The organism is Nocardia speluncae NBRC 108251, from assembly GCF_001613245.1.
Taxonomy (GTDB): domain Bacteria; phylum Actinomycetota; class Actinomycetes; order Mycobacteriales; family Mycobacteriaceae; genus Nocardia; species Nocardia speluncae.
In genome coordinates this window covers 1-106,021 of record NZ_BDBZ01000041.1, presented here as the reverse complement: position 1 = coordinate 106,021, position 106,021 = coordinate 1, and the positions used below count along the sequence as shown (strand labels likewise).

The following is a 106,021-nucleotide window of genomic DNA, read 5'->3' as shown; positions in this document are numbered from 1 at the left end:
GGGGTTCGACGAGCAGCAACCACCCGAGAACAGTGCCGACCGCGAGTAGCGGCGCCCGCGCCAGCAACCCGATCCCGGTGCCGATCAACGCCCAGCAGACGGCGGCGATCAGGCCGCCGCCGAGAACCGCGAACAGCGAACCGGTGAACTCGAATTTGTCCCGCCCGAACAACAGCAGGCAGAGCACGGCCACGATCTCGACTGCCAGTGCGGCGGCACATGCCGCGAGACCGGTGACCAGGAATTTCGCGCCGGCCAGCTTATCGCGATCCACGGTGAACAGGGCAGTGATCATGAGGGTGTCGTGCTGATGTTCCCCGGCCGCACCCGCGGCGCCGAACGCCGCGGACACCAGCACGACGGTGAACAGCGCCAGATAGAGCCCGATGGTCGCGGTACCCGTCACCGGTTCGCCCTTCGGGTCCTGTGGACCGGCCAGGATGGCGCTCATGGCCGGTGCCGCGATGGCGACCGCCACGGCCAGTCCGGCGAGGACGCGGGTGTAGCGCAGCGTGACGGCCTTGCGGTATTCGGAGAGCACAGGCGGAATCAGTTCCGCGGGTACGACGTCGATCATCGGGACACCCCGTACGGCAGAGCGGTGGATGGCGGCATACCCGGACCGGCCGGCCGGGATGCGGCGGCATGGGTCAGCGACGCCAGAACGCGGTCGGGGTGGATCCGGTCGGCCACGATCGCGGCCAGCCGGACCTCCGCGGCCCGGGCGGCCTCGACGATATCGCCCTCGGTCGCGCCGGCCACGGCGAGTTGATCGTCCGGCCGGATCACGGCGTCGGTGAAGCCGCGGGCGGCCAGTGCCGTGGCGATCGCGATCGACGACGAGGACGCGACCACCAGCCGGTCGGGATTGCGCCGCCGCAACCGTGCCGGGCTGCCCTGGTAGGCGACTGTTGCGGTGGCACCGAGCACCACCAGGTGGTCGGCGACCGGCAACGCTGTGACCAGGCTCTGCGTGGTGAACAACACGGTCCCGCCGCGGCGGGTGTGCCGCCGCAGGAAACCCTGCAGCCACGAGATCTCGGTGAGCTGCATACCGGCGGTGGGGTCGTCGAGGATCAGCAGTGGAGGATCACCGAGCAGCGCGGTCGCCAGGGCCGCACGGGCCTCTTCTCCGGGCGTCAGCTCGTCGGGGACGATGCCGGCGCGCTCGGTGAGACCGGTGATATCCAGAACGGCCGCCACCCGGCGATCGGGATGCCCGCCGGCGGCGGCGTACACCCGCAGGTGGTCACGAACGGTGCGGCGGGGATGCAGTCCGCGGGGCGCGAGGACGGCGCCCACCGCGGAACTACCGCGCCCACCGCTCAGCGTCACCGACCCCGTGGTGAGTGGGAGCAGGCCCAGCAGGGCCGCGACGATCGTCGATTTCCCGGAGCCCGGGGGGCCGACCAGCGCGGCGCAGGTACCCGGCGCGATATCGAAGGACACGTCCTGTGCGCCGATCGTGAAGTCCGGGAAGCGTTTGGTCAGGCCCCGGACTGTGATCGCGGGCCTCATCGGGGGCCGGCCGGCGGTTGCCGGGGATCGGCCGGCAGCGATGCCGGTGCTCCCTGCGGCGGCTGCCGCTGCGCATCTTCCGGCGGGGCGAGAGGAGTGTTCGTCGCCGGGGGTAACTGTGAATCCTGCTGTACCGCAGCCTTTTCCGGCTGCTCGGTGGTAGACGTGAGTTCGGCGTCGAGCACCATCTCGTCGGCGAAATAGTGCGGTGCCGGTCCGAATGCCTTGCGGGCGTTGTTGATCGTGGCCTTGCCGAGCGCCCGGTTACCGAAACCGCCGATCACGGCGCCGATACCGGCGGGCACCACCTTGCCGGCCATCAGCGCGGCGCGTTTGGTGAGGAACCGCACGATGAACCGTTTGATCAGCGAATCGTTCATACCGGACAGGCCCGGAATCTTGTCGGCGAAAACGGTGCCCCAATTCTTGGCCGAGGTCCCGACGCTTTTCTGCACGATCTCCATACCGCTGTCACCCAGGACCACGGCCAGCACCATGGCGCGGCGCTGCGGGGTGTCCTCGGGCCGGACTCCGTGTACGGCGGCCACTGCGAGCGTGAACAGCGCCGAGGCCTCCATGAAGAAGGTGGTCTCGGCGCTCACCGCGGCGAGCGCGGCGATCGTGCCGACACCCGGGACCGCGGCCGAGGCACCGACCGCACTACCGCTGCCCGTGACCGCCAGCAGATACTGGCGTTCCAGGCGTTCGACGATCTGGGCGGGCGATTCGTCCGGATGTGCCCGCCGCAGTCGCGCAACGTATTTGGCGACGGCGGGTGCTTGTAGCCGGGAACCGTGGTCGAGCGCCTCGATCACGGCTTTTTCCACTGCCCCGTTACGCACGTCGTCATCCTCCTTTGCGAGCCCTATGCACTGTATGGCACCGGGCCGACCTTCGTTCGTTCCGACAACGGATTACCCGACTTCCGGGTTCCGATGCGCACCGGTACCGGTGCGTTCGATCCACTCCGGAACAAGCGGGTGGTCTACCGGGCGCCGTGTCCTGCGGGGACCTCCTCGCCGGGGACGGGCGGCCCGGGTGGGGTGCCGTCGCCGAAGGGGCGTCCGCCCAGTGTCTCGCGGTGGTGCGGGGACAGCCAGTTGGACAGTTCCGGTCCCTTGGGCACGATCTGCGTCGGGTTGATATCCGTATGGACCTGGTAGTAGTGGTCCTTGATCTGCGTGAAGTCGATCGTGTCACCGAATCCGGGGGTCTGGAACAGGTCCCGCGCGTAGGCCCACAGGACCGGCATCTCGGTGAGTTTGCTCCGGTTGCATTTGAAGTGGCCGTGGTACACGGGGTCGAACCGGACCAGGGTGGTGAACAGTCGTACATCGGCTTCGGTGATCGTGTCACCCACCAGGTAGCGCTGTCCGGACAGCCGGTCGCTCAGCCAGTCCAGCGCGGTGAACAGGCGGTCGTAGGCGGCGTCGTAGGCGTCCTGGGCGCCGGCGAACCCGCAGCGGTACACCCCGTTGTTCACTTCGCGGAAGACCCGGGCGTCGACTTCGTCGATCTCGGAACGCAACGGTTCGGGGTAGAGCTCTGGTGCCCCGGCGCGCTGGTAGGCGGTCCATTCGAGCGAGAAATCGAGGGTGATCTGCGCGTAATCGTTGGTGACGACCTGCCCGGTGAGTACGTCCACGACCGCGGGCACGGTGATCCCACGCGGGTAGCCGGGGAATCGGGCCAGGTAGGCGTCGCGCAGCCGGTGGATCCGCAGGACCGGGTCGATGCCGCCGGGGTCCAGGTCGAAGGTCCAGCTCAGCTTGTCGTGAGTGGGCCCGCACAGGCCCAATGAGATGGCCGATTCCAGGCCGAGCAGGCGGCGCACGATCAGGGTCCGGTTCGCCCATGGGCAGGCCCGGGCGGCGACGAGCCGATAGCGGCCCGGCTCCGCCGGGTAGCCGTCGCGGCCGTCGGCAGTGATCCTGGTGGTGATGTAGTTGGTATCGCGCTTGAATTCACCCGGTTCGACGTAGCTGCCCTGTTCCGTTTCGGTCATGTTCCCAGTCTGGCAGGGCCGTGCCATGAGCTGACGGAATGAGCGAGTCGGGCGCGGAAAGGGTAGCGGAGCGTAACCACGGAGGTCCTCGCTCATACCTGATAATCACAGCATGAGCGCTACCAAACCCACTCGTCTGCAACGTTCGGTCACCACGGGCGGCGCCGAGGTCGCGACGCTGACATTGGCGGCACCGCCGCTCAACCTGTTCGACAGAGCCATGTTCGACGCGCTGGCCGCCGACATGGCCGAACTCACCGCGCGGCCGCCGCGGGCCCTGCTGATCCGGGCCGACGGGAAGGTGGTCTCCGGCGGTGTCGATGTGCACAGTTTCGACGGGCTGACCGCCGAACAGGGCACGCAACTGTGGCAGGACCTGTTCGACCGGATCGGCCATCCGATCGAGGCCCTGCCCTGCCCGGTGGTGTTCGCGGCGCATGCGCTCACGCTCACCGCCGCGTTCGAGATCGCGCTGGCGTGTGACCTGATCCTGGCCGCGCCGAAGGCGAAGTTCGGCCTGGTGGAGATCGTGGTCGGGCTGACCCCCTCGATGGGAGGTCCGCAGCGGCTGGCCGAACGGGCCGGATCGGGAAGGGCGCGGGAGCTGGTGATGACCGGCGATCTGTACACCGCGGCCACCATGCGGGAATGGGGCGTGGTCAACCAGATCCACGACGATGTGGAGACCGCCGCGGTGGCGCTCACCCATCGGCTGGCCGACGGACCGACGCGTGCGCACGCGGCCACCAAGCGGATCGTGGAGGCGTGGCGTTCGGGTGGGGTCGGGCACGCGGATTCGGTGACACCCGCGGTCTCCGGCGAGTTGTTCGATACAGAGGATCTACCGCGCGCGGTACGCAGCTTTCTCGAGGTCGGCCCGGGTAAGGCCGCCTACAGCGGCTGCTGAGTCGCGGGGGAACTGCCGGAACACGACTTCCGCATCTCGATCCGGTCGGATTCGCCGACTCCGCACCCATTTTTGTGATCTGGGTCATATAGTCACAGGTGCCTGACTGTTCAACTGTGCGGAGGTTCGATGCAAGCCGGTACCACCACGACCATCGGGCCTGCCGCCGGTCCACTACGCCGCACGACCACCGGGCAATCGGCCGAGCCCGGCGACCGGGCGGCGGTATCGCCACCCCGGGATTTCGAAGGCCCGCGCCGCCGGGCCGATCCTCCCGCGATCCCGCTGGTGGAGTTTCCGCTCGCCGATACCGCTTCGGCGGCGCCGCTCTCCCGCGGGGCAGACGGCATCCTGCGGTACGGCAATCTGAGTCCGGCCCTGACCGAACTGCTCGATCTGCAGGTCCACGCCTTCGCCAATCGGGAGGCCGTGGTGGAGGTCGGTGGTGGCCGGCTCACCTACCGGGAACTCTGGCATTCGGCCTCACGGGTGGCCGGCGGTTTGCAGGAGCACGGGATCGGCTACGGCGACAGGGTCGCGGTGCATATGCCGCCGGGTGTGCGCTGGGTGCAGGCGTTCCTGGGCGCGCTGCTCAGCGGCGCGGTGCCGGTACTGGTGCATCACGGCCTGCCGGACGGGGCGGTCGAACAGGTCATCGCCGGCAGCGATGCCGATTTCGTCCTGGGTTCGGCGCAGCGCGGCTGTGGTGCCACCCGCGGCGACGGACCGTGGTCCCCCGATCTGCCGGACGGTGCGGCGTTCATCGACGACGGGGCGGCCCTCAACGATCTGGCGCTGCTCTGCTACACCGGCGGGGCCGGCGCGAACGAGCTGCCTACCGGCGTCGAACTGACCAACGAGAATCTGCTCTCGGCGATCAGGTCGATGGTGGCGGCGCTCGACCTGCCCACCGACGGTATGCGCAATCTGGTACTCCAGCCGCTGGCCCACGCCGGTGGCTGTGTGGATCAGCTGCTGCCGACCTTCGCGGTCGGTGGCACGGTGGTGCTGGCGCAGGGCGGTGCGGGGGTCGCCCGGGCCATCGCCGGCGAAGGCGTCGATACGGTGGCCGCGAATACCCGTATCCTCGCCGGGCTGCTCCCCGAACTCGCGGTGGGCCGGGCCGGTGGGCTGCCGACCGAGCGGGTGGTCCGGATCAGCAGGTCGGATCAGCGCATCTCCGCTGTCGGTCGCGAGGCCGCCGACGGTGAGGGGCCGGACTTCCTGGTGGAGCTGTGCCAGGTCTTCCCGTCCGCCCGGCAGTGGTCGGTATGGGGCGCCACCGAGACCAGCGGTATCGGTCTCGCGCTCGGTCCCACCGCCGGTCCCGTCGGGAGTGTGGACGGCACGGTACTGGGCTTTCCGTTCGGTGGCACCGAGCTGGCGCTGTGCGGGCCGCGGGCGCAGTCCGGCCATGGCGAGCTGCTGTGCCGCGGGCCGAATGTGTCCCGGCGGTATTGGAAGGATCCGCAACGCACTGCCGACCGGTTCACCGGTACCTGGTTCCACACGGGTGATCAGGTGAGCATCGGCCGTGACGGGCTGGTTCGGCGCAGTGCCTGAGCCGGGGCTCGGCCTCAGGCGACCAGCCGGTCGCGCAACCGGTCGCGCAGATCCGCCGTGAACCCGACCGCCCGCAGGTAGGAGTCGAAATCCCCGTGCAGCTCCGTGCCGGCTTCCAGGCCGGCGCGCAGGTATTCCTCGCGTACCTCGAGTACCGCCTGCGGCAGGTCGGCCCCGAATTCGTCCTTCAGCGCGGAGCGCAGTTCGGCGACGGCGTGGTTGCTCAGCAGGTAATCGGTGAGGATCTCGCTCTCCGGAACGCCCACCGCCCGCAAGAGGGTGGCCACGGACCATCCGGTGCGATCTTTACCCGCCGCGCAGTGCACCAGAACGGCGCCACGATCGGCAACGATCGCCTCGGCGAGGGCCATGAGGGCGGCATTGGCCTCGGGACTGGCCGGAAAACCCCGGTACACGTCCATCATGTAGGCCAGTGCGGCGCCGGGCGCGTCCTCTCGGCCGGCCGCTGCCTCGTGCGGTGGGGCGGTGGCGGTTTCACCGTGGAACGGGGTGATCCGGAGCTGGATCTCCGGCGGGAGGTGATCGGCGCCGGCGCGCTCGATCTCCCGGTACCCGCGCAGATCGTGGACCGCGCCGACGCCCAGTTCGCGCAGGGTCGTATGGCCGGGGTCGCCGAGGCGGCTGAGCTGGGCAGACCGGAGTAGGACCCCGGGCCGGATGGTTCCGCCGCCGTGGACGGGCAGGCCGCCGAGGTCTCGGAAATTGAAGGTGCCGCTGATCCGTAGATGGTCGGCGAGGGGAGAGCTGGTCACCGATTCAGGCTAACCGGCCGGACAGAAATGGGAGCAGTGTGTGATGAGGCACAGTAGTCGGGCCACGCCGCGGTGTCGTCGTAGACTGGCCGATGGTCTCTGCCCGGAGGGCAGCAGGCCGGTGCCGGTACCGAGAGCCCCAGGGGCCGGTTGTGAAAAGCCGCGGTTGCGGAGGGGTCACAAAACAGGCTTCGAGTACGGGTTTTCCCGCAGTAGCTGTTCTCAAACCCCGAAAACGTTTCTAATATTGAGTTGACGGATTGGTTGGGCGGTAACTTCCCGACCTTGCGCCTGCCGATCCGACCGGCCACTTCGGCGCCGGTTCTCGGTGCCGAAGTGTGCGATGTGTTTTGTGAGGGAGCTTGCGTTGGGCGTACGTGGAGAAATAGCGGAGGGTCGCATGCGATCGGCCGTGCGTGAAGCGGTCGAAAACGCCGACGCGGTGCTGGATATCACCGGGTTGCGGGCGTTGCGAGTGTTACTGCATGCGGGTTTCAGTGCCTATTGGCCGCTGGTGAAGGCCCGGCCGGTCCAGCAGATCCACGCCTACGAGAAGACTGTGCAGACGTTGTGCCGGCATTGGGATTCGCGTGCGGACTACGTCCCCGACCCGGTGGTATCGGAGCGGCAGCGTACGCAGCAGCAGCACGTTGTGGAATGGCTCGAACTGTGCGCGCGGCGCTCCGGCACCCGCTGGATCGAGCCGGTCGATTCGGTGGCCGGGTATGTGATCACCCTGGTTCAGGGGTCGGTGCTGCGCTGGCTGGCCGATTGCGACGACGAGGCAATTCTGGTGGCCTTCGACGATCTGGTGTCGAATCTGCTCACCCGCGCTGTCGACGCTTGATCCCGAAAAGCTGGACGTATGACCAGTCCGGTGGTTGAGTGGTCGGGGTGAGCACGACCTCGCCGATCGCCCACCTGCACGCGGCCACCGCCGACCTCGATCCGCCGCTGGCCGTGGTGGACCTCACCGTGTTGCGCGCGAACGCCGCCGACCTGGTCCGCCGTGCCGGCGGCAGGCCGCTGCGCGTGGCCAGCAAATCTGTTCGCTGCCGGGCCGTACTCGCGGAGGTCCTGGGGCCGGAGCTGACGGCCGCCGGCGGGTTCGCCGGGATCATGTCGTACTCGCTTGCCGAGGCACTGTGGCTGGTCCGCTGCGGTGCCCGCGACGTTCTGCTCGGCTATCCCACCGCCGATCGTGCGGCGCTCGCCGAGCTCGCCGGCGACCGGGCCGCGCTCGAAGCGATCACCCTGATGGTCGACGACACCGCCCAGCTCGACCTGATCCGCACCGCGATGGGCAACAACCGCGCCGAACCGCGCGTCTGCCTGGATATCGACGCCTCACTGCGGATCGGCCCGCTGCACCTGGGGGTTCGCCGGTCGCCGGTACGCACGCCCGAGCAGGCCGCAGCCCTCGCCGCGCGGGCCGGTGCGGCCGGGTTCCGGGTGGTCGGACTGATGACCTACGAGGCGCAGATCGCCGGGCTGCCGGATTCCTCGCTCGCCGTGCGACTGGTGAAGAAGGCCTCCGCTCGCGAGATCGAACGCCGCCGGGCCGCCGTGCTGGCGGCCGTGGTCTCGGTGACCGGCGAGTTGGAGATCGTCAACAGTGGCGGCACCGGATCCGTGGAGCTCAGTGCGCGGGCAGCGGGGGTCACCGAGATCACCGCCGGCTCGGGGCTCTACGTGCCGACGCTGTTCGACGCCTATCGTTCGTTCCGTCCGTGTCCCGCACTGTATTTCGCGCTGCCGGTACTGCGCCGGCCTGCGTCCGATATCGCTACGGTTTTCGGCGGCGGGTATATCGCCTCCGGTCCGGCCGGGGCGAGTCGAGTGCCGGAACCGGTGTGGCCCAAGGAATTGCGGTTGCTCGGCACCGAGGGCGCCGGGGAAGTGCAGACGCCGCTGTCGGGATCGGCCGTACCGGAAATCGGGGACCGGGTGTGGTTCCGCCATGCCAAGGCCGGTGAGCTGTGTGAACGGTTCGATCGGCTGTATCTGGTCGACGGTGACGGATCCCGCACCGAGGTGCCGACCTATCGCGGTGAAAGTAAATGCTTCGGGTGAGTTCTGGAGAAGTCCGGTCGACCGCGAAATATTTATGATCCATATTTCGGGCGATTTCCGAAAGGAATTCAGTGGGCCCGGCGGATTGTTTCCCGGTGTTCACAACCGGATGAAATCGGCGAGGGCCGATAATTCGCGGAGGGTTTCCGGAAGGAATTCCGTCAGCAATGGGGAACGGACGATGATCGCGCGGCGCCGGGCGCGGCACAGCGTATCGTGCACCACGGCGGCCGACAGCAGTGCGCCGACCGGACCGGGGGCGTCCTCTGGAGTGGAAGTCGCCGGTGACACCAGCACCACGGCGGCCTCCCGGCCGCGGAACAACTCGGGCGTCCCGACCAGTACTTCTTCGATCCGAGCCCGGGACAACAGGGTTCGGATCAGGCTCACTTGCGCTCGGTGCGGCGAGACCACGACGATATCGTGCGGCTGTAGTTGCCGGTTGCCGGCTCCGTCGTTCCAGGTCTGCCCCAGTAGATCGCGGATCTGCTGCAGGACCTCACGAGCCTCGGCATCGGACGAGGTGGTGTTGCCGTAGTGCTCCACGAACACGGTGGCGACACCGGGTTCGAGGGTCGTCTCTGGATCCGCGGGCACCGGTGCGGCACGCAGCCGGTCGTCGAAGAACTGGCGCGAGACCGGATCACTCACTCGCGGATGCATACGCCGGGTCCGGCCCAGGAAGTAGCCATGTGCCGGCGGCAGTGTTCGCCGGCTGCCGGTCAGCCAGGTGAGGGCAGGGGTGTCCACCGGCTCCGGATGCGGACCGGGGCCCGGCCGGTGGCGTTCGGTGGGGTCACCGGTGAGCAGGAGATTGCGGGCACTCACCGAAACCGCGGCGGTCGCTGCCAGGGAGAAACTGTTCGCATCGGCGATGACCAGCAGGTCCAAGGCGTCCCGCGGCACTCGGTCCGGATCGGTGAAATCGTCCGGGGCGCCACCCAGGACGCATCCGCGGATCGCATTCGACAGGAACCGGGCGTAGCGGGCGGAGTCCAGTACCAGCCATTCGGGTGCCACGGCCGCGGCATCGCTTTTCGCGACCAGCTCCGGGAGAACCCCGGCTCGCACAATGGCATCCAGCAGGTTCTCCACCGGGACGGGGGTGGGTGCGACGATTCCGATACGCCAGTTGTCCCGGGTGACCAGTGCGGCAATCGCCTCGGCCAGGACGGCGGTACGCCCCGTGCCGGTGGGGGCTTGTACAGCGAGGTATGAGTGGTCCAGCGCGCGCAGCGTTGCGGTGATCGCGGTCGCGTAATCACCGGAGGCCGCATATGGATCCGCGTACGCCGGTGCACCGGCGGCGGGTGCTTCGCCGTCGGGCCACCGACCGGATTCCGCCGCGCGGTCTGCGGGCGGGCGGGACTCGATCGGTTGCGTCGACGGTGAACGGGACCCGGTCGCGGGTGCCCCGGAGTCCGTCGCGGAGGTCGTGGGTGCTGGGCGACCAGTAGCGAGTGCTCCGGGATCGTGGGACGGACCGGTGCCGGCTGCGAAAGGCTTCCGAGAAACGACGTCGGTTGTGGGCGTGTGTGAATCGACGGCGGGCGCGGATGCTGTGGGCGCGCCGGCACCGGGTGTGTGCGCCGAGAGCGAGGTCGGCTGCATGCCGAGTGGCCCTGGGCCGGATGTACCCGTGTCGGGCCATGGGCTCGGGATCACGGCGGGCGGGCCCGGCTCGGCCACCCATCCGGTTTCGTCGTGCGGGGTGCGTAACCGGGGTGGGCGGCGAGCCAGGAGGTCGAATAGCGGGGTATCCGGTAACCCGGGAAGGGTTATGAGTAGTTGCTCGCCGAGGTCCTCGAGTGCTTCCGAATCGGCAGTGTGCGCATCGGGCAGGGCCGGTGCGAGTGCGACCGGAAGTTCATCGTGTGCCACTGCGCCGGGCGGGAGAGTTTCCTCGAGGCGAACGGTATCGGACAGATCGGATTCCATCGCAGCGCCCAGCACCGTGGCCGGACCGGCGGTGCGGATAGCTCGGGGTGCGTGCCGTTCCGGCTCGTAGACGACGTAGACGCGGGTCCCCGGCGCCGGTCCCGGGCCGGCGAGCCGTCCACGCAGTCGCAGGAAGCGGCGCACTGTATCACCCGGGCCGATATGCCATTTCGTATCCACCGCGCACGAATCGGCCACCATCACCCCGTGGTCCGGAGCCCATTCGGGCAGGGGGTGGGTGAGCCGATCGATATGGGCCCACCATGACCTCTGGTGTTCGCGGCGGTGATATCCGAGCAGGGCGGCTGTCAGCGCCGCGACCCGGTGCGGATCCGCGTCGGAGGCGCTGGGCTGCCGGTCGGCGGCGATCTCGGTGCGGTTCGCGTATTCGGCGAGCGCGGCCTCGGTCGACGACGGACATACGGCAGGGGTATCCCGCAGTAGCCGGTCCAGGGCGCCCGCGGGGTCACCGGGCGGCCGGTGTGTGGTTCCGCCCGCCTCTTTGCGTAACCGGTCGGCGAGCCACAGCACAGTACGGCCGTCGGTTTCCCCGGGATGACCGAGTGTGGCCGCGACCCGGTGCAGCGCATAGGAGCGGGTGCCGAGGACGAAGGCGCCGCGCACGATCGGGTACAGGTCCACCAGAACGCCGCTACGCAGCAGTGCGTCCACGGTTTCCTCCCCGGCGCCGAGGCGCCCGGCAGTGTGTAGCAACAGGGTCCGGGCGGCGGCTGTGTAGTGGAAGATATGCAGGCCGGGGTCGGTCGGCAGCGGTTCGGTGAGTGCGGCCAGCAGGCCGGAGAACGCGTGGCGGGCGCCGTCACGCAGAGCCGTACGGCGTTGCGGGGACAGCTCGTCCGCGGGCGGTTCGACCGGTAGTTCGCAGGAGAACCGGATGGATTCCCGGGAGCCCACCACCACCCGTAGACGGTCCGGAGCCGACAGGTGGGTGTGCAGCGTGAGATCGCCCGGTGTGGCGGGCGGAAGCATATCCAGAGCAGCCGGATCGGCCGGCAGCAGTTCACTTCGACCGGAATGTTCCTGCCGCAGCTGGACGACAGCCTGGGCGCGCAGCCGAGCGAGGGTAGGCGCGGTTACCTCTGGCGGGGTCGCGATCCGGGTGGTGAGCCGGTCGATGGTGGTGATACCGGCCGCGCGCAGCGCGGTCCGGGTGGCCGGGTCCATCCCGGCGACCAGCAGCAGATCGCGGGCCTCGGCGCGGGCGGCGGTGCAGACCGTGCAGTGGCCGCAGGCCCGGAAGCGCGGATCACCCCATTGCACCGGCAGGAGTTCGGTCGAATGTTCGTCCAGGATCCGGTGCATGCGGCGGCGGCGGGCCAGGTATACCGGATCTACATCGGCCACCTCGGCGATATGTGTTTCGCCGCCGGCGTGGATGTGCAGGCGCGGATCGACAGGTACCGACAGCGATTCCAGGAACGCCGTGGCCGCGGCGAGCCGCAGCGCGGTGGGCACCACCCGAGCTCGGGTGGTGCCGTGCAGACGCAGCCCATCCGGGGTCTGCGTAGCGACGTCCACATGGGTGAAGAAGTCCCCGTCGAAGAACACCGCACCCAGCACTGCCGGCGCACCGGAGCGGACCGCTGCGGTGGAGGCACCGTGCGCGGCGGCGAGGGCGCCCAGCGGGTCGGCCCGGTCGGTGGGCGGGGGTAGCTCGACCACGCCGGCACCGTGACGGTGTCGCACGGCAGTACGCAGCGCCGCGAATTGTGCGTACCCGGAAGCGGTTTCCGGCGGTATCCCGCACTCGTCGAAACCGCTTGCTCCGGGCGGTATTCCGCTGTCGGTTCCCCCGACCGTGCCCAGTTCGGCGTCGAGACCGCGCAGCAGCGCGAACTCACACCGCGCGCCACGCTCCAGATCCGTGGCACCGCACACCACCCGATCACCGACAACGAACACCCGAGGCCCTCCTGCGACCCAGCGGTACACCCGGCGAGCGGGTATGTGCACACCGGACGCGGCCCACTGTAATCACCGGCTCCGGCCTGGTGGGAAGGACCGTGGAATCTAGGAACGCGGTTTACGCCGTTCGTGCCGTTTGGGTCCGTCGCGTCGTGGTCCGCGGCCGATCGAGCGATGTCCGGGTGCGCCCTGGTCGAGCTGCAACTGGATCAGCACGCCGCTGATCCGGGTGCTCCGCAATGCGTCCAAAGTTTCCGGTGACAACTGGGCCGGCAGTTCCACGAGGCTGTGATCGGGGCGGATGCTGATATGCCCGAAATCGCTGCGCCGCAGACCGCCCTCGTTGGCGATCGCACCCACGATGGCACCCGGCACCACGCGGTGCCGTTTGCCGACGCTGATGCGGTAGGTGGCCAGTTCGGCACCGGTGCCGCGATGCCGGCTCGGACCGCGGCGGTCGTCGAAACCGCCGTCGTCGAAGTTGCGTGGCGCACGTTCCCGGCGCGGCCGCTCCACCGGCTCCGGTTCGGGTTCGAGGAAGAAACTCTCACCGTCCTGCGCGGCGACCGCCAGGGCCGCGGCGATATCGGCCAGCGGGGTGTTGTGCTCCTGCTCGTAATCCTCGATCAGTTTGCGGAACAGCGACAGATTGTCCGAGCTGAGGTTCTCGGTGATGGCGTCGCCGAATTTCGCGACCCGTTGCGCGTTCACATCATCGATGCTGGGCAGCTGCATCTCCGTGAGCGGATGCCGCGTCGCGCGTTCGATGGATTTCAGCAGGTGCCGTTCCCGGGGAGCGACGAACAGCAGGGCCTCGCCGCTACGGCCCGCACGTCCGGTGCGGCCGATCCGGTGCACATAGGACTCGGTGTCGTGCGGGATGTCGTAGTTCACCACATGCGAGATGCGGTCCACGTCCAGACCACGGGCCGCGACATCGGTGGCGACCAGAATATCGAGGGTGCCCGACTTCAACTGCCCGATGGTGCGTTCCCGCTGCGCCTGGGCGATATCACCGTTGATCGCCGCGGCCGAGAACCCGCGGGCGCGCAGTTTCTCGGCCAGCTCCTCGGTGGCCTGTTTGGTGCGCACGAAGATGATCATGGCCTCGAAGGCCTCGACCTCGAGGATCCGGGTGAGGGCGTCGAGTTTGCGCTGATGCGAAACCAGCACCCAGCGCTGGGTGATATTGGTGGCGGTGCTGGTCTTGGACTTGACCGTGATCTCGACCGGCTCCCGCAGATACTGCTTGGAGATCTTGCGGATAGCGGCGGGCATCGTGGCGGAGAACAGCGCCACCTGCTTCTGCGCGGGGGTGTCGGCGAGGATGCGCTCGACATCCTCCTGGAACCCCATCTTCAGCATCTCGTCGGCCTCGTCGAGTACCAGGTAACGCAGCTGGGACAGGTCCAGCGTGCCCTTCTCGAGGTGGTCGATCACCCGGCCCGGGGTACCCACCACGACCTGCGCGCCCCGGCGTAGACCGGATAACTGCACGCCGTAGCTCTGGCCGCCGTAGATCGGCAGCACATGCATATTCGGCATATGCGTGGCATAGCGGCCGAACGCCTCGGCGACCTGGATCGCGAGTTCCCGGGTCGGGGCCAGCACCAGGGCGGCCGGCTGTTTACCGGTCGGCCGGTCCTGCAGTAATCCCATCAGGATCGGGATGGCGAACGCCGCCGTCTTACCGGTGCCGGTCTGCGCGAGACCCACCACATCCGCCCCCTCGAGCAGCGGGGGGATGGTCGCGGCCTGGATAGGGGAGGGGGATTCGTAGCCGACATCGGCGATGGCCGAGAGGATTCGGTCATCGATCCCGAGATCGGCGAAAGACGGTCCGGCGGATTCGGCGTTCTCGGCTTGTACGTCGCCAGGGTCTCCGCCTAGGCTGCCGTCGCCCTGATTGGTGCTCATTGACCAGGAGTTTACTGGTACGGCCTGGTTGTCCGGGCCACCGGGCCATACGGTGTCAGCATGGATGCCGACCCCGCCGATCAGCCGCGCGTGGACGCGCAGGCTCTGGCCGTGGTGCAGTTCGCACCCCATACCGATATCGACGCCAACCTCGCGGCCCTCACCGAGCGGGTGCGCGCCGCCGCCGACCAGGGCGCACACATTGTGGTCGCCCCCGAGTACTCGATGTTCGCCCTGGGCCGGCTCGACGAACGGATACACGCTGCGGCCCAGCCGCTCGACGGCCCGTTCGTCGCCGCTCTCGCGCGCCTCGCCGCCGATACCGGAGTGCACCTCGTGGCCGGGATGGTCGAGACCACGGCGCCGGACGACAGCCGGATCCACAACACCCTGGTGGTGCTGGGGCCCGACGGCACGTTGATCACGCACTACCGCAAAGTGCACCTCTACGACGCTTTCGGCCAGCGCGAATCGGAGATCGTCCGGCCCGGCCCGCTCGCCGCGCCGCCCCTGTTCACCGCCGCGGGGCTCACTTTCGGGCTACAGACCTGTTTCGACCTCCGCTTCCCCGAGGGGTTCCGGCGCCTGGCTGCCGCCGGTGCGCATGTCCTGCTGCTACCCGCCCAGTGGATACCGGGCCCGGGAAAGGTCGACCAGTGGACCACCCTGCTACGGGCGCGGGCCATCGAGAACACCGTCTACCTGGCCGCGGCCGACCAATGCGGGCCGCGCGGTGCGGGACACTCGATGATCGTCGACCCGGCGGGACAGGTCGTGAGCGAACTGGCCGACGAACCCGGGATCGCGCTGGCACCACTGGAACCGGAGTTGCTGGACCAGGTCCGCCGGACCAACCCGAGCTTGTCGCTGCGCAGGTTCACGGTCGCGACGCCGTAGGGCGGAACGCGCCGGGCAACCACGGGACCCCCGGTCCCGGAAACGTCCACGCCGGCATCCGGACGACGAGCACACCACTGCGTCGGACGCGGTGGTGTGCGAGCCTCGGCCGGAAATGATCCACGCACGACTCTGCGCAGGACTGTTCGTGAGACAACGCGCCCGGCGAGGCCGGTGCCGAGCTCGAGTCCCGCGGTGACCGGCCGGTGGTGGGCGGGGGCCGATTCGCCACCTAGTCTGCGCAGCCTGTAGATCCGTGCATGCCCCGCTGTAGCGGGTAGCGTCGAAGATGATGCTCTACGCCGATCGGGTATCTGCCGGACGTGCGCTGGGAAACGAACTGAGCCACCTGCGTGCGCGGGATGCGCTGGCGCCGGGTCCGCTGGTCCTGGGCCTGCCGCGTGGGGGTGTACCGGTAGCAGCGGCAGTCCGTGAGGTGATCGGCGGGGACCTCGATATCCTGCTGGTCCGCAAGCTCGGTGTGCCCTGGCAGCCCGAACTGGCGGCGGGCGCGATCGGAGAGCAGAGCGTGCGGGTGGTGAACTCCGACGTCGTCCGCCAGACCGGGCTCGATGCCGGACGGCTCGATGCGATCGAAGCGGACGAACGTGCCGAACTGGCGCGGCGCAGCATGATATGGCGGGGAGACCGTCCACCGATACCGTTACGTGGCCGCACGGTGGTGATCGTCGACGACGGTATCGCTACGGGGGCGTCGGTCGTCGCGGCCTGCCGGGTGGCTCGCGCCCAAGAACCCGGCCACCTCGTGGTGGCGGTGCCGGTCGCGGCGCCGGAAGCGCTCCCGCGGATCCGCGGGGAAGCCGACGAGGTGGTGTGCCCGCATACACCGGCGGCGCTGGCCGGGGTGGGCGGTGCGTACCGCGATTTCCATCAGCTCGCCGACGCCGAGGTCACCGAGCTGCTTCGGTGAGGTCACGAAGTTACTCGCAGGGTCGGCGGGGCGGCCGGAGAAGAGGGTCGGTATCACCCGCCACAACCCTCCTGGAACACCTGCGGTGGTGACATGATCTCGGCGACCCGAGACCTGTCCGGCGGGTTCGCTCCGGTGCTGCCGGTGGGACCGGTGAGTTTCCGGGGAGCCCGTGGGGTTGTCCGGCAGGGGCGTGGAGTCGCTGACCGCTGAGGCTGCCGGGTTGTCCGGCGGAGCCGGTGAGCCGGCAGGCGGGGCCGGTGCTCCGGCCGGGAGGTACGGGGTGCTCCGGCCGGACAAACCGTCGCCGAGCGGGGCGACGAGGTCCGGCCGGAGGACAGGGTTACAGCTCCGGCTGTGCGTACTCACCGATCTGAGCGCTGAGCACCCGCAGATGTTCCAAGCCGCTGCCGAGGGTGCGCTCGATGGCGGTCAGCCGGGCCACGTAGTGGCTGACCGGGTATTCGGAGGTGACCCCGATACCGCCGTGCATCTGGATCGCCTCCTGCCCGATATGCCGCGCCGAGCGGCCGACCTGCAACCGGGCCCGGGACGCGATCACCGGGTCGGGGGAGTCGACCAGGGCCGCGGTGAGGTAGTAGCTCATGCTGCGGGCCAGCTCCAGCGAGACGTACATATTCGCGGCCCGCTGGGTGAGTGTCTGGAACTTCGACAGCGTCACCCCGAACTGTTTGCGGGTCTTCAGGTAGTCGGTGGTGAGGCGCAACGATTCCTCCATCGCCCCGATCGACTCGGCGCACAACCCTGCCTGGGCTGCGACGAGTACCGATTCCAGGGTGGCGGTGGCCTCGCCCGAACCCAGCAGTTCCGCCGGCGCGGCGGCGAATTCCACCTGCGCACCCCGCAGGCTGTCGACCGTTCTGTACGGCGTCCGGGTGACGCCCTCGGCGGCCGCAGCGACCAGGAACAGGCCGAGACCGCCGCCGGGCAGTGTCGCGCTCACCACCAGTTCGTCGGCGCAGTCGCCGTGCGGTACCGGATTCTTCAGACCGGTCAACGTGTAGGCGTCGCCGTCGGCGGTGGCGGTCGTCTCGACGGCGTGATCGGGCCAGCGGGTGCCCGGTTCACCGTGTGCGAAGGCGAGCAGTTTCGACCCGGCCGCGACCTCGGGCAGGATCCGCTGCCGCTGATCGGCGCTCCCGGCCGCACTGATCAACCCGCCCGGTACCAGTACCGCGTCCAGGAGCGGTTCCGGTGCGAGCCGGCGCCCGAACTCCTCGAATACCAGCATGGTCTCCACCGGGCCGGCGCCCATTCCGCCGTCTTTCTCGGCGAAGCTCAGTCCGAGAACACCCAGCTCGGCGAGCTGCCCCCAGACCTCGCGGCTCCAGCCGAGGCCGGTTTCGGTGACTGCCAGCCGCGATTCCGGGTTGTAATGGCGATTGAGCAGGTCACGCACGGTACCGCGGAGCATGACCTGTTCGTCGGTGAGATCGAAATCCATAACCTGACCTCACAATCCGAGGATCGAGGAGGCGATGATGGTGCGCTGCACCTCGCTGGAACCTCCGTAGATGGTTGTCTTGCGGTAGTTGAGGTAGCTGGGGCCGCTGCGCTGCGCCCATTCGGGTGAGGCGATATCCGCGGCGCCGACCGGCAGGGCGTCCGGGCCGGCGATATCGAGCAGGAGTTCGGTGGCCGCCTGCTGCAGTTCCGAACCGCGCATCTTCAGCACCGACGAAGCCGGATTCGGCTTGCCCTCGATCGAATTCGAGACCACGCGCAACTGGGTGAGTTCCAAGGCGAGCAGTTCGTTTTCCAGTTCGGCCACGCGGGCCGCGAACAGCGGATCCTCGAGCAGGGTGCCCGAACCGGATCTGGTGGCCGCGGCGTACTCCTTGGCCACCCCGATCCTCACCTTGGTGCGGCCGACGGCGGTGATACCGGTGCGTTCGTTGCCGAGCAGGAATTTGGCGTAGGTCCAGCCCATGTTCTCCTCGCCGACCAGTTGATCGGCGGGGACCCGCACGTTTTCGAAGAAGACCTCGTTCACCTCGTAGCCGCCGTCGATCAGTTTGATCGGGCGGATCGTGACGCCGGGGGTTTTCACGTCGAAGAGCAGCATGGAGATGCCGGCCTGCTTCTTCGGGGCGTTGGGGTCGGTGCGGACCAGGCAGAAGATCCAGTCGGCCCACTGGCCCAGCGTGGTCCAGATCTTCTGGCCGTTGACGATGTAGGAGTCACCGTCACGGACGGCGGTGGTGCGCAGCGAGGCCAGGTCGGAGCCGGCGTCGGGTTCGGAGAAGCCCTGACACCACCAGATGTCGAGGTTGGCGGTTGCGGGGAGGAAGCGCTTCTTCAGTTCTTCGGAGCCGAACTGGGCGATGACCGGGCCGATCATGGTGGCGTTGAAGGTCAGCGGGTCGGGCACGCTGGCCAGCTGCATCTCGTCCTGCCAGATATGGCGCTGCATGGGTGTCCAGTCTTTGCCGCCCCATTCCACCGGCCAGTTCGGTACGGCCAGGCCGTGCTCGTTGAGGATCCGGTGGGCCGTCACGACGTCCTCACGGGACAGCTCGTGACCGTATTTCACGCGTTCCCGGATCTCGGCCGGGATCGCGGTGGTGTAGATCTTCCGCAGCTCGTCACGGAAGGCGGCCTCGTCGGGAGACAGAGTTAATTTCATACACATCTCCAAGTATGTCTCGATTGTCCCGGCATAAAACTTACACCCCTCACCAATCCTGCCGTGTCGAGTGCATCACATACAGCTACCGCCTGCCCCCGATAACGCGGGCCGAGAGCCGAGTGTGACCCGGCGGTGCCCCGCCGGTACTGGTAGCTTGCAGCGGTGGGCGGGGGATTGCCGGTGCGTCCGGTCTGCCATCGCCGCGAGCGGATATAGGGAGTTCAGCAGTGCACAACAAAATCGTCGCGCGAACCGCGGCCGCAGCGGCCGCTCTCGGTATCGGTGCCGCGCTCACCTTCACCCCGGCGGCCGCCACACCCGAACCCGAACCCACGCCCGGCGAAACCGCGCTGACCGCCCTCACCGAGCAGACCGCCGCCGATCCGGCCGCCCGCCCCGGTGTGGACGCGCTGCGCAGCTACCACGACATCGTGGCCGCCGGCGATATCAGCACTATCGGCGCCTACGCCCCCTTCGTCTACGCGGCCCCGACCTTCGGCTGCGGCAGCAACGGCGTGATCACCACGACCTTCGCGGCCGCCACCGCCAACGGCCCCAGCATCAACCTGAGCGGCACCCCCGGCACCCTGACCTTCCACGCCACCCCGCGGCATTCCGGCATTCCGCAGAGCTCGGGCCTGGTGGTCGCCTGGATCAATATCAACAACGGTCGCGCCGGGCTGGACGTACTCAGCGATGTCACCGAGTTCGGCACTGCGTCCCTGTCGCGGACCGTCGACAGCGGGCCGGGGACCGTCCTCGCCTCTATGTGGGGAACGGTCGGCTACCCGGGTGCGCTCTGTGTGATGACCCCCACTGTCGGCTTGTTCTCCGTGCCGGACCAGCCGCCGGCCCCACCCGCACCTCGGACTCCGGCCCCGCAGTCGGTGCCTGCGGCTCCCGGACAGCCGGGCGCCCCGGCTCCGGCGCCCCAGCCCGCCACGGCTCCGGCGTAACCACCCCACCGGACCGCCGCCCGCCGCGGTGACGGCTCGGATATTCGAAGTCCGGGACCGGGCTTACCGGACAGATCACACAGGTGACCGGCCGTTGCCGCCGCGTTCTCGGTGCCGCGGCGGGTGCTCGATCGCCCGAATGGCCGGTCGCGGGAACACGACATCGGAGTAGTGCCGGCGGCGGTAGAACACCCGCTCAGCTGGAAATCGGCATCCCGGCCGGCACCTCCAGGTGTGCCGGCCGCGAACACCTGGGCATTCTGCACGGGGCCTTTTGTGGCCGGTCGGTGGATCGTGCCGTGATGTCGGCGGGCCTTTCGGTTCTTTGCCAGAATTCGATCATGGGGTTTTTCGAAGGCGCGCGCGGACGCCTGCACTATCGGCATCGACCGGTCGGTGGGGCTGTTGCCGCGTTGGCCCTACTGCCTGGTTCGGGGCAGCACAGCGGGCACTATCACGAGTTCGCGCGCCGGTTGAACGACGACGGGATCGAGGTGTGGACGCTGGATACCGCCGGGCAGGGGCTCAGTGAGGGGGATCCCGATCGGCCGGTCCGCTTGGCCGACCTCGTGGACGATGCGGCGCGTTTCACCGGAGTCGTCCGCGAGAGCATCCCTGATCTGCCATTGACTCTGATGGGTCATTCACTGGGGGCGATCACGGCGCTCGCCGTCCTCGGCGCAGCGCGGCCACCGGCCGACGGCCGTATGACACCGCAATCCGCCGACTACCCTCGCGAGCCGGTGTCGGATGCCCGCGACCTGGCCGGGCTGGTGCTGTGCGGCACCCCGCAGCGGGCGCTCGGCGGTACCGCCACACAGGCCGCACCGCTGCCGCGGGTCTTGGCGGTGCACGGGGTCGACGACCGCCGGGCGCCGATCGAGGCGGTGCGCGACTGGGCGCGGCGCCATGATTCGGTGGAGCTGCGCGAGTACCCGGACGCGGGACACGATCTGCTGCACGAGCGCGTGCGCGGCCGGGTCGCGGCGGATATCGTGCAATGGACGCGGGAGATCGTCGCGGGGCCGGCCCGGCGATGACGAGAGTCGGCGGAACAGGAAGGGGGTTCGGCTATGCAGCCGAATACGATTGCGGCGCTCGGCTCGGCAGTCGGCGACGGAGAGCTGTGGATCGATGAAGTTCTGGTCGCCGAGGGGGCGCCCGAGCGCTGCGCGCTGCGCTATGAGCAGCTGGCCGACCAGGTGGATGCGCAGATCGAGACTCTCGGCGGGGCTCGCTCCATGCCGGGTTTCGGAGGATTCGATTCCGGTGCGGCCCTGCGCGGTGGTTTCGAGGGCAAAGCGGGTGACGCGATAGTGGCGCTGCGTGATTACGCGAGCGCGGCGCGGCAGCTCGCACATACCTTCCGGAGCGCGGCGGCAGCCTATCAGCACACCGATTCCGAGGTCGCGGCCGCGATCGGCGCCACGCAGGCAGGGGTGCCCGGTGCGTGAGCTACCGCGGACGGGGCTTCGGAGCGCCCACAACCGAGTGGATCCCGATTACGCGCCGACGGTCGAGGTTTTCGACAACCTGACCCATGAGCAGATCCATGCCGGGGTATCGCGGCTGGATCCGTCGGCCCTGCAGACCGGTGGCCAGCTGTGGCAGGATGCGGCGAGCGGGCTGAACGATGCTGTGACACAGGCGCATACCGAGATCCGCGGCGCGATCTCCGACGGCTGGCGTGGCGCCGCGGCGGGACTCGCCGGCGCGGCTGTCCGGGATTTCGAGGCCGCCGGCCGGCAACTCGCCGATGTGCTGACCACGGTGGGGCACCGGCTGGGTCAGGCGGGGGACGCCGCGGAAACGCTGCGTACCGGTATCGGCGAACCGTCCGGGGTTCGGCCGGATCTACCGGCGGCGCTCCTGGATCCCCATGCGGCGACCGGCAATATCGCCGGCCAGCAGGCGGCCGAGAGTGAGCGTGCGGACGCGGTACGGGTGATGGAAAGCGTCTACCTCGGCGCCTTCATCCCGACCGGATCGCAGGTTCCCGCTTTTCCCGATCTGCCCGAATCAGGGCCGGCTGCACCGGATGTGCCCACCTCGGCCACCACACCCGCCGGAACCGCGAACGGCGTGAGTTCGCCGGTGGGGAAGGTTGTTTCGTACCCATCGGGGCCTGCCGCCGAGGCGCCCGGCGGACCGGCTTTCCCGGAAGCAACCGCAGACGATCCGGCCACCGCGGAGACACCTCCCCTCCCCGCAACGCCCGGCGTTGCTATGGCCGCACCAGCGCCCGCCCATGCGGATCCGCATCAGCCACAGGCCACCACCAGTGCCGGAACACAACTGCCGAATCCCGCGCCCGCGCCCGCAGCCGCAGCCGGCGGTAGTGCGCCGGTGGCACCGGCGAGCTCGCCGGGCGCACCCGTGTTCGCTGTGCCGGTCCGTCCCGCCGGGGCGGGGTCGGGATCCGACAGCGAACGTGATCGCGAGGAGCACCAGCGCAGTTCGAGTGGTGAAGCGATCACCGGGATGGGCGCCGGCGCGATCGGCGGCATGATGGGTGGCGCGATGGCGGCCGATAGCGTGCGCTCGAATTCGCCGGCGGCGCCGGTACGCACCGAGCCGTCCGCCGACGAGGACGACGACCTCCATTTCGGGGACGACGAGCTCACCTTCCTGGAAGAAGCCGAGCCCGGCGGGCAACTGATCGGAACCCTCGAACCCACCACCCCGCCGGTCCTGGGCGAGTGGACAGAAGCCGGGTGAATTGGATTCTCACCCCGGATCAGTTGGCGCTGGCCTGGGAACAGACGGTCGGCGATCGCCTCCCTTACCCGCTGGCGGTGCGGTTGTCCGCTCGGGATTCCGGCGAGCGGGCGGCCCAGCTAGCTGTGCTGCGGGACTGGTGTGACACCACTCTCGACGCAGATCTGGAAGCGGCTCTGCGAGTGCTGGCCGCTCCGGAGGTGAGTGTGTCGGTGTTCGGACAGGACGGCGCGGGGGCGCCCACCACCCGTGTACTGGGCGCGTCGGCCGGGCATATCGGCGTCGTCGCCACGCAGCGTCCGTGCGCGGAACCGGATCGAGGTGGCGATATCCGGATCGTGGCCGGGGCCGCCACATCCTTGCCCGTGCGCGTTGTCGCCGCGCTACCGGCCGCCCCGGTCGGTAGCGGGGCACGGTTGCGCGCGCCGCGGGCGGAGGTCGTACGCGACGGCCGGGACCGGGTGACAGTGCCGGTCGCCGGCCCCGCCGTGGCAACCCGGATCCGCCAACGCCTGAAACAGCCGCGCGACGGGATCGGTCAGCTCGTCGTCTCCGTGCACCGGCCGGCCAGGACCGACCCGTTCGGTGTGCTGTGCTGGATCGATATCGCCGGGGACGGCCGTTATGCGATCCATACCGGCACGATGGTCGATATCGCCGCTGTCGACGCCGAGCGATTCACGAATTCGCTGCGGCCCATGGTGGCCGGGGCCCAGCGGGCGATTTCCTACGCTGAACTCTGACGGCGCCGGATACGCGTTCCGGGAGGCCGGGACTCAGCCGCCGAAACCCGGAGGGACGGCGGGGACGATCGCGATGGTGGGGACGAGTGCACCGGATTCCGGCTCGGCGGTCTCGGACGGAAGTCCGAAGGGTGTGGATTGTCCGTACCCCGGTGCCGGTGGAGTGGCGGTCGTACGGGCCGGTTCGGTGCCCGGAATGGGTTCGCTTCCCAGGGACTCGGTAGTGGACGGAGGTTCGGGCGCGACCGGTGTGCCGGTTACTCCGGGTGTTGCCACCGTTGTAGTGGATACCGGGGCCGGCGGGGTGACCTCGGTGCCCGTGGGTGGGGGTGGCGAGATCGGTGATTCGCTGTGTGCCGGTGCGATTTCTGTGACCGTCGGCGGGCCGGCGGCCGAATCCTGCTCCGGTGTGGGCGACGGGCCCGGGGTGGCCGAAAGTGTGGCGCGGGTGCTGGTCTCGTCGCCCTCGGTTGTCTCGCCGGGGCTGGTCGATGAGGTGGCCGAGATCTGGTATTCCGGTGGCAGCGTGCGCCGCGGCGGCGGTTCGGGAGCCATCCGCCAGCTGGGGGACGGCGGAATCAGAATCTGGGCGACCGTGGTGCCGGTCGGATCCGCGTAGCGTGCCTGTTCGACAGCCTGGGGGCCCGAGTGGATCGGTGGTGGTGGCACATAGGTGTCTTCCTGGCCGACCCCGCAGGCGCCGATGAACACCAACCCGAGGGAGACCGCACCGGCGGCGGCCAGGGGCCCGGCGACCTTCGTTTTGCTGTCCATCGGTGACGCTCCTGTGATAAGTCAGTGGCCTCACCTTAATCGAGGGTGCCCGGTGGAACTACCCCCCGCCCTGCCGATTCCGCTGGTTACCGTGTGTAAGGTCCGCTCGCGGCGGGTATATCAGGTATCGAATTGATATCGGCCGCGTGTCGCATGCTTGTGTTGCGTAACAATCGTCGGGTTGTGGCCTTAGCGTGTGTTGCGGAAGTGACGCATGGGACACCGGAGTCCGCGGTGCCGACGCACCGCAGTGGTAGGCGCTGCACGATTTCCGGATCGGCGCCATCGAGGAGTAGATGATGGGAGACCAGACCACCACCGATCTGCCCGGCGCGGTAGGGGTGCCCGATACGCGGAAGGCGGATGCGGAGCCGGTGGTGACCGGCTCATCCGGCTCATCCGGTTCCGGGGTAACGGTGGCTAGAGTTCTCGGCTGGCTGGTTTTCGCCGCAGGACTGGGGGCGGCGGTCTACGGAATCGCCACGCTACATGTCGTGATCAGTGTTATCGGTCTCATCCTCGCCTGTACCGCGGGTCTGACCTTGCTCAAGTTGCGGGCGGATGGTCCTGGCCCCGAACCCGAGGTTCGAATCGCCGGCTGATCGGTCCGGGCCTGGTAGCCGGTGCCAGCGATCGTTCGCCGAATGGCCGGTGGGACCTGTATCCGTGAATCCTTCGCTCTGTCTGTGTCTACTGTGCGCACTGAGTGGGACACGTGTCCGGTCAATATTCTGAACACCTGAGGGGCGGTCTTCCGGTCGACACCCTGCTGCCCCCGGGCTGTCGAGCCGGGTAATCGGACGTTTGCCCGACTAGGCCGTCGTGGGTATTTTGGGCTCCGGTCGGGACGGATCAGGAGGAAGAAAAGAAGATGATCGAAGCCGGGTCCGCGGCCCTGAATCTGGCGAATCTCGTCACGAACATTGCCGCAAATGTGACCTATATCCTGCAGGCCTGGGGAGTTCTCTGAGAGTTTGCCGATAATGCGGCGGGGCGTCCGGCGGGCGCCCCGCCGCATTGCGTCCGGGTGCCGTCGACCTCCGGCAGGTGCCTGCCCGGATGCCCCGGACCCACGCGGCGCCACCGTGGGGCGGATAACGTATGCGGCATCGTGCATCACCGCATGACCGCCCCGAGAGGAGACACAGTGCCCCAGCAGGTTCGAGGTGTTATCGCCCGCAGTCCCGGCGCCCCGGTCGAACTCGTCCCTATTGTCCTGCCCGACCCCGGACCGCGCGATGTGGTGGTGAAAGTCCAGGCCTGCGGCGTATGCCATACCGACCTGACCTATCGCGAAGGCGGGATCAACGACGAATTCCCGTTCCTGCTCGGCCATGAGGCCGCCGGTGTGGTGGAGACCGTGGGTTCGGCGGTAACCCACGTCGAGCCGGGCGATTTCGTGATCCTGAACTGGCGTGCGGTCTGCGGACAGTGCCGGGCCTGTAAACGCGGGCGGCCCTGGTACTGCTTCGACACCTTCAACGCCAGTGTGCCGATGACGCTCGAGGACGGTACCGAACTCACTCCCGCACTCGGCATCGGTGCGTTCGCCGACAAGACGCTGGTACACGAGGGGCAGTGCACCAAGGTGGATCCGGACACCGATCCCGCGGTCGCCGGGCTGCTGGGCTGCGGTGTGATGGCCGGACTGGGCGCCGCCGTGAACACCGGCAACGTCGGCCGGGGTGATTCGGTCGCGGTGCTGGGTTGTGGCGGCGTCGGCGATGCCGCGATCGCCGGCGCCCGGCTGGCGGGCGCGAGCACCATCATCGCCGTGGACACCGACGCCCGGAAATTCGACTGGGCCCGCGAACTCGGCGCGACGCATACCGTCGACGCGTCCGCCGCGGATCCGGTCGAGGCGATCCAGGAGCTCACCGGCGGCTTCGGGGCCGATGTGGTGATCGACGCGGTCGGCCGGCCCGAAACCTGGAAGCAAGCGTTCTACGCCCGCGACCTGGCCGGCACCGTAGTGCTGGTCGGTGTCCCGACACCCGATATGAAACTCGAGATGCCGCTGATCGATTTCTTCAGCCGTGGCGGATCGCTGAAATCGTCCTGGTACGGAGACTGCCTGCCCGAACGCGATTTCCCGATGCTGATCGACCTGTATCGCCAGGGCCGGCTCCCGCTGGAGAAGTTCGTCACCGAGCGGATCGGCCTGGACGCGGTCGATCGGGCCTTCACCACCATGCACAGCGGTGCTGTGTTGCGTTCGGTGGTGGTCCTGTGACAGCGCGGGTGGAGCGGATCGTCACCGAAGGCCAGTTCTGCCTGGACGGCGGTTGCTGGGATGTGGCGAACAATATCTGGCTGGTCGGCGACGACAGCGAGGTAGTGATCATCGATGCGGCGCACGACGCCCAGCCGATCCTAGACGCGGTGGCCGGTCGCCGAGTGACCGCCGTAATCTGCACCCACGCCCACAACGATCACGTGACGGTGGCGCCCACCCTGTCGGCGGCCACTGGTGCACCGATCCATTTGCACCCCGCCGACGATGTGCTGTGGCAACAGACACATCCCGGTGTCGAATACCGCGTGCTGGCCGACGGCGAGGTCTTCGAGATCGCCGGTACGCAACTGCGAGTCCTGCACACACCGGGCCATTCCCCGGGCTCGTGCTGTCTGCACCTGGCGGACGCGGGCACGGTTTTCAGCGGAGACACGCTGTTCGAGGGCGGTCCGGGCGCGACCGGGCGCTCGTATTCGGACTACCCGACCATCCTGGCGTCTATCAACGATGTCCTGTTCGCGCTGCCGGACGAGACCGTTGTGCACACCGGCCACGGGCCGGACACCACTCTCGGCGCCGAACGCGCCAACGTGCCGGCGGCTCCGTAAGCGTGGCGTGCGAGCGGTAGGGGATGTCGGTAGGCACCCCTATCGCCTGCACATGCGGGTAGCGGCATTTCGCCGGGCTCGCCGGTGGTAGGAGCCGCAATCGTGATGGCACAGGGGCGCTCAGTCCGAATTCGGGCTTGTTCGATCCGGGTGCACGGTGCACCCGGATCGCGTGCCTGGGGCAGCCGGGCCCGGCGCAGCGTCAGGTGCGCGGTTCCAGAACGAAAATCGGGATCTTACGTTCCGTCCAGGACTGGTAGCTGGCGAAATCCGCGTACAACTCGAGCAGTTGCGGCCACAGCCGTTCGCGTTCGGTGTCCTCGGCGAGGCGGGCGCGGACCGAGGTCCGGTCCTTGCCGACCTGGATCGTGGTATCCGGCTGTGCGACCAGGTTGTAGTACCACTGCGGGTTCTTCGGTAGCCCGCCCTGGGAGGCGACGATGACGGTATTCGCGCCGTCGCGCAGGTAGAGCAGCGGGATCGTGAACTGCTTACCGGATTTGCGGCCGGTATGGTCGAGCAGCAGCGTAGGCACCGGATTGCGGAACCCCGCCCCGACGCGCCAATTCCCGCCGATGCGGCCACCGGTGCGTTTGTACGCCCAGGTGTTGACCTTGGACATGTATTTGATGATCGTGGGAACCAGGGACGAGTCGAGTTGTTTGGGCCGGTCCATCAGTTTTACCGAAGCTTTCTTCCGCTGCTCAGCGCAGGATCAACAGGGCCGATTTCTCGATGAGGTCGGCGATATCGGCGTAGGACGCGTACCCCATCCCGGCCCGTACCAGTGCGCCCGCGTAGACGAGTTCCAGGGAGACGACGATTTCCGGATCGGCGCCGGGGCCGAGGGCACGCTCTATCCGGGTGCGGATCTCCAGGCCGATCCGGGCCCGCAGATGCGCCACATCGGGGTCGCGGCCCAGCAGGGCGCTGGTGACCGCACCGGCGACTTCCTGATCGTCGGCGACCAGCAGGGCGATGGAGCGCAGTTCGGCCACCACCCGCACGGTGGGGTCGGGATCGTGGCTGACCGGGGAATCCGCCGCCACGAGCCGCCGCCAGAAGATCTCGGCGACGAGGTGCTCTTTGGACGAGAAATAGGTGTACGCGGTGGCGGTACCCACACCGGCCGCGGCGGCGACCATACGAATGGTCATCCCCGCGAAGCCTTCGCGCGTGAGCACCTCCACCGCCGCCTTCGTCAGTTTGTCGACCGTATCGGCCTGTTTCGCGGACAGGCGGCGACGGGTCGCTTCGACGACGAGAGGTTCACCTTCGGACATGTGCCTGAATGTACCGTTTCACGTTTTCGCGACCGCAATCCCGGCCCGGCGGCCGTAGAAGCTGCCGTCGCCCAGGGATGTTCCGCTGGCGTAGCCGCCCGCGCAGACGCCGGAGGTGCAGCGACCCGCGGCGAACAGGCCGGCGATCGGCCGGCCGTCGACATGCAGAACCCGCGAATCCAGGTCGGTGCGTAAACCGCCCAGGGTGAATCCCGCGGTGAAGTTGCGCATATCGAAGGCCGCGAACGGTCCCTCGAGCGGTTTGGTCCACTCCGGTTTCTTTCCGAGCAGCGGGTCCTTGCCGTTCTCGGCGTGCTTGTTGTAGAGCTCGACGGTGGTCTGCAGGGCGAGTTCGGGCAGGCCGATATCGGATTCGAGTTCGGCGACGGTTTCCGCGGCCCAGGTGGGCGGCTGCCGGAAGAACGGGGTGGAGGTCTCGGTGGTGAGCGATTCCTCGTAGGCGGCTTCACCGATGATCAGATACGCCTGATTCTCCTGATGGAACAGCGTCATCTGACCGATCCGGCCCGGATAGGTGTCCTCCGGGACGTAGCGCTGCCCGCGGGCGTTGACGAGGATGCCGCGCGCCATCATCTGCGGGTCTCCGAAGAACGCGACCTCGGTGGCGTCCATATGCGCCAGATCGGCGCCCAAAGCCTGGGCCAGCCGGATGGCAATACCGTCGTGCTCCTCGATGGCGGCACCCGGGCGGCCGATGAGCCGCGGTGCGAAACCTTCGATCATCTGGTCGTGATAGGCGAAACTGCCCGTGGCCAGCACGACCCCGTGTTCGGCGCGGATGGTCAGCTCCTTGCCGTACTGTTTGGCCACCACGCCGACAACCCGGTCGCCGTCCACGATCAACCGCTGGATCCGGGTGTCGTATTCGGCCGTCACACCGAGCTTTTCGGCGGTTTCGGCGAGCGGTTTCATCAGCATGTAGCCGCCGCCCTTGGAACCCGTCCGCTTGTTCGTCATCTGCGGAACGTGTCCGCGCGGCGCCGGGTCCGCGATGGTGTTGAACGGGGCGGCGTTCTCGCCACCGGAATACATGAGGCCCTCGTCGTGCGGCGGTTCCCAGCCGGGTTCCCCCCAGAACTCCTCCTTGAAGGGAACACCGTTGGCGACCAGCCATTCGTAGTGTTCGACGCTGCCGCGGCAGTAGTCGGCGATCTTTTCCCGGTCGGCTCCGGGCCCGAGGGCGGCGACCATGAATTTCTCCATGTTCTCCGGACTGTCCTCGAAGCCCAGTGCACGCTGCAACGGTGTTCCGCCGCCGAGGTAGATGAACCCGCCGGCCAAGGCCGCCGCCCCACCCCAGCCGCTGGTGCGTTCCAGGATCAGAACCTGCGCCCCGGCCCGCGCAGCCTCGATCGAGGCGCAGACCCCGGCGATCCCGTAGCCGGCGACGACCACGCCGGTGGTGCGGTCCCATTCGGTGACCTCGGTGGCGGACAGCGGTCGGAGGGTGGTGGCGTCGGCCATTATTCGGATTCCTTACTGTCGTCGGGCGCCGTGAGGGTGGCATCCTGCTGCCCGGCAGCGGTGCCCTCCTGCCCGGCGATGCTGCCACGGGAAGCCCCCGCAGTGCCCGACCGGTCTCGCTGAGCGGCGGGGGCGGGTTGCCATCCGGCCGAGATCTCGCCTTGCCCGACCCCGAGCCCGTCGCCGAAACGCGACAGCGCAAGGGTGGCCAGCGGGAGCTCGGTGCCTACCCGGCCGCCGAGCTCCAGCGCCAGGGACAGATCTTTTTCGCCGAGTTCGCGGACGTGCGTGAGGATCGGCAGCCAGAAGTCGCCTTCTGCGATAGGTGCGGTGGTATCGCGCAGCATGATCGAACCGGCGCCGCCGGTCACCGCGTCCGAATGGCGGACCACCTTGCCGAGCGCGGTGATATCGAGTCCGGCGGCCTCGGCCAGTCGCTGCGCCTCGGTGGCGGCGGTGAACGAGATGAAATGCAGCAGGTTGCGGGCCAGCTTCATGCGCGTACCGGCCCCGACCTCGCCCGCGTGCACGACCAGATCGGCGAAGCAGCGGAAGGGTTCCCGCGCAGTGGCCACGGCGCTTTCGCTGCCGCCGGCCATCACCGCGAGCCGTCCGCTGTTCGCGCCCGCGGCGCCGCCGCTGATCGGGGCGTCGACCAGCTCCACGCCGCGTTCGGTGCACAGCCGGGCGAATTCGACGGCCGATTCGTCGCCGATAGTGGAGTGCACGGCCACCACGGTGCCCGGCGCGGCAGTGCTCAACACGCCGTTCTCGCCGGTCAGTACGGTGCGGACCTGCTGGTCGTTCACCACTGCGATACAGATGACACCGCATTTCGCGGCGAGCTCGGCCGGGCTGCCGGCGGCCTCGGCGCCGGCCTCGGTGAAGGGCTGCACGGCCTCGGGCCGGGTATCGCAGACAGTGAGCCCGCCGGACCAGTCCAGCAGCTTCTTCGCCATCGGCGCGCCCATATCGCCCAGGCCGATGAAACCGACCCTGGTGGCGCCGCTCATCAGCGGATCACCTGACCGCCGTCGACGCAGAAAATCTGTCCGGTAACCCATTTCGCATCGTCGGAGAGCAGGTACAGCAGGGCGCCGGCCAAATCTTGCGGGGTGCCCATCCGCTTGAGCGGCAGCCGGCTGACCATGTCCTTGACGATGCTCTCGGGCGTGGTGGTCTTGGTGGCCTCGGTATCGGTGGGGCCGGGGGCGATCGCGTTGATCCGGATATTCGAGCCGCCGAGTTCGGTCGCCAGCTGCTGGGTGAGGCCGTTGATCCCGACCTTGGCCAGGCCGTAGAAACCGCTGTATACGTAGGCGGCCGTCGATGATTGGTTCACAATCGAGCCGCCCCCGTTCGCGGCCATGTTCTGCCATACCGCGCGGGTCATCACCAGCGCGCCGTCCAGGTTCACCGACATGAACTTCTGGTAGTAGTCCCACGGCACGGTGAGCAGCAGATCCAGTTTCATCCCGCCGTAGATGGCGGCGTTGTTGACCAGATGGTCGATTTTGCCGTACTTCTCGATGGTGAAATCGGCCAGTGCCCCGGCCGATTCCGGATCGGAGACGTCGACCGGATGAAACGATGCGGTGCCGCCGTCGGCCACGATCTTGTCGGCGACGGCTGTACCGCCCTCGGCGTTCAGGTCCGCGACGACGACGGATGCGCCTTCGGCAGCCAGCGCCTGCGCGTAGACCTCGCCGATACCGCGGGCGGCGCCGGTGACGATGGCGGTGCGACCGGTGAAACGAGCCATGGGATGGAGCTCCTCGCTGCTGTGGAAAGCCTGGTGGGGAAGTAGTTTCGGATTACTGCGCGGCTACTGTGCGGTCCGTGTACCACGGCTACTGTGCGGTCGCGACGAGCTTGGTCTCGAGGTACTCCTCGAAGCCGGCGGCCCCCATCTCGCGGCCGATACCGGACTGTTTGTAGCCGCCGAACGGGGCGTCGGCGCTGTACCACATACCGCCGTTCACGCCCAGGGTTCCGGTGCGCACCCCGTCGGTGATCCGCCTGATCCGCTCGGGGTCCTTGCCCCAGACCGCGCCCGACAAACCATAGGGGGAATCGTTGGCGATCCGGACCGCGTCGTCGTCGCCGTCGTAAGGCAGCACCACCAGGACCGGACCGAAGATCTCCTCCTGGGCGGCCTTCGCACTGTTGTCGAGGTCGGCGATCACGGTGGGTTCGACGAAGAAGCCGCGCTCGTGTTCGGCCGGGCGTCCGCCACCGGTGACGATGCGGCCGCCGTCGGCGCGGGCACTGTCGATATAGCCGAGCACCCGCGAGCGCTGGCGGTCGGAGATCACCGGACCACAGACCGTGCCCGGGGAGGTGGGATCGCCGGGACGGATTCCGCTCATGGTGGCCGCGACGGCCTCGACCGCTTCGTCGTACCGGCCGCGGGGCACCAGCAGCCGGGTGGTCAGGGCGCAACCCTGGCCGGCGTGGACGCACAGCGAGAAACCGGCGTAGCTCACGGCGGTGGCAAGGTCGGCGTCGTCGAGCACGATGAAGGCGGATTTGCCACCCAGCTCGAGGAAGGTCTTCTTCAGATTCGACGCGGCCGAGGACATGACGGCGCGCCCGGTACCGGTGGAGCCGGTGAAACTGATCAGATCGACGCGGGGATCGCCGGAGAGCTGGGCGCCCAGACCGTGATCGGACGAGGTGACGATATTGACCACACCGGGCGGGATATCGGTTTCCTCGGTGATGATCGAACCGAGCGCCGCCGCGCACCACGGGGTGTCGGGGGCCGGTTTCAGGACGATGGTGTTGCCCGCCGCCAGGGCCGGGCCGAGTTTCGCGAAGTTGATCTGATGCGGGAAGTTCCACGGCGTGATCGCCCCGACCACGCCGACCGCCTCGCGCCGGATCACGCGGTGGGTGCTGATCCCCATCGGGGCCGCTACGCCGAGTTCGGTTTCCCATTCATAGTCCGCGGCCAGCCGGGCGGCGAAGCTCAGATCCTCGATCGGGCCCTCCAGCTGCGGGCCGCTGGTGAACATGATCGGGGCGCCCACCTCGGCGATGGTGATCTCGCGTAGTTCTTCCGCATGCGCTTTCAGTGCCGCCTGCAGCTGTTCCAGGCAGCGCACCCGGAAGGCATGGTCGCGGGACCAGCCGGTCTCGTCGAAGGCGGTGCGGGCGGCGGCGATGGCGGCGTTCATATCGGCCGCGTCTGCGTCGGCCGCGGTGCCGATGACCTCTTCGGTCGCCGGATTCACATTGTCGAACACGCCGTTGCCGCCGGCGACGAGGCTACCGCCGATCAGAAGCCGGGAGCTGTCGCCGGGCAGAAGACTGTTCATGAAAGACCCCAATACTGTCTGGACAGGTGTACGGAATATAGTCCGGACTCTTCTGGTAGTGCAAGAACCCGTTCTATCCCAGGTGGCTCTTCGTCGATCGTGACCGATGTTGTCCGGCGCTGTGGGGTGAGGCGGAATGTGGTGTCGGCCGCCGATGACCGTCCCGTTCGACCGGTTGATTCTCGTACGATCATTGTCGCGGCGCCGCGCCGCTGGTACCGTCCAGACACATGTCCAGCTATGTGTCTCCCCCTGGCGGTTGCACCGCCCTGTCCGGCGAGAACTCGTTATCGAAACAGAGGTGGATCCGATGACGGCAGCATCGTTGGAGCCGGTGACGTTCGACCCGTACGACTACGTCTTCCATGAGGACCCGTACCCGACGTACGCCCGGCTGCGCGCGGAGGCCCCGCTCTATTACAACGCGCAACTCGATTTCTACGCGCTGTCCAGGCATACCGATGTGACAAACGGCTTCCGCCTCGCGACACAGTTGTCCAACGCCAACGGCGTCTCCCTCGACCCGGCCGCCTGGGGCCCCGACGCCCATCGCACCATGTCGTTCCTCGCCATGGACGATCCCCGGCATATGCGGATGCGGCGCCTGGTGTTCAAAGGTTTCACGCCGAAACGGGTCGCGGATATGGAAGCGCGTATCCACGAGCTCACCGTCGAATACCTGGTACCTGCCCTCGAACGCGGTGAATTCGACTGGATAGAGGAAGTCGCCGGCAAACTGCCGATGGATGTCATCTCCGAGATGATGGGCGTACCGGCCGCCGATCGCGCCGAGATCCGCCGCATGGCCGATATGGTCATGCACCGCGAGGACGGCGTCACCGACGTCCCGGATTCGGCGATCGAGGCCTCGCTGAACCTGGTCGTCTACTACGCGAACATGGTCGCCGAACGTCGCGAGCACCCCACCGACGATCTCACCTCCGCGTTGCTGGACGCCGAAATCGACGGCGATTCGCTCACCGACGACGAAATCATCGGCTTCATGTTCCTGATGGTCGTCGCCGGTAACGAGACCACCACCAAACTGCTCGGCAATGCCCTGTACTGGGCATCCCGCAACCCGGAGCAGTACACCAAGGTCGCCGACGATCCGGAACGCGTCTCGGATTGGGTCGAGGAGACCCTGCGCTACGACACGTCCAGTCAAATGGTCGCGCGGACGGCCACCGAGGACCTCGAATACCACGGCAAGGTGATTCCGGCCGGTGCCAAAGTGCTGCTGTTGATCGGCTCGGCCAACCGGGACGCGGAAGTGTTCGACGACGGCGACAGTTTCGATCTCGACCGCGTCGAAAAAGGTAACCTCGCCAGCTTCGGCGCTGGTGTGCACTTCTGCCTCGGTGCCCATCTGGCCCGGTTGGAGGCCACCGTCGCCCTGCGCGAATTCGCCTCGCGCGTCAAGTCCTACCGGGTGCGCGAGGACGGCATCGAACGCGTGCACTCGAGCAATGTGCGGGGCTTCGCCAAGCTCCCCATCACCGTGGAGGTGCGGTAATGCCCCGGTTCGAACCCCATCCCGAGAAGCGGCCCGCCATTGTTGCCGGTGCGTCGTCCGGCATCGGCGCGGCCACCGCGGTGGAACTGGCTGCACAGGGACATCCGGTGGCGCTGGGCGCGCGCCGGGTGGAAGTGCTCGAGGATCTGGCCGGCAAGATTCGCGCGGACGGCGGGACCGCGTTCGCGCACCGGCTCGACGTCACCGACCAGTCCTCCGTAGACGACTTCGTGGCCGCGGCCGAAGAGGCGATCGGGCCCACCGAGATCCTGGTTTCCGGGGCCGGCGATATCGAATTCGGCCTCATCCAGGACATGGCCCCCGCGGATTTCGCGCATCAGGTGCAGATCCATCTGATCGGCGCACACCGGATGGCGCATGCGGTCCTGTCCGGCATGACGGCACGCCGCCGCGGCGATGTGGTGCTGATCAGCTCCGACTGCGCGCCGCATCCGCGACCGTGGAACGGTGCGTACAGCGCGGCCAAAGCCGGGGTCGAGGCCATGGTGCAGCAGCTGCGGATGGAACTCGAGGGCACCGGAATCCGCGCCTCGCTGGTACGGCCGGGTCCGACGGTGACCGGTATGGGGATGAATGCCGCCCCCGAGGTCGTGGGCCCACTGCTGGAGTCCTGGCAGTCGTGGGGGCTGGCCCGGCATCCGTACATGCTGCGCGCGAGCGATCTGGCGCGCGCGGTCTCGGCGGTCGTGGGCACCCCGCGTGGCGCGCACCTGGTGCTCGTCGAGGTGCAACCGGAAGCGCCGCTGCGGTCGCTGCCGGAAGACGGAAAGGAATCCTGATGACAACCGCACTGCCCCCGGGTTTCGATTTCACCGACCCCGGCCTCTGGGAACAACGCAGCCCGGTCGAGGAATTCGCGATGCTGCGGCGAACCTCCCCGGTGTGGTGGAACGCCCAGAGCGACGAAGCCTCGGGTGGTTTCAACGACGGCGGGTACTGGGTGGTCAGCACCCTGGAAGACGTCAAGGAACTGTCGCGCAACCCGGAACTGTACTCGTCGCAGCAGAAGGGTTCCATCGTCCGGCTGCCCGGCGATATCACCCCGGATCAGATGGAACTGACCGGTGCGCTGCTGGTGAATATGGATCCGCCCAAACACTCCAAGGTGCGCCGGATCGTCTCCAAGGGTTTCACCCCGCGCGCGGTGGAAGGGTTGCGTGAAGCCCTCACCGAGCGGGCGCACAAGATCGTGTACGAGGCGAAGAAGGCCGGCGGCGGCGATTTCGTCACCCAGGTCGCCTGTGAACTGCCTCTGCAGGCGATCGCCGAACTGCTCGGGGTGCCGCAGGAAGACCGGCGCAAGGTGTTCGACTGGTCGAACCAGATGCTCAACTACGACGACCCCGAATACGGCGATCCCACCGTCGCGTCCGCGGAGATCCTGGGCTACGCCTGGAATATGGCCGAGCAGCGCCGGGGGTGCCCGGCCGACGATATCGTCACTCAGCTGGTGAACGCCGACGTCGACGGTGAGGGCCTGGCTTCCGACGAGTTCGGTTTCTTCGTCATCCTGCTCGCGGTCGCCGGCAACGAAACCACCCGTAATGCCATTACGCACGGAATGAAGGCGTTCGTGGACAATCCGGAACAGTGGCAGCTGTACCGGGAACAGCGCCCGCGCACCGCGCCGGACGAGATTGTGCGCTGGGCCACCCCGGTAACCGCGTTCCAGCGCACCGCCACCGCCGATCATGTGCTGGGTGGGCAGGAAATAAAGAAGGGGCAGCGCCTCGGATTGTTCTACAGCTCCGCCAATTTCGACGAGGCCGGCTTCGAGAAGCCGTTCTCCTTCGATATCCTGCGCGACCCCAATCCACACGTCGGATTCGGCGGGACCGGCACCCACTACTGTGTGGGCGCCAACCTCGCGCGGCTGGAAATCGACCTGATGTTCAACGCGATCGCCGATGCCATGCCCGACCTGGTATCGGTATCCCATCCGGTACGGTTGCGTTCGGGGTGGATCAACGGGATCAAGAGTTGGCAGGTGCGCTACGAATGAACGTCCGAGATATTCCGGTGAACACGCTGTCCGGTTCGGCGACCACGCTCGGTGAGCTGGTGGGTGACCGGGCGGTCCTGCTGGTCAATGTTGCGTCGAAATGTGGTCTGACCCCGCAGTACAGCGGTCTCGTCGAATTGCAGAAAACTTACGGCGACCGCGGTTTCAGCGTCGTCGGCTTCCCGTGTAACCAGTTCATGGGTCAGGAGCCGGGGAGCGCCGAGGAGATCGAGCGGTTCTGCTCGACCACCTACGGGGTCGATTTCCCGCTGCTCGAGAAGGCCGATGTGAACGGTGACGGCCGGCATCCGCTGTACCGGGAGGTCGTCGAGACCCCTGACGCGGAGGGCGCCGCCGGCGATGTGCAGTGGAACTTCGAAAAGTTCCTGATCAGCCGCGACGGGACCGTGGCGGGCCGATTCCGGCCGACCACCGCACCGGATGCGGACACGCTGGTCGCGGCGATCGAGAAAACGCTGTAACCGATGCCGTAACGGCTTATGATCGAGGCCCGTTCACCCCAGTGGTGAGCGGGCCTTTTTCACTTTCTACCTGCGAAGATGTCGTGCCGCGGCGAATTTCGGGCGTAATCGGCGAAAACCGTACCGGCCGGGTTGAATCACCCATAACATGGACAACTGTCTGGACATAATTCCGGTTCAGTTCGGCGCAACGGGGTGCCGAACAGCGCAAGGCAGGTGAGTGGTGGTACCCGTACACACCCGGTCCGATCGGCACACGACGACACGGCGCAAGATCTGGAACGCCGTGCAGTACAAGCTCGCGGCGCTGGCCATGATGCTGGTGCTGGTCCTTCTCGTGGTGGTCTCGCTGACGATGTTCCTCGGGGGCTTCACCCCGGAAAAGCACGTCGCCGTGCTGGTCCCGCGCAGCGGTCTCGTCATGGATCCCGATGCCAAGGTGAAATTCCGCGGTGCAGAAGTAGGCCGGGTGGGCACGGTCGAAAGCGAGAACGGGGAGGTCCGCCTCGAACTCGATATGAACCCCGACCTCATGGGCCTCGTCCCGGCAAACGCACTCGTGGATATCCGTTCCACCACTGTGTTCGGCGCCAAATACGTGAACTTCGTCGAACCCGCCGACCCGGCGGGCCGGCTGCGGCCCGGACAGGTACTGCGCGGTGAATCGGTGACCGTCGAATTCAACACCCTGTTCGAACGGCTCACCGAAGTGCTCGAGATGGTGGAACCGGCGAAACTCAACGCCACCCTCACCGCCCTCGGCACGGCCCTGCAAGGCCGCGGCGAGCGGCTCGGCGACCTGCTGGTGAACGCCGACCGGCTGCTACGCGAAATCAACCCGAGCATGCCCGCGCTGCGCCACGACTTCCAGGCCGGCGCCCACGTAACCAACCTCTACGCCGATACCGCCCCGGCCCTGCTCCGCACCGTCGACAACGCCACCGCCCTCAGTCACACCCTCACCGACAACGAGCAGAACTTCGACAGCCTGCTGCTGGAGACGATCGGCCTGGCCGACACCACCGGTGCGGTGCTCGCCGAGAACGAACAGAATCTCGGCACCGCACTGGACCTGCTCCGGCCCACCACCGAGCTGTTGAACACCTACCGCCCCGCACTGGACTGCACGATCCGCGGCCTGGCCACCGCGATGCCGCTGGCCGAGGACCTGGTCGGCGGCCGCGTTCCCGGCGCGTCCTTCAATGCAGGCTTCATGTACGGCGCCGAGGCCTACAAGTACCCCGAAGACCTGCCCAAGGTGAATGCCACCGGCGGACCCCGCTGCGAAGGAGTGCTCAACCGGGTACCCGGCAGCCACGCCGACTACGTGGTTACCGACACCGCCGAGGTGCATCCGTACATCCCGTCGACCCGCATCTACCAAAACCACCAGACGGTGTTTCAGGTGCTCTTCGGCGGTCTGCCGGGGATGCGATGACCGGACGGTCCGCCGACGCGGTGCAGGCGACCGTGGCGAGAATGTAACCGCAGGTCAGGGCTGCTCATCCGGTCGACCGGGACCCGGGCGGACACACATTACGCCACCACACGGCTTATCTGTGAGCGCCGCCGGGTTGGGATGTACGGTCGGCCGGCGATGCGCCGGAGCACGAAGTTCGTCGCGTGGGCGACCCCGTGGACCACGGGCGGTGCGATGCCGCCTCACCCGGCGGCTCCGGTGGTACAGGAGGAGCCGGAGCCGGCCACCGGATCGAACGGTGTCTCGACGGGCCTATCGGTCGGTGGCCGGTAATGCATAGGAAACAGTGTCGCTCATCGTGCACCCGGCAGGTACGACCGGGTTTGCCCGGAAGGACGCAGATCACGCCGCGCCGGTCCCGGCCGGCCCCTGTGGACGGCCTCGAGCACGGCGGGGAGGCCACCTCGGGAGCAGGCCGCTGAGCGCCGGGGGTGTCGTAGCGTCGATCAGTGGCGCGTACCAGCCGGCCGCCGGCACCGATCGGGCCGTCGCCCGGCGCGAAGCCGGATCCGGGTTCGACCCCGCGGGTGTGCTCCTACCCGATATGTTCGCGGAGGTAGGCGAGATCCTCGGCCATACCTTCGGCCGGGGTTTCCAGCACCACCGGTGCGTCTGCGCTGCGGCACACCTCCGCGAGCAGTTCGGGGTCGATGGTGCCGGAGGCGAAATTGGCATGCCGGTCGGCGCCGGAATCGAAGGCGTCGCGCGAGGAGTTCAGGTGCACCAGGTCGATCCGGCCGGTGATTGCCCGGATCCGTTCCACCACACCCACCAGGTCTTCGCCGCCCGCCCACGCGTGGCAGGTGTCCAGGCAGAATCCGGCGCCGTATTCGCCGACCGCGTCCCACAGGCGGGCGATCGTATCGAAATGCCGGGCCATGGCGTGGTTTCCGCCGGCGGTGTTCTCGATCAGGATCGGCACCGCGAAACCGCCCTTGTCCTGTTGGCGTTCGAACAGTTTGCGCCAGTTGACGAAACCGGCCTCGATCTCCTCGTCGGACCGCACATGACCACCGTGCACGACCAGGCCGAACGCGCCGATATCGGCGGCTGCCTGCGCCTGCAGGGCCACCGCGTTGCGGGAAGGCATCCGCAGCCGGTTGTTCGTGCTGGCCACATTGATCTGATACGAGGAGTGGACCACCACATCGATCGGACTGGCGAGGATCTGCTCGGTGGCGGGATGGGGTACGGGTTTGTCCCAGCTCTGCGGATCCACCACGAACAGTTGTACGACATCGGCGCCGAGTTGCTCGCCGTACCCGATCGGGTCGCTGTCCATCCGGACGTGTGCTCCAATGCGCATACCGTCAGCCTATCGGCCGTCACCGACACCGGGCCCTCGCCTTGCGCCGGGGCGGTGCGGGAAGATACACCGGTAGAATCGTGCACGACCCGACGAGGGGGAATTCGGCGATGCTCCAGCCTGGTGAGGACTTCGCGGGCTATCTCATCCGACGACGCCTGGGTGTCGGCGGGATGGGGATGGTCTTCCTTGCCAGACATCCACGGCTGCCCCGGCTGGTGGCCCTCAAACTGCTCAACCCGGACCTGTACTCCGACAGGGAGATCCGGTTGCGCTTCGAACGCGAATCCGAACTGGCCGGCCGGCTCGAACACCCCAACATCGTTACCGTCTACGACCGCGGCGCCGAGGGAAAACAACTGTGGATCTCGATGCAGTATGTGCCCGGGGCCGATGCGTCGCTGGTGGACGTGCAGGTCCTGGATCCGCGCCGGGCGGTGCAGATCATCGCCGATACCGGGGTCGCCCTGGACTTCGCGCACGCCAACGGTGTGCTGCACCGGGATGTGAAACCGGGCAATATCCTGCTCGCCAAGCCGCCCATCGGGCAGCCGGAAAGGGTGCTGCTCACCGATTTCGGTATCGCCGGGGTGCGTGACGCCGAAACCACCATCGCCGCCGCCGATACCATCACCGCGACCCTTGCCTACGCTGCGCCCGAACAGCTCACGGGCGCGAAACTGGATCATCGCGGTGACCAGTATTCGCTGGCCTGCACGCTGTTCTGGTTGCTCACCGGATCCGGCCCGTATCCGGGCACCAACCCGGCCGAACTCATCCAGGCCCATCTCACCGCACCGGTTCCGCGGCTGAGCCGGATCCGGCCCGGGCTGCCGCCGCGACTGGACGAAGTCATGGCGCGTGCCCTGGCCAAGAATCCGGCGCAGCGATTCCTGAGCTGTGCCGAGTTCGCCGCCGCCGCTCAGCTGGCGCTGCGGCCTCCGGGTCCGCGTGGCGGGCGGGTTCCTGGGCCGGGCGTGCGCTTGCGTCCCGGACCCCGGCACGGCTCCGGCGGTCCCGTCCACGGTTCCGGGGAGTTCGGGCAGCCGGGCGGGCGGGGTGCGCCGCCGCCGTACCGGTCCACCGAGTACCGCCAGGCGGGAATGGTTCCGCCGCGGCACGCGTCCAGCGAATACCGGCAGCCGGGTCCGGCGATCCCATCGCACGGGTCCAGCGAATTCCGCCGGCCTCGTGGCGCCGGCCCGCAGCCCGGATTCGCCGGTAATCGCCCGCCGCCGAACGCAGGGCAGACCCCGCCCGCCCCGAACGAGTTCCGGCCACCCGGCCCTGGGAATCGTGGCCCCGGCGACCTCCCCCGCCCGGTCGATCCGCCCCGCGCGCAACCCGCAGACCCCGCGGTCATCGATCTGCCCGGCTTCCGCCGTCGCCCGGGCACCGACCCGACCGATACGGGTGGTCCGCCGCCGCGCCCCGGCGCTACGCCCTGACCGGCCGACCATCGCAGTCCACCGGTCCGGCCGCTCCCGCCGGGACGAAAAGTGGGTCACCTCGTCGAGGGTGGAGCCTGCCGCGGATCCGGCCACAGCCGGCGCGGCAGTATGAATGGGCGGGTCCGACCCGGCGAAGCCGATCCCCGCGCCGGGCGCGGTGGGCGTCTCGCGTGCTGGTTTGCCCGGAGGCGAGAGCCGTCGGTGCAGCATCGACTCCTGCTATGGTTTCGATGATTTCGCGTGACCGAACCGCTGCGGTCCGGTCACGCTTTTCGTCTACGCAGGTGCTGCCGGTGGGTCCCGGTGGCGTGGCGGGAATTGGAGCGGACATGCTGGCCAACGGCGATGTTTTCGCCGGCTATGTCATCGACCGGCAACTCGGCCGGGGTGGGATGGGCTCGGTCTACCTGGCGAAACATCCGCGACTGCCGCGGATGACGGCGCTGAAACTACTGAATCGGGAGATGTTCTTCGATAAGGAGGTGCGCGCCAGATTCGAACGGGAGGCCGATCTGGTCGCCCGCCTCGACCATCCCAATATCGTCACGGTGTACGACCGCGGCCTCGAAGACGAGCAGCTGTGGATCTCCATGCAGTACATCGACGGGATCGATGCCGCATCTGTCGATCCGCAGAAACTGCCACCCGAACGGGCCGTGCAGATCATCGCCGAAACCGCCTCCGCGCTGGACTACGCGCACGGTATGGGGGTGATGCACCGCGACGTCAAACCCGCCAACATCCTGTTGGCGCGATCCACCGGCGGCCGCGGCGAACGGGTCTACCTCACCGATTTCGGTATCGCGCGGTTGCGCGACGACACCGGGCATCTCACCCAGACCGGCACTTTCACTGCCACGCTGGCCTACGCCTCACCCGAACAGCTCACCGGCGCCGATCTGGACCACCGTTCGGATCAGTACTCGCTGGCGTGTTCGCTGTACTGGCTGCTCACCGGCAACGGTCCCTTCACTTCCACCAACCCGGCCGGCGTGATCCAGGGGCATCTGCAATCGCCGCCGCCGTCGCTGAGCGCGGCCCGGCCCGAACTGCCACCGTCGCTGGACGTGGTGCTGGCCAAGGCGATGGCCAAACGCCCGGACGACCGCTTCGCCTCGTGCAGTGAGTTCGCCGAGGCCGCGAAGCAGGCGCTGGCCTCTCCGGGGGCACCCGCTGTCCCGCCGCCGCCCACCGCGGTCGCGGCGACATATCAGCCGCCGAACGTCCCGTACAGCAGTGGCGCGAATCCGTATCCGAGCACCGCGGCGCCGCAGCCGTATGCCAGCGGCACCCAGGCCCAGCCGTATGCCGGTGGTGTCCAGCAGCCCCCGCCGTACGTCAGCGGCGTCCAGCAGGGGCAGCAGCCGCAGTACGCCGGTGGGTTCCAGCAGCAGCCGGTCGGGCCCGGCGTGGATATGCACCAGCAGCACTACGGGAGCGGGCCGGGATATCCGAACCCCGCCCAGCCGTACGGTGGCGGGTCGGGTGCCTACACCCAGCCCACCAGCTATCCACAGCCGATGGGGCAGATGCCGCAGGGCGGGCCGCCGCCGGCCAAATCGAATACCGGGCTCATCGCCGCCATCTGTATCGGTCTCGTGGTACTGATCGGCCTGGTGATCGGTGTCGTGGTCCTCGCCACCAGCGGCGACGACAGCGGCAACGGGAACCGGGCAGGGGCCGCCACCAGCACTCAGACCACCGTCGCCAAGGTGCCGGCCACCGCCGATTCGATCAGCAAAGAGTTCCCCCGGTTGGTGCCCGCGACCAAGGACGAGGAAATCGGCTACGACGGCGCGAAATGCTGGGAAACCGATGACGGCTACACCCCCACTCAGGACGACGGTGAACCCGATCTCGGAAAATGGGCCTGGCAGTGGCGCTGCTACGGCGGTGGCAACAATGAGGACCCGTTCTACCGGATCTACGTCTACGACTCCGCCACCGAGGTGGACTCGATTGTGAAGGGCCTGCCCGCCACGGCCGAGAAATCCAGCGATACCAACGGTGGCCGCACCTACACCAACTACAAATGGGACAGCGACGGCCCGAAAATGGTCACGGTGTTCACCAACCATCCGGAGCGGGCGCAGTACCTGATGTACACCGACGGCATCGTCGGCACCATCCCCGAGATGGTTACCTGGTGGAAGTCGGCACCACTGAACTGAGCTGTGTTTATTTGCGTCGCCTCCGTCGGCGCGGGTTTCGGCCCCCCGAGGTCGCTGCTGTCGGCACTCGATGTTCGCGGCTGCGCCGCATCGTCTCGAGCGCTGACAGCAGGGGCGGGCCGAAACCTTTCAGGGCCTCGCTGAACTCGGCGCCGCCGTTGGTTGCGTTGGGTTTTGCGGGGGCCTCGTTGAACTCGGCGGTGCCGCTGGGCACGTTGGGATACGTGTGGGCCTGTCACGGAAGAGTGACGCAAATGTCTGGCGGTGCGGCTACTCGAAGGCGTCGGGGGTGACACAACCCGCTACCAGAGGACGACGGTGCGAGCCCCGGGGTCAGGGGTATCCCGGATGGCGCGGCAGCGCGCGGCCCGACAGACTGGACCCATGACTGCTCATGCTGTCGATACGGACTCGGCCGGCCCCGGGTCCGCCGTCGCCGCCGGTGCCATCGAACTCACCAAGGTCTACGGGTCCGGGGATACCCGGGTCACGGCCCTGGACGCGGTATCGGTCGACCTCGCCCGCGGGGAATTCACCGCCATCATGGGGCCGTCGGGTTCGGGTAAATCCACCCTCATGCACTGTCTGGCCGGATTGGACGCGGCGAGCTCGGGGCAGGTGCGGATCGGCGATACCGAGCTCACCGACCTGTCCGACAAGGATATGACCGCCTTGCGGCGGGACCGGATCGGATTCGTCTTCCAGGCGTTCAACCTGGTACCGACGCTGACCGCGCTGGAGAACATCACCCTGCCGCTCGATATCGCGGGGCGCCGGCCCGAAACGGAATGGCTGGCGACCGTACTGAAGCGGCTGGGCCTGGAGGACCGGCTCGGCCACCGGCCCAGCGAACTGTCCGGTGGACAGCAGCAGCGGGTCGCGTGTGCGCGGGCACTGGCGGGCAAACCGGAGATCATCTTCGGGGACGAACCGACCGGCAACCTGGACTCGCGCTCCTCCGGTGAGGTGCTGTCGATTCTGCGGGCCGCAGTGGACGAATTCGGTCAGACGGTTGTCATCGTCACCCACGAACCCGCCGCCGCCGCGTACGCGGACCGGGTGATCTTCCTGGCCGACGGTCGGATCGTCGACGAGATGCGCGATCCGACCGCGGAGACCGTGCTGGACCGGATGAAGGCGCTGGAGGTCCCGTGAACGACCGCCGCGCAGCCATCCGCCGGACCGACCGGGGTGCGGGGTATCCCCGCACACCACAGGAGACCCGATAGTGGCCGCACATCCGATGCGCACGGTTGCCCTGCGCAATCTCGCCGCGCACAAGGTCCGGCTGGCGCTGACGCTGCTGTCGGTGGTGCTCGGGACCGCGTTCATCGCGGGCTCTTTTGTCTTCACCGATACTCTGCAACGCACCTTCGACGGGATCTTCGCCAATGAAGCCGCCGGGGTGGACGTCCGGTTGAGTCCCGAAGAACGGCGGTCTCCCGGTATCCCGCAGGACGTGGCCGACGATGTGGCCGCCATGGACGGGGTCCGCACCGTGGCGCCCGGTATCGAGGGTTCGGTGGTGCTCCTCGACCCGGCCGGAAAGAAAGCCGTGCAGACCGGCGGGGCACCGAGCTTCGGTATGGCCTATCTGCCGCCCGAACGATCGGTCGCCCAGCCGGATCCGTTCGTCGCGGGCGGACCGCCGGCCGAACCGGGGCAGGTCGCGCTCAACACCGGCGCCGCCGAAAGCGCCGGGCTCGCGGTGGGCGATCGCACCAAGGTACTGGTGCCCTCGCACGGCGGCCCGATCGATGTGACCGTCACCGGGCTCTACGCCCCGGCCACCGATACCGGTGGCTTCATCGGGGTGCAGTTCACCGAGGCCCAGGCCAGGGAACTGTTCACCGACGGGATGCATGTCGCCTATCTCGATATCGCGGCCGAAGGTATCCCCGGCGATACCCTGCGCGACCGGCTGTCCATGCTCTACCCGGACTACAAAGCGCAGAACGGGGACCAGGTCCGCGCGGAGATGAAGGCCGAAATCTCCGAAGCACTGAACTTCTTGAACTACTTTCTGCTCGCGTTCGGCGCCATCGCGCTGATCGTCGGCACCTTCATCATCTACAACACCTTCTCCATGCTGGTGGCGCAGCGACTGCGGGAACTGGCACTGCTACGTGCCGTAGGCGCCGGCCGCGGGCAGGTCGGCCGCTCGGTGGTCGCCGAGGCGCTGATCGTCGGTGTCATCGGCAGCCTGCTCGGGCTGCTCGCGGGTATCGCGCTCGCCTACGGATTGGCCGCGGTGCTGAACGCCTTCGATCTCGGCCTGCCGACCGGAACCATGGCCGTTCTGCCGCGCACAGTGCTGGTGGCCTTTGCGGTCGGGCTGCTGGTGACCGTGGTGAGCGCGTACGCACCCGCCCGGCGTGCCTCCCGGATTCCGCCGGTGCAGGCGATGCGCGAAGAGTTCGCCTCCGCCGGAGACTCGCTGCGGGGGCGCACGATCGCGGGCGCGGTTCTCGCGGTCGCGGGTGTGCTGCTCGTGGTGCTCGGCTCCCGGAACACCGGGGGCGGCGCCGCGGCGGTCGTCGGAGTCGGCGCGCTGGGGCTGATCCTCGCCGTGCTGTTCGCCGCCCCGGCATTGTCGCGACCCGTTCTGGCCGGACTCGGCTGGCTGATCCGGCCGTTCGGGCCGGTCGGGCAGATGGCGCGCAACAACGCGGTCCGCAATCCGCGGCGCACCGCGGCCACCGCCTTCGCACTGACTCTCGGATTGATGCTGGTCACCGCGATCGGGATGTTGGGCGAATCGGCGAAGGTCAGTATCTCCCGGCTCGTCGATCAAGGCGTGGAAGCCGACTATGTCCTGGCCGGGCCGCCGATGATGGGTGTACCGACCGGCGCGAGCGATGCGGTCCGGGAGAAGGTACCCGCGGCCGCCGATGTCGTGGGGCTACGAGGAGTTGCGCTGAAGATCGGCGACGACGACGAATTCGGCACCTCGCCGGACGGGCCGCTCGAGCAGGTCGTGAATATCGAAATGCTCAGTGGCACGGCGGCACTGGGGGATTCGGATATTCTGCTCGGCGAGGACGAGGCGACCGAGCACGGGGTCGGCGCCGGTGAACAGCTGGTGATCAGCACCCTGGGCGGTGCCGAAATACCGCTGACCGTGGCCGGTGTGTACGCGGATTCGCAGGTACTGGGGCCGCTGATCGTGCCGTCCGCGGTCTACGAGAAAGCGATGCCGGTATCCATGCGGACCGAGGCCGTTGTGCTCATCAAGGCGGCGCCCGATGCCGATCTGGCGGCGATGCGGACCGACCTGGAGCGGGCCACCGAGGAATTCGTGATCGTCCAGGTGCAGGACCGCGAAGAGTTCAAGGGCGAGAACGCGAAGCAGATCAACAATATGCTGGCCATTCTGTACGGCCTGCTCGCGCTGGCCGTGGTGATCGCCGTGCTCGGGATCGTCAATACGCTCGCGCTGTCGGTGGTGGAGCGGCGACGCGAAATCGGCATGTTGCGCGCGGTCGGTACCCAGCGGTCGCAGGTCCGGCGCACCATCTATCTGGAATCCATGCTCATCGCCGTCTTCGGCGCACTCGTAGGGGCGGTGCTGGGCCTGGGGCTCGGCGTCGGATTCCTGCGCACCCTGCGCGATCTCGGCCTGGACCAGATCGCGGTTCCGTGGGACCAGCTGGTGTACATGCTGATCGGTTCCGCTGTGGTGGGAGTGCTGGCCGCGCTCTGGCCGGCGGTGCGTGCGGCCCGCACTCCGCCGCTGGCGGCCATCGCCGATATCTGAGCTGTATCTATGGCGCCGCCTTCGGCGGCGCGGGGTTCGGGGCCCCCTGGGTCTCGTTCTTCACTCCGACGCTCCTCCGCTTCGCTCCCCCGCTCTGTCGCTCCAGAACGAGACGGGCCCCGAACCATCGGAGGTGACCATTCGGGTGCACGGAATCGAGGACTCGCGAGTGGGGCGGGGGAGCCTGGCGTTTGTGTCGCGGCTGGGTCGTACCGGTGAGTTACCGCCGGTCGGTGCTCCAGTGGTTGAGGTCGCCGCGGTTGAGGGCTTCGGCCAGGAGGTCCGGGAAACGGTCCGGGGTGCAGGCGAACGCGGGAACGCCGAGCGCGGCCAGTGCGGCGGCGTTCTCGCGATCGTAGGAGGGGGCGCCGTCGTCGGACAGCGCCAGCAGCACCACCACCTGTACCCCGGCTTCCTTCATCGCGTTGATCCGCCGCAGCATCTCCTCGCGTACGCCGCCCTCGTAGAGATCCGAGATCAGAAAGAACAAGCTGTCGGTGGGGCGGGTGATGAGTGACTCGCAATAGGCGATGGCGCGATTGATGTAGGTGCCGCCGCCGAGCTGGGTACCGAACAGCACATCGACCGGATCGCTGAGCTTATCCGTGAGATCGACGACCTCGGTATCGAAGACGACCAGCGAGGTGCGCAGCGCGCGCATGGAAGCCAGGACCGCGCCGAATACCGAGGAGTACACGACACTGGAGGCCATCGACCCGGATTGATCGATGGCCAGGATCACGTCACGGTGCACCGCTTGCGACCGCCTGCCGTATCCGACCAGATGTTCGGCGATGATGGTGCGCTGCTCGGGCAGATAATTGGCGAGGTTCTTGCGGATGGTGCGATCGAAGTCGATATCGCGGGGTTTGGGCCGGGTGGTGCGGGTGGCCCGGTTCAGTGCCCCACTCACCGCGGCGACGGTGCGTGCGGCGATCCGCTCCTCGATTTCCTTCACGACCTTGCCGACCACCATCCGGGCGGTCGATTTGGTGGTCTCCGGTATCACCCGGTTCAGGCTGAGCAGCGTGCCGACCAGGTGAACGTCCGGTTCGACCGCCTCCATGAGTTCGGGTTCGAGCAGCAACTGGGTGAGGCCGAGCCGCTCCACCGCATCCCGCTGCATCACCTCCACCACGGTCGACGGAAAATAGGTGCGGATATCACCGAGCCAGCGAGCCACCCGTGGTGCCGATCCACCGAGGCCACCGGATCGCTCACCGCCGGGCCTGCCGCCCCCGCGATTCGTGTCGTACACGGCGCCCAGCGCCTTGTCGACGGCCGCATCGTCCGCTCCGGTGAGCTCGCCGAGCGCGGGATCTGCCGCGGTGCCGAGGACGAGGCGCCACCGGCGCAGCCGCTCATGTTCCGGGACAGGGTGTGGTGCGGTCCTGTTCATGCCGGTACCCCCAAAATTTCTGCGACAGCACGCAATACGAGTGCTCCGCGTTCTGTATCGATCTCGGTGCGCGCGGCCGGCGCACCCGGGCCGGTATCGCGGACGGCCGACCCGATGGCCCTGCGTTCCCCCGACTCGAAGGCACCGAAGGTGCGGCGTAACAGCGGTACCACTTCCATGAACTGGTCGCCGGTGAGCCCGGCGAGCCAGTCGTCGACCAGGCGCAGCAGGGCTCGGTCGTGCACCAGCACCAATCCCCGGCCGCCGACGAAACCATCTACCCACGCCGCCTTCGCGCCCGCGGTATTGCCGATCGACAGCGCGGCGGCCAGCCTGCGCGAGGCCTCGTCCGAGTCGAACCGGCCGGCATCGCAGAGCAGCCGCACCATCCGGCCGGTCAGCATCCCGTGGATATCCGGCCGGTCCGCCAGCCGCGCCAGCGCCGCCAGCCAGCGTTGCGTGGATTCGGTGTCGTTGCGGGTATGTATCGCGGTGTTCACCGTATCCAGCTGTGCGCGCAGGGCGGCGGCGGTTTCGTCGCCGAGCCCGGTGACCGCCGCCGGCAGACCGGCGCAGATCCGCACGAGCATGCTGTCTGCGACCTGGGCCAGTGCCGAGGTGTCGGTGCCGCGCACATCGCCGTAACGCAGGGTGCGCAGCACACCCGGTAGCGCGGCGAGCAGGTGGGTGATGTCGTGGTCGATCGCGGCCGCGGAACCGAGCCGGTGGATCAGGCCGTCCAGGGCGCCCGGTAGCTCCGCCAGCAGTGCGAATTCCAGGGCGTCGGTCAGTTCGGCCACACCGCTGCCGTCCCCGCCCGCCGTATCGAGGATCTTTGCCTCGGCGGCCGCCTGCACAGTGGTACCCCAGCGGGACGCCTCGATCACACGGACCGCGAATTCCGGTTCCCAGCGCAGTTCCCAGGTTTCCCGGAATGTTCCGGTGGACCCGGCCGTACCGGTCTCGGGAACACCCCAGTGCACGCCGAGTAGCCGCAGCCGATGCAGCAGTCGCGATTTGGCGATATCGCGGGCCTTGCGCAGATCCAGGTCCAGGGTCCGGGACAGCGCTTCTTGTTTCAGTCGCAGCGAGCGCGCCTGTGCGCGTAGATCGGCCTCCAACGGCACGGTGGGCGTTTCGGCCGGCACGGCGCCGAGCGCCTCACCCACCACCAGTTCCGCACCGACCAGCCGCAACACCGTATCGTCGCCCTCGCACAGCACCGCCCGGGTTGCCTCGGTGACCTCCGACAGCCCTGCCAGCGGCCGCGAGCGCAGGGCAGCAAGGGTTTCCGCGAGGCGAACGGCTTCGATGATATGGGCACTGGACACCGGCAGATCGTGACCGCGTAGCAGACGCGCCACCTTGGTGAGCCAGGAGGCGATCGGGTGCTCGGTGGCGGTGAACAGATGGTGATACCAGCCGGGGGAGGGGACGCCCGCACCGTAGCCGGAGGCCGCGGCGAGACGGGAATGCGTCCACGGCACCCAGGTCAGCTTCGCTTTGACCTTCGGAAGACCTTTCAGCAGGCGTTGATCGGCGTTTGCGGGGCCGAGTGGATCGCACAGCGCGGGAGCATGCCACGCACCACAGACGACGGCGATCCGGCGGGCCCCGTCCTTGCGGGCCTGTCGCAGCACCTGCCGCATATGTGCCTCGCGGACAAGGGTGTGCCGGTCCAGAACCAGTGGCTCGGGGTGGGGATCGCCGGGGCCGGTCGCCTCTGCGGTGTGCGAACCGGGCACGGTGGTGGGCCCTCCGGGAGCTGCCGAGGCGTCGGCCGGGCCGGGCCCGGTGGCCGCAGCGCTGTCGGAAGCCGGCTCGATGCGGGCGGTTTCGCGCAAGGTGGCCATGGCCTCGGTGATCGCGGGGAACGTTGCGGCGTCGGTGCTCGATTCGACCACGGCATCCCACCAGCGTTCCGCGTCGTCGTAACCGCCCGCGGCGGCGAGTTCGGCGAGGGCGTCGCGGCCGTTACCGCTGTCCTCCACAGCCAATGCCATTGCGGCGGGTAGATCGCAGAACCGCACCGCTATACCGTTTTCGACGGCATAACGCAGTGCCTGCCATTCCGGAGAGAACACCGCATACGGCCAGAATGCCGCGCGCGCCGGTTCGTCGGCAACGTAACCCAGGAGCGCGACCGGCGGTTCCATCGCAGCGGAGGCCATATGCGGGACCAGCGGATCCGCATCCGCCGGGCCCTCGATCAGGACCATATCCGGCCGGAACGCTTCGAGCGCGGAGCGCAGCGAGCGAGCCGAACCCGGCCCGTGGTGCCGTATTCCGTAGATCCGGGTCTCGCCGGACCCGCTCGTGCTATGTACCGCCTCCGGGCCTGATTCGCTCATGCTGTGTGGATCGCGGATGAGCGAGGGCCCTGCGTGGTTACGCTGCGCTACCGCCTCCGGGCCTGATTCGCTCATGCTGTGTGGATCGCGGATGAGCGAGGGCCCTGCGTGGTTACGCTCCGCTACCGCCTCCGGGCCTGACTCGCTCATCCGGTGATTTCCCGGCAGGCGCGATAGAAGTCGGACCATTCGTCGCGTTCGCGGACCACTGCCTCGAGGTACTCCGTCCATACCACCGAATCGGCCACCGGGTCCTTGATCACCGAACCGGTCACCGCGCCCGCGATATCCGTCGCCCGAAGCACGCCGTCACCGAAATGCGCCGACAGCGCCATCCCGTTGGTGATCACCGAGATGGCCTCGGCGGTCGACAGCGTCCCCGACGGCGACTTGAGTTTGGTGCGGCCGTCGGCCGTGATACCGGCGCGCAACTCCCGGAAGATTCGCACCACCCGGCGGACCTCTTCGGCGGCCGCCGGTACCTCGGGCAATTCCAGTGCCGACCCCAGTTGCGCAACCCGGCGGGTGACGATATCGATCTCTTCGCTCTCGCTGCCGGGAAGGGGCAGGACTACGGTATTGAACCGGCGGCGCAGGGCCGAGGACAGTTCGTTCACGCCCCGGTCCCGATCGTTGGCGGTGGCGATGATGTTGAATCCCTTGGCCGCCTGCACTTCTGTCCCGAGTTCGGGAATCGGCAGGGTCTTCTCGGACAGGATGGTGATCAGTGCATCCTGCACATCGGAGGGGATCCGGGTCAGTTCCTCGAGCCGCGCGATGGCGCCCGTGCGCATGGCAGTGAGGATCGGTGAGGCCACCAGGGCGGCATCACTGGGACCCTCGGCGAGTAGCCGCGCGTAGTTCCAGCCGTACCGCACGGCCTCCTCGGCGGTGCCCGAGGTGCCCTGGACCAGCAGGGTGGACGATCCGCTCACGGCCGCCGAAAGATGTTCGGACACCCAGGTCTTTGCGGTACCGGGAACGCCGAGCAGCAATAGCGCGCGATCGGTGGCGAGGGTGGCGACCGCGACCTCCATGAGCCGCCGCGGGCCGACGTATTTGGGAGTGATCACCGTTCCGTCGCCGAGGGTGCCGCCGAGCAGGTAGGTCACCACTGCCCATGGCGAAAGCTTCCACGACGGTGGGCGGGGCCGGTCGTCGGCGGTGGCGAGCGCGCTCAGTTCGCCGGCGTATGCCTGTTCCGCGTGCGGTCGCAGCAACGGTGCGGGCGAAGCGGTTTCGGTGGTGGTCAATTCAGCTCCTCGAGCATTACGGATCGTTGGTGGAGTTCATGGGCGAGCAGGTCGAAGGCCATCGCCCAATCCCTGTCGGTGCAGCGGCCCGCTACCGCGACAGCCGCCTGCTCGCAGTCGGGTGGCATATGGCGGGCGGCGGTGTGCAGCAGTGAACGGTGCGTGGCCGGGCCGGTCCCCGGCGCACCCGGACGGCGTTCCGCGGTCCGGGCCCGCTCGGCGAAGAGATGCAGCAGGTGCCGGGCCACTTCCGGCGGCCACGGCTGGGCCACGGCCGGCAACAGCGATTCGATTTCGGACAGCCATGAGGCATCCAGCCGGACCAGATGTCGCGCCTGGTCGGCGGCCGGAATCAGGGCGAACAACTCCCGGCGCCGCAGGATCGCCGCATTCGAGGGGGTGCCTGCGGCGAACAACGCGGCGGCCCATGCGGGATCACGCTGGGTGAGGGCCGCGTCCATCCAGCCGTCGAACAGCGGCTGGCGGAACCGGTCGTCGATGCGGGTCGCCACAGCCCGGTCCGGGGGACCCAGTGCGGTGGTCCACTGGGAGAGCGGGAGGTTGGCCACGAGTCTGCGCAGCCGGGCCGCACTCTGGTCGGGGTGCCCGTTCCAGCGGTAACCGAATTCCACGGTGTTATCGGTGAAACCGTCACGGACGGCTTCCTCGTCCAGGGTTTCCGGGATGTCCACGCTCAGCTCGGCGGTCTGCTCAGGCCCGTCGGCCGGGTATTTCAGCCAGGCCGCGACCCGTGCGGACATCCGGTCGGCGAACGCCGAATCGGGTAGCCGGGCCAGCAGCCCGGCGGCCGTGCGGCGCACATCGCCGCGGCGATCGCGCAGGGCACGTTCGAGCAGGGCCTCGTCCGCGGGGCCCAGCCCGTCGGACAGAACGGCCAGCAGTTCGGCCTTCGGCGCTCCCGATTCGCGTGGCCAGGCCGCCTCGAGAGTGTCGCGTGCGGCGGCAGGGTCGCGGTGGCGTAGCGCGGCCAGCCACCGGACCCGTTCCGGTGGCCGGCCGAGCCGCCAGGTTTCGGCGTCCGGCTCCGCTTGTGCGGTATCGCGCCGGACGAGACTGTGCCACCGGGGAATCGAGCCCGCCAGCCAGCGGCCCCGGCTGCCGGCGAGCCGCAGGGCCGCCTCCCGGAGACCGGTGTCGCGCGCGGCGAATTCGAGCAGTTGCCCGGCCAATCGATCGGGTGCCCGGTAGTCGTGCGGCGCGGCCGCGGTGAACCATTCCGAGAGGTACTCCGGCCGGGAATCGATCAGTAGGACCAGCCGGTCGGCCGCGGCGCAGGGCAGCACCGGCCGCGGATCCTCGGCGGCAGGCTCCGCGGGCAATTCGGCGTGCACCGGTACATATCCGCCACGCGACCAGGACATTTCCAGGGCTGTCGCGTCCAATAACCGGCGGGCGGCGTCCGTGCCGGGCAATGCCGCTGCGGCCGCGCCTACCGGGCCGGGAAGCGGTGGGAGCGCGGCACCGCCCCGGGCGGTGCCGAGCAGGGCGATCGAGGCTGCCTCCGGGCCGGCGGTGAGGGCGGTATGGGCGGTATCGGCAACGCGACCGGCATCGTGGAACTCGCCACCGGCGAGCACCGATACGGCTTCCAGTGCCCGCCCCGTCCAGAGGCCGAAGACGGTGACCGGCCGCCCCCCGGACAAGGCCAGCAGCCGCCACGGCTCGGTGGGCTCCACCAGGGGGATCGCGGTGCCGTCTGGTTCGGCGAGTAGCCAATCGCCGGCCCGTCCGATCGGGACGACCGTGCGCAGCAGCACCGGCCAGGCCTCCAGCCACGGATCGGCCGCCGCGGCGGTGGCGAACTCACGCAATGCGTCGGCAATGGTGCCGGACCCCGCCGTGGCAGCGATTGCGCCGGTATCCGGCGTGGGCGCAGCGGAATCAGAGGGGGCCAGGGCACGCAGCGGCGCGGCAGCGGGATAGAAGTGCAGGCCGGATTCGGTGATCAGGCCGATCGGTGGGACCTCGTCGGTGAAGGCCGGCGAACCGTGGGAATGGTCGATCAGCACTGCCCAGCGACCGGTCCGCACCCCGTACAACCAGCTGCGACGGGTGTAGAGCCCCTCTTCTTCGCCGGTGCGTATTCCCAGAGTGACCCACCGGTCGTGTACCGCCGGTTCGGCGAGTACGGCATCCGCCGCCATCGGATAACCGATATGGGTGCGGACGGTGGCGGCTGCCGGTGTATCCGGTTTCGCGTGTGCCACCAGCAGTAGACGCAGCCAAGCGAATCTGCCCAGGATCACTTCCGGCCAGTTCGACCGCCCCACCACTGCCGCCGGCAGCCGGCGCAGGGCAGCGGCGACACCGGGGGCCTGCGCGTCGACCATGCGTGCGGCAACGGCTTCGAACGCGGCGGGGGAGCGGTCCGTCTGGGCCAGTCCGGTGCGGATCTGGTCCGTCAACCAGGTTTCGAGTTCGGCCAAGCCGGCCGCGACCCGTTCGTCCCGCTGCCGCGCCACGGCCGCGTTCGGAACGCGATTCTTCTTCGGTGTGGTGGCCGCCGCCACCCGGCGGCCGATCCACTCGGCGGCGAAATCGGCCGTTTCGCTGGTTTCGCCCACCGTCCCGGTGGACCACAGCAGTAGTAACGACAACGCATGTTTGCAGGGGAATTTCCGGCTCGGGCACGAGCACCGGAAAGCCGGACCGGACAGATCGACGATCGTCTGGTAGGGCGTCCGGCCGCTGCCCTTGCACAAGCCCCACAGTGCGGTTCCGCACCATCCGGTGCCCGACCATTTCCCGGCGAGTTTGCGTGCGGCGGCGAGTGAACTCGCATCCGGCGCGAGTGCTGTCACCTGGTTTTCCGACCACTGCGGCGTCATCCGGTGAGTCCGTATCGTTCGATCATTGTGCCCCCGTTTTCTCGGTCCGAAGAGTTGTATCGCACCGCACCGACACAATCGGTGTCACCACGGCCGGGATGTGGAAGAGGTTGTCGCCGAGAGGTATTCGCCTGTCTCTGCGCTTGCGCAATCCCGAGACCTCTGGCATCCTGTCCTGTTCGGCCAGACCGAGCCGCCCCCTGGAGGGTGACACCAACGAGCTGCCCGACGGGGTTGGCGAGGGGTGGCCATCGGTCGGAGTCGGATCGGCCGATGACCAGATCCCATCCCCGCGGGCAGGTTCGCCTCCGCACCGGCACGGCCGGTTCGTGAACCGCCGCCACCGCACCGTCCCGGACGCATACCGCCCCCTTCCTCCTACACGATCGTGCTGTTATCCGGTAGCGTTCGGCACAGCTTTCGATCGTTCGATCACGCCCGGGGCCGGGGAGTGCGGGTGGTCCCGAGGGGGTGGAGAAGTCGTGGAATCTGTGTGTGAGCAATCCGAGCGAATCCCGATCCGGCCGGGGGAGCTGGTACTTCGGCAGCTCGAGCGGGAGTCCGGCCTGCCGGCCGAGGTCGCTGCAATCGTTCGGTGTGCTCTCGCTACCTCGGCGCCGCCCGGCGACCCGCCGCGGCCGGCGGATGGCGGCGCCTTCGATTTCAGCGGCATGTTCTTGCGCGCAATCCGGGTCGAGGGGTTCCGCGGTATCGGACCCGAAACCGTGCTCGAATTACCGGCCGGGCCCGGGCTCACCCTGGTCACCGGCCGTAACGGCAGCGGTAAATCCAGTTTCGCCGAGGCCGCGGAATTGGCGCTCACCGGTACGAATCGGCGCTGGGACGGCCGTTCCGCCGCGTGGCGGGAAGGGTGGCGCAACCTGCATCGACCCGGGCCGGTCCGGATCGAATTGGAGTTGCGTACGGACGGCCCGGCGACAGCGCTGACCATCGCCCGGACGTGGTCCGCCGGCGAACTGCTCACGGGGGGCGAGTGGGTCCAGCGCCGGGCAGGCGCACCCGATGCCGCATTCCCCGTCGGCCGGTGGACGCCGCCGATGGAGTTGTATCGGCCGTTCCTGTCCTACAGCGAACTCGGTGCCTTGGTCGACGGGAAACCCAGTGAGTTGTTCGACGCCCTGCATCAGTTACTCGGTCTCGACGAACTCATCGCCGCGCACGAGCACATCCGTTCCGCGCGCCTGGAGATGGAGAGCGCGGCCCGCACCGCTCGCCGGGAACGGCAGCTGCTGCTGGCCGAGCTGCCCGGCAACACGGACCGTCGGGCAGCGCGTGCCGAACGGATCCTGCGCCACCCCGATCCCGACCTCGCGGCCCTGGAACGCCTGTTGTCCGATACCACCGGCGGACCGGAACCGGCCGCCCTGCGCGCGGTGCTGGCCCTCGAACTGCCACCTGCGTCCCGGGTCGAGGCGCTGCTCGCCAGGCTTCGCGTCGCCCAGGCCGAGGTGACGGCGGTGACCTCACCCGAATCGGCGGCCGATCTGCGCGTACTCGACCTGCTGCGGATCGCGTATTCCCATGTGGCCGAGCACGAAACCGCCACGGGGCCCGGCCGCGGCCGCAGCGGCGGAACACCCGGCCCCCTGGCCGCGCAGGGCGGTGCCGGATCCGGCAGCGGATGCCCCTGCCCGGTGTGCGGCCGGGGAAACCTGGACCGGCGGTGGCTGTCCGAAACCGCCGCTGCCGTCGACGAACTCGCCGAACGAACGGCCGGCCTGGTACGTGCGCGCACCGAACTGAGCGCGGTGCTGGCCGGACTACATGCCGCGCTCGGGGAGCTACCCACGGAACTCGCCACGGCGGAACTCGCCTACCTCGATACCGCGGGCCTTGCCGAAACCTGGGCACAGTGGCGCAGGCTGATCGAATTCCCCGACCCGGATCCGGACACGCTCGGCGCTGTCCGCGAGCGGTTGTACGGTGAACTAGATTTCCTGCGCCAGCACGCGGCAGTCGAGCTGGACCGCCTCGAGCAGGCGTGGACCCCGTTGATCCCGCGTCTGCGCAACTGGCTCGAACTGGCACGCACCGTGCACGCCCGGGCAGCGGAACTGCAAACCGCTCGGGCCGCCGAGGTCTGGTTGAAATCGGCCACCGCCCACGTGCGCGATGAGCGGCTCGCCCCGCTGGCCGGTACCGCGCGGTGGGTCTGGCAGAGCTTGCGGCAGCAGAGCAATGTCGAGCTCGGCGGAATCCGGTTACAGGGCAACGCGAATTCCGCTCGCCGGGTGCAACTCGACGTCACCGTGGACGAGGTGGACGGGGCGGCCCTCGGGGTGATGAGCCAGGGAGAACTGCATGCTCTCGGCCTGGCCCTGTTCCTGCCCCGGGCCACCGTGGCCGCCAGCCCCTTCCGCTTCGTCGTGATCGACGATCCCGTACAGGCAATGGACCCGGCGAAGGTGGACGGGCTGGCCCGCGTTCTCGCGACCGTCGCGTGGGATCGGCAGGTGGTGGTCTTCACCCACGACGACCGGCTCGCCGAGGCGGTGCGCCGGATGCAGATCGACGCGCGGATTCTGGAAGTACAGCGCCGGGAACGTTCGGTGGTGGAGATCCGGTTGTCCAGCGATCCGGTGCACCGCTACCTCGACGACGCCCGCGCGTTGCTGCGTACTCCCCAGCTGCCGCAGGCCATATCGGATGAGCTGGTGGCCAGTTGCTGCCGCTCGGCCCTCGAGGCGGCCGGTTTGGCGCGCGCGAAACGGGTCCTGCTCGCCGAGGGGATGGATCATCGTGAGGTGCAGCGGCGCATCGATACCGCCCAATCCACCCGGGCCATGATTACTCTCGCAGTCCTGGGGCCCGGTCGCCGGATCGAGGATCTGAACAAACGGCTGGCGAAAGAAGGCCGATGGGCGGTCGAGGTCCTTCGCGACGCCACCGCCGGCGCACATATTCCGATCGCGCGGGATTTGTCCGAGCTGATCGCCGATACCGAACGCTTCGTGACCTGGCTGGCTCGATGACCGGCGGCTCCGAGCCGGCCGGGCGCGCGGCGCGGCGGCGTGTCCGGAAGCGGGATCGCCGCGGTGCGACGGTGGAAGCCCGGCGGCCGGGCCGGTCACCGAGCCGCCGCCCCGTCGAAGCCGTACTCCCGCGGCCCACGGTGGCCGAGCGGCTGGTGGTGGTGGACCGGTTGCTGGACGGTTCGGTGCCCGCCGCCGGGGCGGTGTGGTCTCGGGCAACCGCGTGGATTCTGCGTATCGCGCTCGAACAGTCGGTGGACGAGCTGTGGGCGCGAACCGAACCCGACCTCGCCCGCTGCCCGATGCGCGCGCAGTTGCTGGCCCTGCGGGTCATCGCAGACCCGCCTGTCGCGGCGCGGACCGCCGCGCTGTGGACCGCCCTGTCCCATGCCGCGCATCACCACGATACCGAGCTGGCGCCGGGTGTCTCCGAGCTGCGCCGGTGGCGGGAGGACACCGCGCGAATCGCCGGTGAGCTGGCCGCGACCCGCCGCTGAACCCCCGTAGGCCCGGCCCGGCGACCTCGGCCTTCGCGGACCGCGCAGAATCGTCAGCCGTGGACGATTCGAAACCGTGCCCCTGTCGCCGTGGCGAAGTGTTCGCCGAATGCTGCGGTCCGCTACTGGCCGGCCGGCCGGCACCGAGCGCCGAAGCGCTGATGCGTTCCCGGTTCACCGCCTTCGCGGTCGGCGATACCGGCTACCTCCGCCGATCCTGGTATCCCGGCACCCGGCCCGACCGGCTGGACCTCGACTCCGACCGGCGGTGGCTGTTCCTGGAAATTCACGCGGTAACCGGTGGCGGCCCGTTCGAGCAATCCGGAACGGTGGAATTCACCGCCCACTATCGCGACCCCGACGGTCGCGGCCGGTTGCACGAGATCAGCAGGTTCACCCGCGTCGACGGGGCCTGGTGCTACGTCGACGGCGATATCGCCGGATGAGCCGCGACCGCGGGAACTGCACCGGCTCCCCGGCCCCGCCACCGGTAGTGTGCACGCCATGCCGCGTATCGCCATCGAATACTGCACCCAGTGCCGCTGGCTGCTACGGGCCAGCTGGATGGCGCAGGAATTGCTGACCACCTTCGGCACCGATATCGGTGAGGTCGCGTTGATCCCGGGCGAGGGTGGGGTCTTCCGGATCACCGTCGACGGCGACCAGGTGTGGGAGCGCAGAACCGACGGTGGTTTTCCCGATATCGCGGTACTCAAGCAGCGTGTCCGTGATCGCGTCGCTCCGGCGCGCGATCTGGGCCATATCGACCGTGGGCACGCCGGGGTACCGGAGACGCCCGGCAGCTGAGCCGGAGGCCGGCCTACCCGCGCGGTGCTCGGCGGGAGCCGCGATCAGGCACAGCAGCCCCCGCCACAGCATCCGCCGCCCGCGGGGGCGGGCGCGGCTACCGCCGGCGCCGCGGCCCGCCCGGTCGTCGCGAAGGTCGTGAGCAGTTTCACGGTGTCGTCGTGGCCACCCGGGCAGGTGGCCGGATCCGATGCCTGCGCCATCGGACGGTTGACTTCGAAGGTACTGCCGCAGCTGCGGCACCGGAATTCGTAACTCGGCATGCCGGAATTCTAGAGATGTCGCGAACCGGTTTTTCCGGCGCAACGCGATAATTCTGGAACCGAGTTGTAACCAGTTCGGTCGTACCCTCGAATGCACAGGTAGAGGAGGTCTGTGATGAATGTCCAGTGCTTCGAGGTAGCGCCTGGGGTGGACGGGTCCGCGCCGGTGGCCGGGACCGAGTTCGGTGCGGTCCGAGGGACCCGGGAGGGCGCTGTATCGGTCTGGCGGGGTATCCCGTATGCCGCTGCCCCCGCCGGCCCGCGGCGGTTCCGGCCGCCGCGGGCACCGCAACGCTGGGACGGGATCCGCGATTGCGTCGCCTTCGGGCAGATCGCCCCGCAGGATATGAACAACACCGTCCCGATGGACCGTTCGCTGTCCATGGGTGAGGACTGCCTGTGGTTGAACGTCTGGGCGCCGGCTGCGACTGCCGACGAGCCGCGGCCGGTGCTGGTGTGGTTGCACGGCGGCGCCTACTGCCTGGGTTCGGCCGCGCAGGCCGTGTACGACGGCGCCAACCTGGCCGCGGCCGGCGATGTCGTGGTCGTCACGGTGAACTACCGGGTCGGGGCCCTCGGCTTCCTCGACCTGTCGTCGCTGCATGACGAATTCGTGCCCAACCTGGGATTGCTCGACCAGCTCGCCGCCCTGGGATGGGTCCGCGACAATATCGCCGGTTTCGGCGGCGACCCCGGCAATGTGACCTTGTTCGGGGAATCGTCCGGCGCCGGCTGTGTCACCGCGTTGCTCACCGCTCCCCGGGCTGCTGGCCTGTTTCAGCGCGCCATCGCGCAGAGTCCACCCGCGACCGCCGTCTACGGCCGGGAACGAGCGGCCGGGGTGGCGGAACGCTTCCTGGAACTGACGGAATTGCCGAGGTCACGTGCGGCCGAACTGCTGACCTGCCCGATCGAGCTGATCGTGCGTGCGGCCGCCGTGCTGATCGACGAGGTACCGCTGCAGGCCCCCGGTACCCTTGCCGCGGCGCCGGTGGTCGACGAGGATCTGCTGCCGGGCTACCCCACCGACCGGTTTCGTGACGGCCGCTCGCACCGGGTACCGCTCATCATCGGCACCAACAGGGACGAGGCCTCGCTGTTCCGGCTGTTCCGTTCGCCGATCATGCCGGTCACCCCGGAAGCGGTGAACATGATGCTCGAACAGGTCCAGGCCGGCCATCCCGATTTGTCGGCGGAACGTATCGCGGAGATCACTCGCGTATACCCCGACCTCGCGAAGGCGCGCGGCGCCCTGGCCATGTCCACCGACGCCGCGTTCCGGATGCCCGCCCTGTGGGTGGCCGACGGCCATGCCCAGCATTCCCGGACCTGGATGTACCGCTTCGACCACGCGACCCCCATGCTGCGTGCCGCCCGCGTCGGCGCCGGGCACGCCACGGAACTGCCCTACATTTTCGGCAACTTCGGCACCTTCGACCACGACCCGACCTTCTGGCTGGGCGGCCGTCGGCAAGCCGCCGAGATATCGGGGCGCATGATTCGCCGCTGGCTTGCCTTCGCCGCGCACGGGGTTCCCGCCGCGCTCGACGGTTCCAAACACTGGCCGCCCTACCATCCGGAGTCCCGGGAAACCCTGCTCATCGATACCGTCGACCGCGTGGTCGGAGACCCGGAAGGTGAGCTGCTCACCGCATGGGGTGAACGCGCCGTAGGTTTCGCCTGAGCTTCACTGCTGGTCTATCTCGAGGGCATGGCGCCGATTCCGAACCTCGGCCTGCGACGCCGATACCGCCGCTACACGTCCGTCGAATACCGGATCCCGCCGTCGGGAATCTCCACACCCGGCCACACCCGGGCGCCGCGCAGCAGTTCGCAGCGTGCGCCGATACTGGCACCGTCCCCGATGACCCCGTCCCGGATCAGCGCACGGGGCCCGATCCGGGCGCCGAATCCGATGATCGAGCGTTCCACCGTGGCGCCCGCTTCCACTCTGGCGCCGTCGAACAGGATCGCCCCGTCGAGGCGGGCACCGGCACCGACTTCGGCGCCGCGGCCGACGACCGTACCGCCGATCAGCAATGCGCCGGGCGCCACCCCGGCGCCCTCGTGGACGAGCGATTCACCGCGTTGCCCGGGCAGGATCGGCGACGGGGCGATACCGCGTACCAGGTCGGCCGATCCGCGGACGAAATCCTCCGGGGTTCCCATATCACGCCAGTAGGAGGTATCGACGTGGCCCTGCACCCGGGCGCCCTCGGTGAGCAGCGCTGGGAAAACCTCTCGCTCGACCGATACCGGGCGGCCGGCCGGAATCTTCTCGATGTACTCGCGCCGGAACACATAGCAACCGGCGTTGATCTGGTCGGTCGGCGGATCCTGGGTTTTCTCCAGGAACGCGGTAACCCGTCCCTCTGCATCGGTGGGGACGCAGCCGAACGCGCGAGGGTCGCTCACCCGCACCAGGTGCAGGGTGACATCGGCTTCGGTGGTCTCGTGGGTTTTCAGGATGGCCCGCAGATCGGTGCCGCCCAGCACATCACCGTTGAACACCATGACGTTGTCGGCGCTGAGACGGGGCAGCACATTGCGGATACCGCCGCCGGTGCCCAGCGGTTCGGTTTCGGTGACATATTCGATCTCCAGTCCGAGATCGGCGCCGTCACCGAAATGCTCCTCGAAGACCTCCGCCTTGTAGGACGTGCCGAGCACAACATGGGTGAGTCCGGCTGCGGCGATACGGGACAGCAGATGGGTCAGGAACGGCACCCCCGCGGTAGGCAGCATCGGTTTCGGCGCCGACAGAGTGAGCGGCCGTAACCGCGTGCCCTTCCCGCCGACCAGGATGACCGCGTCTGCTTGTGATGCCATGGAGCTCCCTTGTTCCATCCGTTCCTCGCGACCCGGGCCGGTGGCCGGTCCGGTCAGCCGGCGAGTTCCTGCTGCCGGGTGCGCAGTGCGGATCGAACCGCAATGCGGCAGCGGATCGCAAGTCCGGCACGTAACGCCCAGCGCAGCGGGGCCTGCCACCAGTGCGGATGCCGGTCGGCCTGGAACTGGTAGGCGCTGGCGTGGTGGGCGGGCAGCATCTTCTCCGGGTTACGGCCGGCGGCGTGCCCCTTGGCGTGGGTGACCTCGGCGTCCGGTACGAAAACGTTGTGCCAGCCGGCCTTGCCCATCCGGTCGCCGAAGTCGACGTCTTCCATGTACATGAAGTAGCGGGAGTCGAATCCGTCGATGGAGTCGAATGCTTCCCGGCGCACCAGCAGGCACGATCCGGACAGCCAGCCCACCGCGCGTTCGGAGATTTCCTCGTTTTCCTGCCGGTAGCGGCGGGTCCACGGGTTGGTTTTCCAGATCGCCCCCAGGATCGCGTGACCGGCACCGTCGAGCAGGCCGGGGACCGATCGGGCGGAGGGGTAGACGCTGCCGTCCAGCTCCCGGACCAGCGGGCCGATGGCGCCCGCGCGGGGCCAGCGCTGGGCTGCTTCGAGCATGAGGTCGATGGAGTCGTTGCCCCAGCGGATATCGGGGTTGGCGATCAGCACGTAGTCGAGGTCGGGATCCAGCTCGGCGACGGCCCGGTTGATGGCGCCGCCGTAACCGATGTTCCCGCCGGTCGATAGGAACCGCACATGGGCGTTGGCCTCGGCGACCAGTTCCGGGACACCGTCGGTCGAACCGTTGTCGGCCAGGATGACCTGCGGTTTATCTGCGGTCGCCGTGCTCAGGGTGCTGATGAAATGCTCGAGATGTTCGCCCGGTGAATACGTGACCGTGACCACGGCCAGTCGTGGCCGGTCATGGGGTTGACCCGGGGTATCGGAAGCGCTCACAGCGCCCCACCCTAACGGGCGGCCCTGGCCAATGCCTCGGTGAGCGCGGATTCCCAGGGGCGCAATGGTGTCAGGCCCGCGTCGCGCCAGGCGGTGCCGGACAATACGGAGAAGGCGGGCCGGGGGGCGGGCCGGGGGAATTCCGCGGATGTACAGGGCTGTACGCGGTCGGGGTCGGCACCGATACCGGCGAAAACGGCGCGCGCCACCTCGAACCAGCTCGCCCGGCCCGAATTCGTGGCATGCAGCACAGTGGGCGATTCGGGGCGGCCGGCGAGTTCGAGCAGGCCGGCGGCGAGATCGGCGGCGTAGGTGGGGGAGCCGACCTGGTCGGTCACCACGTTCACCGTGTGGCGTTCCTGTTCCAGCCGTCGCATGGTGGCGACGAAATCGCTGTCGGTGCCGCGGTACACCCAGGCCGTGCGGACGATATGGGCAGCTGGGCAGTTGTCGCGCACAGCGAGTTCCCCGGCGAGTTTGGAGCGGCCGTAGACGGTGGTGGGTCCGGTCGGGTCGCCGGGCTCGTACGGTGTGGCCGCCGTGCCGGGGAACACGTAGTCGGTGGAGAGATGGATGAGCCGCGCGCCCGCCCGGGTACAGGCGGCAGCCAGGACGGCGGGGCCGGTCGCGTTGCCCGCGAAGGCGGAGCCGGGGTCCGATTCGGCCCGATCGACCGCGGTGTACGCGGCACAATTGACGACGATATCGCCCGGCCGCAGTACTGATTCCACGGCTGTCGGGTCGGTGATGTCGAGCCGGGCGCGGGAGTAGGCGCGGGCGGTGGGTGCCAGCCGGAGCAGTTCCCGGCCGACCTGGCCGCCGGCCCCGGTGACCACGAGCCGGGCGCTGGGTTCGGTTCCGGGCGGCACGACATCGTTCACCGGCCCAGTCTGGCACGCCGTCGATGGGCCGAATCGATGTCACCCGGGCTGCCGTTGGTTAGCCTGCGTGGAGCGGAAGGTGTTTCGACGGCGTACGCGAAGTGGATCGGGGTCCTCGACCGGTCCGGATGGGGAGAGGAAGTTCAAAGGTGGCGCAGCGTGGGGAGCCGACGTTGTGGAGTCCGGCGCGGGTATTCGTCGCGGCGGTTGCTCTGATTGTGCTGGTGGGTACCGGGTTCGCCTGGCGGGGCGTGGATTCGCTGGTGTCGAATATCGAACGCATCAGTGATCTCGGCCTCGGCGGGCATCGCGACGGCGCCGTGGACATCCTGCTGGTGGGTGTGGATTCGCGTACCGACGCGAAGGGGAATCCGCTTACCGAGGCCGAACGCGCGATGCTGCACGCCGGTGACGAGATCGGCACGAACACCGACACCATCGTGCTCGTACGGGTACCGAACGACGGCAGTTCGGCCACCGCGATCTCGATTCCGCGTGATGCCTACGTCGATATCCCGGGGCAGGGCAAGGGCAAGATCAATTCCGCGTACGGGATCACCAAGCAGGCCACGCAAGACGATATGCTCACCGACGGTTCCACGCCCGAGGCCGCGGAGGAGAAATCCACGCAGCGCGGCCGGCAGGCACTGATCAGCTCGGTGGCCGGGCTCACCGGTATCACCGTCGATCACTACGCCGAGGTCAGCCTGCTCGGGTTCGTGCTGCTCACCGACGCGGTCGGCGGTGTGGACGTCTGTCTGCGCCAACCGGTGGACGAAGCGATGTCCGGTGCGTATTTTCCGGCCGGCCGCCAGAAACTGGACGGCCCGCAGGCGTTGAGCTTCGTCCGGCAACGACACAATCTCGAACGCGGCGATCTGGACCGGATCGTGCGTCAGCAGGTGTTCATGGCTCAGCTCGTCCATCAGGTGGTCAGCGCCGACACTCTGAGCAATCCCACCCGGTTACGCGAACTCAGCGACGCCGTGGGGCGCACCATCGTGCTCGATGAGGGGTGGGATCTGCTGGCGTTCCTCGATCAACTCCAGGATCTGTCCGCCGGCAAGGTGACCTTCGAGACCATTCCCGTCGCCGATCTCAACGGCAGCACCTCGACCGGCGAGTCGGTGGTGCGGGTCGAACCCGACGATGTCCAGGACTATGTCGCGGGACTGGTCGGCGAGGAAGCGGGCAGCACCGACCCGGGCACCAGCACTGCCCCGGTTCCGGCCGCGGCCCCGGGAACAGTGCAGGTAGACGTCTTCAACTCGACATCGGTTTCCGGACTGGCCGGTTCGGTATCGCAGGAACTCACCGCACTCGGTTATCTCTCCGGCGAGGTGGGTAACTATTCGGGCGGGACAGCTTCGCAAAGCCAGGTGCTCGCCGCCTCCGAGACCGATCGATCGGCGGCGGCGGTGGCCGCGGCGCTCGGCGGTATCCCGGTCGTCGCGGACCCCACGCTGGTGCCGGGAACGGTGAGCGTGGTGCTGGCAAGCGACTACGCTGGCCCCGGATCCGGCAGCGAGGACGTGATCGATTTCGGCGGTATGTCGACATCGGCGACCCCGGTGCCCCCCGCACCGCCCATCGCGGCGGTCGAGGACGGACCCACCTGTGTGAACTGAACGCCCGTGTGAATCGGACCCGAAGAATTGGACGCAGAAAGCAGACGATGCGCGACGTAGAGCAGGCCACGACCCTCCCCGAAGCAGTACTGGAGCCGATTCTGGAACGCGAACCGGCCGTGCCCCGGATCACCTGGTACGACGACGCGACCGGTGCGCGTATCGAACTGTCCGCGACAACTCTGGCCAACTGGGCGGCCAAAACCGCCAACCTGATCCGCGACGAATTCGGCCTCACTCCCGGCGCCCGGGTGGCGGTACTGCTACCCGCGCATTGGCAGACCGCGGCCGTCCTGCTCGGCTGCTGGTGGGCCGGGACCGAGGTGGTGTTGCAACCGGACCCGGACGCGGAACTGGTTTTCGCCGCTGCCGCCCGGCTCGGCGAAACCGAGCACGCTCCGGAGGTCGCGGCGCTGTCGCTCGACCCGATGGGGGCGCCGGTGCGTGATCTGCCGCTCGGCGTCACCGACTACGCGACTGCGGTCCGCGTCCACGGCGACCAGTTCCGCCCCGGCGGGGCAGGTGCCGCACTGGACGGCATGCCGGTAGCGGAGGTACTCACCGAGGCGCGGAAATCCGCGGCCCGGCAAGGGCTCTCGGAAACCGACCGGGTGCTGTCGACCGGCAGCTGGGATACCGCCGAGGAGCTGATCGACCGGTACCTCGCGGTGCTCGTAGCGGGCGCCTCGCTGGTGCAGGTGGCCGATCCGGATCCGGCGCAGCGGGATCATCGAATCGAAACCGAACGGGTCACCCGCGTCCTCTGAACGCCCGGAGTCCTACCACGGTAGGTGCCGGAATCCGACTCCGGCAGGTACCGCCGGGACTGTGTTCTGCGTAACGTCGAGAGGGGATGCGACGGAGCAGCGACGGAGGGGTTCGGATGAGACCGCAGTACCTGTATCGGTGGGTCAACCATCACGGACTGGTCCGGGCGGCCGAGAAAGTGAAGCTCCGGCAAGGTGATCTGTTCGCCCGGCTCAGCGGTGGCCCGGAAGGTATCGAGAACCCGTATGCGCTGATCGAGGAGATGCGCGGCGCGGGCGGATTGCATCGGGTCACTTCGGCGTGGATCACCTTCGACCACGATCTGTGCCGGGAGATACTGCGGGACAACCGTTTCGGTACCGGAATGCCCGAACTGGTCCCCCTTTCGGGCCGGGCGCGGGCACTACTGCAGCGCCGGCCGATTCCGCCCAACCCCGTAGACCCGCCGTCCATGCTGATGATCGACCAGCCCGAACACACCCGGATGCGCAAACCTGTCGCCGCCGCATTCACCCCGCGCGCGGTCGCTCGGCTACGCGACCGGATCGCCGGCGTGACCGACGAACTGCTCACCGCCCTGCCCGACGACGGGCCCGTCGATCTGGTGACCCGATTCGCCTCCCAGGTGCCGATCGCCATCATCTCCGAAATGCTGGGATTCCCCGATTCGGATCGCGAGATGTTCCTGCAGTGGGGCGACGAGATCAGCCCGCTGCTCGACCTCGGTATCTCCTGGCAGGCGCACAGCAGGGCGATGAAGGCCTCCGAACGGATACACGCCTATCTGCTCGACCATATCGAACGGTTACGCGCCGAACCCGGCGACGATATCCTCAGCAGCCTGGTCACCGCCGCAGACCTGACCGATCACGAACTGTGCACCTCTGCCACCCTGCTCATGGGTGCGGGGTTCGAGACCACGGTCAACCTCATCGGCAAAGGTATCGTCTGGCTGCTCGAGCATCCGGACCAGCTGGACCGGCTCCGCGCCGAACCGGAACTCTGGTCCAACGCGGTCGAAGAGGTGCTGCGGATCGACGCACCTGTGCAGACCACCGCTCGTGTCGCCCTCACCGACCTCGAAATCGCCGGCCGCCGATTGCGCCCGGGATCGACAGTGGTGCTGTCGCTGGCCGGCGCCAACCGCGATCCTGCCGTCTTCCCCGACCCCGCCAGATTCGATATCACCCGGGAAAACGCCAAGAACCACCTGGGCTTCAGCAGCGGAATCCATGTCTGCCTCGGCGCCGGACTGGCCCGGATGGAAGCCACCCACGCTCTGCGCGCCCTCACCGAAACCTTCCCCGACCTGCGACTCACCGATCCGCCCACTCGCCGGCCCCTGTTCACCCTGCACGGCTACTCCCACCTGCCTGCCCACACCGGCGCGCGAGCTCGTACCCGCGTCTGAACCGGGCGGTCCGCCGGACATGACACCGCGTACGCCGACCACGGGCATCGCGGCGAGTTCGGCCAGGCCCCTCGAGCTCCGGACCCGCAACGGAGGTCGCCGCTCCGCCGGGCACCACCACGCCGGCTCAGACAACCACCACCACTCTGCCGGCCGGCGCCGCAGCCGACCGGACGATCGGACCCGGCTGTTCACGGTCGCCGATCGCAGACCGAATCCGACGCGCTCGGTGGACCGATTCGGCGAGACATCACATGGGCGCCCGCGTCGGCGGCCGGTGAACATAGACTCGGGTCATGGCTGATGTCGTCGTAGTGGGGTCCGGACCCAACGGGCTTGCGGCGGCGGTGATCCTGGCCGGCGCCGGGCTCGACGTCGAGGTGCACGAGGCGGGGGAGACCGTCGGGGGTGGTTGCCGGACCGCCGAGGTCACCCTGCCCGGCTTCCGGCACGATATCTGCGCCGGCGCGCACCCCATGGCGTATGCGTCGCCGTTCTTCCGGGCCTTCGACCTGGCCGCGCACGGGGTGGAACTGCTCACCCCGGCCGCCTCGTATGCGCATCCGCTCGATTCCGGGGCCGCCGGGGTGGCATGGCGGGATCTGGATCGCACAGTGGACGAGCTGGGCCGCGATGGGAAAGCCTGGCGGGGCCTGTTCGGGCCGTTGGTCGAGGACTGGCCGGCTGTGGTTGATACCGCGATGTCGAATATGCGGCGGGTGCCGCTGTCTCCGGCGGCGGTCCGGTTCGGTCTGCGGATGTTCGAACAGGGGTCGCCGTTCTGGAATACCCGATTCGCCGGAGAGATCGCTCCGGCACTGTTCACCGGGGTCGCCGCGCATGCGGTCCGGCCGCCGCGGGCACTACCGGCCGTCGGCGCCGGGCTGCTCCTGGCGACCCTCGCACATGCCGGTGGCTGGCCCGTGCCGCGCGGCGGCAGCCAGGCGATCGTGGACGCGCTCGCTGCGGAACTACGCCGCCGCGGCGGCCGGGTGATCACCGGCCATCGGGTGGATTCGCTGGCGGAATTCGGTTCGGCCCGGGCAGTCCTGTGCGATACCTCGCCGGCCGAACTCCTGCGAATCGGCGGTGACCGGCTGCCCGCCGGGTACCGCCGGCTGCTCGGCAATGTGCGCTACGGCCCGGGCTCCTGCAAGGTCGATTTCGCCCTGTCCGGTCCGGTGCCGTGGCAGGCGCCGGACTGTACCGAAGCGGGCACTCTGCATCTGGTGGGCAGCCGGGCCGAGGCCATGGCCGCCGAACACGCGGTCGCTGCGGGGATGCACACCGACCGGCCGTACACGCTGGTCATCCAGCCCGGTGTCGTGGATCCCGGCCGGGCCCCGGCGGGGCAGCACACCCTGTATGCGTATGCCCACGTCCCGAACGGATCGGATCGTGATATCAGCGAACAGATCATCGGCCAGGTCGAACGGTTCGCCCCCGGTTTCCGGGACCTGATCCTGGCGAAACATGTCTACACGGCCGCCGAACTACCCGCATACAACGCCAACTATGTGGGCGGTGATATCGGTGCCGGGGCGATGACTCTCATGCAGACAGTGTTCCGTCCGGTACCCCGCTGGAATCCGCACACCACCGGCCTGCCCGGTGTCTACCTCTGCTCGTCGGCCACACCACCGGGCGGCGGGGTGCACGGAATGGCCGGTACCCACGCCGCCGCGCATGCGTTGCGCACCGTTTTCGGTATTCGCACCGACCCGCTCGAGCTGGCCGGTGCGAACGCGGAAACCGCTTCTGGTAGCTAGGCCTTACCGGCGGGTTCCCGATACAGATCGGGCTCCAGGTAGATGATCCGCGCCGTCGGGACCGCGGCCCGGATCCGGCTCTCGGCCTCGTCGATACCGGCCGCGATCTGCGCGATATCCAGTCCGGGCGCCACTGCCACCTTGGCCGCCACCAGCAACTCTTCCGGGCCGATGTACTGGGTCTTCATATGGATGAGCCGATCGATCGTCGTACTGTCGGCGATGCTGTCGCGGATCGCGCGATCCTCGGCCGCCGTCGCACCCTCACCGATCAGCAGGCTGTGCATCTCGATGATAAGGATGATCGCGATGATGCCGAGCAGCGCGCCGATGCACAGGGTCCCGATTCCGTCCCAGACCGGATCGCCCGTCAGCATGGTCAGCCCGACACCGCCCAGCGCCAGCACCAGGCCGATCAGCGCACCCGTATCCTCCAGCAGCACCACCGGCAGTTCCGGGCTGCGCGAATTGCGGATGAAATGCCACCAGCTCGCCCGCCCTTTGAGCGGTTTGGATTCCCGGACGGCGGTCGTGAAGCTGTAGATCTCCAGCCCGATGGCGACCACCAGGATCACCACGGCCACCATGGGTGAGCTGAGCTCCTCGGGATGCTGGATCTTGTGAACACCCTCGTACAGGGCGTACACCGAGCCCAGCGTGAACAGGACCAGGGCCACCACGAACGAATAGAAGTAACGGCTGCGCCCGTACCCGAATGGATGCAGCTCGTCGGCTTCCTGCTGAGCCCGGTTCTGCCCGAAGAGAAGCAGCCCCTGATTAGCGGTATCGGCTACAGAGTGCACCCCCTCGGCCAGCATCGACGCCGATCCGGTGATCCCCGCACCCACGAACTTCGCCACAGCGATCCCGGCATTCGCCGTCAACGCGGCGAGAATCGCCTTCTTACTTCCACCAGCCGACATCTGCCACCCTCTGTATTCATTTGCGGCGCTGCGGGGTCGAGGCCCTCAGGCGTCGTATTTCCGACGCGGCCACAACCCTATAAGGGTCTCGCTGGACTCGGTGTCGGGGCGGTGAGCATTCCCGGGAAGTCCGGGCCGGCCGGTATGGGCACGAGCGCGCGGCATCGCCGACCGATTTCGGTGGAGGTGTAGGTCGATGACCCTGGGATCGGAGCCCAGCGTCTCATCCCACGCAGGCGCAGAAAAGGGTGGCCGGACCGCCGGCCGCTCGGGCGCGGATATCGGTGTCGGCGGCCGAGATCCACGCCGCGGTACCACGGTCGAGCCGGACCTCGGAGATACCGTCGAGCAGATGGGCGGAACCGGCGGTGCACAAGACTATGCCGGGGCCGGCGTCGGTGAGCGGAATCAGCGCCGAGCCCTCGGTGATATCGAAGCGGCGCAAGGCGAATTCGGGGGCGGGGGTGCGGTAGCGCACCGAACCGTCACCGGCGGGTTCCGGTAGTACCAGAGGCAGGTCGATAGGTTCGAAATCCAGGACTTTCAGCAGTTCCGGCACATCGACGTGTTTCGGGGTGAGTCCACCGCGCAGCACATTGTCCGAGTTCGCCATGATCTCGACCGCGACGCCGCGCAGGTAGGCATGCATATTGCCGGCGGCGAGGAACAAGCCCTGCCCGGGTAGCAAGGTGATCCGGTTCAGCAACAGCGAGGCCAGCACACCCGCGTCACCCGGATAGCTTTCGGCGAGTTCGAGGGTCGTCCGGGCCACCGGCGCGAATTCGCGTCTCGCGTTGGTCAGATAGCGCACGCAGCCGTCCAGGACGGCGGGCAGGAGCGTGTCCAGCACCGCGTTCGGCAGCGTTATCCAGCTGGTGAACAGGGTTCGCAGGCCGTCGGAATCGGGTTGCGCGGCGAGCAGATCGGCGTATTGCCCGAGTTCGGGTACGTCCAGGGCGCGGAACAGTTCCACCGTGCGCATCGGATCCCGGAAACCGGCCAAGGCCTCGAAACGTTCCAGTGCGACGACGAGTTCGGGCTTGTGGCTGTCATCGCGGTAGTTGCGCATGGGCGAATCCAGCGGCACCCCGGTGCGGTTCTCCCGGGCGAATCCGGCCGCCGCCTGCTGCGCGCTCGGATGTGCCTGTAGCGACAGCGGTTCCTCGGCGGCCAGGATCTTGAGCAGGAACGGCAGCCGGCCGTCGAAACGGGTCGCGGCGGCACCGAGTTCCCGGCCGGGTTCGGCCGAGACCACTTCGAGTAGCGAGCGTTTACCGCGTTCGGTACGGATATAGGCGGGGTCGGCGGGGTGGGCACCGAACCACAGTTCGGCTTCCGGATGTGCGGAAGGGACAGGACGGCCGCAGAGTTCGGCGAGCGCGGTGCGTGAACCCCAGGCGTACAAACGCAACGCACCAACGAGTTCGTGCACTAGTAGGGTCCCCCGTCGTACCTGTCCGGATCACCGGCCGAGACCGCCCGGCCGCCGATGAGCCGCAGGTAGGCGGCTGTCATTTCCCAGCGCAGTGCCAGTACCGCGAGGCGTTCCAGCTCCGCGCCGGCATGCGTGGGCGGTTCCGGGGCCGGTTCGCCCGATTCGGCGCGAGACGGGTCCGCCGGGACCGTCTCGATATCGGCTGTGATCAGGTCGGCGTCGACCGTTCCGCCGCCGGCACCCCCGAACAGCGCGAGTTTGCGCCGCGCGGCCGGAGTATCGGTATCGGCGCTGCACAGGAAGATCCGCTTCTTCTCGACAGGCGGCGGGCCGTCGAGCTGCTCGTCGTGGAACAGCGGATCGTAATCCGGCGCGGCGGCGGTGGTCGCATCCACCAGTTGGGGGAGCGCGGCCACGGCGACGGACAGGTCCACGGCGGTGGCAGTGCGGCCCGCGGACTGCAGCAGGACCTCCGCGGCATGGATCGCGAGTTCGGTGGTTGCGGGGCTGTCTCCGGCCAGGATCAGGCCGCGCTGCTGAGTGCGGGCGGCGAGGTTCTTGGCGGGATTGTGGAACACCTCGTGCTGGGGCCCGTCGCGCAACGCCTCGGTATCGAGTACATCGGCGAGATCGGTGAGGTCGGGCAGGTCACCGGCCGACCGGGCGGGAGCGATCATCCGCAGAACCGCGATGCCGGTCGAGAGGTAGCGCAGGAGCCGGTTGGCGTCGAGCACCGGGACCCGCGGTTCCAGCACGGCGGCACGGCCGGCCGCCGCAGCCCGCAGCGGCCCCTCGTTCGGTGCCGCCACGACGACTTCGGCGCCCCGGCGTACCGCCCGGTCCACGGCATCGATCAGCCGGGGATCCCCGGCGTCGTCACCGCTGACCAGTACGACGTCCAGGGGACCGGCCCAGGAGGGCACGGTATTGACCGGAACCAGCGGCAATCCGGCACGGTCGCCGAGTGCGGCCACCAGCAGGCCCGCCGCGCGGCCGGCCCGGCCGGCGCCGGAGACCAGCAGCAGACTGCGTGGCCGCAGACCTGCCAGCCCCGCGAGCGCATTCTCGCCCACGGCCGCGGCGGTGGCCCGTACCTGGGCGCCACCGGATGCGGCAGAACGGAGGGCGCCGCCGGTATCGGCGGCCTCGAGCATTGCGGCATCGTCCAGATCGAGTACCGGGGTGTCAGCGATCATCGGGCGTGGCACCTCCCCTCATCGCGCTGTTTTCGGTCTCGGCCGCCGCCACCGCCCGGATCGTGGATACCGGGCCTGGAACGGGCGAATCCACGGTGTGTATTTCCACTATTCCAGTCAGGCGCGGACGATGCGCAGAATCTCGGTCACGAGTGCGTCTACTTCCTCCGGACAGCGCGCTTCGACGTTGAGCCGCAGTAGCGGTTCGGTATTGGAGGCGCGCAGGTTGAACCAGGCGTCATCGGGAAGTTGCACCGTCACACCGTCGAGGCGGTCCACCGCCACCGCTCGGCCGGCGAAAGCGTCGAGCACCGCACCGGTGCGCCCGGCCGCGTCGGCGACGGTCGAATTGATCTCCCCCGAGGCGGCATACCCGGTATAGGCGGCCATCAGTTCCGAAACAGGCCGTTTATCCTCACCGAGGGCGGACAGCACATGCAATGCGGCCAGCATGCCGGAATCGGCTCCCCAGAAATCGCGGAAGTAGTAGTGCGCGGAATGCTCTCCGCCGAAAACCGCCCCGGTATCCGCCATGAGCTGTTTGATGAACGAATGCCCGACCCGCGACCGCACCGGGGTGCCGCCCAGTTCGGTCACCAACTCCGGTACCGACCGCGAGGTGATCAGATTATGGATGATCGTGGCACCGGGCTCCTCGGCGAGCTCGCGCTCGGCTACCAGCGCAGTGATCGCGGAGGGCGATACCGGATCACCCTGCTCGTCGACGACAAAACAGCGGTCGGCGTCACCGTCGAATGCCAGCCCGATGTCGGCCCCCGAGTCTCGGACCAGTTTCTGCAGGTCCACCAGGTTCGCCGGGTCCAGCGGGTTGGCCTCGTGGTTGGGGAACGATCCGTCCAGCTCGAAGTACAGCGGCACGATCGTCACCTGCGACAGGGCCCCGAGTACGGCGGGAACGGTATGTCCGCCCATCCCGTTACCGGCGTCCACCGCGACGGTCAGCGGCCGGATACCGTCGAGCTCCACCAGATCGCGCAGGAACACCGCATAATCACCGAGCAGGTCGGTTTCCGTCGTGGTTCCCGGTGCGCCGTCGTAGCCCGGCACGCCGGTGACGAGTTCCTCGGCGATGGTGGCGAGACCGGTGTCCTGACCGACCGGCAGCGCCCGCGCCCGGCACAGTTTGATCCCGTTGTAGCGGGCCGGGTTGTGGCTGGCGGTGAACATGGCGCCCGGGCAGTCGAGTGTGCCGGAGGCGAAATACAGCTGGTCGGTGGACGCCAGGCCGATCCGCACCACGTCCAGCCCCTGGGCCACCACGCCCGCGGCGAACGCATCCACCAGCTCCGGTGACGAGGCGCGCATATCGTGACCGATCACGATGCGCCGTGCGCCTTCGGCCCGCATGAGCCGAGCGAACGCGGAACCGGTATCCCGGACGAAATCGGCATCGAGTTGTTCCCCGACGACGCCGCGGATGTCGTAGGCCTTGATCACCGCGTTCACGGACTCGGCAGGGCGGGCGACTGTCATGGTGACCACCCTAGTAGGTGGCTCTTCGGCGCCGTATTCATGGCAGTGCCTCCGGCCCGGCCGGCTCCCGGCCCGAGGGCTGGCCCTGTCCAGCGGCCTGCGGGCCGGCCCGAGCTGAGCAGTCTCTCAGCGGGAACGGTGGATCCGTTCCCGAAGGTGCCGCGTGCCCGGGGCTTCGCAGTACTCGGCGCGGCCGCCGGTCGCATCGAGCCGCTTGCAGTTCTCGACAGCCGGGCGTTGCTGCTGGTCAGCGCCGCCGCCGGTTGCGCCGGGTGCCGTGACGGGCGAATTCCGCAGGCGTGCTGTCGAACACGGCGCCGCCGCTGGGTATGTATGTTGATTCATGGGTCCGCCGAACGGATCCTCGGTAATTCGGTGCGATCGTGGGGGACATCGATGTGGATCCGCGGGGTGAACGGGCGCAGCCAGGCCGGTGGCCGAGGTGCGACACGAGTCCGGCGCGCCGGAAATCAGCTCGGTGGGTCGGGGAGGACCCGGAGATGTCCGCGGCGTCCCGTGCGGGTGGGGCGTGGGGGAGGCGTGTGCTCGCGGTAGCCGCGCTGCTCCGGTTCGGGCGGGCGACGGCGTAGCCCGGCTTCGCGGACGGCCTCGGCCAGTGCCGTGAGGTCGTCGTCGTCGGGACTGGTGGCGAAACCGCCTTCGTGCCGGACCATATCCCAGCCTTTGGGGGCGGTGATCCGGGAGGCATGTGTTCCGCACAGGTCCCAGGAATGGGGTTCGGCTACCGTCGCCAGCGGACCCACCACCGCGGTGGAATCCGAGTAAACATAGGTCAGCGTCGCGACGGCCGGATTCTTGCAGCCGGGTCGGCAGCAGCGACGCATGGAGATCACGTCGATGAGAGTAACCCCCAACATGGGCACAGGTGGGGCAGACACGCTGTGATTTCGGCGGCGCATGCCAACTATTCCGGTTCGGGGTCGATGACGTCCGGGTCGACGCCGAGGTAGGTGGCGATCTGCTGGACCAGTACTTCGCGCAGCAGGTCCACCAGATCCTCCGGGTCGCCCGCGCGTAATTCGAGGGGTTTGCGGAACAGTACGACGCGTGCGCGGATGGGGGTGCCGTGCCGGTCCACCCCGGCCGGGATGAGCCGCGATAACGGGACCGGGCCGTCGGCGACCACCTCGTCCGGCCAGGTGACCGAATCCGGGTGTAGCGGACGGATTTTCGGGACATCATCGACAGCGATATCCAGTTTGGTGAGGCGGTCGTGCCAGCGGGTGTCCAGTGGTGCGAACGCTTCGAGCACGAGGCGATCGAATTTCTGGCCGCGGGTGCGCCAGGCCGGCACCGTGGGGGGAAGCATGGGCCCGCGCACGCCGCGACCGCGGCGGCTCACCGACCGGGCGGTCGGGGGTCTGCGATTGCGGGAACGTGCCATGACTCGAACGTTAGTCATCGATCGCCGACCGCGACGGCCCGCCCCGGCTACCTGCTCCGGGGCGCACCGACGCGAGCGGTGTCGTCAGCCGATACCGCGCTTGAGGCGCCGGCGCTCCCGCTCCGACAGGCCGCCCCAGATTCCGAATCGTTCATCGTGTGCGAGCGCGTATTCCAGGCATTCGTCGCGAACTTCGCATCCCAAGCAGATGCGTTTGGCCTCGCGTGTGGATCCGCCCTTCTCCGGGAAGAACGCTTCTGGATCGGTTTCCGCGCATAATGCGCGTTCTTGCCACTGTTCCTCGATGGAGTCGAACATCTCGTCGAAACCGGTCACGATAAGGCTGAGCCGGGGCGTTGATTCTCGTTCATTCCGATCGCGATCGGCCCAGCCGTTGTCAGCAGCGACGCTTCGTGCTGCGCCTGCTGTGGAATCCGTTCGCGATACACCCACCGGAATGCCGGCCGGGGCCAGTTCTTCGGCCATCGCTCCGCCTCCTCACTGTGTGTTAGCGCAGAATGATTTCTTTCCGTCGATCCACACGCATATCGACGGCCTAACTCCGCGATGTTGTCTCGCGGACTTCCCCGAGCCCGTCATTCCAATTCGAACATCTGTTCGAGTTTCCGTTCGCGCCTTGAACTTCCAGCACCGTCCGGAATGACATGTCTGTGATTAGACACGCCGCCGGGTGTGATGGTCAAGCCACCGTCACTATTCCGTTACTATCCCGCGCGGCATTCCGAGTCGATCTTGTGACCCGAATAGCAAATGACCGGCAAATATAGCGAAAGACGCACTATTTCCGGCGCCGCATAGGGTGTACAGATGTGACTTCACAACAAGCGGACATCGGGCCCGCCAATGGCCCCCGTATCGTCGTCCTGGTCGGCGGAGTCGGTGGCGCGCGGTTCCTGTCGGGTGTACGGGAGCTGCTGCCCGAAGCGAAGGTTTCGGCCATCGTCAATGTGGGCGATGACGTCTGGATGCACGGGTTGAGAATTTGCCCCGACCTCGATACCTGCATGTATACGCTCGGCGGCGGAATAGACCCCGAGCGAGGCTGGGGCCGGCTGGGGGAAACCTGGCACGCGAAGGAGGAGTTGGCGAAATATCACGCTCAGCCGGACTGGTTCGGGCTGGGGGATCGGGATATCGCCACGCATCTGGTTCGCACCGAAATGTTGCGCGCCGGCTATCCGCTCTCGGCGGTTACCGAGGCGCTGTGCAATCGGTGGCAACCAGGCGTCGAACTCATCCCGGCAACCGACGATCGCTGTGAAACGCATGTTGTTATCAGCGACCCGGAGACTCCCAGCGAACGCCGCGCGATCCATTTCCAGGAGTGGTGGGTTCGGTATCGCGCCGACGTTCGAACTCACGGATTCGCCACAATCGGGGCCGACGAAGCCAAGCCGGCACCAAATGTGATCGAACTCATAGCCGATGCGGATATCGTATTGCTGGCCCCCTCGAACCCTGTTGTGAGCGTGGGCTCCATCCTCTCGGTGCCCGGAATTCGGGGCGCATTGCGAACCACCGCGGCCCCGGTGATCGGCGTCTCGCCGGTGATCGATGGGAAGCCGCTGCGCGGTATGGCCGACGAATGCCTGTCGGTGATCGGTGTGGAGACCTCCGCGGAGGCGGTCGGCAGGCACTACGGAGCGCGTTCGGCCACCGGCATTCTCGACGGCTGGCTGATCCACACCACCGATACCGCCGATGTCCCCGGGGTGCAGGTGCGCAGCGTTCCGCTGTTGATGACCGATCCGCCGGCCACCGCCGAAATGGTGCGCGCGGCCTTTGATCTGGCAGGAGTGAAATCGTGACCGGTATGGAATCGTTCGCCGAGGTAATTGCCGATCATGCCGCCGCGGAAGTACGTATTCTCCCGATCGCCGGATTGCCGGAATTCCGGCCCGGCGACGACCTCGCCGAACATATCGCCGCCTGCGCTCCGTGGCTGGTCGACGGCGATATCCTGGTGGTCACCAGCAAGATCGTCGCCAAGGCGGAGGGGCGGATCGTTGCCGCGCCAACCGATCCGGAGGAGCGTGACGCGGCGCGGCGGCGGCTGGTGGAGCAGGAATCGGTGCGGATCGTGGCCCGCCGCGGCCGTACCCTGATCACCGAGAACCGGCTCGGCATCGTGCAGGCGGCCTCCGGGGTGGACGGGTCCAATGTCGAACGCGGTGAACTCGTCCTACTTCCCACCGATCCCGACGGCAGCGCGAAAGGGTTGCGTTCGGCACTGGCGACCCGGCTCGGTGTGAACGTGGCGGTGGTGGTCACCGACACTATGGGGCGCGCCTGGCGTAACGGCCAGACCGATGTCGCGATCGGCTCGGCGGGACTACGTGTACTGCACGACTATTCGGGCACCGTCGACGGTCAGGGCAACGAACTGCAGGTCACCCAGGTCGCGATCGCCGACGAACTCGCAGCGGCCGCCGATCTTGTGAAGGGCAAACTGGGTGCGGTGCCGGTGGCGGTGGTACGCGGTCTGACGCTCACCGACGACGGTTCTACCGCGACAGACCTCGTGCGTGCGGGAACCGACGATCTGTTCTGGCTCGGTACGGCCGAGGCCCTGCAGCGCGGCCGGGAAGAGGCGGTGCTACTGCGGCGCTCGGTGCGTGATTTCACCGCCGACCCGGTGGACCCGGAACGTATCCGGGCTGCGACCGCGGTTGCGTTGACGGCTCCCGCACCTCATCACACCCGTCCGGTGCGGTTCGTCTGGCTACGCGACCGGGTCCGGCGCGAACGGCTGCTCACCGCGATGGCGGAGAAGTGGCGTGCCGATCTCCTGGCCGACGGCCTGGACGCCGAACGGGTGGAGCGCCGCGTGAACCGCGGGCGCCTACTCTTCGACGCCCCGGAGGTGATTATCCCGTTCTGTGTGCCGGACGGCGCTCACGACTATCCCGATGACCGCCGCCGAGCTGCGGAACAGACCATGTTCACCGTCGCCGTGGGCGCCGCGGTGCAGGGGTTGTTGGTTGCGCTGGCCGCCGAGGGGCTGGGGAGCTGCTGGATCGGTTCGACCATCTTCGCGCCGGAGGTCGCCCGTGCCGTCCTGGACCTGGACGACGACTGGAACCCGTTGGGCGCCATAGCCGTCGGGCACCCACGCGAGGAACTGGGACCCCGTCCCCCGTGCGACCCGGCGGTGGGGCTGGTGGAACGGTGAGCGTGGAATCTCTGCATGCCTCGGCCACCGAATTGCTGACCACCTGGCAGCCGGGCAGCGGTCCCGAGACCTCGCTGCGCGAGGCGATACTGGCATTCCTCGGATCGGCGCCACGCGGATGCCTGCGCGAACACGTGCCCGGTCACATCACCGCGTCGGCCGTGGTTTTCTCGCACGACGGCCGGGAGGTTCTGCTGACTCTGCATCCGCGGGTCGGGCGCTGGATCCAGCTCGGCGGGCACTGCGAGGAGAGCGACGAGACAGTGGCGGGGGCTGCGCTGCGCGAGGCCACCGAGGAATCGGGGATCGACGGGTTGCTCATCGAACCGGAACTCTATGCGGCCCAGGCTCATCCGATCACCTGTTCCCTCGGTGTGCCGACGCGGCATCTGGATCTGCTGTTCCGGATCACCGCCCCACCCGGTGCGGTGCCGGTGCGCAGCGCGGAATCCACCGATCTGCGGTGGTGGCCGGTGGCCGCCCTGCCGCCGGACGCCGACGTCGTGCTCATGCCGTGATCCCGGTGATCTGCCCGGTGGCCGGGCGGCAGCCGATCGAACGAACTTGAAACTTTGACTCGAACAGGTCGTTCGTGCCAGTGTCGCTGCCATGCCGAGCACCGGATCCCGGAATTTCATCCAGGGGTCTGCGCGTGAGTTGCTGCGCACAGCCATCCTGGACACGATGCGTGACCTTCTCGGGCAACGGGACTGGTCCAAGATCACCCTCACCGAGGTGGCGGCCGGTACCGGGGTCAGCCGCCAGACCCTCTACAACGAATTCGGTTCGCGTCAGGGTCTGGCGGAGGCTTACGCCGTCCGCTTGGCCGACGATCTCGTCGATCATGTGGAGACAGCGCTGGCCGCCAATATCGGTGACGCCGATGCCTCCATCCGCGACGGCATCGCAAGCTATTTCCGCGATGCCGCCCAGGACCCACTGGTGCAATCGCTCGTGCTCGGCGAGGTCAAACTGGACCTGCTCCGCCTCATCACCCTCGACGCCGGTCCGCTGATCGAGCACGCCACCGAGCGGCTCATCAGCGTCATGCAGCGCAGTTGGGTGGCCTTCACCCGAGGCCAGGCCGAGACCTTCGCTCACGCCCTGGTCCGGCTGGCGATCAGCTATATCCCCACCCCACCCGGGCCGGAACACGACGTACCGGCCGAACTCGGCCGCGTCTTCGGACCCTATGTGGCCGCAGCGCTCGCCGGGCGGCCCGCGACGGAAATCCCCGCGCGGTGAGCCGGGCCGTAAGACACCAACAGAAGGCGCCGCGACCTGCGGTTTCAACTGCTCCGGGGCGGGCTCGCGGACGTCCGTCCATAGGACGGCGCACCGGGGCGCGGTTCCGGCGTGTAACGGTCACCACGTTTGGGTCGAACAACGGCGCAATGAAGACACCGGGTCTGCGAATATATAGGCCGCTGCAAGTTCGGTTTTTCAATAGCGGGGCAAAAGTGCATTTGGTTGGCAAGTCGGCCGGGTCGGCCGATCCCAAACGCCATCTATGGATCCTCGGTCTGATCGCTCCGGCCACCGCGCTGCTGCCCTCCCAGCTTGTGCTGCACACCGGTCTCGAGGTGTTCTGGTGGACCGGGCCGATCATGGTCCTGGTACTCATCCCGCTACTCGACCTGCTGGTCGGCGACGATGGTTCCAACCCTCGCGACGAGGACTACGAAACCCTCTCCAACGACCGCTACTACCGCTGGTGCACGTATCTCTTCCTACCCATCCAGCTGGTCGGTCTCGCCCTGGCCGGGTACCTGTGGTCCGGTAGCGAACTCGATATCGTCGACAAGGTAGGTCTCGCCGTCACCCTCGGCCTGATCTCCGGGATCGGCATCAATGCCGCCCATGAACTCGGTCACCGGGTCGAACGCCTGGAACGGTGGCTGGCCAAGATCGCCCTGGCGCAATCCGGGTACGGACACTTCTTCGTCGAACACAACCGCGGCCACCACGCCCGGGTCGCGACCCCCGAGGATCCCGCCAGCGCCCGGTTCGGTGAGAGTTTGTGGGTATTCATGCCGCGCAGTGTGGCCGGGGGATTCCGTTCTGCGCTGCGGCTGGAGCGAGACCGGTTGCGCCGAAGGGGGACCGGCTGGTGGAGTCCGGCCAACCACATCTTGCAGGCGTGGGCGATGACGGTGGTGCTCTTCGGGGGGCTGATGCTGGTTTTCGGCTGGCAGATCCTGCCTTACCTGCTGCTGCAAGCGGTGCTGGGCGCCGGCCTGCTCGAAACCGTCAACTACATCGAGCACTACGGGTTGCTCCGGGAACGCCGCCCCAACGGGCGGTATCGGCGCTGCACAGCGCGCGACAGCTGGAACAGCGATCGACTCGTCACCAATATCTTCCTGTTCCATCTCCAGCGGCACAGTGATCACCATGCCAACCCCGGCCGGCGCTATCAGACGCTGCGCAGTACCGACGAAGCCCCGCAACTACCCGCCGGGTACGCGGCCATGGTGGTCCTCGCGATGATCCCGCCGCTGTGGCGCCGGGTAATGGACAAGCGGGTGCTCGCGCACTACGACGGCGACCTCACCCGGATCAATCTCGCACCCCGCAAACGGCAGGCCGTGGACGCGGTATCGCCCGGCCCCGGCATGGTCACCGGCTGAAACCAACGGGTGCGCCGCGCGCCGCGCGCCCGGTACCGGCGCCAACCGATACAGCCGGACCGCGGCCGCGCCGAACCGGCTAGCCTTGCGATCGAGACCGTGTTTATCGGGCCTGAGCGAGGCCTGGCCGATCGGTCCACCTCCTGACGCGGAGGCCGGAGCGAAGGCGGAGGTAGCGCACGACCGCTTCCGGGCCCGACTCGCTCATGCCGTAACCGAGAGAAGGCTGATCCACGCTGATGACGACCTCCGAAATGCCTCGCACATCGCTGAGCACCGACAGCCGTAACGGCGTCGAATACAAGGTCGCGGATCTGGCGCTGGCCGATTTCGGCCGCAAGGAGATCCGGCTGGCCGAACACGAGATGCCCGGGCTCATGGCCCTGCGTCGCGAATACGCCGACGTCGCGCCGCTGAAAGGCGCCCGCATCTCCGGCTCGTTGCATATGACCGTGCAGACCGCCGTGCTGATCGAAACCCTCACCGCACTGGGCGCTGAGGTCCGGTGGGCCTCCTGCAATATCTTCTCCACCCAGGATCATGCCGCGGCGGCCGTGGTGGTCGGCCCGCACGGCACCGTCGAGGAGCCGCAGGGCACCCCGGTGTTCGCCTGGAAAGGCGAAACCCTGGAGGAGTACTGGTGGGCGGCCGAACAGATGCTCACCTGGCCGGGTGAGCCGACCAATATGATCCTCGACGACGGCGGCGACGCCACCATGCTGGTGCTGCGCGGGGCGCAGTTCGAGAAGGCGGGTGTGGTGCCGTCGGTCGATGAGGAGCATTCCGCGGAATACAAGGTCTTCCTGAACCTGCTGCGCGACCGGTTCGAGACCGACAAAGGCAAGTGGTCCGCCATCGCCGAAAGCATCAAGGGTGTCACCGAGGAAACCACCACCGGTGTGCTGCGCCTGTACCAGTTCGCCGCCGCGGGTGAACTGTCCTTCCCGGCGATCAATGTCAACGACTCGGTCACCAAGTCCAAGTTCGACAACAAATACGGCACCCGGCATTCGCTGATCGACGGCATCAACCGCGGCACCGATGTCCTCATCGGCGGTAAGAAGGTGCTGATCTGCGGCTACGGCGACGTCGGCAAGGGATGCGCGGAATCGCTGGCCGGACAGGGCGCCCGGGTCCAGGTCACCGAGATCGACCCCATCAACGCCCTGCAGGCGCTGATGGACGGCTACGACGTGGTGACCGTGGAACGGGCCATCGGCGAGGCCGATATCGTCATCACCTCGACAGGTAACAAGGACATCATCACCCTGGACCATATGCGGGCGATGAAGGACCAGGCCATTCTCGGGAATATCGGCCATTTCGACAACGAAATCGATATGGCGGGCCTGGAACGATCCGGCGCGACGAGGTTGAATATCAAACCTCAGGTCGACCTGTGGACGTTCGGTGATTCCGGTAAGTCGATCATCGTGCTGTCCGAGGGGCGGTTGCTGAATCTGGGCAACGCCACCGGCCACCCGTCGTTCGTGATGAGCAACAGCTTCTCCAACCAGGTGATCGCGCAGATCGAACTGTGGACCAAACCGGAGGAGTACGACAACGAGGTCTACCGCCTGCCGAAGGTGCTCGACGAGAAGGTCGCCCGTATCCACGTGGAAGCGCTGGGCGGCACGCTGACCAAGCTCACCAAGGACCAGGCCGAATACATCAATGTCGATGTCGAAGGCCCGTACAAGCCGGAGCACTACCGCTACTGATCCGGCACCCTTTCCCGGTCTCCACCTGTGCCCGCCTGCCTCGGTAGGCGGGCACAGGTGTCCGAGTAGGCTGCCCACATGGGTGTGCTGGTCTCGGTGGAGGGCCTCGACGGTGCGGGTAAACGGACGCTGATCACCGATCTGGTGGCGGCGCTCGAGCAGCGCGGACTACGGGTGCAGACGCTGGCCTTCCCGCGCTACGGCCGTTCCGTCCACGCGGATCTGGCCGCCGAAGCGCTGCGCGGCGCGCACGGGGATCTGGCCGCCTCGGTGAACGCCATGGCCACTCTGTTCGCGCTGGACCGTGCCGGAGCCGCCGACGATCTGGCGAAATTGCTGGCCGACAACGATTTGGTTGTGCTGGACCGCTACGTGGCCTCCAACGCCGCCTACAACGCCGCTCGGCTCGGCCAATCCGCCGACGGGGAAATCGTGCGGTGGGTGGGGGAATTGGAATTCGGCCGGTTCGCGCTGCCGGTGCCGCAGGTGCAGCTGCTGCTGGACGTACCGGTCGAAGTTGCGGCCGAACGCGCCCGCCGGCGCGGTGAACTCGACGCGACGCGGGAGTTGGACGCCTACGAACGTGACGGTGGATTACAGGAACGGACCGCCGCGGTGTACCGTGATCTCGCTCGGCGCGATTGGTACGGAACCTGGTGGGTTTTCCGGCCCGGCGAACAAGGTCCCGGCCCACGCTCCGGCGAAATGAATGCATTGGCTGCGCGGCTCGCCGCATTGCTAGCGAATTAGTGTTGGATATCCGGCGGGAACGCGCCATGTATGGCGTGGCGACCCGTTACGAGCCCGGGAGATGACAACATAGTAACTATGAAGCCGAAGATTCTGGTCGTCGACGACGATATGGCCCTCGCGGAGATGCTCACCATCGTCCTGCGAGGTGAGGGTTTCGACCCGCACGTGGTCGGCGACGGCACCCAGGCACTGTCGGCGGTCCGGGAGATCCGGCCCGACCTGGTCCTGCTGGACCTGATGCTGCCGGGGATGAACGGTATCGATGTATGCCGGGTGCTGCGCGCCGACTCGGGTGTGCCGATCGTGATGCTCACCGCCAAGACCGATACCGTCGATGTGGTGCTCGGCCTGGAGTCCGGTGCCGATGACTACATCGTCAAACCCTTCAAGCCGAAGGAGCTGGTGGCGCGGGTGCGCGCGCGGTTGCGCCGCACCGAGGAAGAGCCGGCCGAGCTGCTCAATATCGCCGATATCGTGATCGATGTGCCCGCTCACAAGGTCACCCGCGAAGGCGCGCAGATCTCGCTGACCCCGCTGGAATTCGATCTGCTGGTGGCGCTCGCGCGCAAACCGCGGCAGGTCTTCACTCGCGAGGTACTACTGGAACAGGTGTGGGGTTACCGGCATGCCGCCGATACGCGGCTGGTGAACGTCCACGTTCAGCGACTACGCGCCAAGGTCGAGAAGGATCCGGAGAATCCGGAGATCGTGCTGACCGTTCGTGGTGTGGGGTACAAGGCCGGTCCGCCGTGATCGGTTACCGTCGGCTCCGGGCCCGGAGGCGGTAACTTGCGCGACCACGAAGGGTCCCGCACAGATCGCGATCCGGGCGGGAGTGGGCGTCGGGACCGGCTGCGGGAGGTGCTGGCTCCGGTGAACGAATGGTTTCAGCACGTCGGTAGGTCCCTGGGGCTGCTCTGGCGGCGTTCGTTGCAGCTGCGGGTCATCGTTTCGACCCTGACGCTGTCGTTGATCGTCATCACCGTCCTCGGTGTGGTGCTGACCAGCCAGATCACCGACCGGCTGCTGGATGCCAAGATCAACGCCGGTGTCGAGGAGATGGACCGGGTCCGGAATACGGTGGAGGGGCAGCTCGCCGGGGTGCACGATGTCACCACACAGGAACAGCGGTTGACCGATGCCCGGGAATCGCTGTCGAGCCGCCGTGAATCGAGCCGGTCCGGCGGTGCCGCGGGCAGTTTCGATTCGGCACTGAGCGTGATCGGCGGTACGCCGCAGCAGCTCATCGCGGTCGGGCCCATCAAAGAAGTGCCCGATTCGCTGCGCCGATTCGTGCAGCGCAATCAGGTCAGCTACCAGTTCGCCAATGTCAACGATCCGGACGGCTATCACGGCCGGGCGTTGATCCTGGGTAGCCCCAGCGCCGAGGTTCCCACGCTGGAGATCTACCTGATCTTCCCGCTGGCCAACGAGGAACGCAGCCTGTCGCTGATGCGTGGCACCATGATGGTCGGCGGTGCGGTGCTGCTGATCCTGCTGGCCGCGATCACCGCCCTGGTGACCCGCCAGGTCGTCCTGCCCATCCGGTCCGCCGCGCGGATCGCCGGACGGTTCGCCGACGGCAGACTCAAGGAACGCATGCTGGTACGCGGCGATGACGATATCGCCCGGCTCGCCAAGGCGTTCAACGAAATGGCCGAAAGCCTGTCCAACCAGATCAACCAACTCGAGGAATTCGGTAATCTCCAGCGCCGCTTCACCTCGGATGTGAGCCACGAACTACGGACACCGCTGACCACGGTGCGCATGGCCGCCGATCTGATCCACGGCAGCAGCGACGATCTGGATCCCGCGCTGGCGCGCAGCGCCGAACTGCTGGTGACCGAACTGGACCGGTTCGAAGGACTGCTCAACGATCTGCTCGAGATCTCGCGCCACGATGCCGGTGTCGCCGAACTCCAGGTGGAATCGCTGGACGTCCGGATGTGTGTGCGGGCCGCGATCTCCACCGTGCGGCATCTGGCCCGCGACGCCGGGGTGGAGGTGGTGATCGACCTACCGGAGGAACCGGTGGTCGCCGAGGTCGACCCACGCCGGGTGGAGCGGGTGTTGCGCAATCTGCTGGCCAACGCCATCGACCACAGCGAGGGCAAACCGGTGTTGATCCGGATGCGCGGGGACACCGAGGCCAATGCGCTGGCAGTGGTGGTCCGGGATCAGGGGATCGGGTTGCGGCCAGGTGAGGAGAAACTGGTCTTCAGCAGGTTCTGGCGTTCCGATCCGTCGCGTATGCGCCGCTCCGGTGGCACGGGGCTCGGGCTGTCGATCAGCGTGGAGGACGCGAATCTGCACGACGGAAAACTCGAGGCCTGGGGACGTCCCAATATCGGTGCAAGTTTCCGGCTGACCCTGCCACTCGTGCGCGGTCAGAAAATGGGCAAGAGCCCGCTGCCACTGGAACCGGGTATGCGTAAAGTGCCTCGCCGCCCGCAGGCCGAAGGCGACCGGAACGAGGCCGAACGGGTAGAGCTGGGCCCTCCGGTGACCGAGACGGAGCCGTGGGCGCCCCGGCCCGCGGGTGCCACCGAAGCAGGCCGGGCGGCCGCTGAGGGCATTTCCACTGCGGATCCTGCCGGATCCGGTGCCGACAGGCTTGATGAGGCCAACGGCCCCGGTGCCGACGAAGCCGGAGAGGACCCCGGTGCGAACGGTCCGGGGGGCGAGGCCTCCGGTGCGGCTGAAGCCGCTGAGGGCAGCGCAGGTGCGGCAGCTCCTGGTGGAGACGGTCCAGGGGATGGGACCGGTCCCCGGGCGCCCGGTGTGAGTGACCAGGGCGCGGCGGGATCCGGTGACAACCGGGCAGCGAACGCCCGGGGCGAGGGAAGTCCCGACGCCGCGGAAATCGACCGCCCTGCACATGGGCCCGCTTCGTCCGCAACAGATTCCACGGGTGATTCCGCCGAACCCGTGCCCCCGACCGTGATCACCGACAGCGGAGACCAGAAATCATGACCGTGCGCCATCGAAGCCCACGCTGGTCTCGGCTGCTGACCGCAGTCGTCGCCGTGGCGGGGATGGTGGTTGTCGCCGGTTGCGCGAACCTGCCGGACTCCTCGCAGCCGCAGGCGCTGGGCACCATCAATCAGGAGCCGACGGCGGTGGGACCGCCGCCGCCGACGCACGGCCGCGACCCGGATCTGCTGCTGCGCGATTTCCTGCAGGCCACTGCCGACCCCGCCGACGGGCATCTCGCGGCCCGGCAGTACATGACACCCGCCGCGTCCACTCAGTGGAACGACGAGGAGTCGAATGTCATCGTCGAGCGTGCGGATACGTTGCGTGAGTCCCGCTCCGAGAACGAGGCGACGTATGTGCTGCGCGCCCGGAAGGTGGGTGAGCTCGCCGAGGACGGTTCCTACCATGTGGTCGACGGGATCATCGAGCACAAGATCGAGATGATCCGGGTCGACGGTGAATGGCGGATCGACGAACTGCCCGACGGCGTGGTCATGGAGTACACCGCTTTCACCCAGTCCTACCGTCGGCAGGCCCTGTATTTCGTCACCGCCGACGGCCGGCATGTGGCGCCGGACCTGCGCTGGATCTCGGTGCGGCCGGACGATCTGACCCGGCGCCTGATCGATATGCTGATCGCCGGCCCGCAGCCGTACATCGCACCCGTGGTGCGTAATTATCTGAGTCCGCCCGCGGCTGTGCGCGGCACGATCACCAAGGCCAACGGTGACCCTGTGGGGGTAGGGGTCGGTCTGGGCGGGGTGCGGATCGATTTCTCCGGTATCGACGAATTGTCTCCGCGCGACCGTGAACTCTTCGCGGCGCAGGTGGTGCTGACCCTGTCCGCGGCGGACGTTCTCGGTCCCTACATTCTGCTGGCCGACGGCCGCCCCTTCGATGAACGCTTTGCCGAAGGGGGCTGGTCGATCACCGATCTGGGCCCGGTGGCCGATTCTGTGGGGCCGGAGATCCAGGTGGGTCTGCGTGCCCTCCGTGACGGAACACTGGTCGAGGTCGAACCGGACGGCGGTCCGCGTCCTGCTCCCGGATATTTCGGCACGGTGCAGAATTTGCAGTCGGTGGGCCTGTCGCCGGACGGTAAACGTGTCGCTGCGGTGGCCGATGCGGGCCGGGAACCGCCGGAGCCGCAGCGCACCCTGATGATGGGCAGTTACGGCGGCGACGCCTTCCCGGTAGAAGAGGGCGGTACTATCACGCGTCCTTCCTGGACCGCGGACGGTAGCGCGGCCTGGGCGGTTGTCGACGGTAATCGGGTGATCCGGGCCGTCACCAATGGGGAAACCGGCACGGTGCTGCCGCAGGGCGTCGACACCACCGAGTTGTTCGCCGGGGCTTCCGGCATCCCGGTGCAGGCGCCGATCACCGAACTACGGATTTCGCGTAACGGGGTGAGTGCGGCCCTGATCGCCGACGGCAATGTGTACCTCGCCATGGTCGTGGTCCGTCCGGATGGCACGTATGCGCTCACCTCGCCACGGCAGATTGCGATCGAACTTCCCACTACCGCCACCGCTCTGGACTGGTACAGCGACGATACGATCATCATCGCCAGTAGCGGTACGGTGGATCCGGTGCGCACGGTCAAGATCGACGGTTCGGGTATGTCCTCGCTCGGGGGCCGGAATCTGACCCCGCCGGTCCGGCAGGTCACCGCATCCATCGAGCGCCAGTACGTGGCGGATTCGCGGGCGGTCCTCGAGCTGACCCGCACCCCGGAGGGCGGGGATCCGTACTGGCGTGAGGTTCCCGGGCTCGGCGCGGACGCGGTGCCTATCCTCCCGGGCTGACAGGGCCGGTCGTCGGGCCCGGTCTGTCGGTGCCCGGCGGCACACTCGCCGCTATGCGGACACTCCTGGATCTGGTTCTGCCGGCCGAATGCGGTGGTTGCCGCAGCCCCGGAACTCTGTGGTGCGGCCGATGCGCGCGCAGCGTGGCGGGCCCACCGGCGCGTATTCACCCTCGCCGGGATCCAGGAGCGCGGTGCTGGGCGCTGAGCCCGTATCGCGGACCTGCGCGGCAGGCAGTGCTGGCGGTGAAGGAACGCGGTCGGCGCGACCTGGCGGCGCCGCTCGGACTGGCGTGGGCCGCCGGGCTCGCCGAGTTGCGAACCCCGGGCCGGCCGCTGATACTTGTACCCTCGCCGAGCCGGCGGGTCTCGGCCCGGCGCCGCGGGGGTGATCCGGTGTTGCGGTGCGCCCGATCGGCGGCTCGGTCGCTGGATGGTTGCCAGGTGTTGCCGTGTCTGCGAGTCTGGTGGGGAGTCCGCGATTCGGCCGGCCTGTCGGCGCGCGACCGCGACCGCAATCTACGCGGTCGGATCCGTGCGGTACCACTACCCGCCGAAGCGGCGAAGGCGCAGGTCGTCTTGGTCGACGATGTGCTGACAACAGGCTCCACGGCGCAGGAGTGTGCCCGAGCTCTGGCAGCCGTCGGGACATACGTCGACGACATCTTGGTGACCTGCGCCGCGTGAATCCCCCGAAATTTGCGTGAACAGTGGCGAACCTGGGATCGGCGTACTACCGTCGCGTTCACACACCGGAGTTCCGGGAGTTTGGAGGTGGGCCTGCGATTCGAGTGCCGGCCGACTGATGGGACGCGGCCGGCAACGTTCATCCCGCCGCGCGCGTCGGAAGTGTGCGGCCAGATCCGGGAGGTACGCGTGACGACATCTTCACGACCTTCAGTTCAGGACACAGCCCAGCCGCAGCTGGAAGACCAGCTCGAGAGCCCTCGGGAGACCCGCGCGGATATTGTGGTCAAGGGGCGTAATGTCGAGGTCCCCGACCATTACCGAGTCTATGTGTCGGACAAGCTGTCCCGGCTGGAACGCTTCGATCCATCGATCTTTCTGTTCGACGTGGAACTCTTCCACGAGCGCAATCGTCGTCAACGCAAGAGCTGCCAGCGGGTGGAGATCACTGCGCGCGGTAAGGGCCCGATCGTGCGGGCCGAGGCCTGCGCGGACAGTTTCTACGCCGCCTTCGAGGCGGTAACCGCCAAGCTCGAGAGCCGGCTGCGTCGCACGAAGGATCGGCGGCGTGTGCACTACGGTGAGAAAACCCCCGTCTCGGTGCACGACGCCACCGCGGATCTGGTCGAGGAGAGGCTGTCCGGCGAGCTCTCCGGTTCCCCTCACGATCATTCACCGCACAGTACGAAGCGGGCGGATTTTGCCGCCGATTATCCCGAGTACGAGGGTCCCGGCCATATAGTGCGCACCAAGGTGCACCCGGCCGTGCCGATGACTGTCGACGACGCGCTCTACCAGATGGAACTGGTAGGTCACGATTTCTTCCTCTTCCAGGACAAGGAATCCGATCGGCCGTCGGTGGTGTACCGCCGGCACGCATTCGACTACGGCCTGATCAGGCTCGCGTAGGCCGGGAGCACAACCGGCCGGTCCAGCGCGGGCCGGCCGGTTGGTTCATTGTCCGCGCCCTGCCTCGTAGCCCTCGTAGTGCACGGCGTCGGCAAGCTCCCGCCTGCCCCGCCAGCCGAAACGTTCGAGGTCGGGGATGCGCTGGAATTCGGTGACCGGGCCGATACAGAGCCAAGCCACCGGCCGGATCCCGGCAGGTAGATCGATGAGCTCGGTGAGGAACGGCGCATCGTAGAACGAGACCCAGCCGACACCGATCTGTTCCGCAGTCGCGGCCAGCCACAGATTCTGGATTGCGAGAATCGTCGAATATACGCCGGTCTCGGGAACGGACGCACGGCCGAGGATATGTGGCCCACCACGGGTGTCGTCGTGGACGACGACTATGCCGGTACCGCTCTCCTCGATCCCCTCGATTTTGATCGGGTCGAAGGTCGCTGCGCGCTCGGCCGGTAGCGACCGGGCGAATGCGAGCCGCTTCTCCGCGACATGGGCCGCGAACTTCCGCAGTGTGGCGCGATTGCGTACGAGCACGAAGTCCCACGGCTGAGAGTTTCCGACGCTCGGTGCGCAATGCGCCGCCTCGAGGATCCGCCACAGTACGGCATCGTCGACGGATTCCCCGGTGAACTCGGCGCGGACATCGCGCCGAGTCCGGATCGCCTCGTACAAACTCATATCCACAGCACCCACCACGTCAGTATCGCTGGTGTGCCCTGCTCGCCGGGGACGTTCGCGTTCTTCGCGTCCTACCGCAAGATACGGAGGTCGGCGGCCACGGCGAGGCGAGACCGGATGCGGAAACCCTGTCGGCCGGGTATCGCCGGTTGCTACCGGGGACGGCAGCTCTCGGGGTCGGGACCGGGGCAGGGCAATCTCTGCGTTCCGATATGGCCACTGCGATGGCCCGCACGCCGTGTGCGGGCCCTCGGCGAGCCCGGTCCTGGAGATAGGGGCGTCTACGTCGCGGCACCGACCCGAGCGGGGGAGCGCCGTGAAAGCCGGCGGCGCCCCTCGGCGATCGCGGTACGCAGGCCACGTCGTTTCCCGGTCACCGGGTCGATCGTGGCGACGGCCCGGCCGTTGAACCGCCGTTCGGACGCTGTTTCCGGGGCATCGTCTGCGGTGTGCCGCAGGTATTTGTTCGGCAGCGACAGCTTCGCAATGGTCCGCCACGCCTTGAAGTACTGGACGGGCAGTGAACCGGTGGTATACGGCAGGTCGTATTTATCGCACAGTTCCCGTACGCGAACGGCGACCGCAGCGTACCGGTTGCTGGGCAGGTCCGGGAAAAGGTGGTGTTCGATCTGGTGGCTCAGATTGCCGGTCATGAAATGCATGAGCTTGCCGCCGGAGATGTTGGCGCTGCCCAGCATCTGCCGTAGATACCACTGCGCTTGGGTCTCGTTGTCGATGTCGGCCTTGGTGAACTTCTCGGCGCCATCGGGGAAATGGCCACAGAAGATCACGGCATTGGTCCAGATATTGCGGACGACGTTCGCCGCCAGGTTCGCGGTGAGTGTGTGGAAGAAGAAGGGGCCCGTCAGCAGCGGGAAGACGACGTAATCCTTCAACGCCTGCTTTTTGATCTTGGCCAGTACCTCGTCGACCTTCCGGTCGAATTCGGCCCGCTCCGGCGTTCCGGGCTGCACCTTCCCGGCCGCGACCTTGCCGAGTTCCAGGTGCTGGATCGCGACACCGTATTCGAACAGGGATTGCAGGACCAGGTTGTACAGCGGGTTACCGATATTGAAGGGTTTCCAGCGCTGATCGCGCGTGACCCGCAGCAGGCCGTAGCCGATATCGTCGTCCATGCCCAGGACATTGGTGTACTTGTGGTGCAGGTAGTTGTGGGTGTGTTTCCAGTGCTTGGACGGACCGGCGTTATCCCATTCCCAGCGGCTGGAGTGGATCTCCGGATCGTTCATCCAGTCCCACTGCCCGTGCATCACATTATGCCCGATCTCCATGTTCTCGATGATCTTGGACGTGCTCAGCAGGGCTACGCCGGCGAGCCAGGCAGGGGGTAGGAAACCGGCGAAAAGTACGGTACGGCCGCTGATTTCGAGTGCACGCTGCAAACGGATGACATTGCGGATATAGCGGGCGTCGCGCTCACCGCGGGTGGATTCGATGTCGCGGCGAATCGCGTCGAACTCTGCTCCGAGTGCTTCCACATCCGCGTCGGTGAGATGCGCGTATTCCTTGACATCCGATATAGCCATGCGGGCTACCCTACCGTAAGTTACGGCACCGTAGGTTTGGGGATATCAGTAGATAATGTGGCGTGCGCCCTATTGCAGGTCCCAATACGCCGGTGCTATGTCGCGACGGGAGGCCGATGGCGTGGATCACCGTGGCGGCTCGATCGAATAATCGATGGATTCCGCCGGGACGTTACACCCGAATCCACGCGGCCGCACGGCGAAATTTCCGGCCAGGCCGGCGAGCTATCCGGCCCGGTGGGCGGTATTCGTATTGCGCAGTGGCCGGACCCGCCGCAGCAGATCCCGCTCCTGCCGGGCCTTGGACCGCATCGAACGGCGGGCCGCGCGAAGAACCTCTTTTTCGTGCTCGGCCTTGGCCCGCAAGGCGAACTTCGCCTCCGATAGCGCCGATTTCAAACCACGCCGCGTGCCGGTGGCCGGGTCGATACTCCACGGCCGGTGTTCGGTGCCGGAGTGTGCGGTGAGGCCGGCGAATTTACGTTCCGAAGACGTTTCCGGCGCATCGTCGGCAGTGCGCTGGAGGAATCGGTCCGGCAAAGCCAGTTTGTGGATGGTGCGGAAAGCCAGCAGGTACTGCTTGCCCAGCGATCCGGTCGTATACGGCAGATCGTATTTATCGCACAGCTCGCGCACCGCCACCGCGACCTGTGGGTACCGGTTGCTCGGCAGATCCGGGAAGAGGTGGTGTTCGATCTGGTAGCTGAGATTACCGCTCATGAACCCCATCACCGGCCCGGCCGAGAAATTGGCGCTGCCCAGCATCTGCCGCAGATACCATTCGCCACGTGTCTCGCCCTCGAGCTGCTCCTCGGTGAACTTCTCCGCACCGTCCGGGAAATGTCCGCAGAAGATCACCGCGTAGGCCCACAGATTGCGGATCAGGTTCGCGGTGGCGTTGGCCTTCAGCGTGGCAGTAAAGGCGGGGCCGGTGAGCGCCGGGTGGATGAGAAAGTCCTTCGCGACCTGCCGGGCGACCTTGCCGCCGAACTGTTTGTTCGGTTCGGAACCGAGCTGGAAGCGCGGCACCCCGGACAGTTGTTTCTCGATCTTCCAGTCGTGTAGCGCGATCCCCCATTCGAACGCCGCCGCCAGGACGATATTGGCGATCGGCTGGATCAGGTGTATGGGCCGCCACTGCTCGTCGCGGGTCATTCGCAGGATGCCGAAGCCGAGGTCTTCGTCGCGTCCCAGCACATTGGTGTAGGTGTGGTGCGAATAGTTGTGCGCGCGGCGCCACTGGGCCGACGGCCCGGTCATATCCCACTCCCAATTCGTGGAGTGGATCTCGGGATCGTTCATCCAATCCCACTGGCCGTGGCTGATGTTGTGTGCCAGCTCCATGTTCTCGATGATCTTGGCAACGGACAGCATCGCCGTCCCGGCCAGCCAGGCCCAGCGGTTACGGCTGCCGAACAGGACGGCCCGGGCCGTGAACTCCAGGCCGCGCTGGGCAGCGATGGTGCGCCGGATGTAGCGGGCATCGCGTTCACCCAAGGACTGCTCGACCGACCGCCGGATACCGTCGAGTTCCTGACCCAGCATCTCGACATCCGCGGCCGTGAGGTGGGCAAAGGCTCTGATGTCGGTGATGGCCACCGGCGTCCCTTCTGTCAGCGCGATATGCGTAGCCGAACGCGGCATGGTCGAAACGATTATGTGATCGCGTGATCTTCCCGGCCCCGGGAAGTGCCCCTGCGGTACACCCCGAGCGTACCTGTGCGGGGTGATCGCCGGGTGTGTCCGGTTCGGTCAGACGTCGAGGGTGCAGTCCCCGGCCGCCGCCGAAATACACGTCTGAACCTTTTCGCCTTCGAAACGTTCGGTGCCGTTGCGCAGATCGCGGGCATGCCCCGAGGTCAAGGTGACCACACAGGTCTGGCAGATACCCATCCGGCAGCCGAACGGCAACTGAACACCCGCGGATTCACCGGCCTCCAGCAGCGTGGTAGCGCCGTCGACAGTTGTCGTACGACCCGTTTTCCCGAAGGTGACAGTGCCGCCCTCGGTGGTCGCCGACCGTTCCACCTCGAACCGCTCCACATGGAGCGCGTCGTCGAGTCCGGCCGTGCGCCAATACTTCTCGATACCGTCGAGCATGCCCAGGGGGCCGCATGCCCACGTCTGCCGTTCCCGCCAGTCCGGGTACAGGTCGTCGAGCGCGTCGGGCGAGAATTTGCCGTTGTCCGCGGTGAGATGGATATGCGAGACGAATCCCGGATGCCGCCGGTGCAGATCGGCCAGCTCGTCCGCGAACATGACCTCGTCGGTGGACCGGGCCGAATGGATATGCACCACGTCGGTCACCGAGTCGCGGCGATCCAGGGCGCGCAGCATGGACATGACCGGTGTGATGCCGGAGCCCGCGGTGAGGAAAAGCACCTTCGGGGGCGCCGGGGACGGCAGGACGAACGCGCCCTGCGGGGCGGCGAGCCGGACGACGGTACCGGGGGTGACTCCGTTGACCAGATGGCTGGACAGGAAACCCTCCGGCATCGCCTTCACAGCGATGGCGATGACTTTGTTGCCGTAGCGCGGATCGTTCCAGTCGGGCGGGCTGGTCAGCGAATAGGAGCGCCAGTGCCAGCGACCGTCGACCAGGATGCCGATACCGATGTACTGGCCGGGCTCGTAGCGGAAATCGAAACCCCAGCCCGGTTTGATCACCAAGGTCGCCGAATCGGCGGTTTCCTTGCGAACGTCGACCACACGACCGCGTAGTTCCCGGGCCGACCACAGCGGATTGGCCAGATGCAGATAGTCGTCGGGCAGCAGCGGGGTGGTCGCCCGGGCCACCGCCCCGCGCAGGACGTTGAGCCGTCCGCCGCGTTCGGCGACATCGGCCGCCGGAGATTCCAGCCATTCCCGGACATTCTCTAGAAACATCGGTGCCGTTTCGTCCTTCTGTCGTCGTGGCCACCCGTGGCGACCGCCTGCCCCACAGGTTACGGCATCGTAGGTTGTCCGGGGTTCGTGCGCCGTCACAACTATCGGGCACTCATTCCAGCCGTGGTCCGCCGGCGGCGGATCGGCCGATCGTCACAGCAAATCGAGCAGGAAAGGCAGTTCCTGGGTGGCGTACCAGGCCAGCTGGTGGTCCTCAGCGTCACCGAGGACGAATTCCGCGTCCTCGTCGCCGAGATCGGCGGCGTCGACGATGTCGGTGGCCTTGGCCACGGCGGATTCGGCCTCGGCCAGATCCATATGGACCGAGCCGACCCGTGTGTACTCGATCGGGCCGTCCAGCTTCACCACGGCATCGTCGAGGTCGGGTCGCAGGGTCGCGCCCGTGACATCGACCGCGATCACCGCGCGCCGGTACATGGGTGCTGTCGAACTGTGTGCCTCGTCGGCCAGCAGCCGCAGCGACGCCCGCGCCGCCTCCGCCATGGCGACCTCCGAGAGTTCCTCGTCGTCGCCCGACGCGTAGGCCTCGCGTAGGGCGGGAGTGAGGGCGAAAGCCGTCCCACCCACCGCATGCAGTTCGCGTTTGTCCACGAGGTCCCGCAGCATCGACACCGTGGCCGGTACGTACACGCGCATGGTCTTGCGGTCAGAGGCAGGCACCGAGTAACTCCTCCATCGATTCGGGCACCGACGCGGCCAGCACACCGATATCGGCCATTGCCTCGCGGTCGGCGTTGAGTCCGTAGCAGACCCGTCCGTTGTAGGACGTGATCCCGATACTCGTCGCCTGGTTGCGCAGCAACGGCGAAACCGGGTACATCTCCAGCATCCGCGCACCGCCGACGAACATGGGCGTCTGCGGGCCCGGCGCGTTGGTGATCACCACATTGAACGTATGGTCTGCGAACGTACTCGCCGCCCGCACACTCATCGCGTGCAGGCTGGCCGGAGCGAAGCCCGCGAGGTGCACCAGCGTGCGGGCGCGCACCGCATGGCGCTGCCGGCCGTCCGCCGAGGTCGCATGCGCGATATGCGACAGCCGCATCACCGGACTCGGTTCGCCCACCGGCAGCGAGATCAGCAGTGGCGTTATCGCGCTGGGCAGGCTGCGCCCGGCATGGGGTTCGCCGTCGTTTCCCGACATCGGCACCGCCGCGCGCAGCACGGTCGATTCGGTCAGTCCCTTGTTCCGGGACAGCAGCCAGTTGCGCAACGCACCGGTTACCACGGCCAGCACCACATCGTTGATGGTGCAGCCTGCCTGCTGATGGATCCGTTTGTAATCGGCCAGGTCGGTCACCGCGGTGGCGAACCGGCGTTGCCGGCACGTGCGGGCGTTCAAGGGGCTGTCCGGGGTGCCGCTGGTCGCCGAACGCACCGCCGCCGCCACCGTGTCCAGCGTCCGGCCCGCGGTACCGATCACGCCCGCCGCGTTCGCCCCCGCTTCACGCAATACCTCGACTGCCGAGGTCGGCTGCGCCACGAGGTGGCCCAGTGCGCCCACCAGCAGATCGGTGTCGCTGGGTTCGCGGCCGGGTTGCCACTGATCGTCGGCTATCTCGCGCGGCGATTCGGCGGCGTCGGCGACAACATGCCCGATCTCCAGCGCGGCGACACCATCCACCAAGGCAGCATGGGACTTGGTATAGATGGCGCAACGCCCGCCGGACAGTCCCTCGATCAGGTACATCTCCCACAGCGGCCGGGCCGGGTCGAGCGGCCTCGAGGCCAGCCGGGCCGCCAGTTCGTGCAGCTGATCGTCGCTGCCCGGCGAGGGTAGTGCCGAGCGGCGGATGTGATAGGTGATATCGAACCGGCTGTCCTCGACCCAGACCGGCCGGCCCAGCGACAGCGGGACCTGCCGGACCTTGCGCCGGTACCGGGGAGCCAGGGGCAGGCGGGCTTCGACCAGGTCGACCAATGCCGGGTAGTCGAGCGGCCGACCGTCGCCGGTGGTGTTGTCCAGGACGATCAGTGATCCGATATGTACCGGGTGCGTGGTCGATTCCAGCCGGAAGAAGTCGGCGTCCTGCGGTGTCAGCCTGGCTATCACGCTGGTATCTGCCCTTCGGAGTCCGGAATCCGCACTCCATTGTGACCAGTCCGCAGTAGTTCGCGCACCATTGTGTGGATTTTCCGATACTCGATTCGCCGGCTTGCGGGGGAGTACCGGGTGGTATAGCCGGTGCGACCGCTGTCGGCGTAAATGTGACGAAGGCGCGGTGGCCGGGTCCGCGGCGACGCCTACCATGGGAGCCGCATTACCATGAAGCAAGCTGCGGCTACTCTACGCCTACGCACGCCGGTTAGAACGGTAACAATCGCCGGGCGGGGTGCAGCCGTGAACATCGGAGCCGAAACCGACCCAGAGGACTGACGAGACTCGTGCCTGCGCTGACACTGACGAGGTTGCTACGTTTTGGCGAGGGCCGCATGGTCAAGCGTCTCTCCCATCTCGCCGACGAGGTGATCCGGCTCGAGGACGATTACTCCTCGGTCACCGACGCCGAGCTACAGGCCAAAACCGACGAGTTCCGGGAGCGCTACGCCGACGGCGAAACCCTCGACGACCTGCTACTGGAGGCATTCGCGGTAGCTCGCGAAGCCTCGTGGCGGGTACTGCAGCAGAAGCATTACAAGGTGCAGATGATGGGCGGGGCGGCGCTGCACCTGGGCAATATCGCGGAAATGAAGACCGGTGAGGGTAAAACCCTCACCTCGGTGCTGCCCGCGTATCTGAACGCGATCAGCGGTGACGGCGTGCATATCGTCACCACTAACGACTACCTGGCCAAACGTGACTCCGAGTGGATGGGCCGGGTACACCGTTTCCTCGGACTCGAGGTGGGCGCGATCCTGGCCGGGATGACACCGGCGCAGCGGCGCGACGCCTACAACGCCGATATCACCTACGGCACCAACAACGAATTCGGGTTCGACTACCTGCGCGACAATATGACCCATTCGCTGGACGATCTCGTCCAGCGCGGTCACAATTTCGCCGTGGTCGACGAGGTCGACTCGATTCTGATCGACGAGGCCCGCACCCCGTTGATCATCTCGGGCCCGGCCGATGCTTCCAGTAAGTGGTATGGGGAATTCGCCCGAATTGCGCCGTTGCTGAAAAAGGATCTGCACTACGAGGTCGATATCAAGAAACGCACCATCGGCGTGCACGAGGCCGGGGTGGAGTTCGTCGAGGACCAGCTGGGTATCGACAATCTCTACGAGGCGGCGAACTCACCGCTGGTGAGCTATCTGAACAACTCCATCAAGGCCAAGGAGCTCTACACCCGCGACAAGGACTACATCGTCCGCGACGGTGAGGTGATCATCGTCGACGAGTTCACCGGACGTATCCTGGTCGGCCGCCGCTACAACGAGGGTATGCACCAGGCGATCGAGGCCAAGGAAGAGGTCGAGATCCAGCCGGAGAACCAGACCCTGGCCACGATCACCCTGCAGAACTACTTCCGCCTCTACGACAAGCTGTCGGGTATGACCGGCACCGCCGAGACCGAGGCGGCCGAGCTGCACCAGATCTACGAACTCGGGGTCATCCCTATCCCGACCAACCGGCCGATGGTGCGTGTCGACCAGGCCGACCTCATCTACAAGACCGAAGAGGCGAAGTTCAACGCCGTGGTCGATGATCTGGTCGAACGGTACGAGGCCGGGCAGCCGGTGCTGATCGGTACCACGAGCGTGGACCGTTCCGAGTATCTGTCCAAACAGCTCACCAAACGCGGCGTACCGCACAACGTGCTCAATGCGAAGTTCCACGAGAAGGAAGCGCAGATCATCGCCGAGGCCGGCCGCCCCGGTCAGGTGACCGTCGCGACGAATATGGCCGGTCGCGGTACCGACGTCGTGCTCGGCGGCAACCCGGACATCATCACCGACACTCTGCTGCGCCAGCAGGGGCTGGATCCGGTGAACACGCCCGAGGAGTACCAGGCCAACTGGTTCCATGCCCTGGAGAAGGTCAAGAAGCAGGTCGGCGAGGACGCCGCGGCGGTGAGGGAGGCCGGCGGTCTCTACGTGCTCGGCACCGAGCGCCACGACTCCCGGCGTATCGACAACCAGCTGCGCGGCCGGTCCGGGCGTCAGGGCGACCCGGGCGAATCCCGGTTCTACCTGTCGCTCGGTGACGAACTGATGCGCCGGTTCAACGGCGCGGCGCTGGAGTCGATCATGACCCGGCTCAACCTGCCCGACGATGTGCCGATCGAGGCGAAGATGGTCTCCAAGGCCATCAAGAGCGCGCAGACACAGGTCGAACAGCAGAACTTCGAGATCCGCAAGAACGTGCTCAAGTACGACGAGGTGATGAACCAGCAGCGCACCATCATCTACAGCGAGCGCAACCGTATCCTGCGCGGCGAGGATATGGAGGGCCAGGTCCAGAGCATGATCACCGATGTGATCACCGCCTACGTCAACGGCGCCACTGCCGAGGGCTATGTGGAGGACTGGGATCTGGACAAGCTGTGGGGAGCGCTGAAATCCCTGTACCCGGTGAGCCTGAAGCATCAGGATCTCACCGGCGATACCGAGGTCGGCGAGGCCGGGGAACTCACTCGCGAGGACCTGCTCGAAACCCTGCTGGACGACGCACACGCCGCCTACGCGGAGCGTGAGGCCGAGATCGACGGAATGGCCGGCGAAGGCAGCATGCGCACGCTGGAACGTCAGGTGATGCTGTCGGTGCTGGACCGCAAATGGCGCGAACATCTCTACGAGATGGATTATTTGAAAGAGGGCATCGGCCTGCGCGCCATGGCGCAGCGCGATCCGCTGGTGGAATACCAGCGCGAGGGCTTCGATATGTTCGCGAACATGCTGGAAGGGTTGAAGGAGGACGCCGTCGGCATCCTGTTCAACGTCCAGGTCGAGGTTCAGCAGCCGCAGCCCGAAGGTGTGCAGGTCGACGGTGGTCTGCGGTCACCGGTGGGCGGGCTGTCCGGAGCGCAACCGCTGCCGCCGGAAAGCCAGTACCCCACCGAGAAGCTCCCGATCATCAACGGTGCGCCGCCCGCGCTGCGGGCTCGCGGTATCGACCAGTCGGGACCGCGTGGTTTGAGCTATTCGGGGCCGGCCGAAGGTGGCGCCACGGCGGTGCACAGCGACGCCGAGGAATACGGTTCCGAGTCCGAGGACCGGACGCAGGGTACGCGTCGTGAGCGTCGCGAAGCGGCTCGCGCGCAGACCAAGCAGGGCAAGGGGCCGAAGTCACGCCGTAGGAACTGAGTCCGGCAACGGCGGCGCCCCCACCACCATGGTGGGGGCGCCGCCGTTTTCCGGCGCGGGCCCGGCTGCGATGGTGCCACAACGAAATCCGCTCAGTGACCGGCGGAATGCCGTGGGCAGTAGGAACCGACGGCGGCCTGTAGGAAGAGATAGGGATATTCCACGAACGGACGGGACTCCTCGGCGAGATAGGTGCGATTCGCCGCGGTGTTACCGGATTTGTCGAGGTATTCACATTGTGCGCGGGCCAGGGCGATGGCCGCGTCCTGTAGCGGGCGCGGCTCGTCGTCGAAGGCACTGGCCCGGAGGAATTCTCGATCGGTGAAGGGTAGCTGGGCGACGGAGTCGTCCTTGCCGGCCGGGTGGTGCAGGCCGGTAGTACCCGGGGCGCCGGGCCGGGCGGTGCCGGAGTGGGGGTGCGCCCCGGCGGCAGGGGCGCCGCCGAACAGGAGTGCGGACGCTGCCGCGCTGATGATCAATATTCTGAACATCGTTCCTTCTGTGCTCGATGACATGCGGGAGGGGAACAGCTGTCGTACACAGATATCCGGATCGCCTGCCTCCGGACGATCGCGCCGATGCCTCGCGATTCGAGCGGTGGAACTGCATCGATGCGCGCGCATCGTATCGGGAAACGATGGCTGTCGGCAGCTCTTCGGAAAAGATCCGCCGAGGACCGCCGAAACATGTCGGCCTCTATGGTTTCGGGGCGTCACCTGCGAGTTCATTCCTCGTGCTCGAGATTGCGGTCCAACCGCAGCAGCACCTCGGCCACCTGTTCCTGGACCCATTCGACCATCCCCTTGGTCCCCATCCCGGTTGCTACGGGCACCTCCGCGGAAAGTGAAGTGACATAACGTCCGTCGCCGGGCAGATCCCGCCAGCGCAACCCCATATCGACCCGGCCGCGTGGGCCGAACATCGACCGGCCCTGCAAAACCCGCACCGATCCGGTCGCGGCGGCGGGTGTATTCAGGTAGCTCGCGCTGCGATACGCCTCGTCGTCCTCGGGTTCGTCATCGTCGCTGATCAGTGGGATGAATGGTCGTGCGTCCGATGGCGTCTCGGGATCGATCAGGGTGATCTGGCGCATGCGGCCGGCCTCAGCGGCCGGTAGCAAATCGAGGACAACGTCGGCGAGTGCATGCGGATCACAGGCAATCACATCGAAACCTCCGCTGTGCCAAATCGTTTCGCCGGGACGCTCGGTGATCACGAAACCGCGCGCCCGCTGCCGGACGGCATGGACCCGCGTCCATCCTTGCGGGTTCTCCGGCTCCTGTTCATCCCAGGCTTGGGCGACGACAGTGATATCCGGCCGGGTGAGGGCTTCGCCCAATACCGGTAGGTCGGCGTCGTCGCGTTCGCGCAGCTCCCGCAAGGTTTTGTCCCGCTCCGCCCGGAAATCCGCGGCCAGCCGGGTCCGGCTGGTGAAGGTGAACGGGATCGGTAGTTCGGTGCAACCGTGTTCCTCGCACAGCAGGACGAATTCGAGATCGGTCAGTGCCCATGCAGGGTTCACTGTTCGATCACCGGCCGCACCTTGGCCGGAGACTCGTCGAACACCTCGTCCAAGTTCTCCCGCGACACCAGGAACTCGGCCGGAGCGTGACCGTTGTTCTGCCCGGGATTGCCCGTGGAACCCGCGCCCGCGGCGGGTGCACCCATCATCGGCATACCGGGTGAACCGCCCGGTGCCCCGGCGGCAGCCGGGATACCCGAGTAGCCGGCGAGATCAAGGCCCGGACCGGCGACCGAGGCCCGAGGGAACGGACTGGGTTTCGTGCCCGGATACGGTGCCAGCGGTTCGGCTTCCGCTACCGGGGCGCCCACCCCGCCACCGCCGAGTCCGGCGGTCGGTTCGAGAGATCTCGCGGGATCCAGGAGATGCTGTATGTGCTGCTGCAACGCACTCGGGTCGAGCAGGTGCTGTAGCCGATCCAGTCCGGGCAGCGTGGCGTCCGTCTCGGCGAATGCCTGGATTCCCCGGGTCAGCATATTCGTGAGCCGGTCGAGGACGTTCTGCTCCGAGTCCGTCCTGCCTTCGGGACCGCCGGCCGGCGAGAGGTCCGCACCGAATGCGCCGAACAGGCTCTCGGCAGCGCCGTACGGCGAATCCTGCGCGTACAGCGCTTCCAGCGCAGTGTCGTGCAGTTCGGGTGGCATCTGGTCGGCGGGGATACCGGTGATCTTCGACAACGCGTCGGCGAGGGTGGGAGGTTTGCCGTTCTTGCCGGTGATAGGGATATTCTTCAGCGCGTCGGGCAGCTGCGACTTCGGTATGCCGGTGAGCCTCGCGAGAATATCGGCTGCGGTGGGATTCTCAAGCATGGTGGTGGCGGTTACCGGGGTTGTCTCGCCGGGGGTGTCCGCGGCCGGTACGGAAGGGACGGCCGGTGTGGTCTCCCCACCGGTTTCGCCGGTACCGCCGGTGGATCCCGGGACGGGAGACGTTGCGCCGGAACCGTATTCGGCCTGATCGTAGCTGGGCACGTCGGGGGTTTGCCCACCGCTGCTGCCCCCACCCCGGCCGCCGCTCTGATCATCGGAGCCTCGGCTTTCCTCTTGCCCTTCGCCCTGCTCTCGTACCTGCCCTTGCCCGTCGCCTCGACCGCTGCTCGAGCCGCCGCCCTGTCCTTCTCCCTGGCCGGAGCCCTGCCCGCTCTGATCATCGTCCCGGTTTCGACCGTCCTCGAGCCCTTGCTCGTACCCCTCGTCGTGGCCTTCCCGGTACGCCTTCTCCGCCGAGCCTTGGTTCCCCCCGTTTCCATTGGTGTTCTGGTTGTTGTCTTCGTTCGTGGGTGGCGGTTTCGGTTCGGCGATCGGGCCTTCGAGTACCGGCATCTCCCGGAGGGTATTCCGCATACCTTCGGCGTAATGCTTCTCCCACTCTTCGCGGTACCGCTGGAGTACGGCGTGTTCGACCGACGAGCCGCGGAGGTCGAAATCCTGCTGTGGCATCGAGATCTGAGTGCGGCGTAACCACTCGGCGGTATAGAACATGTTCTCACTCATCGAGAACATGGAGTTCCACAGTGGGGCGATGGAGTCCACATAATTGCGGGTGGCGGTCCGGGCGCGGTCCGCGGCGCGGCCCTGCCATTTGTCCTGGATCCCCTCGATAGCGGCCTCGAACTTCTCCAATTCGGATCTCGTATGTGAGGCCAGCTGCCACCAGCGCTGCCGCATCGCGGCAAGCACGAAGATGCCCCAGGGCAGGTTGTCCGCCAAGCCACGGAAATGTTCGAAACCGAGCGCCGAACTGTTCTCCAGTTGGACGATATCCGGCGATATCGACTCCTGGCGGCCGATATAACGCTGTAGTTCGTCGGGGACCGCCGAGGCGGGCAGGCGACGATAGTCGTCCTGGTTGCCATCCCGGCCGGCATCGGTCGGTGTTCCCTCGGGATGGTCGGCGGCGTCGTAGGTGGGGCCGTCGGAGTACAGCATCGGAATTTCGGCGCTCGGCTCGACCGGTACCCGAAAATCCGCGAGTCTGTCGAGGTCGGCCGAGTTCTGCTCCTCGGTCCGCCGATAGTAGAGCCCGGCCTGCACGAACGCGTTTGCCATCTCGGTGCCGATGTTCACGTGGTCCTGCGCAACGGTGGACAGCCGGTCGGCGCGTTTGTTGTAGATCTCCGCGAGCTTCTGCCCAGAGGTCAGGGTGCCCCCGGTGAAGTTGCTCAGCTCGTCCATGTAGAAATCGTCGATGGCGGCCCGCATCGCCAGCATCTGATCGACCATCCGGCCGGCGGCTTCCGCGCCGGTCACCGCGGCGGCGGGTTCGAAATACAGGAGGTCCTGGGAGGCGTCCTGCTTCAACCCGGCCCAGGTACCCGGCTCTCGAGTCATCGGATCCGCTTCCTTTCATTACCCGGACCGGCCCTTCGATCGCTGCGGAACACGCCGGTACACGCCAGCAGGATTACACCGCATCACATTGAATACGCCATGGCGCACAGGGAAATTCGATGCGATTCCCGCATTGACTCCTTGCTTCGGAGAGGCGACGACCGTCCGGGAACGCGAGCCCTCGAGTTGGACTCGCGCTGACGCTAACGGTTCAGAGTTCGGATCCGCCGCCGCACCATGGCAGGCAGCCGAATCACTTCCTAAGGAATGCAGCCATGCCAGGACGTCTGAAACCACGAGTGCACCGACAGCTGCGCGGATCGGCGGCAACCGCACTGGCCGCCGCCGTGTTGCTGCTGCTGTGCGCCTGCGGTGCCGGCGGCGAGGCAGCCAGGAGCGTCGACGGAAAAACCGTCCTGCGATATCAGGGCTGGTCGGGAAAGGTGGGCTTCCACGAACTCGCCGCGGACCTCGGCTACTACGAGAACGTGCAGCTGGAGTGGGTCGGGGATACCACCAGCGGTCCGCAGGACATCCAGTCCGTCGCCACGGGGCAGATCGAGTTCGGGTCCGCGTTCAACGGTGCGG

84 protein-coding genes and 3 pseudogenes are annotated in these 106,021 nt (G+C 67.6%); 46 read left to right on the top strand and 41 right to left on the bottom strand.

Annotation, left to right across the window (positions count from 1 at the left end; genetic code table 11):
- The 4 genes and pseudogenes from NS6_RS30620 to NS6_RS30605 all read right to left on the bottom strand — a co-directional run.
- The coding region (locus NS6_RS30620) for an ABC transporter permease (RefSeq protein ID WP_068049303.1) at nucleotides 1-577 on the bottom strand (577 nt) is incomplete at its 3' end.
- Nucleotides 574-1,518, bottom strand: coding sequence for an ATP-binding cassette domain-containing protein (locus NS6_RS30615; protein WP_068049302.1), 945 nt, complete (start codon nucleotides 1,516-1,518; stop codon nucleotides 574-576). The genes NS6_RS30615 and NS6_RS30620, both read right to left, overlap by 4 nt.
- Nucleotides 1,519-1,703: 185 nt before the next feature.
- Nucleotides 1,704-2,345 (bottom strand): annotated as a pseudogene (locus tag NS6_RS30610) (hypothetical protein); the annotation flags it as partial.
- A gap of 158 nt (nucleotides 2,346-2,503) precedes the next feature.
- Entirely contained in the window at nucleotides 2,504-3,523 is a 1,020-nt protein-coding gene (locus tag NS6_RS30605) for a glutathione S-transferase family protein (RefSeq protein ID WP_068049300.1), read from the bottom strand.
- A gap of 112 nt (nucleotides 3,524-3,635) precedes the next feature.
- On the opposite strand from NS6_RS30605, the gene NS6_RS30600 reads away from it, so the two are divergent.
- Nucleotides 3,636-4,430 carry an enoyl-CoA hydratase/isomerase family protein gene (locus NS6_RS30600; protein WP_068049298.1) on the top strand — a complete coding sequence of 265 codons (795 nt, stop codon included), beginning with the start codon at nucleotides 3,636-3,638 and terminating at the stop codon, nucleotides 4,428-4,430.
- Between the two features lie 129 nt (nucleotides 4,431-4,559).
- On the top strand, nucleotides 4,560-5,993 hold the full coding sequence (locus tag NS6_RS30595; RefSeq protein WP_084471557.1) for a class I adenylate-forming enzyme family protein: 1,434 nt from the start codon (nucleotides 4,560-4,562) through the stop codon (nucleotides 5,991-5,993).
- A gap of 14 nt (nucleotides 5,994-6,007) precedes the next feature.
- On the opposite strand, the gene NS6_RS30590 is transcribed toward NS6_RS30595, so the two are convergent.
- A complete protein-coding gene (locus NS6_RS30590; RefSeq protein ID WP_068049296.1) occupies nucleotides 6,008-6,766 on the bottom strand; it encodes a tyrosine-protein phosphatase in 759 nt (252 codons plus the stop codon).
- A gap of 400 nt (nucleotides 6,767-7,166) precedes the next feature.
- Between NS6_RS30590 and NS6_RS30585 the strand changes: the two genes are divergently transcribed.
- Nucleotides 7,167-7,613: a TetR family transcriptional regulator gene (locus NS6_RS30585; RefSeq protein ID WP_068049294.1), complete on the top strand. Its 447-nt coding sequence runs from the start codon at nucleotides 7,167-7,169 to the stop codon at nucleotides 7,611-7,613.
- Between the two features lie 38 nt (nucleotides 7,614-7,651).
- Nucleotides 7,652-8,839 (top strand): alanine racemase, encoded by a 1,188-nt coding sequence (locus NS6_RS30580; RefSeq protein WP_084471556.1) that lies wholly within the window; start codon nucleotides 7,652-7,654, stop codon nucleotides 8,837-8,839.
- Between the two features lie 99 nt (nucleotides 8,840-8,938).
- On the opposite strand, the gene NS6_RS30575 is transcribed toward NS6_RS30580, so the two are convergent.
- Nucleotides 8,939-12,700 carry an AAA domain-containing protein gene (locus NS6_RS30575; RefSeq protein ID WP_068049292.1) on the bottom strand — a complete coding sequence of 1,254 codons (3,762 nt, stop codon included), beginning with the start codon at nucleotides 12,698-12,700 and terminating at the stop codon, nucleotides 8,939-8,941.
- A 108-nt stretch (nucleotides 12,701-12,808) separates the two neighbouring features.
- On the bottom strand, nucleotides 12,809-14,620 hold the full coding sequence (locus tag NS6_RS30570) for a DEAD/DEAH box helicase (RefSeq protein WP_157113031.1): 1,812 nt from the start codon (nucleotides 14,618-14,620) through the stop codon (nucleotides 12,809-12,811).
- Between the two features lie 60 nt (nucleotides 14,621-14,680).
- Between NS6_RS30570 and NS6_RS30565 the strand changes: the two genes are divergently transcribed.
- The gene (locus tag NS6_RS30565) at nucleotides 14,681-15,517 is read left to right on the top strand and encodes a carbon-nitrogen hydrolase family protein (RefSeq protein ID WP_068049290.1); all 837 of its coding nucleotides are present in this window, start codon (nucleotides 14,681-14,683) and stop codon (nucleotides 15,515-15,517) included.
- Nucleotides 15,518-15,809: 292 nt separating this feature from the next.
- On the top strand, nucleotides 15,810-16,448 hold the full coding sequence (locus NS6_RS30560) for a phosphoribosyltransferase (protein WP_068049347.1): 639 nt from the start codon (nucleotides 15,810-15,812) through the stop codon (nucleotides 16,446-16,448).
- A gap of 343 nt (nucleotides 16,449-16,791) precedes the next feature.
- Here NS6_RS30560 and NS6_RS30555 read toward each other — a convergent pair whose 3' ends face one another.
- Both NS6_RS30555 and NS6_RS30550 read right to left on the bottom strand, forming a co-directional pair.
- A complete protein-coding gene (locus tag NS6_RS30555) occupies nucleotides 16,792-17,913 on the bottom strand; it encodes an acyl-CoA dehydrogenase family protein (protein WP_068049288.1) in 1,122 nt (373 codons plus the stop codon).
- 9 nt (nucleotides 17,914-17,922) lie between these two features.
- Nucleotides 17,923-19,095: an acyl-CoA dehydrogenase family protein gene (locus NS6_RS30550; RefSeq protein ID WP_068049345.1), complete on the bottom strand. Its 1,173-nt coding sequence runs from the start codon at nucleotides 19,093-19,095 to the stop codon at nucleotides 17,923-17,925.
- A gap of 230 nt (nucleotides 19,096-19,325) precedes the next feature.
- Here NS6_RS30550 and NS6_RS30545 point away from each other — a divergent pair, with 230 nt between their 5' ends.
- From NS6_RS30545 to NS6_RS30525, 5 genes are all read left to right on the top strand, one after another.
- Entirely contained in the window at nucleotides 19,326-20,054 is a 729-nt protein-coding gene (locus NS6_RS30545) for a hypothetical protein (RefSeq protein ID WP_068049286.1), read from the top strand.
- Nucleotides 20,055-20,395: 341 nt separating this feature from the next.
- Nucleotides 20,396-21,094, top strand: coding sequence for an alpha/beta hydrolase (locus NS6_RS30540; RefSeq protein WP_068049284.1), 699 nt, complete (start codon nucleotides 20,396-20,398; stop codon nucleotides 21,092-21,094).
- A 33-nt stretch (nucleotides 21,095-21,127) separates the two neighbouring features.
- The gene (locus NS6_RS30535; RefSeq protein WP_068049283.1) at nucleotides 21,128-21,508 is read left to right on the top strand and encodes a hypothetical protein; all 381 of its coding nucleotides are present in this window, start codon (nucleotides 21,128-21,130) and stop codon (nucleotides 21,506-21,508) included.
- A 37-nt stretch (nucleotides 21,509-21,545) separates the two neighbouring features.
- A complete protein-coding gene (locus NS6_RS30530) occupies nucleotides 21,546-22,772 on the top strand; it encodes a WXG100 family type VII secretion target (RefSeq protein ID WP_068049281.1) in 1,227 nt (408 codons plus the stop codon).
- Complete coding sequence (locus NS6_RS30525) at nucleotides 22,769-23,515, top strand: ESX secretion-associated protein EspG (RefSeq protein WP_068049280.1); 747 nt, start codon at nucleotides 22,769-22,771, stop codon at nucleotides 23,513-23,515. Before NS6_RS30530 ends, NS6_RS30525 begins: the two co-directional genes overlap by 4 nt.
- Nucleotides 23,516-23,548: 33 nt before the next feature.
- Here the strand turns inward: NS6_RS30525 and NS6_RS30520 are convergent, their stop codons facing one another.
- Entirely contained in the window at nucleotides 23,549-24,289 is a 741-nt protein-coding gene (locus tag NS6_RS30520; protein WP_068049278.1) for a hypothetical protein, read from the bottom strand.
- A gap of 296 nt (nucleotides 24,290-24,585) precedes the next feature.
- Between NS6_RS30520 and NS6_RS36105 the strand changes: the two genes are divergently transcribed.
- From NS6_RS36105 to NS6_RS30505, 3 genes are all read left to right on the top strand, one after another.
- Nucleotides 24,586-24,891: a hypothetical protein gene (locus NS6_RS36105; RefSeq protein WP_245669576.1), complete on the top strand. Its 306-nt coding sequence runs from the start codon at nucleotides 24,586-24,588 to the stop codon at nucleotides 24,889-24,891.
- 545 nt (nucleotides 24,892-25,436) lie between these two features.
- Entirely contained in the window at nucleotides 25,437-26,522 is a 1,086-nt protein-coding gene (locus NS6_RS30510; protein ID WP_068049274.1) for an S-(hydroxymethyl)mycothiol dehydrogenase, read from the top strand.
- On the top strand, nucleotides 26,519-27,133 hold the full coding sequence (locus tag NS6_RS30505; RefSeq protein ID WP_068049272.1) for an MBL fold metallo-hydrolase: 615 nt from the start codon (nucleotides 26,519-26,521) through the stop codon (nucleotides 27,131-27,133). The genes NS6_RS30510 and NS6_RS30505 overlap by 4 nt, the downstream gene beginning before the upstream one ends.
- 202 nt (nucleotides 27,134-27,335) lie before the next feature.
- On the opposite strand, the gene NS6_RS30500 is transcribed toward NS6_RS30505, so the two are convergent.
- From NS6_RS30500 to NS6_RS30475, 6 genes are all read right to left on the bottom strand, one after another.
- A complete protein-coding gene (locus NS6_RS30500; protein ID WP_068049270.1) occupies nucleotides 27,336-27,809 on the bottom strand; it encodes a nitroreductase family deazaflavin-dependent oxidoreductase in 474 nt (157 codons plus the stop codon).
- A gap of 28 nt (nucleotides 27,810-27,837) precedes the next feature.
- Nucleotides 27,838-28,416, bottom strand: coding sequence for a TetR/AcrR family transcriptional regulator (locus NS6_RS30495; protein WP_068049269.1), 579 nt, complete (start codon nucleotides 28,414-28,416; stop codon nucleotides 27,838-27,840).
- Between the two features lie 18 nt (nucleotides 28,417-28,434).
- Nucleotides 28,435-29,901, bottom strand: coding sequence for an FAD-dependent oxidoreductase (locus NS6_RS30490; RefSeq protein WP_068049267.1), 1,467 nt, complete (start codon nucleotides 29,899-29,901; stop codon nucleotides 28,435-28,437).
- Nucleotides 29,901-30,914: an NAD(P)-dependent oxidoreductase gene (locus tag NS6_RS30485; RefSeq protein ID WP_084471555.1), complete on the bottom strand. Its 1,014-nt coding sequence runs from the start codon at nucleotides 30,912-30,914 to the stop codon at nucleotides 29,901-29,903. Before NS6_RS30485 ends, NS6_RS30490 begins: the two co-directional genes overlap by 1 nt.
- Nucleotides 30,914-31,663 carry an SDR family oxidoreductase gene (locus NS6_RS30480; protein WP_068049265.1) on the bottom strand — a complete coding sequence of 250 codons (750 nt, stop codon included), beginning with the start codon at nucleotides 31,661-31,663 and terminating at the stop codon, nucleotides 30,914-30,916. The genes NS6_RS30485 and NS6_RS30480 overlap by 1 nt, the downstream gene beginning before the upstream one ends.
- 88 nt (nucleotides 31,664-31,751) lie before the next feature.
- The gene (locus tag NS6_RS30475; protein WP_068049263.1) at nucleotides 31,752-33,221 is read right to left on the bottom strand and encodes an aldehyde dehydrogenase; all 1,470 of its coding nucleotides are present in this window, start codon (nucleotides 33,219-33,221) and stop codon (nucleotides 31,752-31,754) included.
- A 310-nt stretch (nucleotides 33,222-33,531) separates the two neighbouring features.
- On the opposite strand from NS6_RS30475, the gene NS6_RS30470 reads away from it, so the two are divergent.
- From NS6_RS30470 to NS6_RS30450, 5 genes are all read left to right on the top strand, one after another.
- Nucleotides 33,532-34,737 (top strand): cytochrome P450, encoded by a 1,206-nt coding sequence (locus NS6_RS30470; RefSeq protein WP_068049341.1) that lies wholly within the window; start codon nucleotides 33,532-33,534, stop codon nucleotides 34,735-34,737.
- On the top strand, nucleotides 34,737-35,537 hold the full coding sequence (locus tag NS6_RS30465) for an SDR family oxidoreductase (protein ID WP_068049259.1): 801 nt from the start codon (nucleotides 34,737-34,739) through the stop codon (nucleotides 35,535-35,537). The genes NS6_RS30470 and NS6_RS30465 overlap by 1 nt, the downstream gene beginning before the upstream one ends.
- Complete coding sequence (locus NS6_RS30460) at nucleotides 35,537-36,760, top strand: cytochrome P450 (protein ID WP_068049257.1); 1,224 nt, start codon at nucleotides 35,537-35,539, stop codon at nucleotides 36,758-36,760. The genes NS6_RS30465 and NS6_RS30460 overlap by 1 nt, the downstream gene beginning before the upstream one ends.
- Nucleotides 36,757-37,242, top strand: a complete 486-nt coding sequence (locus NS6_RS30455) for a glutathione peroxidase (protein ID WP_068049255.1) — start codon at nucleotides 36,757-36,759, stop codon at nucleotides 37,240-37,242. Before NS6_RS30460 ends, NS6_RS30455 begins: the two co-directional genes overlap by 4 nt.
- Nucleotides 37,243-37,555: 313 nt before the next feature.
- On the top strand, nucleotides 37,556-38,680 hold the full coding sequence (locus NS6_RS30450; RefSeq protein ID WP_068049339.1) for an MCE family protein: 1,125 nt from the start codon (nucleotides 37,556-37,558) through the stop codon (nucleotides 38,678-38,680).
- Between the two features lie 577 nt (nucleotides 38,681-39,257).
- Here the strand turns inward: NS6_RS30450 and NS6_RS30445 are convergent.
- The gene (locus NS6_RS30445; protein ID WP_068049253.1) at nucleotides 39,258-40,028 is read right to left on the bottom strand and encodes a deoxyribonuclease IV; all 771 of its coding nucleotides are present in this window, start codon (nucleotides 40,026-40,028) and stop codon (nucleotides 39,258-39,260) included.
- 110 nt (nucleotides 40,029-40,138) lie between these two features.
- Between NS6_RS30445 and NS6_RS30440 the strand changes: the two genes are divergently transcribed.
- From NS6_RS30440 to NS6_RS30425, 4 genes are all read left to right on the top strand, one after another.
- Nucleotides 40,139-41,476, top strand: coding sequence for a serine/threonine-protein kinase (locus NS6_RS30440; protein WP_068049251.1), 1,338 nt, complete (start codon nucleotides 40,139-40,141; stop codon nucleotides 41,474-41,476).
- A gap of 332 nt (nucleotides 41,477-41,808) precedes the next feature.
- Nucleotides 41,809-43,650: a protein kinase domain-containing protein gene (locus tag NS6_RS30435; RefSeq protein WP_068049249.1), complete on the top strand. Its 1,842-nt coding sequence runs from the start codon at nucleotides 41,809-41,811 to the stop codon at nucleotides 43,648-43,650.
- Between the two features lie 384 nt (nucleotides 43,651-44,034).
- The gene (locus tag NS6_RS30430; protein ID WP_068049246.1) at nucleotides 44,035-44,805 is read left to right on the top strand and encodes an ABC transporter ATP-binding protein; all 771 of its coding nucleotides are present in this window, start codon (nucleotides 44,035-44,037) and stop codon (nucleotides 44,803-44,805) included.
- Nucleotides 44,806-44,893: 88 nt separating this feature from the next.
- Nucleotides 44,894-47,407 (top strand): ABC transporter permease, encoded by a 2,514-nt coding sequence (locus NS6_RS30425; RefSeq protein WP_068049337.1) that lies wholly within the window; start codon nucleotides 44,894-44,896, stop codon nucleotides 47,405-47,407.
- 220 nt (nucleotides 47,408-47,627) lie between these two features.
- Here NS6_RS30425 and NS6_RS30420 read toward each other — a convergent pair whose 3' ends face one another.
- The 4 genes from NS6_RS30420 to NS6_RS30405 all read right to left on the bottom strand — a co-directional run bounded on the left by NS6_RS30420 (nucleotide 47,628) and on the right by NS6_RS30405 (nucleotide 55,232).
- Nucleotides 47,628-48,806, bottom strand: a complete 1,179-nt coding sequence (locus tag NS6_RS30420; RefSeq protein ID WP_068049243.1) for a VWA domain-containing protein — start codon at nucleotides 48,804-48,806, stop codon at nucleotides 47,628-47,630.
- Entirely contained in the window at nucleotides 48,803-51,157 is a 2,355-nt protein-coding gene (locus NS6_RS30415) for a DUF5682 family protein (RefSeq protein ID WP_068049241.1), read from the bottom strand. Before NS6_RS30415 ends, NS6_RS30420 begins: the two co-directional genes overlap by 4 nt.
- A 146-nt stretch (nucleotides 51,158-51,303) precedes the next feature.
- The gene (locus NS6_RS30410) at nucleotides 51,304-52,410 is read right to left on the bottom strand and encodes an ATP-binding protein (protein ID WP_068049240.1); all 1,107 of its coding nucleotides are present in this window, start codon (nucleotides 52,408-52,410) and stop codon (nucleotides 51,304-51,306) included.
- Nucleotides 52,407-55,232, bottom strand: coding sequence for an SWIM zinc finger family protein (locus NS6_RS30405; protein ID WP_245669575.1), 2,826 nt, complete (start codon nucleotides 55,230-55,232; stop codon nucleotides 52,407-52,409). The genes NS6_RS30410 and NS6_RS30405 overlap by 4 nt, the downstream gene beginning before the upstream one ends.
- 509 nt (nucleotides 55,233-55,741) lie before the next feature.
- Here NS6_RS30405 and NS6_RS30400 point away from each other — a divergent pair.
- The 4 genes from NS6_RS30400 (at nucleotide 55,742) to NS6_RS30385 (ending at nucleotide 59,556) form a co-directional block, all read left to right on the top strand.
- On the top strand, nucleotides 55,742-58,252 hold the full coding sequence (locus NS6_RS30400; protein WP_245669574.1) for an AAA family ATPase: 2,511 nt from the start codon (nucleotides 55,742-55,744) through the stop codon (nucleotides 58,250-58,252).
- Between the two features lie 71 nt (nucleotides 58,253-58,323).
- Complete coding sequence (locus NS6_RS30395) at nucleotides 58,324-58,749, top strand: hypothetical protein (RefSeq protein ID WP_245669573.1); 426 nt, start codon at nucleotides 58,324-58,326, stop codon at nucleotides 58,747-58,749.
- Between the two features lie 59 nt (nucleotides 58,750-58,808).
- Entirely contained in the window at nucleotides 58,809-59,195 is a 387-nt protein-coding gene (locus NS6_RS30390; protein WP_068049235.1) for a YchJ family protein, read from the top strand.
- Between the two features lie 58 nt (nucleotides 59,196-59,253).
- Nucleotides 59,254-59,556 (top strand): Rdx family protein, encoded by a 303-nt coding sequence (locus NS6_RS30385; protein ID WP_068049232.1) that lies wholly within the window; start codon nucleotides 59,254-59,256, stop codon nucleotides 59,554-59,556.
- Nucleotides 59,557-59,600: 44 nt separating this feature from the next.
- Here NS6_RS30385 and NS6_RS34390 read toward each other — a convergent pair whose 3' ends face one another.
- The gene (locus NS6_RS34390) at nucleotides 59,601-59,819 is read right to left on the bottom strand and encodes an FmdB family zinc ribbon protein (RefSeq protein WP_084471553.1); all 219 of its coding nucleotides are present in this window, start codon (nucleotides 59,817-59,819) and stop codon (nucleotides 59,601-59,603) included.
- Nucleotides 59,820-59,934: 115 nt separating this feature from the next.
- Here NS6_RS34390 and NS6_RS30375 point away from each other — a divergent pair, with 115 nt between their 5' ends.
- A complete protein-coding gene (locus tag NS6_RS30375; protein ID WP_084471552.1) occupies nucleotides 59,935-61,503 on the top strand; it encodes a carboxylesterase/lipase family protein in 1,569 nt (522 codons plus the stop codon).
- 71 nt (nucleotides 61,504-61,574) lie between these two features.
- Here the strand turns inward: NS6_RS30375 and manB are convergent, their stop codons facing one another.
- From manB to rfbD, 3 genes are read right to left on the bottom strand one after another with little or no spacing between them, the layout of a single operon-like run.
- Nucleotides 61,575-62,648, bottom strand: coding sequence for a mannose-1-phosphate guanylyltransferase (gene manB / locus NS6_RS30370; RefSeq protein ID WP_068049331.1), 1,074 nt, complete (start codon nucleotides 62,646-62,648; stop codon nucleotides 61,575-61,577).
- Nucleotides 62,649-62,701: 53 nt separating this feature from the next.
- Nucleotides 62,702-63,613, bottom strand: coding sequence for a glycosyltransferase family 2 protein (locus tag NS6_RS30365; RefSeq protein ID WP_068049224.1), 912 nt, complete (start codon nucleotides 63,611-63,613; stop codon nucleotides 62,702-62,704).
- An 11-nt stretch (nucleotides 63,614-63,624) separates the two neighbouring features.
- Nucleotides 63,625-64,494, bottom strand: a complete 870-nt coding sequence (rfbD, locus tag NS6_RS30360; protein WP_245669572.1) for a dTDP-4-dehydrorhamnose reductase — start codon at nucleotides 64,492-64,494, stop codon at nucleotides 63,625-63,627.
- A 128-nt stretch (nucleotides 64,495-64,622) separates the two neighbouring features.
- On the opposite strand from rfbD, the gene NS6_RS30355 reads away from it, so the two are divergent.
- From NS6_RS30355 to NS6_RS30340, 4 genes are all read left to right on the top strand, one after another.
- On the top strand, nucleotides 64,623-66,122 hold the full coding sequence (locus tag NS6_RS30355) for an LCP family protein (RefSeq protein ID WP_068049221.1): 1,500 nt from the start codon (nucleotides 64,623-64,625) through the stop codon (nucleotides 66,120-66,122).
- 47 nt (nucleotides 66,123-66,169) lie between these two features.
- Nucleotides 66,170-66,889: a TIGR03089 family protein gene (locus NS6_RS30350; RefSeq protein ID WP_068049218.1), complete on the top strand. Its 720-nt coding sequence runs from the start codon at nucleotides 66,170-66,172 to the stop codon at nucleotides 66,887-66,889.
- A 116-nt stretch (nucleotides 66,890-67,005) separates the two neighbouring features.
- Nucleotides 67,006-68,301, top strand: coding sequence for a cytochrome P450 (locus tag NS6_RS30345; RefSeq protein ID WP_068049215.1), 1,296 nt, complete (start codon nucleotides 67,006-67,008; stop codon nucleotides 68,299-68,301).
- A 296-nt stretch (nucleotides 68,302-68,597) separates the two neighbouring features.
- A complete protein-coding gene (locus NS6_RS30340) occupies nucleotides 68,598-70,070 on the top strand; it encodes a phytoene desaturase family protein (RefSeq protein ID WP_068049213.1) in 1,473 nt (490 codons plus the stop codon).
- Here NS6_RS30340 and NS6_RS30335 read toward each other — a convergent pair.
- The 7 genes from NS6_RS30335 to NS6_RS30300 form a co-directional block, all read right to left on the bottom strand.
- Entirely contained in the window at nucleotides 70,067-70,993 is a 927-nt protein-coding gene (locus NS6_RS30335) for a cation diffusion facilitator family transporter (RefSeq protein WP_068049210.1), read from the bottom strand. The genes NS6_RS30340 and NS6_RS30335 overlap by 4 nt on opposite strands.
- A 223-nt stretch (nucleotides 70,994-71,216) precedes the next feature.
- Nucleotides 71,217-72,425 (bottom strand): mannose-6-phosphate isomerase, class I, encoded by a 1,209-nt coding sequence (gene manA, locus NS6_RS30330; protein ID WP_068049207.1) that lies wholly within the window; start codon nucleotides 72,423-72,425, stop codon nucleotides 71,217-71,219.
- Complete coding sequence (locus NS6_RS30325) at nucleotides 72,425-73,624, bottom strand: S8/S53 family peptidase (protein ID WP_068049204.1); 1,200 nt, start codon at nucleotides 73,622-73,624, stop codon at nucleotides 72,425-72,427. The genes manA and NS6_RS30325 overlap by 1 nt, the downstream gene beginning before the upstream one ends.
- A gap of 117 nt (nucleotides 73,625-73,741) precedes the next feature.
- Nucleotides 73,742-75,118, bottom strand: coding sequence for a phosphomannomutase/phosphoglucomutase (locus NS6_RS30320; RefSeq protein ID WP_068049326.1), 1,377 nt, complete (start codon nucleotides 75,116-75,118; stop codon nucleotides 73,742-73,744).
- Nucleotides 75,119-75,588: 470 nt separating this feature from the next.
- Nucleotides 75,589-75,963 carry a DUF3499 domain-containing protein gene (locus NS6_RS30310; RefSeq protein WP_081595732.1) on the bottom strand — a complete coding sequence of 125 codons (375 nt, stop codon included), beginning with the start codon at nucleotides 75,961-75,963 and terminating at the stop codon, nucleotides 75,589-75,591.
- Between the two features lie 80 nt (nucleotides 75,964-76,043).
- On the bottom strand, nucleotides 76,044-76,523 hold the full coding sequence (locus NS6_RS30305; protein ID WP_168433861.1) for a metallopeptidase family protein: 480 nt from the start codon (nucleotides 76,521-76,523) through the stop codon (nucleotides 76,044-76,046).
- 84 nt (nucleotides 76,524-76,607) lie between these two features.
- Nucleotides 76,608-76,841 (bottom strand): WhiB family transcriptional regulator, encoded by a 234-nt coding sequence (locus NS6_RS30300; RefSeq protein ID WP_084471558.1) that lies wholly within the window; start codon nucleotides 76,839-76,841, stop codon nucleotides 76,608-76,610.
- 512 nt (nucleotides 76,842-77,353) lie between these two features.
- Between NS6_RS30300 and cofD the strand changes: the two genes are divergently transcribed.
- The 12 genes and pseudogenes from cofD (at nucleotide 77,354) to hpf (ending at nucleotide 91,199) form a co-directional block, all read left to right on the top strand.
- A complete protein-coding gene (gene cofD / locus NS6_RS30295; protein WP_084471551.1) occupies nucleotides 77,354-78,352 on the top strand; it encodes a 2-phospho-L-lactate transferase in 999 nt (332 codons plus the stop codon).
- Nucleotides 78,353-78,357: 5 nt separating this feature from the next.
- On the top strand, nucleotides 78,358-79,716 hold the full coding sequence (locus NS6_RS30290; RefSeq protein ID WP_068049318.1) for a coenzyme F420-0:L-glutamate ligase: 1,359 nt from the start codon (nucleotides 78,358-78,360) through the stop codon (nucleotides 79,714-79,716).
- The gene (locus NS6_RS30285; RefSeq protein WP_068049198.1) at nucleotides 79,713-80,234 is read left to right on the top strand and encodes an NUDIX hydrolase; all 522 of its coding nucleotides are present in this window, start codon (nucleotides 79,713-79,715) and stop codon (nucleotides 80,232-80,234) included. Before NS6_RS30290 ends, NS6_RS30285 begins: the two co-directional genes overlap by 4 nt.
- Nucleotides 80,235-80,325: 91 nt before the next feature.
- Entirely contained in the window at nucleotides 80,326-80,961 is a 636-nt protein-coding gene (locus tag NS6_RS30280) for a TetR/AcrR family transcriptional regulator (protein ID WP_068049195.1), read from the top strand.
- Nucleotides 80,962-81,176: 215 nt separating this feature from the next.
- Nucleotides 81,177-82,346: an alkane 1-monooxygenase gene (locus NS6_RS30275; protein ID WP_443093658.1), complete on the top strand. Its 1,170-nt coding sequence runs from the start codon at nucleotides 81,177-81,179 to the stop codon at nucleotides 82,344-82,346.
- Between the two features lie 239 nt (nucleotides 82,347-82,585).
- A complete protein-coding gene (gene ahcY, locus NS6_RS30270) occupies nucleotides 82,586-84,067 on the top strand; it encodes an adenosylhomocysteinase (RefSeq protein WP_068049192.1) in 1,482 nt (493 codons plus the stop codon).
- Nucleotides 84,068-84,145: 78 nt separating this feature from the next.
- Nucleotides 84,146-84,817, top strand: a complete 672-nt coding sequence (locus NS6_RS30265; protein ID WP_068049189.1) for a dTMP kinase — start codon at nucleotides 84,146-84,148, stop codon at nucleotides 84,815-84,817.
- Between the two features lie 78 nt (nucleotides 84,818-84,895).
- A complete protein-coding gene (gene mtrA / locus NS6_RS30260) occupies nucleotides 84,896-85,573 on the top strand; it encodes an MtrAB system response regulator MtrA (protein WP_033243239.1) in 678 nt (225 codons plus the stop codon).
- Nucleotides 85,574-85,672: 99 nt separating this feature from the next.
- Nucleotides 85,673-87,286 (top strand): annotated as a pseudogene (gene mtrB / locus NS6_RS30255) (MtrAB system histidine kinase MtrB); the annotation flags it as partial.
- Nucleotides 87,287-87,789: 503 nt separating this feature from the next.
- Entirely contained in the window at nucleotides 87,790-89,604 is a 1,815-nt protein-coding gene (gene lpqB, locus NS6_RS30250; protein ID WP_068049186.1) for an MtrAB system accessory lipoprotein LpqB, read from the top strand.
- 53 nt (nucleotides 89,605-89,657) lie between these two features.
- Complete coding sequence (locus tag NS6_RS30245; protein WP_068049183.1) at nucleotides 89,658-90,290, top strand: ComF family protein; 633 nt, start codon at nucleotides 89,658-89,660, stop codon at nucleotides 90,288-90,290.
- Nucleotides 90,291-90,479: 189 nt separating this feature from the next.
- Nucleotides 90,480-91,199 carry a ribosome hibernation-promoting factor, HPF/YfiA family gene (gene hpf / locus NS6_RS30240; protein ID WP_068049314.1) on the top strand — a complete coding sequence of 240 codons (720 nt, stop codon included), beginning with the start codon at nucleotides 90,480-90,482 and terminating at the stop codon, nucleotides 91,197-91,199.
- A gap of 45 nt (nucleotides 91,200-91,244) precedes the next feature.
- Here the strand turns inward: hpf and bluB are convergent, their stop codons facing one another.
- The 6 genes from bluB to NS6_RS30210 form a co-directional block, all read right to left on the bottom strand.
- A complete protein-coding gene (gene bluB / locus NS6_RS30235) occupies nucleotides 91,245-91,877 on the bottom strand; it encodes a 5,6-dimethylbenzimidazole synthase (RefSeq protein ID WP_068049312.1) in 633 nt (210 codons plus the stop codon).
- 281 nt (nucleotides 91,878-92,158) lie between these two features.
- A complete protein-coding gene (locus NS6_RS30230; protein WP_068049179.1) occupies nucleotides 92,159-93,424 on the bottom strand; it encodes a fatty acid desaturase family protein in 1,266 nt (421 codons plus the stop codon).
- A 225-nt stretch (nucleotides 93,425-93,649) separates the two neighbouring features.
- On the bottom strand, nucleotides 93,650-95,023 hold the full coding sequence (locus tag NS6_RS30225) for a fatty acid desaturase family protein (RefSeq protein WP_068049310.1): 1,374 nt from the start codon (nucleotides 95,021-95,023) through the stop codon (nucleotides 93,650-93,652).
- A gap of 153 nt (nucleotides 95,024-95,176) precedes the next feature.
- A complete protein-coding gene (locus tag NS6_RS30220; protein ID WP_068049176.1) occupies nucleotides 95,177-96,310 on the bottom strand; it encodes a ferredoxin reductase in 1,134 nt (377 codons plus the stop codon).
- A 153-nt stretch (nucleotides 96,311-96,463) separates the two neighbouring features.
- On the bottom strand, nucleotides 96,464-96,967 hold the full coding sequence (locus NS6_RS30215) for a DUF6912 family protein (protein WP_068049309.1): 504 nt from the start codon (nucleotides 96,965-96,967) through the stop codon (nucleotides 96,464-96,466).
- A 10-nt stretch (nucleotides 96,968-96,977) separates the two neighbouring features.
- Nucleotides 96,978-98,384: a WS/DGAT/MGAT family O-acyltransferase gene (locus NS6_RS30210; protein ID WP_068049173.1), complete on the bottom strand. Its 1,407-nt coding sequence runs from the start codon at nucleotides 98,382-98,384 to the stop codon at nucleotides 96,978-96,980.
- Between the two features lie 332 nt (nucleotides 98,385-98,716).
- Here NS6_RS30210 and secA point away from each other — a divergent pair, with 332 nt between their 5' ends.
- Nucleotides 98,717-101,581: a preprotein translocase subunit SecA gene (secA, locus tag NS6_RS30205; protein ID WP_068049170.1), complete on the top strand. Its 2,865-nt coding sequence runs from the start codon at nucleotides 98,717-98,719 to the stop codon at nucleotides 101,579-101,581.
- A 92-nt stretch (nucleotides 101,582-101,673) separates the two neighbouring features.
- On the opposite strand, the gene NS6_RS30200 is transcribed toward secA, so the two are convergent.
- The 3 genes from NS6_RS30200 to NS6_RS30190 all read right to left on the bottom strand — a co-directional run bounded on the left by NS6_RS30200 (nucleotide 101,674) and on the right by NS6_RS30190 (nucleotide 105,433).
- On the bottom strand, nucleotides 101,674-102,072 hold the full coding sequence (locus tag NS6_RS30200; RefSeq protein WP_068049167.1) for a DUF732 domain-containing protein: 399 nt from the start codon (nucleotides 102,070-102,072) through the stop codon (nucleotides 101,674-101,676).
- 233 nt (nucleotides 102,073-102,305) lie between these two features.
- The gene (locus NS6_RS30195) at nucleotides 102,306-103,103 is read right to left on the bottom strand and encodes an ESX secretion-associated protein EspG (RefSeq protein WP_068049164.1); all 798 of its coding nucleotides are present in this window, start codon (nucleotides 103,101-103,103) and stop codon (nucleotides 102,306-102,308) included.
- Nucleotides 103,100-105,433 carry a hypothetical protein gene (locus NS6_RS30190; protein ID WP_068049161.1) on the bottom strand — a complete coding sequence of 778 codons (2,334 nt, stop codon included), beginning with the start codon at nucleotides 105,431-105,433 and terminating at the stop codon, nucleotides 103,100-103,102. Before NS6_RS30190 ends, NS6_RS30195 begins: the two co-directional genes overlap by 4 nt.
- A 275-nt stretch (nucleotides 105,434-105,708) precedes the next feature.
- On the opposite strand from NS6_RS30190, the pseudogene NS6_RS30185 reads away from it, so the two are divergent.
- A pseudogene (locus NS6_RS30185) lies at nucleotides 105,709-106,021 on the top strand (ABC transporter substrate-binding protein); the annotation flags it as partial.

Coding starts and splice junctions, on each gene's coding strand:
- NS6_RS30245 (WP_068049183.1), top strand. CDS start 89,658: ATGCGGACACTCCTGGATCTGGTTCTGCCGGCCGAATGCGGTGGTTGC.
- NS6_RS30535 (WP_068049283.1), top strand. CDS start 21,128: ATGCAGCCGAATACGATTGCGGCGCTCGGCTCGGCAGTCGGCGACGGA.
- NS6_RS30305 (WP_168433861.1), bottom strand. CDS start 76,523: ATGGCACGTTCCCGCAATCGCAGACCCCCGACCGCCCGGTCGGTGAGC.
- NS6_RS30430 (WP_068049246.1), top strand. CDS start 44,035: ATGACTGCTCATGCTGTCGATACGGACTCGGCCGGCCCCGGGTCCGCC.
- ahcY (WP_068049192.1), top strand. CDS start 82,586: ATGACGACCTCCGAAATGCCTCGCACATCGCTGAGCACCGACAGCCGT.
- NS6_RS30490 (WP_068049267.1), bottom strand. CDS start 29,901: ATGGCCGACGCCACCACCCTCCGACCGCTGTCCGCCACCGAGGTCACC.
- NS6_RS30190 (WP_068049161.1), bottom strand. CDS start 105,433: ATGACTCGAGAGCCGGGTACCTGGGCCGGGTTGAAGCAGGACGCCTCC.
- NS6_RS30280 (WP_068049195.1), top strand. CDS start 80,326: ATGCCGAGCACCGGATCCCGGAATTTCATCCAGGGGTCTGCGCGTGAG.
- NS6_RS30320 (WP_068049326.1), bottom strand. CDS start 75,118: ATGACAGTCGCCCGCCCTGCCGAGTCCGTGAACGCGGTGATCAAGGCC.
- NS6_RS30335 (WP_068049210.1), bottom strand. CDS start 70,993: ATGTCGGCTGGTGGAAGTAAGAAGGCGATTCTCGCCGCGTTGACGGCG.
- NS6_RS30220 (WP_068049176.1), bottom strand. CDS start 96,310: ATGTTTCTAGAGAATGTCCGGGAATGGCTGGAATCTCCGGCGGCCGAT.
- NS6_RS30450 (WP_068049339.1), top strand. CDS start 37,556: ATGATGCTGGTGCTGGTCCTTCTCGTGGTGGTCTCGCTGACGATGTTC.
- NS6_RS30465 (WP_068049259.1), top strand. CDS start 34,737: ATGCCCCGGTTCGAACCCCATCCCGAGAAGCGGCCCGCCATTGTTGCC.
- NS6_RS30215 (WP_068049309.1), bottom strand. CDS start 96,967: ATGCGCGTGTACGTACCGGCCACGGTGTCGATGCTGCGGGACCTCGTG.
- NS6_RS30340 (WP_068049213.1), top strand. CDS start 68,598: ATGGCTGATGTCGTCGTAGTGGGGTCCGGACCCAACGGGCTTGCGGCG.
- NS6_RS30265 (WP_068049189.1), top strand. CDS start 84,146: ATGGGTGTGCTGGTCTCGGTGGAGGGCCTCGACGGTGCGGGTAAACGG.
- NS6_RS30445 (WP_068049253.1), bottom strand. CDS start 40,028: ATGCGCATTGGAGCACACGTCCGGATGGACAGCGACCCGATCGGGTAC.
- NS6_RS30455 (WP_068049255.1), top strand. CDS start 36,757: ATGAACGTCCGAGATATTCCGGTGAACACGCTGTCCGGTTCGGCGACC.
- NS6_RS30560 (WP_068049347.1), top strand. CDS start 15,810: ATGCTCTACGCCGATCGGGTATCTGCCGGACGTGCGCTGGGAAACGAA.
- NS6_RS30595 (WP_084471557.1), top strand. CDS start 4,560: ATGCAAGCCGGTACCACCACGACCATCGGGCCTGCCGCCGGTCCACTA.
- NS6_RS30350 (WP_068049218.1), top strand. CDS start 66,170: ATGCGCGACGTAGAGCAGGCCACGACCCTCCCCGAAGCAGTACTGGAG.
- NS6_RS30520 (WP_068049278.1), bottom strand. CDS start 24,289: ATGGACAGCAAAACGAAGGTCGCCGGGCCCCTGGCCGCCGCCGGTGCG.
- NS6_RS30420 (WP_068049243.1), bottom strand. CDS start 48,806: ATGAACAGGACCGCACCACACCCTGTCCCGGAACATGAGCGGCTGCGC.
- NS6_RS30500 (WP_068049270.1), bottom strand. CDS start 27,809: ATGGACCGGCCCAAACAACTCGACTCGTCCCTGGTTCCCACGATCATC.
- NS6_RS36105 (WP_245669576.1), top strand. CDS start 24,586: ATGATGGGAGACCAGACCACCACCGATCTGCCCGGCGCGGTAGGGGTG.
- NS6_RS30550 (WP_068049345.1), bottom strand. CDS start 19,095: ATGAAATTAACTCTGTCTCCCGACGAGGCCGCCTTCCGTGACGAGCTG.
- NS6_RS30300 (WP_084471558.1), bottom strand. CDS start 76,841: ATGTTCGACTCCATCGAGGAACAGTGGCAAGAACGCGCATTATGCGCG.
- NS6_RS30425 (WP_068049337.1), top strand. CDS start 44,894: ATGCGCACGGTTGCCCTGCGCAATCTCGCCGCGCACAAGGTCCGGCTG.
- NS6_RS30565 (WP_068049290.1), top strand. CDS start 14,681: ATGGATGCCGACCCCGCCGATCAGCCGCGCGTGGACGCGCAGGCTCTG.
- NS6_RS30230 (WP_068049179.1), bottom strand. CDS start 93,424: ATGGCTATATCGGATGTCAAGGAATACGCGCATCTCACCGACGCGGAT.
- NS6_RS30435 (WP_068049249.1), top strand. CDS start 41,809: ATGCTGGCCAACGGCGATGTTTTCGCCGGCTATGTCATCGACCGGCAA.
- mtrA (WP_033243239.1), top strand. CDS start 84,896: ATGAAGCCGAAGATTCTGGTCGTCGACGACGATATGGCCCTCGCGGAG.
- NS6_RS30200 (WP_068049167.1), bottom strand. CDS start 102,072: ATGTTCAGAATATTGATCATCAGCGCGGCAGCGTCCGCACTCCTGTTC.
- NS6_RS30345 (WP_068049215.1), top strand. CDS start 67,006: ATGAGACCGCAGTACCTGTATCGGTGGGTCAACCATCACGGACTGGTC.
- NS6_RS30440 (WP_068049251.1), top strand. CDS start 40,139: ATGCTCCAGCCTGGTGAGGACTTCGCGGGCTATCTCATCCGACGACGC.
- NS6_RS30290 (WP_068049318.1), top strand. CDS start 78,358: ATGGAATCGTTCGCCGAGGTAATTGCCGATCATGCCGCCGCGGAAGTA.
- NS6_RS30540 (WP_068049284.1), top strand. CDS start 20,396: ATGGGGTTTTTCGAAGGCGCGCGCGGACGCCTGCACTATCGGCATCGA.
- NS6_RS30485 (WP_084471555.1), bottom strand. CDS start 30,914: ATGAGCGGCGCCACCAGGGTCGGTTTCATCGGCCTGGGCGATATGGGC.
- NS6_RS30470 (WP_068049341.1), top strand. CDS start 33,532: ATGACGGCAGCATCGTTGGAGCCGGTGACGTTCGACCCGTACGACTAC.
- NS6_RS34390 (WP_084471553.1), bottom strand. CDS start 59,819: ATGCCGAGTTACGAATTCCGGTGCCGCAGCTGCGGCAGTACCTTCGAA.
- NS6_RS30600 (WP_068049298.1), top strand. CDS start 3,636: ATGAGCGCTACCAAACCCACTCGTCTGCAACGTTCGGTCACCACGGGC.
- NS6_RS30385 (WP_068049232.1), top strand. CDS start 59,254: ATGCCGCGTATCGCCATCGAATACTGCACCCAGTGCCGCTGGCTGCTA.
- NS6_RS30415 (WP_068049241.1), bottom strand. CDS start 51,157: ATGAGCGAATCAGGCCCGGAGGCGGTACATAGCACGAGCGGGTCCGGC.
- lpqB (WP_068049186.1), top strand. CDS start 87,790: ATGACCGTGCGCCATCGAAGCCCACGCTGGTCTCGGCTGCTGACCGCA.
- NS6_RS30310 (WP_081595732.1), bottom strand. CDS start 75,963: ATGCGTCGCTGCTGCCGACCCGGCTGCAAGAATCCGGCCGTCGCGACG.
- NS6_RS30615 (WP_068049302.1), bottom strand. CDS start 1,518: ATGAGGCCCGCGATCACAGTCCGGGGCCTGACCAAACGCTTCCCGGAC.
- manB (WP_068049331.1), bottom strand. CDS start 62,648: ATGGCATCACAAGCAGACGCGGTCATCCTGGTCGGCGGGAAGGGCACG.
- NS6_RS30585 (WP_068049294.1), top strand. CDS start 7,167: ATGCGATCGGCCGTGCGTGAAGCGGTCGAAAACGCCGACGCGGTGCTG.
- NS6_RS30460 (WP_068049257.1), top strand. CDS start 35,537: ATGACAACCGCACTGCCCCCGGGTTTCGATTTCACCGACCCCGGCCTC.
- bluB (WP_068049312.1), bottom strand. CDS start 91,877: ATGAGTTTGTACGAGGCGATCCGGACTCGGCGCGATGTCCGCGCCGAG.
- NS6_RS30375 (WP_084471552.1), top strand. CDS start 59,935: ATGAATGTCCAGTGCTTCGAGGTAGCGCCTGGGGTGGACGGGTCCGCG.
- NS6_RS30355 (WP_068049221.1), top strand. CDS start 64,623: ATGGGGAGAGGAAGTTCAAAGGTGGCGCAGCGTGGGGAGCCGACGTTG.
- NS6_RS30475 (WP_068049263.1), bottom strand. CDS start 33,221: ATGAACAGTCTTCTGCCCGGCGACAGCTCCCGGCTTCTGATCGGCGGT.
- NS6_RS30495 (WP_068049269.1), bottom strand. CDS start 28,416: ATGTCCGAAGGTGAACCTCTCGTCGTCGAAGCGACCCGTCGCCGCCTG.
- NS6_RS30605 (WP_068049300.1), bottom strand. CDS start 3,523: ATGACCGAAACGGAACAGGGCAGCTACGTCGAACCGGGTGAATTCAAG.
- NS6_RS30570 (WP_157113031.1), bottom strand. CDS start 14,620: ATGAGCACCAATCAGGGCGACGGCAGCCTAGGCGGAGACCCTGGCGAC.
- NS6_RS30325 (WP_068049204.1), bottom strand. CDS start 73,624: ATGATCGCTGACACCCCGGTACTCGATCTGGACGATGCCGCAATGCTC.
- NS6_RS30555 (WP_068049288.1), bottom strand. CDS start 17,913: ATGGATTTCGATCTCACCGACGAACAGGTCATGCTCCGCGGTACCGTG.
- NS6_RS30480 (WP_068049265.1), bottom strand. CDS start 31,663: ATGGCTCGTTTCACCGGTCGCACCGCCATCGTCACCGGCGCCGCCCGC.